We start from the raw sequence: 115,343 nt of genomic DNA on the forward strand, positions 1-115,343 counted from the left end.
CGCATGCTTTTCAATCAGATGAACCGGAAAAGCATCGATCAACTCATTGCTGATAATACACCCTTGCATCCCCTGGAGGTCCTCCAGTTCACACCACGCAACCCGCCCTGCCTGAAAATGTGTCTCCAAAGTCTGTCTTTGTCGTTGACGGTTATCCTGGCTGATTTCGATGATCCGGTATTCAAGCTGAGCATATAATTCTGGGGATTCTTGTGCCAAAGCATCCAAAATATCCAGACACAGATGCCCCTCTCCCGCTCCTGGCTCAGCGATAACAAAAGGTCCCTGCCCCAAAATCTGCCACATCTGCTCCACCTGACGGGCAATCAATCGGCCAAAGCCAGAATGGACACTTGATGAGGTGAAAAAATCACCCCGCTTGCCAATCCGGGTCCGTTCTGCGGTGTAATAACCGTAATCAGGGTGATAGAGAGCTTGCTCCATGAACTCAGCAAAGGGGATTGCAGACGCCGCAGACGCAGCGATCCGCTGTTGCAAGTGCAGCATTAGCTTTGAATTTTGCTCTTCAGTCACAGGAACCCCACGATCGCGCAAATTTAAAAAGCGGGATTATAGCCATCACCTCAGCCAAAGACAAGAGATAAAACCATTACAAATACTTGAACTTGAAGATGATTCATGCCATTATCAGGCGCTGCACAAAGCTGATGATTCGAAGATATTCAACCGACAAATTTCATATTGGAGAAAGTTTTTATGGCAATCATTACTATTTCCCGCGAAATGGGTAGCGGCGGTATACCGATTGTTCACCAAGTTGCAAAAGAGCTTGGCTATACTCTGGTTGACGGCGATGTCATCCGTGATGCTGCTAAGAACTACGATCTTTCTCAAGAAGCCCTACAACAAATTGATGAAAAACCACCAGCATTTGTCGAAAAGCTGGATCGACAGATCGAACTGAACATGAATCGGATCCAGTTGATTGTCCTGGAACAGGCGCTCAAAGGTGATGTCCTTATTTACGGACGTGGCGGGCAAGACCTTCTCCCCGAAATTTCCAGCATCCTTCGTGTGCGGGTCATTGCTCCTTTTGAAGAGAGAGTTGAACGCTGGGCGCAACGCGAATGGATCGACCCCGACCTGGCTCGTTCTTTGGTGCGAAAAAGTGATCAACAACGTGCTGGTTTCATTAAATACTACTTTGATCGTAATTGGGAAAATCCGATTGAATACGACATGGTTATCAATACAATCAGAATCACCAATGAAACTGCCGTAAAATTAATCACCGAAGCGGCATCGGATCCTTCCTTCATTGCGAAGGCCCATCAATGCAAATCAAAAATTCAAGACCTGATAATCCAGAAGAAGATTCAAATTGCCCGTTTGGATGATGATCGGATCAAAGACATCTGGTTTAATATTGATGTCACTGATTGCCATGTCACCTTATCGGGTCATGTATACAGCGAAGCCGAACGACAAGCCGTTATAAGTGACGCAACAAGTGTAACTGGGGTCACGGGAGTGACCGATCAACTAAAAATAGTCAGTTATTAACTTCGTCCAAGGACTGTCAAGTTCTGCTCTCACAACCAAAGAAACGCCGGCATTGCCGGCGTTTTGTTTCACTTAACATATCAAGGAGTATTTCCAATGTCTGGACATAGTAAATGGGCCAACATCAAACACCGCAAAGGCGCTCAGGACGCCAAGCGAGGAAAAATTTTCACAAAACTCATCAAAGAGGTCACTATTGCAGCAAGGATAGGGGGGGCAGACTTAGAGGCTAATGCCCGCCTCAGATTGGCTGTCGACAAAGCAAAACAGGCCAATATGCCGAAAGATAATATCGATCGCGGCATCAAAAAAGGGACCGGAGACCTTGATGGCGTCACCTACGAAGAGGGCGTCTTTGAAGGATACGGCCCCGGTGGTATCGCTGTCATTGTCGAATTCATGACTGACAATCGGACCCGAACGGTCGCTGACGTGCGTCATGCCTTCAATAAATATGGTGGCAGTTTAGGGGTGAGCGGTTCAGTCGCTTTCATGTTTGACCGTAAAGGACAAATCATCTTCTCTGGCGAAAATGATTTTGATAAAATTTTCGAAGTGGCTCTGGAAGCTGGAGCAGAAGACGTTAAAGAAGAAGACGGCATGATTGAAGTCATCACCGATCCCACTGAGTTCGAAGCCGTTCAGAACGACTTGGAAAAACACGACCTCAAGTATGAATCGGCCGAAGTGACAATGATCCCGCAAACATTAACCCCCATTGAAGGTAAACAGGCAGAATCGTTAATGAAAATGATTGACGTATTGGAAGATAATGATGACGTGCAGAATGTCTATACCAACTTCGATATTTCTGATGCAGAGATGGAAAGAATCATGGGGTAAAGTAACAACAATATGCGTATTTTAGGGATTGATCCTGGCAGCAAAGCGACCGGCTACGGTTTCATCGAACAACAAGGAAACCGGCTGATTCATCTGGACAATGGGGCAATCTTCACCCAGAGTCAAGATCCTCTGGCGGTACGCCTGCAACGCATTTACAAAGAACTCTGTATCCTGATTGGGAAATACCAGCCCGAAGCCGTTGCGGTTGAACAGGTGTTCATGGCCCGCAACCCCGCTTCAGCGTTAAAACTTGGCCATGCCCGTGGGATTGCACTCCTTGCTGGAATCAACGCGGACCTGCCGGTTGCTGAGTATTCGGCACTCCAGGTTAAGAGTGCTGTGGTTGGCTATGGCAGAGCAGGAAAAAATCAAGTCCAGCAGATGACCAAGATGTTGCTCAACTTACCTGAAATAGCCCAGGAAGATGCCGCCGATGCACTGGCCGTTGCTATCTGCCATGCCCACAGCCACCACCTCAGTCAACAGGTTACTCAGACCATGAAAAAGAATCGGAAACTATCGACATGATTGCTCTGCTAACTGGTAAACTCGCCTACCGCAGCCCTGAACAGATTATTGTCGACGTCGCAGGAGTTGGCTATCGACTGCAGATCCCTCTTTCAACGTTTTATGCCCTTCCAGAAGAGGGCAACGTGCAACTACAGGTCCACACCCACGTCAAGGAAGACGCCATTTACCTGTTCGGTTTTTCCAGTCGCGTTGAAAAGGATCTTTTTGTCCTGCTGATTTCGGTTTCTGGAGTAGGTCCGAAACTGGCCATTACAACTCTCTCGCATATTGCCCCAGAAGAGTTGGCCCTAGCGCTTAGTGAAGGTGATATTCCCCGCTTAACGGCCATCCCCGGAATCGGAAAAAAGAGTGCAGAACGGTTAATCCTTGAACTTCAGGACAAAGCGACAGCCTATGCTCTCAACGCAACCATTCCTCCACGCGACAACAACAAAGCAAAACCAGAAGATGACCAACAAGATGCCTTATCAGCTCTGGTCAATCTGGGCTATAAAGAAACATTAGCAAAACGTGCGCTAAATACTCTACGGTTACCGCCGGGATCTCCCCTAGAGGATATTCTGAAAGCGGCACTGCAAAACCTGATGAAGTAGCTGGAGCCAGCAATGAGCGAACGCCTGATTACAGCTGAGGAGCAACCCGACGAAAATAATTATGAGGTCGGGCTGCGGCCAAAATCGCTGCAAGAATATGTGGGGCAAAGCAAAGCGAAACGCAATCTGAAAGTCTTTATTGATGCCGCGCGTAATCGTCATGAAGCCCTTGACCATGTCCTGTTTTTTGGCCCTCCGGGGCTCGGGAAAACCACTCTTGCGAATATTATTGCTCAGGAGATGGGCGTCAACATCAAAAGCACCTCTGGTCCCGTCATCGAAAAAACCGGGGATCTAGCCGCAGTTCTGACCAATCTGGAAGAAGGAGACGTCCTTTTTATTGATGAAATCCACCGCCTCTCTCCAGTTGTCGAAGAGATCCTCTATCCGGCGATGGAAGACTATCAACTTGACATCATGATTGGTCAGGGCCCTTCCGCAAGAACCATCAAACTGGATATCCCCAGGTTCACTCTAGTTGGTGCAACAACCCGTGCCGGACTCCTGTCTTCACCATTACGGGACCGTTTCGGGGTCATCAGTCGGTTGGAATTTTATTCCCGGGAAGAACTCACAACGATCGTTAAACGCAGCGCAAATATTCTCAAAATCCAGATTGACGAAGAGGGCGCTAGTGAAATCGCCCGTCGCAGTCGGGGAACCCCAAGGATCGTTAACCGCCTGTTACGACGCGTTCGTGATTTTGCTGAAATTGAAGGGGATGGAATCATCACCCGTGAATTAGCAGACCACTCCTTAAAACGGCTGGAGGTTGACAATCAAGGCTTTGATTACATGGACTGCCTGTTGTTGCTGACAATTATTGATAAGTTTTCCGGTGGTCCAGTCGGTCTCGACACTCTGGCTGCAGCCATCGGCGAGGAACGGGATACCATCGAAGATGTGATCGAACCTTATCTGATCCAACAAGGTTTTTTAAACCGGACACCGCGGGGGCGCGTTGTGACTGAAAGCTGCTTTCGCCATTTCCAACGCATCCCGACATCAACAGAGGGAACAGGCCCTCTCTTCGGTTCGTAAGATAGATTCTCAATGAATGGACATCTCCAACAATTTGCTCATCAACTTGCCGCCTGGACTGAGACCATTATCGAACATGGCCGAACACCGTTTCGGCGGGTTGATACTTATCCGGAAATTGATACGGCTGAAGGGATAAAATCCCCCCCACTGATCTTCTGGATTAATCGGCAAAGCATGATGGCAGGAGGTGTCTTGTTATTGCCTGACAACAATCTGGACGCTGAGCTCCAAGTTGGCCGTAGTTGTGCGACAGCTCTGGGTTTATGCCACTTCATCACCTGGGAAGCTAAGTGCGTCAGAATTTGGAAGGTTGAAGCAAATGAAACGGTGGAGCAGCAGAATTTCCCTCTGACCAACCCAGATCAACCTGAAACTTTTCGACTTTTACTCGCTGAGGTGCTTGAGACCCTAAAACTTCTTGCCATTCTCGGAGCGATTCCGGCAAAAGACCTTGCCCCCCATTATTTCAATAATTTATTTCTGATCACCTTAGAACAAGCACTCCCTCCTCTCACGGAGGCCCATAGGAGTCAACGCTCTGAAACAGATGAGGTTCCTGCAGAAGATACAGACTTCAGCGCCAATGAAGCCAACAGACTGATATTACTAAAGCTAATTGCCCTCATTTGGTCTAACAAATGCCCAGGGTCAATTCTGCCGGAAAAAATAGAGCAGACCATTGAACTGTCATTGCCTGATCTTCCTGAATCGCTAAGACAGGCTCTCAATCTTAAAGCAACGCCAAATACCCCTCCGCTCCCTCTGGAATCAGCAGTTTTCTTCCACCATTTACTTCTGCGTCTGCGACAACTCGCATGGATTCAAGACCCTGAGAAAGCGAAAGAGAGCATCCGTTGCCTGGCCGCGCACTGGTTTCAAGGGAAAACCAGAGAGGAGGAAACGGCAGCGGTGTATCTTTATCCCGACGTACCGGTTCTGAACTCCACAGCAAATACTTTACTCTCAAGTTCACCGTCTTTGCTGGCGATTTCAGCATTGCTGACTGAAATCAACGACCTGCCTCCAAAGAGAATGATATGCGGAAACCTGTTTGATCTCCATCGCGACAATCTTCCGCAACAACAGGTTTATGCCCGCCTGTTGAATCAACACATAATTACCAACTTCGACCGACGTAAATACACCACCGCTTTACGATCAGCCTGGCCAAACCGCCATTTAAAAATCAAGGCGGGACAACCCTTTTGGCCCTGGGAACTGATTCATCTTTTAGGCGTTTGCCATTCAAGACAACAGCTGGTCTTGGAGGTCCCTGACGCTCTATTAAACAATCCAAGAAACGAACTTGCGTGGATTCTATTATGTGAAAACTACAGTTTTCAGCAAATACAGCTTCTCAACAACAACTGTCTCAAACTCGACATTTATCGAGATAAATCAACTCTTGATGTCGTCTCCCTCAAGATCAACGGCGAAGCCAGAGAGATCCATTTCGTCGAGGATCCCATTCGTTTTAAGAGACAACTGTTGATCGCCCTTAACTTGCCATCAACAGTCTACAATCTTTTGGGGAATGAACTCATCTGGCCCGACAGCGACAAGGTCAGCAACAATCAACAACCGGGCGAAGACCTTTACCGGCAAAGCCGTCTCTACAAATGGATGTACGCCCTGCTCTCAGGAACCTCTATAGAGGATAAAAACGGTTCCCAGACGCTAGATTCATCGCTTCCGTACCCAGAGCCCTTGCTGTTAAAAGAACTCGCACGCTTTGACAAGAGGAACCCGGCAGCAGAAAAGCCCGCCTCTCTAGACTCTTTTCTTGCCAATATACTCGCCTGCCCAACCATAGAAACAATCGACCGCCCTAAAGTCAGCAAGGCTCCCAGAACATTTATTCCTGAGGATCATTCAAAGAATAATATCCAAGAGACGATCGCTCAACAGCTGTCGGTCCATGGGATTCCCAATTTCCCGGCACAATACCTCTACTTCCTTGATCAGCCTGTCATTTGCCACTATACAATCCATCCTCCGTTGGTGGTCAAAAGCAGCTTACTTGGGGGATTTGAGTTGCAAGATGCTGACGGTCAGATCATTTCAGGATACGGAGATGAACTGAAACAGATACTCCTCCTCTGTGCCGAGGCAGGCAAAACAGAGATCGACCTCCCTGATGGTCGGCAGCAGCTGGAACAACTACTCCAACACTACCTTAAAGATTTGGAAACGCTGTACGTCTACCTCAATAACCTTTGCTACAGTCAAATCAAAGATTTTAAATCAGCTCGCAAATGTATTAAAAGTGTCTGGGGACAACTCAACCTTCCTGACCCTTCATGGTTTCGCAACCCATAAACACCCCGATAAAAATACAAGCCAAGCAACAAACAACACTGTTCCTGGATAAATAGCCTCCACCTGTGCGGCATTATACTTAAATAGTTTTCTTTGTCCGTTTGAACTGCCTCAAGAAGCTGTTATAATCCCACTAAATTTATTGATTTCCATCCCTTTGCAACAGGAGGCCGCAATGCTTGAGATTGTTGAAAAAACTCTATTAACCGGAATCGGTGCTGTAGCGCTTACCCAGAAAAAAGCTGAAGAGCTGATCGAAGACCTCAAAAAAAGGATGAACCTCTCTGAAGAGGAAGGAAAAACCCTCCTTGAAAAACTGCGGGGAGCAGCCAAGGACAATCAACAAAAGCTCGAAGAGATGGCCCAAGTCGAAGTCAAAAAAGCGTGCGAACATATGGGGGTCGTGACGACAGCAGAATTTACCAAGCTACAGCATAAAGTGGAGCAGTTGGAGAAACAACTTAAGGCCCAGACCAAGTAACCCACAGGATTGCACCTTGCCATTTAATCGGATCAACCGGAATCTACGTTCACTCAAACGATATCGACAAGTGCTTGGGATTCTCATCAAGTATGGATTTGGACATATCGTTGAGCAGCTCAATATTGATTATTACCTGCAACTGGGTAAACGGATTGTTTCTCTCGGGACGGCATCTCGCGAATTAGAGCGTCTCACCCAAGCAGCCCGTTTCAGATTAGCATTGGAAGAACTGGGTCCGACCTTTATCAAGCTAGGGCAACTCCTCTCAAGTCGCTCCGACATTGTTCAACTTGATGTCCTTGAAGAGCTGCAAAAGCTGCAGGATCATCTCCCTGCGGTACCGGCAGACCAGATCATGGCGCAAATTCATCGTGAACTGGGTTATCCTGTCGAAGAGTTATTTCAGTTTTTTGATGATAAGCCGCTGGCGACAGCAAGTATCGCCCAGGTGCACCGGGGCACCTTGAAAACAGGAGAACAGATCGTCTGTAAAATCCGCAGACCCGGGATTGAACCGGTCATCGAGACAGATATAGATATCATGATGGGGTTAGCTTACCTGATTGAAAAACACCTGCCTGGCGGTGATTTATACGATCCCATTGGTCTGGTCAAGGAGTTCCGTCGCACCATTCACCGAGAGCTTGATTTTTCCCGTGAAGGGCGGACGACGGATCGATTTTCGGCAAATTTTCAAGAAGATGAGACCATCCATATTCCTAAAGTGTTCTGGGATTACACTGGGCAAACAGTCCTCACTCTGGAATATATCTCCGGAATAAAAATTTCCGAACAAGAGAAACTAAAAGCCGCTGGGCTCGACCCCAAAGTCATTGCCAAGAACGGTGCAGACAATTTCTTGAAGCAGGTCTTTATCCATGGACTGTTTCACGCCGACCCCCATCCAGGAAACCTCCATGTCTTACCAGGAAATGTTATCTGCATTTTTGATTTCGGCATGGTGGGACGGCTTGATGATGATTTAAAGCTCCACCTGACTGAATTACTCTTATGTGTTTTACGTCGTGACGTTGACCGGCTGATTCGTCAACTCATCTACTCGGGAGAGGTTCACGATGAGAGCAACCTGAAGAATTTGAAAAGGGATCTGAATGAGTTTATTGATGACTATTACGACATCCTTCTGCAGGACCTGAAGATTGGTAAACTTCTTATCCACTTTGTCGATATCCTGACTGAATATCACATTAAGTTTCCGTCAAATTTGATGCTATTATCCCGTGCTTTGTTTGTAATGGAAGGGATAGGAAAACAACTGGATCCAGATTTCAATATGGTTGAACAGCTCAAACCATTCGCCGAACAAATCATCAAAGAGCGTTATTCTCCTCACAACATCACCAAAGAGACAACACAGATCCTCCAATCGTACCAAGCCCTAGGCAAGAGCCTGCCCAAAGATATCAAAGAGTTTATTAATCGGGTCAACCATAACAAGTTCAAGATTGATCTGGAGCACCGTGGCATTGAAAGGCTCGCCAACGACCTGGATAAATCCACCAACCGCATCTCATTCAGCATGGTTATCGCTGCCCTCATCATTGGTTCCTCCCTGATCATGCAGATTGACAAAGGCCCTATGTTATTTGGCTTCCCGATCTTAGGGTTGTTGGGATACTCTGTCGCAGGATTCCTTGGCTTTGGACTTGCAATCGCCATTTTGCGATCAGGACGCATGTAGATTAACTGTGTCTACTCCGACACAGGAACAGATACAAAGTTTAAAAAAGCCTCAGATTTAAGACTCTCATTTCCCCGCACTGAAAACCATCCGCAGTAAATACAGCAACTTACAAGGGCCAAAAAACATGGCAAGAGTTTTGCATATGCTCATAGACAACTTTGCTCAATGTCGAGAATGGATAGAGAAATGATTTTACAACGTACCATCAAAAAACCAACCACAATTTCTGGTATCGGACTCCATAGTGGCGCACGAATCAACCTGAGAATGCGTCCAGCAGCTGCGAATACTGGGATTATTTTTCATCGCACTGATGGTGAACAGACGGTCGATATCAAAGCCTGCTCTGAAAACGTTGTCGATACCCGCATGGCAACAGTTATAGGTCGTCAAGGGATGACGATCTCAACCATCGAACATTTCATGGCCGCTTTAGCTGCCTTTGGGATTGACAACCTTCACATCGATATTGATGGGCCGGAAGTTCCAGTATTGGATGGCAGTGCAGCACCTTTTGTCCGGGAAATTCAACAGGCAGAGATCAAATCACTCAATCGTAGCCGTAAATTTGTCGCTATCCGCAAGCCTCTTGAAATCATTGAGGGTGAAAAACGGATCTCCATAATCCCTTCCCGTTTTTTCAGGATCTCATTTGATATCGCTTTTGACCATCCAGCGATTTCAGTCCAACACCACAGCATGAAATTTACAACTGAAACTTTTTGTAAAGACATTGCTTCAGCAAGAACTTTTGGATTTCTTCACGAAGTCGAGTACCTCAAGGCGAATGGTTTGGCACGTGGGGGCTCACTAGAGAATGCTGTTGTTATTGACAACAATGGCGTCATGAACCCCGAAGGACTACGCTTCCCAAATGAATTTGTCCGCCATAAAATCCTTGATTCTTTTGGTGACTTCAGCCTCCTTGGGGCGCCCCTTTTAGGCCATATCAAAGCATTTAAAGCCGGCCACGACCTGAATGCAAAGATGGTCAAAACCATTGAAGAAAATCCGAGTCACTGGGCTTATGTAGAATTTAGTGAACAGGCGATCAGGGAAGCACAGCGCTCAAAAGAGAGTTCTTTTGCTATCGACTTAGCCTGGAACAAAGCCTAAAAACTCCCCAATATCGGTACCAGGAACAGGGCCAAGAGCCTTCTGCTAAGTTTCTTTTTTGCCAACATCACCTTGAGAACAGCTGTTCGATGAGGGTGATGTTGGCAATCCATTTCTACTCCCATTTACACATCCACATCCTAAAAGATCCTTTACGAAACAAACCCTGATACGCTATTCTGCCCAAAATAAACTTTACGGTTCTAAGACCCATAGGGGAATTTCAGGGGAGATTTAACTTTGAAGATCCAGGTCGTCTATAAAAACGGTAGGGAAGATACAGTCGAACAAAAATTTCTGGATATCCTGCTTCACTTTGGGGAAGTTCAAGAGTTCAGGCGGAGTGATCACTGGGTCAATGTCATAGAGGATCCAATCCGATCGAATCGAACCCACGAATATTGCGGGAAAGACAGACGCACGGACAACCATGCTGAATTCCCCACGGCTATGGGGATTTGATCGGCATACTTAAAGACCAGAACAAATGATCCTGATCCCATCCTCCACACTTAGCGCAATCTGAACAACCAAAGAGAATCAGGGTTCAGAATTCTCTTCTGGTAACGGTTGAAAAGTGTCAGCGATATCCAATTCGGCAGATAAGGGTTGTTGCTGTGGTTTTCCAGTCAGCAAATTCTTGATCGCAACAAATACCCACTTCACACCACGCACAATTTTAGGCAACAACCAGATCATCAGAAGAACAAAACCAATCAACAGCAACAGAAACAACCAAGGATAGTTGAACGCTGTCCAGAGCCCGGCAACGACGATTACGTCCTCGGAAACAGAGGCAATCCAGTTGGTCACAGGTTCTGGCGAAGTATTGATTAACACCCTCGAACCGGTCTTGGTGGCGTGAGTGCTTGCGGCCAGACCGCCACCAACAATGGCGACAGCTAAAGAGATAACCGGATCAACATCACCAACCGCAGCAGCAGCCATAACCGCACCGGCGGGGATACGAATAAAGGTATGTAAGGTATCCCATGAAGTATCGATTCCCGGCACCTTATCGGCGAAAAATTCAAGCAAATACATGAACCCTGCAGCCAACAAAACTAGCGGGTTTGCAAGAATCTCCAGGTCGGGAGGGAGAACCATATGACCATTACTTCCGAGCAGGCCCAGCACCAGAATCGCAGCATAGAGATTGATACCACTGGCCCATGCCACCCCCATACTCAAAGCAATAATCGAGACGATTGGATCTAATTGTTCCATATTTTTCCTTCTACAACCCCTAGCAGCAGATTATCGCCCTCGGAACTAGCAAACCGGATGTGCAGGAACCTGTGGTAACTTCCAGATTTGCTCATTATATTCCCGCATCGTGCGATCTGTAGAAAATTTCCCTGCAGCAGCCGTATTAAGAATGCTCATACGCACCCACCGTGACTGATCCTGATAAGCCAGTGCAGCCTGCTGTTGTGCAACGACGTATTCAGAAAAATCTGCAGCAACCAGCCATGGGTCGTTCGGGCTTCGAATCGCTTCGATAATAGGATCAAATATACCACTTTCAAACTGGTTAAAGTGGCCACTTTGTAACAACTGCATCACTCGCGTCAAATCATTATTGGCAGCAATAACCGCATCAGGGTTATAATTTTTTCGCGCCTCCTCTGCTTCTTGTGCGGTCAAACCGAACAAAAAGAAATTATCGGCACCCGTCTCTTCCCGAATCTCAATATTGGCCCCATCGAAGGTGCCGATAGTGATCGCACCATTGAGCATAAACTTCATATTGCCAGTCCCGGACGCCTCTTTCCCTGCGGTGGAAATCTGTTCTGACAAATCCGTCCCCGAACAGATCACCTCCATTGCGGAAACGCGGTAATTGGGGAGGAAAGCAACTTTGAGACGCTGGCCAACAGAGGCATCATTATTCACTAGCGTCGCGACGTTATTGATCAACTTAATGATTAACTTGGCCATCACATAGCCCGGCGCAGCCTTGCCGCCAAACAAAACACAGCGGGGAGTCCAATTTTCGATATCACCACGCTTAATCCGGTCATACAGATGGATAACATGGAGGATATTAAGCAACTGGCGTTTATACTCGTGGATCCGCTTCACATGGACATCAAACAGAGATTGAGGATGAAAATCAACCCCACAATCTTCTCTGACCAAATCAGCCAAACGCTGCTTGTTGTGATGTCTGACCTGCTGCCACTGCTGCTGGAAGGCAAGATCTTCAGCCAATGGCTTTAAACGATGGAGCTGGTCGAGATCGGTCGTCCAACCAGAACCGATATGATCGCTGATCAAACGACTCAACTTCGGATTGGCATATGCCAGCCACCGTCTCTGGGTGACTCCGTTGGTTTTATTATTAAATTTTTCCGGCCACATGTCGTAAAAATCACGGAACAACCCTTCGCGCAATAGCTGGGAGTGTAATTCAGCAACACCATTGACCGAAAAGCTGCCGACAATGGCTAAATAAGCCATGCGCACCTGGGGCTCTGGGCCCTCCTCAATCAAAGACATGCGCCGTTGTCTTTCGATATCTCCTGGCCAGCGTTCAGCAACCTGCATCAAAAAACGGGCATTAATTTCATAGATAATTTCCAGCAACCGTGGCAACAGTTGCTGGAAAAGAGCTACTGGCCATTTTTCCAAGGCTTCTGGCAGTAAGGTGTGATTGGTATAAGCCATCGTCGCGTGGGTTATCTCCCAAGCGGCAGTCCAGTCCAAACCTTGATCATCCATGAGCAGACGCATCAGTTCAGCAACAGCGCAACTAGGGTGAGTGTCATTCAGCTGAAAGCAGTTTTTTTCAGCAAATTGCTCCAGATTCGTCCCTTTCGTCACAATCCATTTATCGAGCACATCTTGCAAGCTCGCTGAAGCAAGAAAGTACTGTTGCCGCAAACGCAATTCCTTGCCATTCTCACTGGAATCGTTGGGATACAGAACCATGGTGATCTTCTCTGCTTCATTCTTTGCCGCCACCGAACCGGTATAATCACCGGAATTAAATTCTTCCAGGTCAAATTCATCCGTTGCCGCTGCTTTCCATAAGCGCAGCGGATTCACGGTACCATTATGATAACCCGGAACAGGAACATCGTAAGGGATAGCGAAAACATCCCGCGTATTCACCCAACGCACCCGCTTCTTCCCTGTCGCATCGATATAGGTCTCACTGTTGCCGTTAAATTTAATCCGCTGTCGATACTCAGGACGTTTGATCTCCCAGCAATTATCTGTTGCCAGCCAATGATCAGGCTCCTCCACCTGGTAACCATCAACGATATGTTGCCGAAACATGCCATACTCATAACGGATGCCATAACCCAGAACCGGCAACTGCAAGGTGGCGCAACTGTCCAGAAAACAGGCCGCTAGACGACCTAAACCACCATTGCCCAGCCCGGCATCGGGTTCTATCTCAACCAGTTCTTCCATTTCCAGACAAACGTCGGATAAGGTTTTGGTCAACTCTTCTCCAAGACCGAGGTTCAGCACCGCATTGCCCAAGGTCCTCCCCATCAAAAATTCTAACGAGAGGTAGTGGGTACGCTTACAGTCGCTGTCTTCATAGGCGTAACGGGTGTGCGTCCAGCGCTCCATCAAACGATCACGGATCACCAGCGCTAACGCTTCATAAGCATAGTGGGTTAAGCGGCAATTGCGATCACGGCCAAGGGTATTAGTATAGTAATGACGAAAGTCAGCTTCCAACGACCGGGAATCTAATCCCAAAGGGGGAACTTCGGTTAGATCGGGGCATGAAGAAGATTTCCTGAAACGTGTATCATTCATGAGAAGTACCTTTTATGGAAATATTTTAGTGGGCTTCGGCCCAATTTGTTCCAATTCCGATATCGACTTTTAACGGCACATCCATGGGGACAGCCGTTTCCATCTCTATTCTAATCAATTCTCTGACTTTCTCAAGCTCAGCCTGTGGAACTTCAAACACCAGTTCATCATGAACCTGCAGTAACATTCGCGCTTGCAACTGCTCGGCACAAAGACGCCGGTCAATATTCACCATCGCCACCTTAATGATATCGGCGGCACTCCCCTGGATCGGATAATTAATCGCATTGCGCTCAGCATAACTTCTCACAGCACCATTCTTACTGGCGATTTCAGGGATAGCACATCGTCGTCCCAGGAGCGTGGTGACATATTGATGCTCACGCGCCTCGGCTTTCTTCTCCTCCAAAAACTGTAAAATTGCAGGGTAACGCTCAAAATAATGGTCGATAAACTGTTGCGCTTCCGCACGACCGATCCCCAAGTCTTTCGCCAGGCTGAACGCCCCCATACCGTAAAGCACACCAAAATTTATCGTTTTTGCCTGTCGCCGCATTTCCGCTGTGACCATTTCCGGGAAGACATTGAAGATCTCGCTTGCGGTTCTTTTATGGATATCTTCCCCGGCGAGAAAACTCTCTTTTAAGGCGGGGACATCCGCCATTTGTGCCAACACCCGCAATTCTACCTGAGAATAATCGGCAGCCAACAGGACCCAACCCTCTGCAGGAATAAACGCTTCACGGATGCGCCGCCCTTCAGCCGTGCGGATAGGAATATTCTGCAGATTCGGATCGCTGGATGAGAGCCGGCCTGTTGCGGTCACCGCTTGATTAAAAGAGGTATGCAGTCGCCCTGTCGCCGGATTAATCAACTTTGGCAGCGCATCCGTATAGGTACTCTTCAACTTACTGACAGAGCGATAATCAAGGATTTTTGCAGCGATGTCATGTTCCGCAGCCAGACTCGTCAGGACATCAACATTGGTTGACCAGCCCGTCTTCGTCTTCTTCCCTTTTGGCAGACCAAGTTTTTCAAACAGGACCTCGCCGAGTTGCTTGGGAGAATTAATATTAAACGGTCCACCGGCCAAAGCATGGATCTCCCCTTCAAGAATCTCCAACTTTTTACGCATCTGCTCTGAGAGGGTGCCAAGAAAATCGGCATCAATCCGGATACCGCACCACTCGATCCGCGTTAACACATCGACCAACGGCATTTCGACGTCATAAAAAAGTTTTTGCGCCATCCCGGACGACAGTTGAGGCAACAGCTTTTCAGCTAATTGCCATGTGATGTCAGCATCTTCAGTGGCATAGCGGACAGCCTTTTCGACTTCGACTTCACTAAAACAGATCTGTTTTTTCCCGCTGCCGGTCATTTCCGTATAGGGGATCATACGATGATTCAATTGCTCAGCGGCTAAAGCATCAAGGCCGTGAGATTTGGATTCGGGATGGGTGATATAAGAAAGCACCATCGTATCAATCTCGACACCTTGCAACGCAATTCCCGCATTGCGAAGCACCAGAGCATCATATTTAATGTTCTGACCGATTTTTTTGTAAGTTGGATTTTCCAGCAATGGCCGCAATGCCTCCAGTACAACCTCTTGTGCAAGCTGCTGTGGAGCTCCGAGATAACGGTGGCCAACCGGGACGTACCAGCCATGATTCGCTTGATATGAGAATGACAGACCAACCAGATCTGCCTGAACCGCGACCAAACTTGTCGTTTCGGTATCAATGGCAAAACGTCCCGCTTTTTTTAGCTGTGCAACCATATCGGACAACTCTGCTGACGTCAGCACAACCTGATAATCCCCAGCGGCTGAGTCTTGCAGCGGCTGGCAGGAGAATTGTTGCAACAACTTGGGAAACTCAAGCTGCTTGAATAAGGTCGTCAAGGCATCAAGGTCAGGTTCGACCAACTTCAAATCATCGATACTGATGGCAATCTCCAGATCATAAATCAGGTCAGCCAAGGTCCTGGAGAGTCTCGCCTGATCAGCAAACTCACGTAAGTTCTCCTGCCGTTTTTTGCCTTTGACCTGATCAATATTAGCGAGCAGGTTCTCAATCGACCCAAACTCCTGAATCAAGCTACAGGCCGTCTTCTCACCGATCCCCGGAACGCCCGGGATGTTATCCGAACTATCTCCCGCCAAGCCAAGAATTTCCAGCACCTGCTCAGGCGGGACACCGAAACGGTCGATCACTTCAGCCCGGCCGGAAACCTTCCCTTTCATCGTGTCCAGCAAGCGCACCCGCTCACCAACAATCTGCATCAGATCTTTATCGCCGGTCACCACGGTAATATCAAATCCTTGATCAGCATAGCGTTTCGCCAAAGTGGCAATAATATCATCAGCCTCGTAGCCAGAAAGTTCCAGCCCGGGGAGATTAAACGCCCGCACGACGTCCTTGATCAGCGACACTTGCGGTACCAGATCCTCTGGCATTGCAGAACGATTCGCCTTATAAGCGGGATAAAGCTCTTTACGAAACGTCGGCCCCTTGGCATCAAAGATGACTGCCACCCGATCCGGCTTTTCCTCACGCAGCAAAGTGAGAAGCATATTGGTAAAACCATAAACAGCATTAGTTGCCTCCCCCTTGGAATTTGACAGGTGGCGGATAGCGTAATAAGCTCGATAAATATAGGAAGAGCCGTCAATTAAGTAGACCCGTTCATTTTTTGCCGACATGTTTAACCTTTCTCTTTTCTGGATTGATTGGATTATTTCATACCCACAGGCAAAGGGGAAGATTGGAAGAGGAAACAATCAGCAAAAAGATGTCCCGAACCAGAACAGGCATATTGACATTCCCAGTCTGATGTTATTATCTATTCCTCTGAATTCGTAATACACTAAAGATAAAATTCATCATATACAACAGTGGAGAGATTTCAATGCACGATAATTTTGAAGATCACGACGAATCGATTGAGTACGAAATTGAGGTCGAGACCGACACCGATGTCCAGGCGATCCCCGATGATGGCCTCGTGCTGGCACGCGACACCTTGCCAGCGCGGCTACCAATTATTCCACTACGGCCACGGCCAGCGTTCCCGGGGGTGATCATCCCGCTGACAGTTAATGGTAAAGCCCGGGTCAACACCATCAAAAAAGCCATGGAGACCGACTCTCAAGCCATTGGGTTGGTCATGGTTCAGGAGCTTGACGAAGAGGATTCGACCAGCAACCTGCAACGCGTCGGAGTCGCAGCCAAAATTCTCAAACTAATCCATACGGAAGAAGACAGCGCCCACGTTCTGGTTAACAGTCTGGAGCGCTTCAGCATCGATGAGGTTCTGGAAGTCAATAATATTATCTATGCAGATGTGACCTATTTTCTCAGTACCGCCTACGCGGAAAATCCAGAGCTGAGAGCCTACTCGATGGCGATCATCTCCACCCTCAAAGAGTTGGTTCAGATCAATCCTCTTTACTCTGAAGAAATTAAACTCTTTCTCGGTCGCACAAGTATGGATGATCCGGCGCGGTTAACCGATTTTGCCGCCAACTTGACCAATGCCGATGGCTTTGAGCTACAGGAAGTGCTGGAGACTTTTGATATCCATCGGCGCATCGACAAAGTTCTGGTATTGCTGAAGAAAGAGCTCGAAGTCTCACGCCTGCAAAACAAAATATCGCAGCAAATTGAAGAAAAAGTTTCCGCACAGCAGCGTGATTTTTTCTTACGGGAGCAATTCAAGGCGATCAAGAAAGAGCTCGGCCTGGAAAAAGAAGGGAAAGTCTCTGAGATTGAAAAATATCAGAAACGGTTAAAAAAACTGACGTTGAATGAAGAGGCACAGAAAGCCGTTGATGAAGAGATTGAAAAGCTCCAGATGATTGAACCCTCCTCGCCGGAGTACAATGTTAGCCGTAACTATCTTGATTGGCTGACAATCCTCCCTTGGGGGAAATTCAGTAAAGACGCCTATGATTTGCCCCGGGCTCGCAAGGTGCTTGATCGTGACCACTACGGCCTGGATGATGTCAAAGAGCGCATTCTGGAGTTTATCGCCGTCGGCAAAATGAAGGGGGATATCTCTGGTTCTATCCTCTGTCTGGTCGGCCCCCCGGGCGTTGGTAAAACCTCTGTGGGTAAAAGTATTGCGGACGCCTTAAAGCGCAAATTCTACCGCTTCTCTGTTGGAGGTATGCGTGACGAAGCCGAGATCAAAGGGCATAGACGTACCTATATTGGCGCTATGCCGGGCAAAGCGATCCAGGCTATGAAGAGCGCTGGCACTGCGAACCCGGTGCTGATGCTGGACGAAATTGACAAGATCGGAGCCTCATTCCAAGGCGATCCAGCTTCAGCATTACTGGAAGTCCTTGATCCAGAGCAGAATGACAGCTTTCGTGACCATTATCTTGATGTCCCTTTTGATCTGTCCAATGTCATGTTTATTACCACCGCCAATCAGCTTGATACCATACCTGCACCACTGCTTGACCGGATGGAAGTGATCCGCCTGTCGGGCTATATTCTTGAAGAAAAACTGGAGATTGCCCGTCGCTACCTCATCCCTAAGGCGCTCAAAAGTCATGGGATGACCAAAACTCAGGTGAGTATCAACAAGGCGGCCATTGCGGATATTGTTACCCGCTACGCTCGCGAAGCCGGCGTGCGTGGACTGGATAACAAAATCAAAAAAATCATGCGGAAAGCGGCAATGGAATTTGCTGAAGGCCGCGAAGAGAAGGTGCGTGTCACCAAACATGACATCGAAAATTATCTTGGCAAGCCCGTCTTTGCGGAAGAAGAACTCATCAAGAGCGTTCCAGGAGTCGTCACAGGTCTTGCTTGGACCAGCATGGGTGGTGCGACCCTGCAGATTGAAGCCACGGCAATGAAGAGTAAAAACAAAGGGTTCAAACAGACGGGGCAACTTGGAAAAGTGATGGTTGAGAGTTCAGAGATTGCCTATTCTTACGTCATGGGGCACCTTGAAGAACATAAAATTCCTGAAGATTATTTTGACAACCACTTTATTCACCTCCATGTCCCCGCCGGAGCGACTCCCAAAGATGGCCCATCAGCAGGGGTAACCATGACCACCGCCCTGTTATCCATGATTTTGGAAAAACCAGTACGAGAAAAACTGGGAATGACCGGGGAGCTCTCCCTGACCGGAAGTGTCCTGCCGATTGGTGGAGTCAAAGAAAAAACTATTGCCGCGCGCCGTGCTGGACTGCAAGCCCTGATCTTCCCCTTCGAAAACAAAAAAGACTACGACGACTTGCCTGAATACCTCCGCGAGGGGATAGAGGTTCATTTCGTCAAAGAGTATCCAGAGGTTTTCAAGATTGCCCTTGGGGCTAAATGATTTTCAAACAGGAGTAATGAAATGACCGTTACAGAAATTAAAACCAGCCTTATGGAGCTTTCTATCGAAGACAAAAAAGCATTCATCATTGAGACGCTACCAGAATTGGCTAAAGACGTCATCAAAGAGCCGGGATTCATGATGCAACTGTTCCCGGTATTGCTTGATATTCTCAAAGAGAGCGGCATGGATATGCAACAACTGTTGCAACTGGCGACAATGATGAGTGCACAACAGAACCAGCAATAAGCAAACTACTTTTCTCAACCATATTTTTTTGGAGTCAATTTACCATGCGCGTCTTATCCGGCATCCAGCCTTCTGGTTCCCTTCACTTTGGGAACTTCTTTGGCATGATGCAAAAAATGATCGACTATCAGGAACAGGAAGACCTGTTCTGTTTTATTGCCAATTACCACGCCATGACCAGCGTTTCAGATGGCAAAGCTCTGGCCAAGGGGACCATGGAGGCAGCCGCGAACTTTCTAGCATTGGGGCTCAATCCGGAAAAAAGTACCTTCTGGGTGCAGTCAGATGTTCCAGAAGTACAGGAACTCACCTGGATTCTCTCTAACTTCACCCCCATGGGGTTATTGGAGCGCTGTCACAGCTACAAGGATAAGGTGGCACAGGGGATCAAACCAAACCATGGCCTGTTTGCCTATCCGGTGCTGATGGCAGCAGATATTCTATTGTTCCAGAGCGATAGCGTCCCGGTTGGCAAAGACCAGAAACAACATCTGGAAGTTGCCCGCGATATCGCTATCAAATACAACAATGAGCATGGTGATGTTTTTACCCTCCCCGAGCCCGATATCGATGATGATGTCGCCACCGTTCCCGGTCTCGATGGTCGCAAGATGAGTAAAAGCTACGGCAACACAATTGATCTGTTTCTGGAAGAAAAGGCGCTCCGCAAACAAATTATGCGTATCGTCACCGATCCGACTCCGATCGAAGAAGCCAAGAACCCAGACAGCTGTAATATCTTTCAAATTTATCGTTTATTCTTAAATAAACAAGAGGTTGAAGAACTGCGACAACGCTACCTCACCCCCGGACTCCGTTACGGTGATGTCAAGCAGGAATTGTTTGAGACGGCTCGTGATTTCTTTGCCCCTTATACAGAGAAAAGAAAAGAGATCTTAGCCGACCCAGAAAGACTCAGAAAAATACTTGCATCTGGGGCAGATAAAGCCCGTTACGTTGCCAATAAAACCCTGCGCAAGGTGCGAAAAAAAGGGGGATTAGTCTACTGAGGACAGTCTGAGATTGTGCCGTGAATCTAACTTGAGAGTCGGGACCAACAGATCGGTTCGTCCCGACTATTCTTCTTTTTCACGGGTGAAAGTGATGAATGCCATCCCCGGACGTCGACTAGCTTCACGCATTGCAAAATGGATCCCCTCAAGGTGCCAGCCCAACGCGGTCCAGGTATTTAAAATTTTTTCCAGACTCAGGTCATCAACCTGGCTGGTTTCTACAACTTTATAGATCAGCATAATTCGACCTTCCTGACTCTGCAAACGGAAAAATCGGAAATGATGGCGACAACATCCAAACGACAGTACTACTTTCGATTACAGATCAGCCAGCAACAGTTTCTCCGCTACTATCAGGGCAGCGCTAACGCGATTGAGGTGATGTCAGAGTGTGGAAAGCGACTTCACTTCCCCGCCATCCGCTTGCGCCCGTTGTTGACCCACACGGGAATCAACGGCCGCTTTCTCCTGACGATTGATAGCAACAACCGCTTCATTGATCTGCGGAAAATTTCTTAAGAGAGACCGCATCAACCTTTCCCTTTTGTAGCCACAACACCCTCTCCACTAATGGCGGATGCGAGTAATAGACTGCAGCATACAGTGGATGGGGAAATAGATTGCTTAAATTTTCCCGCGCCAGCTTCACTAATCCTGAAGCTAATTCCTGACCACTGCCAACCATATTGATGGCAAACTGGTCTGCTTGACGCTCATGGCGGCGTGACCACCAGCTACTAACGGGTATCCAGAAAAATCCAATGAGCGACCCGATCCAGCCAAGGATAAAAACCTGTCCTGCAAAAGAGAGTTGCTCCAGCCCCAACCATCCAGGGAGAAGCTGACTGCTTAACAGAGTAAAAGCCAGCCAGCAAACCAGCAAGGCCATAATCTGACTCTTGATTAACTGTTGCCGCAAGTGACCACAACGCCAATGTCCGAGTTCATGGGCCAGCACTGCCAGCAGCTCCTTATTATCCAACTGCTCCATCAAGGTATCAAACAGTACCACCCGCTTCACCTTACCGATGCCGGTAAAATAAGCATTGCTGTGCCCACTACGACGGGAAGCATCGACCTGCAACACTTTCCCCGCATGCGCTCCAGCTTTTTCGAGCAGATCGCGAACCTCGATTTCCAAATCAGCTTTTGCCAATGGTGTGAATTTAAAGAACAGTGGCTCAATTAGGTAAGGTGACAGGTATAAAAGAAACAAGGTGACAACAACCCAGAAGCCCCAGACCCAAAGCCACCAGCTCTGTGGTGCGATTTGCACCAAGGCCAAGGCTCCACCACCCAGCAGCGTGAACAGCACCGAGCCGATCAGAAGAGATTTCAGCAAATCGGCGCACCAGAGCTTGAAACTCATCCGATTAAATCCAAAACGTTCTTCAAGAACAAAATTCTTGTAGAGAGAAAAAGGGAGGCCGATGAGTAACTGGATCAAAGCCAAAAGACCAAAAAACAATAATCCACTGACAATGAAATTATCGGTATATCCAGCTATCCATTGATCATACCAGGGGAGAATCCCGCCAAACAAAAAGGCGATGGTCAGAGCAACCGCCAGAATATCTTCAACAAGACCGACACGATCTCCTGCTAAAGCATAAGCGTCACTGCGGTCAAGACGCTGTTCGTCAATTTGTCCGGCAAAAGCAGCTGGCAACGGTTGTCGCCCTTGTTGCCGATGGCGGATATTGATCCAGTCAAGAGCAAAGCGGATTACGGTGATCAACAAATAGACAGATAAAAACAACAATGGCATTTATTAATTCTCCACTCTTTGCAAGCGTAGCAGATCGCCCTCGTCGGCCCAATCAGGAAGGCGCAGACGCAGCTGAGAATTCGGTTGACCGGCGACAAGAGGTTCTCCGGTTAAGGACTGAATCTCATCCACCCGGAATGTCTCTTGCTTCATTGCAGGGCCGATCAGTTCAATCTCATCTCCCAGGACAAACTTATTGCGCCCTTCAACCCAAAGCCCGTTCTGATCTCTGCGGACAAAACCGACAAAATCATGGGTACGGATATAGTGGGTGTCGGCAGCATGAATCTTGGCATCGTCATGACCGAACAAAAAACCGGTATCATAGGGGCGATGACTGACTTTCTCCAGTTCTTCCTGCCAGAGGGGATCGATATCCGCTGGATCAACACTGAGACGGTCAATCGCGTCACGGTAAACCCGCGCTGTGGTTGCCACATAATAGAGGCTCTTCATCCGCCCCTCAACTTTAAAACTGTCAATTCCCGCCGCCAGTAATTGCGGTAACTGTTCCACCAGACAAAGGTCGCGACTGTTCATGAGATAGGTCCCTCGATAATCCTCTTCGATCGCAAAGCTCTCCCCGGGACGAGTTTCTTCCACCAGCGCATAATTCCAGCGGCAAGGTTGCGCGCAATCCCCCTGATTGGCACCACGTCCAAGCAACGCAGTAGAGAGGAGGCACCGTCCGGAATGGGCAACACACATGGCACCATGAACAAAACATTCCAGTTCAACCTCGGTCTGTCCGCTAAAAGCGTTGATATCTTCCAAAGTCAACTCTCTCGCCAGATTAATGCGACTGACACCGCAACTGCCCCAAAATTCAGCTGTTTGTGGATTACAACTGTTGCTCTGGGTTGAAAGGTGGATCGATCGTTGCGGATCGATCCGACGAATCGTTGTTAGCACTCCAGGGTCGGCAATGATATAGGCATCCAAATCAACAGGTTTTAACTCCTCCAGCAGATGCTCTAAAGCGGTGAATTCCTCCGGCCGCAACGAAGCATTAAGGGTTAGATAGAGGGCGACATCGGCCTCACGTGTTAACTCTCGGGCAATCCGCAACTGTTCAAGGTCAAAATTACCGGCATGTGCCCGCAGTCCGAAATCTGCAGTACCAAGATAGACCGCATCAGCACCAAAACGGATTGCGGTCTTCAGTTTCTGCATATCTCCAGCAGGCATCAGGAGTTCGGGATGTTTTCTGTTTATTTTTTGTTGCATCATAGTGTCCAAGCGATTCAGGTTATCGTTTTGTCGCCGAAGTGCATTGAGCGGTAAAGATTTTTCATGTCAATGACAGCGGCGATGCTCGCCTACTTTTAGAACAAAAGTCAACATCCCCGCGGAGAAAAGTCATCACCATGGCAATTTCTTACCAGCATGCGGAGAGAAGTTGAGGAGCAACTCCGTTTATGATAACGGTGAAAAGCAAATGCGACCAAAAGTGATTTTTTGATTTATTGAGACGTGTTGTGGGGATGCACTGTTCGATTTATGGTCAAAGCCGGTCACTGGAATCTGGACATCAACGATAACGTCACAAAGATGTTAAGACAGGAAAAGCGGTTTGGTTGATGGCTTACGTTAGGGATGGGGTGCAGAACACTGGGTAAGCCATTCCTCACTATTCGGCCCGACCACGCATTGATTATTGACTCGCAATGCCAAACGTTTCTTGCACCGTGAGGTTAACCGTGTGAAACCACTATCAGGAAGAGCTCGCACAGATTCAACGATAAACTGCCAATGCGGTCGTTGTTGCTGTGCGAGCGTGTAGTAAACCCACTTACCACTTTTCTCTTGGGTGAGAAGACCCGCTTTATAGAGCATCTTCAAATTACGCGATACGTTGTATTGCGTATCTTCTGTGACATCCATCGCCTCAGCAACAGTAATACGCTGGTCAACATGGATGAGCAACCAAAACAGACGTAACCTATGCGGTTCGGCCAGTGCTTTTAGCGCATCGATGTATTTTTCGTGATCCATAAAGTTTTACTTTTTCTTGAAGCTGGTGATTATGATCGCGACTCCAATTAAGAAAACAATTCCCGAATGTGTGGCATGAAAAGCCAGCGTTGAACCATCCGCTCCTGACAACAAAGCGATCCAGAAAAAAGGGCAAAAAAAGCCGAGCAACGCAATGTTACGTCCTGCTTTGGTTTGCTCCGACAAGTCGCCACCTTTAATCAGTGCTGTAAAAACTTTAAACATATGGGTGTAGGCGCACCACTTGCTTAAGTTTTTTGCTATTTTAGCTGTAAATTCAACGTATTGGCTTTGTAGCATTGGTCATTAACTCCTGTCAATCGCTGTTAGATGAACTTCAATCCATTACAAGACATATTGAAATAACAGGCCACCTATAATGGCTGCTGTTAATATAATCGCAACAAAGGCAACCACGGCTTTGGGCTTAAGCACTGCTGAAACCAGGGCTATTTCCGGCAGACTTGCACCAGTGCCGCCAATGATTAAGGCCATTGCCGGGCCAAGCCCCATCCCTTTTACAATCAGTACCTTAAGCAAGGGGATGGCCATTTCGATACGCAAATAGAGGGGGACACCAATAACCGCAGCAATAATGACGGAAAGAATATTGTCACCGCCGACATATTTTTCCACAATATCGGCAGATAAATAGGCTGCGGACAGGCCACTAATTAACGCCCCAAGTAACACATAAGGCATAATCTTCTTGAACAGCACCCACGCAAAACGCAACGCATTGTTCATTCTACTAGGGTCAACACTTTCCAGCGCGATCGTAGCGGTCGACCCGCTGCAAGCACTAACGGTACTGCAGTCTTGCACTGTCGGTTCAGATCGCACACGACATTGCATTGAGGCCGTCGCCGAACAACTTGACTGCGGTTTATTCGACTCCAGTTCTTCACCACGTTTGATTTCATTACGCCATGGCGTCTTAGTTATCAACCAGCCTCCAGCAATTGCTGCAATAAAAGTAATCATTAAATAGCTAACAGTGACTCTCAATCCGAAGGTCGCGTACACCATAGCGAGGACAATGAAATTACATAGCGGGGCTGAGATCAAAAAGCTCATAACCGTGCCAAGTGAAACGCCCATGGTTGCCATCCCCATAGTCACAGGCACCACAGAAGCGCTGCAAAAGGGGGTCAACATGCCAAAAAAAGCGCCCATCAGCGGTCCCCACTTGCCATGTTTAGTGAGTTTTTTCTGTAGCTTCTCTTGAGGAATATACTCACGCATAAATCCTGTTAAAACTGACACCACACCAATTACAATCGCAAGCGCTCCGCCGACATGAATGAATTCATGCAGCGCAATTGTAAGTTTATCCATGTTGCTGTTCTCCTTCGATCTAAAAATTGTTGAAAAAATGGGTGAAACTACGGGCAAGATATACTCACTTGCATGATTGCGCAAGTATGATTTTATCTTTTTTTTTCATTGCTGTACGAAAGAATATTTACACTTAAACAGGGGGTTTTTCAGCACAGAAACCTCGGTGAAAGGTGCTCCAATAGGAAGATAAGGGATGACTGGCAAAAAAAAACACCGCTCAGTAAAGCGGTGCTTTTTTTCATGATATGCGCATCGAGACAGCAGAACTATTGAATCCAGACTGTCTGGATATTGACGAATTCCTTGATTCCGTAATGGGACAACTCACGGCCGAAACCGGAAATACCAACACCGCCAAATGGCAGTCGCGGATCACTTTTGGTCATACTATTGACAAATACCGCACCGGAACGTATCTCTCCGGCAATTTTTTCACCTTTGATAATATCCCTTGTCCACACCGATCCGCCAAGGCCAAACTCGGTATCGTTAGCCACAAACAGTGCCTCTTCGGCATCCTTGACGCGGATAACAATCGCCACCGGACCAAAAAATTCCTCATTATAGGCGGGCATCCCTTTGCTGACCTGCGTCAAAATTGTGGGTGGATAAAAAGCAGCTTCACCGGGCATACCACCAAGGATCACTTTTGCACCTTTGGCCACGGAACCCTCCACCTGACGATGCAATTCACGCATCAGATCTTCGCGGGCTTGAGGGCCAACTTGGGTGGTTTCATCACACGGATCCCCCATCTTCAATGCCGCCATATTGGCTTTGAATTTTTCGAGAAATGTCTCATAGATACCATCTTCAACAATAAAGCGCTTAGCGGCGATACAGCTTTGTCCCGAATTAATGCAGCGGGCCGTGACCGCGACAGATGCAGCCAGATCGAGGTCAGCGTCATTCAGGACAATAAACGGATCACTACCGCCAAGTTCCATGACCGATTTCTTCAACATGGCACCCGACTTTTCAGCCACTTTGCGTCCGGCGATATCGCTTCCGGTCAACGTCGTCGCAACCACATAAGGATGCTCAATCACCTGAGCAACTTTGCCTGAGCCAATCATCAGGGTCCGAAATACATCTGCAGGGTATCCAGCTTCGACAAACACTTGCTCAATGGCCAAAGCACAGCGCGGGACGTTAGATGCGTGTTTGAGCACACCGACGTTTCCAGCCATCAGTGCCGGTGCTGCAAATCGAAACACCTGCCAAAAAGGGAAATTCCACGGCATGACAGCCAGAACAATCCCCTGAGGGCGAAACGCGACATAAGAGCGACTGGCATCACTTGCGATGGGTTCCGGCGCCAGCATTTGCTCAGCATTTTCGGCGTAATAGTTACAAACCAGCGCACACTTCTCAATCTCTGCACGCCCTTCCACCACCGGCTTACCCATCTCAAGAGCCATCATCGTAGCAAATTCATCCTTGCGCTGACGCAGGATGACAGCCGCCTTGAGCAGCAAAGACTTGCGCTCGGCAAACGAGGTGGTCCGCCAATTCTGGTATGCGCCATGAACCGCTTCGATCGTTGTCGCAACCTGCTCGTCCGACCATTCGTCAAAGGTCTCTAACACTTCACCTGTTGCGGGGTTTAATGATTCCAATGCCATGTATTGCCCTCCCTTTTTATTGATATCCACGACCGATATAGGTCGTGCTTGTTCTGCCAAGGAACCGTTGCATTTCGCTCCCTCGCCAAAAACAACGTCGTATAACGTGCTCAGATCCTGAGCAGCGAATTATCATAACCTCACCCCTCGCTCAGAGCAATAAAATAACATCCTTAACTTATTGGTTTTAAAGGAATCTGGTGGAATTCTAAGCCAGATTGACTTGCGCAACATTCACTTTTCTGCAATAGTCACAGATATTTGTCGGATTCAACGTTTACGGTCACCGCAAATCTCGTCACCGCTTTCTTGGACGAAGATGCTTGAATTTGTTGTGGTGAAAAACACTGCATCGGCCCCCTATGATTCTCGACCCTGACAACAAATATATCCAAAAAATTCATTCTCATGCCCCTTTAACTGGAGCGACGGTTCTCGATGTCGGCTGCGGCGACGGCAAGATCAGCCGCAATATCGCTGAGTACGCTTCCAGAGTTGTCGCAACAGACTCAAACGCCACCGTTTTGGAGCAGGCGAAACAAAAGAATCACGCAAGAAACATTGAATTTTTATACACGCCCGATGGCATCCCAGATCTGGCGGCCCATTCCTTTGATCTAGTCCTTTACACCTTATCGCTGCATCACATCCCAAAAGACAAAATGGTCGCAAACCTTTCCCATTCAGGACACCTACTCAAGGATAACGGCAAGATTATCATTATTGAACCCAGTGATACAGGTTCATTCATGGCAATAAAAAAACGCTTTGGTGCCGGCAGCGGCGATGAGAGTCAGGAACGACTGCAAGCGGTTGACGCAATGAAAAATCTTGCGGGTTGGACCCTAAGCCTGGACTATCACTTTGATGTCGTCTTTCAGTTTACCGATGAAAACGATTTTTTCGCCCATAAACTACCAAACTATCAAACTCTACCGACAGCAGAACTTGCTGAACTGAAACAATTCCTCAAAAGGAGCTCCACAGATCAGGGAATTATTTTAACGACGGGACGACGCCTGAATATACTCACACGGTCAGAACCCTTAAAAAAGGGTAAATAAGGTGCTTTTTTGGAGCATTCTCATTCTTCCAGCTTGACAACCAGTTAAGAAAACTATAATTTTTACAGATTAGTTTTTATTGTTTTATTGTAAATTTCGGGTGTGGAGTTCTGCGAAAATGAAACGCTTATTATCGTCTCTCACAATTAAAATTCTGCTTTCTTCAGGACTGCTCCTGTTGCTAAGTTCCTGCGCTCCAGCACCGGGCCTTGCACCGTCTGGGGCACTAAAATCACAGTTAAATGAAATCAAACAGCAACAACAAACACAGGCAGATCAACTGCAACAGTTACAAAAAGAGCTCACCCAATTACAAGAACAACTGCTGACTCAAAATATTCTTACTGCAACCAAGCAACCCGGTCTATACATACCAGATCAACTTAAACAGCCAACCGTTTCCAACATGCCCCCGGCAGAGACACCCCTTTCTCCGGCCGAAAATCAAGAAATCGTAGCCGTTGCTGCGTCAGCATCATCCTATCTTGCCGCTTTTTCAAATTTGGCTGCCGGTCATTGGTCCGCAGCTGAAGCAGGTTTTCAAGATTTTCTACGCAACTTTCCAAACCACCAGTATTCACCGAATGCTCGTTATTGGCTGGCAAATGCCCAATTTTCTCAAGGAAAAATGAATCGGGCCATCACGAACCTTCAGTTGATTATTGCAGATCCAACCGCACAAGCTAAAACCCCTGCGGCACTCGTGCAACTAGCACAGATCTACCGCCAGGAGGGACAACCGATACAGGCTGACAATATCCTTGAACAGTTGCGCAACCGCTACCCAGAAAGCCCGGAAGCACAACAACTTTACCGGAGTAACGAGCCGCTTAATTAACGGTTCACACTCTGTCTGAGAGGGAACAGATGACACGAACACTCTTTCGCTGGTTATCGCTGCTGATTTTATTGCTCATCGTATCAGGAGCAAGTCTGGCTATTGCTGCTGAAAATCAAATTTATACCATTAAAAAGGGGGACACTCTCTGGGATCTGTCCAAGAAATTTATTGATGATCCCTACTATTGGCCAAACATCTGGGCAAAAAATCCTGAGATTACAAATCCACATTTGATTTTCCCCGGACAGAAAGTACAAATTCTCGATGGCCGGCTTAAAATCATCCCCGCATACCCTGAGGCAGGTGAACCAGCAGCCACGGCGACTGAAATGCAACCAATGGCTCAACCAACACCAATGCCACAGAGGGAGACCGAAGAGCTCGTCAAAATCAAAGCGACCGGAAGTGGTGACGGCTTCATCCTCACTAACGAAACTCCGCTTGGTGTCTTGGTTGACTCTGTCGACAATCGGATTCTCCTAACCAAAAATGACACCGTTTTTCTGAAAATGAAAAATCCAGCAGATGTCACTGTCGGCGACACTTATGGGTTGTTTGAGCGCGGTAATAGCATTAAGAATCCACACACCAATCAATTCATCGGCACCATGATGAGTAACCTTGGGTTTCTGCAAGTGACTGAAATCAATGGTGACACGGTCATTGCTAAAATTGCCACAGTATTCCGCGAGATTCAACGCGGGGCCGAACTTTTTGAGTATATTCCACTAAGCAAAGAGATCACCCTGCAACGCGGGACGACCGATAAGGAAGGTTATGTCGTTGCTGCGCGTGATGAAAAAGGGACCTTTTCAACCAATGACATTATCTTCGTTAATCTTGGCAGTGACGATGGTCTTGTCAATGGCAATCTTTTTTATATTTCCCGTCCGCGTAAAGCTTCCGATGAGATGATTAAACACGCGGGTAGAATGCAACTTCCTGATGCGGTTCTGGGTGCCGCCATTACCATTGAAACCAAGGCCAAAACCGCATCCGCAATCATTATCAAAAGCGTCGATGCTGCCTTTATTGGAGATAAGGTTTCAGTTGTAACCGACTAATTTTCCACACAGGACACGGGTTAGTTTATAAAAAGGGATTGGACTTGTCTTCAATCCTTTTTTATTTGTACTATTAAAAAAAAGGGGGGGGATAAAATGAACGATGAGCAAGTTGCTCTGTTAAGGTTACACCTGACACCCGGGATTGGGCGGAGCGCCCTGTTTAAACTGCATCAATACTTCGGTGATTTTCTCACCCCGCTGCAAGCACCACCGCAATATTGGCAGGAAGCTGGGCTGAGTGCCAAGTTTTGCAATAAAATTCCTACAGTTACCGATCCGAAATTTGCAACCATCCGTCATAAACTGGAGTCACTAAAGGTTCGTCTGCTTAGTTTTTGGGATTCTGATTATCCGCCTCTCCTCCGTGAAATTCACGATCCACCGGCCCTTCTTTATCTTCGGGGAACATTACCTGACAATGAATGCTTCGCAATCGTAGGCTCAAGACGGGCGACACCTGGCGGCTTGACCTTGAGCAGAGAACTGGCGACAGCCTTGGCTCATCACAATATCTGCATTGTCAGTGGCCTAGCCCGTGGTGTTGATAGTGCCGCACACAAAGGGGCTCTCGATGCAAATGGTTCCACGATAGCAGTCCTGGGATGCGGTATTGACCGGGTCTATCCCCCGGAAAACAGTCATCTATTTCACCGGATTGAACAAGCGAATGCCATCATTACGGAATACCCCCCCGAAACCCCTCCACTGCCGGGTCATTTTCCTGGTCGCAATCGCATCATCAGCGGTCTGAGTCGAGGGGTTTTGATAATTGAAGCGGCGGCTAAAAGTGGGTCGTTGATTACCGGTGATTTTGCCTTGGAACAAGGGCGAGAGCTCTTTGCCGTGCCAGGATCATTGCAACATCGCAACAGCAAAGGGACCAATCAACTCTTGAAAGAGGGAGCTCAACTTGTTACTGAAGCGGCGGACATCCTTCAGGCACTGTGGCCTGACTTGCCGTCACAAAAACAACAAAGGGTCTATGAAGATTTTTCCCTGCAACTTGAAGAAGTGGCACGTAACGTTTATCAAAAATTGGGCCATGAACCCAAACACAGCGACGAGATAGCACGTGAATGCGGCTTGACTCCCATGGAGCTTTCCGCTATTTTACTCGACCTAGAGCTGCGGGGCGGGATCAAAACACTTCCGGGAAATAACTATATCCGTGAGCAAATATAAACCTAAACCACCGTGGGAGAGGTTCCTTGCGTGAGCGAGTTTTGGCGATTGTCAATCTGATCGCCCAATATGTTCTGGGAGCGGAAGATAGCCCGATAAGTGAGCAGGAATTGATGGCAGATCTGATCGCTGTCGGCTTTGAAGCTGATGAGATTAATGATGCTTTCTCCTGGATGGAAACAATTGCACTGCAACCTCAAACAGATTCAACCGCAAACACTCCATTGATGAATCAACCCACCTATCGGGTTTTTGACAGCCACGAACAACAGAAACTCACGACTGAAGCCAGGGGGTTCTTAATCAAAGTACGCACCATGGGACTCCTCACCGATGAAGCTCAGGAAGAGATCATTGATCGGGCGTTACGTTCAGGAGACGATCCTGTCAGCGAGCAGGAGATCAAGCTGATTACGATCCTCAACCTCCTCTCAGCTTCAAGCAGTCTCTGGTTACGAGAAATCGATTGCCTCCTTGAAAATGACTGGGGTCGCATCTATCAATAAGACATACGGGTTGCGCTGTTTGTATGCACAGCCTTTTTACAGAGACCCGTCCTGGACTAATGGGACAGAGGCTCATAGAGGTAACAGATGGCACAATCACTGGTTATTGTCGAGTCACCGGCAAAAGCAAAAACCATCGAAAAGTTTCTTGGCAAAGGCTATAAAGTTCTAGCATCTTATGGGCACGTTCGTGCACTCCCCAGCAAGCAGGGTTCAGTTGATACGGCCAACAATTTTAAACCGAATTACCAAATCCTTGCTGACAGTGAAAAACATATCAGCCTGTTAAAAAAAGAGGTTGCCAAAAGTGACGCATTAATCCTCGCAACTGACCTTGACCGCGAAGGAGAAGCCATTGCCTGGCATTTGCTGGAAGCACTGGGTATTGATGAACAAGCAAAAAAACCAGCAGTAAAACGGGTAACTTTCAACGAAATTACTCAAACCGCTATTGATGAGGCCATGGCTCATCCGCGATCAATTGCTCGGGACATGGTCGATGCCCAACAAGCACGTTCAGTGCTTGATTATTTGGTCGGCTTCAACCTGTCACCATTTCTCTGGAAAAAAATTCGTTATGGCCTATCGGCAGGACGGGTACAATCGGTTGCATTACGCCTGGTGTGTGAACGTGAAGATGAGATTGACGCCTTTAAACCGCGTGAGTACTGGAGCATTGAAGCACTCTTAGCGACTCTCAACAAAAACCAGTTCACCGCTAAACTGAACACTTGTGATGGTAAGAATTTAACTAAATTTGCCATTAGCAATCAGCAACAGGCAGATGATATTCTCGCTGAGCTGGAAAATGTCCAATATCAAGTCACCTCACTCGAAAAGAAAGCCCGCAAACGTAATCCAGCTCCCCCCTTTACGACCAGTACTCTGCAGCAGGAAGCCAGCCGTAAACTTGGCTTCTCAGCACGTAAAACCATGAGTGTCGCGCAGAAATTGTATGAAGGTATTCAGGTCGAAGACGGAACCCATGGCTTGATCACCTACATGCGTACCGATTCTGTCGCCCTATCGACCATGGCTACAAGTGAGGCAAGAGAAGTGATTTGTCAGCTCTACGATGAAAGCTATGCGCTCGATAAACCACGGATATTCAAAAATAAAAGCAAGAATGCTCAGGAGGCTCATGAGGCCGTACGCCCAACTTCAGTTGCCAGAACCCCGGCTCAGCTTAAAAACTACTTAAGTTCGGACCAACAACGTCTTTATGAATTAATCTGGAAACGGACTGTAGCATCACAAATGGCCCAGGCTATTTTTGATGCCACCCGAGTTGACATCTCCGCAGGTGAAAGGTACACGTTTAGAGCCACCGGACAAACCATCCGCTTCCCTGGTTTTATGGCCCTCTATATCGAGGGGACAGATAACGGTGATGATGAAAACCAAGAGGGTTTGTTACCACCACTCGACAAGGGTGATAAACTCAACAATGAACAAGTGATCCCGGAACAACATTTCACTCAGCCTCCACCCCGCTTTACCGAAGCCAGCCTAGTTAAGACTCTGGAAGAGTACGGCATTGGCCGGCCATCCACCTACGCCAGCATTATGAATACTCTGGTCACCCGAAAATATGTACGCCTGGAAAAACGGACATTTTTCCCGGAAGACACAGGGAGAGTCGTCACAAAACTTTTGACCGAGCATTTCAGTCAATATGTAGATTATGATTTTACCGCCGGGTTGGAAGAGGAGTTGGATGCTATTTCACGTGGTGAACTCGCCTGGATTCCACTGATTAAAAAGTTCTGGGACCCCTTTATCGCGCTGCTCCACCGTAAAGATCAGGAAGTCAGCAAAGAAGATGTTACAACCGAAAAGACCGATAAGATCTGCCCTGAATGTGGCAAAGAGTTAGTGATCAAACTTGGCCGTGCAGGACGATTTCTTGCCTGTTCAGGGTTTCCCGACTGTCGGCATACAGAACCGCTGAACAGTGATGGAAAGGAAGTTGAGGAGCCGGTCGTATCGGACGAGAAGTGCGACAAATGTGGCTCACCGATGCTCATCAAGACGGGACGTTACGGAAAATTTCTCGCTTGCAGCGGCTACCCGAAGTGCAAAAACATCCAACCTCTGGAAAAGCCCAAATCCCTTGGCATCACCTGTCCGGAATGTGGTGAAGGGGAGATGATGGAGAAAAAAAGTCGTTATGGCAAGATATTCTATTCCTGTAACCGTTATCCAAAATGTAAATATGCCCTTTGGAATCCACCCAAAGAGGAGCCTTGTCCTAAATGTAACTGGCCGTTAACAGAGATTAAAACCACCAAACGCTGGGGGACAGTTCAACGTTGTCCACAAGAAAATTGCGACTGGGAAAAGGTTCTGATTCCCCCCGTAAAGAAAGCACCGGCTCCCAAAAAGCCAGCAGCAAAGAAAAAGGCCGCGGTTAAAAAAACCGCTAAAAAAACAACATAAACGGTTAAGAACAGCGTATAATCATTACCGGTCGAGCCATAGAAGGTTCGGCCGGTTTGCGTTTAAGAGGAATAACGATGGATATTACTATTATCGGAGCAGGGCTGGCAGGATGTGAAGCTGCTTGGCAGGCGACCCAAGAAGGCTTCCAGGTCAAACTCTACGAGATGAAACCTTTACAGTATTCTCCCGCCCACAAAAGTGAAGACCTCGCAGAACTGGTCTGTTCGAACAGTCTCCGGGGCGCTGGGATGAATAACGCTGTCGGCTGCCTCAAAGAAGAGCTTCGCCGCAGCGGTTCTCTGTTCATTGAAGCAGCAGATGCCACGGCAGTTCCTGCTGGGGGAGCGCTCGCGGTCGATCGCGCTGAATTCTCCGCCTATATCAGCGCCAAAATTGCTGCCAACCCGAATATTCAACTTATCCGCGAAGAGGTGACATCTCTTCCTGAGACCGGGGTCACGATCCTCGCCAGCGGGCCGCTGACCTCACCAACACTCTCTTCAGAGCTGGAAAAGTTAACCGGCAGTGAGCATCTCTATTTTTATGACGCTATTGCCCCGGTGGTCGAAGCTGATTCCATCGACTTCAATATTGCTTGGCGGGCTTCCCGCTACGACAAAGGTGGAGACGATTATATCAACTGCCCGTTAAATGAAGAGCAGTATTTCAACTTTGTCCAGGAACTTGTAGATGCGGACAAGGTCGCCGGACGCGAGTTTGAAAAGCTGATCCACTTTGAAGGTTGCATGCCGATCGAAGAGATGGCGAGTCGCGGAGCACAAACGCTCTCATTCGGCCCCATGAAACCTGTCGGTTTGCCCGACCCTAAAAGCGGAAAGATTCCCTATGCCGTCCTGCAATTACGACAGGACAATCGCCATGCGACACTGTTTAATCTGGTTGGATTTCAAACCCGTTTGACCTATCCTGAGCAAAAAAGGATATTCCGCTCCATTCCTGGCCTGGAGCAGGTACGCTTTGCTCGACTTGGAAGTATGCACCGGAATACCTTCATCAATGCTCCAGCCTGTCTGACAGATTCCCTGCAATTTCGCGCAGCACCACATATCTATGCAGCAGGTCAATTAAGCGGCGTTGAAGGCTATGTTGAATCTGCCGCTTGTGGATTTTTAGCGGGACTTTTTGCCGCATATCATCTGCGTGGAGAGAGATTACCTTCACCCCCTGCAGAAACAGCCTTTGGCGCGCTTTTAGGCCATCTTTCTGCCGCCGACTCAAGCGAATTCCAGCCGATGAATATTAATTACGGCCTCTTCCCTCCCCTGGAAGGTCGCAAGATGAAACGCGCTGACCGCCGCTTGGCTATGGCTGAACGAGCTCTTGCTGCATTGCCACAGTGGTGGGAAAATGTCGCTTCCAGACGGGAGGAGCGCTGATGGAAGAACAGCTGGTTCTGGCATCGGCCTCACCACGTAGACGGGAATTACTGCAACAGATCGGCCTCAAGTTTCAGGTGATTCCGAGTCGGGCTGAGGAGCATATCCTCCCAGGAGAAACGCCCGAAGAGCATGTTGTCCGTCTAAGTCTCGATAAGGCAAATGAGGTGGCTAATCGTAAGAACATATCGGGCCGCTGGTTTATCGGCAGTGACACGATTGTCCTTTGTGATACCCAGATTCTTGGTAAACCTGAGGATGAAACCCAGGCGGCTACAATATTAAAACAGCTCTCAGGACGGGAACATCAAGTGCTCTCCGGCTACGCAGTCATCGACCGCCAAACAGGCAAACAACGTAGCGAAGCGGTCAGTACCAGAGTCTGGTTCCGCCATTTGACAGACCAGGAAATCAACGCTTACATTGCCACAGGTGAACCGGCCGACAAAGCGGGAGCTTACGCCATCCAAGGATTGGGAATCTGCTTTGTTTCCAAGATTGAAGGGAGCTATACTAATGTCGTTGGGCTGCCTCTCTGCAGGCTGACTTTGGCGATGAAAGAGCTGGGAATATCGCTATTGATATAACACTTTTGGAGTCATACTGATGAATAATATTGCCAATAATATTCAAAAAATTCACACCCGCATTAATAATGCCTGTCTAAATTCTGGCCGTAACCCCGATGACGTTAAGCTGGTTGCTGTTTCCAAGATAAAACCGGCAGAAATGGTCACTGACGCATTCGAGTCTGGACAAAAAATATTTGGTGAGAGCTACGTTCAAGAGTTTCGTGACAAGCAGCCTCTGGTCACCGCTCCAGTTGAATGGCATTTTATTGGCAGCTTACAAAGTAACAAAGTTAAGTATTTGCGGGGCAAAGTCACCACCATCCACTCCGTTGATCGCCTCTCTCTGGCCGAGGAGATTGACCGTCAATGGGGGAAAACAGAGACAACTGTGGATGTTTTTTTACAGGTTAATATCGGTGATGAGTCAAGCAAAGCTGGATGTTCTCCAGAAGCACTGGAGAATCTGGTGCGCTCAGTAGCCCCCCTTCAAAATCTTAGAATCAAAGGGCTGATGTGTCTCCCACCCCACTGTGATAACCCGGAGCAAGTGCGCCCATTTTTCAAACAGCTGAAACAACTCGCTGAACAGATTAATCGCCTGCAGATACCTGATGTCAATATGGATGAACTTTCCATGGGGATGAGTGGCGATTTTGAAGTCGCCGTGGAAGAAGGGGCAACATTCGTCAGGGTGGGCACAGCAATCTTTGGTGCTCGGGAAAAAAAGGCTTAAAATGAAGACAATCAACTACCTTCTCTTTGACCTCGATGGTACCCTGGTCGATTCAGTTCCCGATCTCGCCCTTTCCCTCAATCTCCTTCGTGGAGAATTGGACCGCCCCCCATTAACTGAAAATCAGGTTGCCCAGATGGTCGGCGATGGTGCCAGTGTCTTGGTCAAACGAGCGATTGGAGAAGAGTTCTACCAACCAGCCCACCTTGACAGGTTTATGCAACTCTACGACCAGCACCTCCTTGATAACACCATCTGTTACCCAGGAATTCAGGATCTGTTAAATCATCATCCCGCAAATAAAATGGGGATCGTCACGAACAAGCCTTATCAATTATCGATGAAATTGTTAGAGGGATTGAAGTTGACCCGCCATTTCAAAGTCATTATCGGCGGCGACAGTTTTGCGCACAAGAAGCCACATTCGTTGCCAGTGCTCAAAGCTCTGGAGGCACTGTCAGCAGACCCGCAACAAACGGTTATGATCGGCGATCATCATACCGACATTCGTGCCGGCCGGGATGCCGGAACGGCCACGTGCTTTTGTGCCTACGGCATGGGAAATACCGATGGTTTGACGACTGATTTTTATGCGGCACAAGCCACCGACCTGTTGCCACTTTTTCCTGGATCTCATCTTGACTGAAAAGGGTTTGACAACCAGAGAGATCGCTTTTTTCTTTTTCCCACTGGTCCTTAATGTCCAGCTTATGAGCGTCTCCCATACCATTATCAACGGTGCTCTTGCCCGCCTCGATGATTACGTAACCGCTTTAGCAGGCATGTCGGTTGCGCTGGTGGTCCACCTGTTTGTGGGTTCCCCCTCGTACCAGAACCACACCATCACCATGACCATGGTTCGGGGACGAAAATCAATGATCAGCGTGTTGATTTTTATCGGTCTGATTGCGACCTATGTCGCGGTCTTCCTTTCATTGATTGCCTTTACTCCTTTGGGCGATCTGGTCTTGATTCAGCTTCTTGGCACCCCTCCACTGATTGCCGCAGAAGCAAAAAAAGCCCTTTATATTTTGGCCTTTCTCCCTTATTTCACAGGTATCCGTGGCTTTTGCCAGGGGTTAATTATCCGAGCACGGAAGACCACTCTGATCTCTTTCGCCACCGGTGTCAGGGTCGCAGGCCTATTCGCTTTTCTTTCCATTGGAGGCAGATTTTTTTCTGGTGCACAACTGGGGGCCGTTGCTCTTGTGAGTTGCGTTGTGACAGAAACGTTGGTTATCTCATGGCTTGCATGGAAAACTCATCTTCCATTTCAGCAGGGACAGACAGAAAAAACCACCGCTGAAGTGTTACGTTACTCATTCCCCCTGGCTTACTCTTCGTGTCTGCAACAAACCATTCCATTGATTATCAGTGCAATTATTGGACGCCTTCAGGATGGTGCCCTGGCCCTTGCTGCTTTCGGGGTGATCCGAGGCTTCCTGTTCCTTCTGGCGGGGCCAATGCGCAACCTGCAACAGGCATATTTAACCTTGGTAAAGACGATGGATGACAACCGCGCCTTGATCTGGTTCAGTCTCACTTTTGCTGCCGTTTTGGGGCTTTTGGTCCTATTAACTGCCGGCCCCTTGAATCAAGTTATCTTAGGACGACTCCTTGGCGTTGAGACTGACTTGCGGAATTACTTGCGGTGGTCTCTCGCGGCCTGTGCTATTTTCCCACTGTTTTACGGTTTAACCAACCTTCTGCGAGGTTGGTTCGCAGGAGCAGACCAAACCAAACAACTGGGTAATTCAACGCTATTGAAAAGTTCCCTATTGCTCCTCCTCTGGTGGCCGCTTGTCACCTGGAAACCGCCGATCTCCGGCATCGCCATAGGGATTGCCTTACTGTTACTATCAGAGTTGGTGGAATCAGGTTATCTCTACTTCCAACGCCGACACCAACCCGCAAGCATCCGTCATGCGGCTCCACTTTAAGCATAAGGGTGCTTTTCAGCATCCTTTGACTCTAGAATAAAACCATCCAGTGGTGCCCCTATCATTGAAGGCTAAAATAGCGCTTTTCTTTGGCTGAAAAATCGGGACGGGGCGCCAAAATTGGCTTTTACGATGACAAACGTTGTCGAATTATGGTTAAATGCCGCCTTTAAAATTTAAAAACAGGTGCCACGATAAGGAGTTCAATATGTACAGCTGTTCTGATCTAAAAAAAGGGCTTAAACTGCTGATTGATGGAGAACCACATGTCATCGTCCAGTATGACTTCACTAAGCCGGGAAAAGGTCAATCCCTATATAAATGCAAACTCCGCAACATGATCACGGGGGCATTATTCGATCGAACCTACCGTAGCGGAGAAACCTTTGAGCCTGCCAGCCTGGAAGAGCGCGACATGCAATATCTCTATCAGGATGACAGCGGGCATGTTTTTATGGATAAAAAAAACTACGAACAAGTGTTTCTTACAGAAGACACTCTCGGCGATGATAAATATTTCCTGATTGACAATATGGATGTAGAAATCCTGATGTATGGTGAACGGGCAATCGGCATCAGCCTACCAAACTTTGTCAACCTGCGGGTCACCCAATCCGATCCTTGGGTTAAGGGGGACACTGCAGCCGGCAATAACAAGCCAGCAACAGTTGAAACAGGTTACACCTTACAAGTCCCCTCTTTTGTCGAAGAAGGCACTCTGATTCAAATCGATACCCGCACAGGGAACTACGTCACTCGCGTCAAAGAATGATGATAGAGCCTAACTGGCAAATTGCTCGCAAACGACACACCCTGGAAAATCGGGCCCGGATCATTCAACAGATTCGGGCCTTCTTTATTCGCCATGATTTTCTCGAGGTTGAGACCCCGCACCGTATCCCTGCGAACGCTCCAGAGTTGAATATTGACGCAGTCCCTGCCGCCGACTGGTTTCTACAAACGTCTCCTGAACTCTGCATGAAACGTCTTTTAGCTGCCGGATTTGAGCGGCTCTTTCAGATCTGTCATTGTTGGCGTGCTGGGGAAAGGAGCAACACCCATTTACCCGAATACAGCATGCTGGAGTGGTACCGGAGCCACTGCGACTATCGACAATTGATGGCTGACTGTGAAGCGCTGCTAACCGAACTGAAACCAGATCACAGAATTTTTCGCCAGGGGCAAACGATTGATCTGACTCCCCCCTGGCCACGTCTGACCGTGGCTGATGCTTTTTTACAATTCAGCTCCATGCCATTGGCAACAGCTCTGGCAACAGATGAATTCGATTCGGTCATGGCCTTTGAAATAGAGCCAAATCTCCCCAAAGACCGCCCTCTCTTTCTCTTTGAATATCCCGTCGAACACGCGTCGTTAGCAAGAAAAAAAATATCGTCACCGGCCGTTGCCGAGCGGTTTGAATTGTACATTGGGGGATTAGAACTTGCCAACGCCTTTTCTGAGCTCACTGACCCTGTAGAACAGCAGCAACGCTTCACCATGGAAGAGATGCAACGCCGCAAACTCGGAAAAACCCCCTACCCAACCCCAGAACCTTTCATCAAGGAACTAGCGACCCTGCCACCTTCAGCAGGGATTGCGCTTGGTATTGACCGTTTGATAATGCTCCTCTGTGATAAAAACAATATTGACGACGTCGTCAGTTTCTCCCCTGAACAACTCTAAAGTCACTCCGCAAGCTCGCCACATCGACTGATAATGATTCATAGAAATGATATTTTTTGATTATTTTTTTTGTAAACCTTCCAACATAAAAATTATTACAGCCTTTCGTAAATACTTGTTCTCTCAACTCTCTTCAGTGAATTTTAAAGATAACGATAATCAATAGAACCGATTATCAGCCAAAAAACTCCTATTGACTTCATTTTAAAACAACGTATTATAACCATGCCGTTGGCAACCAAGATAGCTCATTTATTATCAGTTAAACATAAATTATATCGTGTAATTTCAATCATATAATGGGTAATTATAAAATATTTTATAGCAAAACCTATTTCTATTTTAAATTTGTGAGGCCGATTTGCCTTGCGCTATCAAAAGGAGGTTACCTATGGGACATGGTCCTGCCGTCAAGCTCGGCAAAGATGAAGCTTCAGGCTACAAGACCAAACTCGGAGTTAAAATGTTTGTTGTCTATACTCTGGTTTACGGCGCTTTTGTGTTATTGAACGCAATGAATCCCAAAGTGATGGAAGCAAGCATTTTTGGGCAGACCGCAGCCGTAATATGGGGCTTTGGATTAATTATCCTCGCCCTGATAATGGCGCTCGTCTACAACCGTCTCTGCACCAAAGCAGAACAACAATTAAACAGCTAGGAGGCTGCTGATATGATTTATACACAATCCCCCCTGGCTATCGGCCTATTCATCTTTTTCGTCCTTTTTGTTTTAGGGTTATCCTTCTACCTCTCTCGGCGCGCCAGCTCTGCAGAAGGATATTATGCCGCTGGTGGCAACATCCATTGGGCAACCAACGGTATTGCTTTTGCTGGAGACTACCTCTCAGCAGCTTCATTTTTAGGGATCTGCGGCATGATCGCGACGGCAGGTTATGATGGTTGGATGTATTCCATCGGCTACCTTGCTGGCTGGATTGTCGCCCTATTCCTGGTTGCTGAACCGATGAAACGACTCGGAAAATACACCTTCACCGATGCCCTCGATTCAAAGTTCAATTCAAAGTCAATCCAGCTCATGGCAGCGATCTCAACGTTGCTGGTTTCGGTCTTCTATCTCATCCCGCAAATGGTTGGGGCAGGCGTTTTGGTTCAACCACTCCTCGGTTTACCACACTGGGTCGGCGTATGTATCGTCGGCGTTGTTGTAACTCTGATTGTCGCAACAGCCGGGATGGCATCTACGACCTATGTCCAATTTTTTAAAGGCGGCATGTTGTTAATTATGTCAACGGTGCTTGTCGGTTTAGTCCTGTTCCGTGGCCTTTCAACAACCCCAGCGGACAATAATGGAACCTCTTACCACGACTTTAAAATTCTGCACGCAGATAGTTCCATGGTGATTAAAGAAGCTGGTTATAGTGTCATTGCGGGGACAAATTCTGAATTTGGCAAACAGGGATTTGTCAAACTCACCAAAGATGGTCTCGAATCAATATGGAAAATAGCTGAATCCGGCACCGGTTACACGTTGGAAGAAACGCTTTTCGTGACAAAAATGGCTGACGGAACGAAACTTTTTAATGGCGCCACGGCTGAAGAGGGTAAATTTTTTCCTATCGGACACATTAAAGAGCTGCAGATAAATGGGGAAGAAGTCGCAGCAACAGGAGCGGTTGGCCCATTGGCCTTCCTGTCTGCAATTAAAGATTCAACCATCGTCCTCTGGGGGAAAAAATATATCAAAGTTGGCGATGAGACCACAACAGTCTACTACCAGAAACCAACACCCGGAGCGCGAATTCTGCGTCCTGGGCTTAAGTTTAAGGTCGACAACGCTACCGGAGTACAAAGGTTCAACTTTATCTCCCTGATGCTGGCATTATTTTGTGGCACAGCAGCACTCCCTCACATCCTGATTCGCTACTATACCGTTCCAAGTCAGGCGGCCGCCCGTAAGTCAACAATTGTCGCTATCGCTGCCATTGGTTTCTTTTATGTCTTAACCCTTTTCATGGGAATGGGGGCCATGACAAGTGGCGTTATCAATATCACCGATAACAACATGTCGGCTCCGTTGCTTGCTCTCTCTTTCGGATTTGTCATGTTCTCGGTCATCTCTTCACTCGCCTTTGCAACAGTCCTTGGTACGGTTTCTGGGCTGATTGTCGCCGCCTCAGGTGCTATTGCACATGACCTGATGGACAACTTTCTTGGCATGAAAATGTCTGATCATGGTAAGGTCCGCGCGGGTAAGATTTCCGCTGTCATCATTGGCTGTATCGCAATCTACTTAGGGATTGTTTTCGAAGGGATGAACGTTTCATTTTTAGTTGGTTGGGCTTTCGCTGTCGCTGCTTCAGCAAACTTGCCGGCAATCTTAATGCTCCTCTTCTGGAAGAGAACCACAGCCAAAGGCATAGCCGCTTCAATCTTTATTGGCCTCACCAGTTCCCTTGGCCTTATTTTGGTCTCTCCAGACATGTGGGTTCGCTATGGCAACCTCCCTTCTGAAGCGCCTGTACAGTTCAACAGTCCGGCTCTGATATCCATTCCTCTCTCATTTTTAGCTCTGGTCATTGTCTCGATGATGACTCAAAAAGATGTGATTATCGGCCACGGGACTGAGGTAGCCTAAAGGCTAGTTAGATTATATTTAAATGGCTTTCACAACTGAGCCGCTTCCGAGCGGCTCAGTTCGATAAAAGATCAAAAAGCACAGGATAAATCCATGAAACGATTTCGCGCCACCATCATTGCAATCTGCCTGATCCTCGCTTGGCTTGGCTTTGCCGACCTCAACTTGTTATTACGGAACCCCAACCCGACGGATATATCCATTACAGATCTGGAGTCGACTGGTGCTCCCCGTGAATGGCTCACAGTCCATGACGGTTATCAGGATCTCACCCAGGCGATCAACATGTCGGGAACAATGGAGGTTGGCTCCTATCTGGTGCCATTAAAACAGTCACAGGATGACCAACACATCAATATCTGGTTTGAAACCCGGGATCCGCAAATCGTCGATATCCTGAATACATATTATTTTTTACTGGAGACCAAAGCACAACAACAGCATTTTTTCCAGGAGAACCAGCAATTTTTTTCCGCCCAAAGGGAGATCACCGGAATGACTGTCGCGAATTTGGTGGCCGATTCGAACCGGAAAAAGCTAAGTCAACTGCTTCAACACATGGACATTCCGCAGTCTGAAAACACCATTTTTATCAGTGAAGGGAAAAAACCTGCTATCTGGCGGGGAATATTCTTCATGACAATAGCCATTATTGGATTAATAAAAGTCTATTTGAGTAGCAAAACCACGTCTTGATATTTTGCTAATAAAAAGGCCGAAGAGTAATCTCCGGCCTAGAATGTTGTATTTTAAATTGTTGACGATGAAGTCAATATGCTATCCGACCCTTGTATGTTTATGACGAGCCCGATTGGCTAAAATGACTGCATCAATGACCTCACCACAGGTGCTACACTTCCAAGCATCGAACTCCCGGACAAAATCATAATACTTTTCCGTATACATTCTTCCCTTACACTTTGGACATTTCATCTGATACCCCCAGAGCAAAGAATTTGAAGAAAACTACCTTAATTTATCGTCTCGATTAAAATGAGATACATAAGTTATGCCAGATGTTAAAAAAACAACTGCCATCCCGAATTAATCGACTATTTTATATTAATTTTCAGGAGGTTACAGACGTTAATACACTACAGAAAAAAGAGAGTTCGTACCGGCAGGAAAAATTGAGAAGTCATGGTCGCCACTATATTGACGATAAGATTCATTAAGATGAAATAAATACTCTTCCTGTAGAGGGAAGAACATCATTAAGGCCCAGATAATGGGATTGTTCTTGGATTGTCAATAAGGTGGCGGGTATCTGCATATCGTCATATATATGACGATATGCAGATTAAATCTCAATATCTACGTTTTCAATGATTATCTTTATAAAGCTTATAGATCAAAGCATCGGCAAGGGCTTGATAAGAGGCGTCTATAACATTTGTGCTCACCCCCACTGTTCCCCAACGCTGGTCATGATCTCCAGATTCAACCAGCACCCTGATAACAGAATCGGTCCCTTGATTTGCGGGGAGGACCCGTACTTTATAATCAAGCAATTTCACATCTGCGATCTGCGGATAGAAATTAACTAAGGCTTTACGCATAGCAAAATCAAGAGCATTAACCGGACCATTACCATCGGCAGCAGTATGTTCAACTTTACCACCAACCTTCACCCGGATGGTTGCCTCCGAAACCGGAGCCTTATCGCTCTCACGCAGAGTATCTATGACCCGAAAAGCGGTCACGGAAAAATATTGTTTGAGTTTCCCCATCGATTTAAGCATCAACAATTCAAAGGATGCTTCTGCGCCCTCAAACTGGAACCCTTGATTCTCCATATCTTTAATATCTTCAAGAATTTCCAAGGTGACGGGGTCCTTACTGTCGAGTTCGATGCCACACTCTTCCGCCTTAGCAAGAATATTTGCTCGTCCAGACAGATCAGAAATCAAAATCCGGGTCCGATTACCGACAGCCTCTGGACGAATATGCTCATAGGTTTCAGGGTGGCGTTCAATTGCCGAGACATGAACCCCACCTTTATGTGCAAAAGCAGAGTTGCCGACATAGGGCTGATGTTTATTCGGGGTGAGGTTGGCCAATTCGTAAATATAGCGTGAAGCGCTGCGCAAGGTTGCGAGTCTCCCCGCTCCCAGACACTCTTTCCCCATTTTCAAGTTTAATGCTGGAATGATTGAACAAAGGTCGGCATTGCCACATCGTTCCCCAAAACCATTCAGAGTTCCCTGGACATGCGTCGCCCCAAGATGAACCGCCATAAGTGAATTTGCAATCGCACAACCATTGTCATTGTGGGCATGAATCCCGAGGGGAGTTGAAATGGCTTTTTGGACCGCGGCCATAATAACCGGAAATTCATGCGGTAAGGTGCCACCATTTGTGTCACAAAGGACAATACAGTCAACATCAGCGGCAGCTGCAGCTTGTAAACTCTGCAAAGCATATTCTGGATTAGATTTATAACCATCGAAGAAATGCTCTGCGTCATAGATAACCTCACCCACCCGCTCCTTCAGATAAACGAGAGAATCATTTATCAACTCCAGATTTTCCTCTAAGGAGATCCGCAAGGCCTCACGCACATGAAAGTCCCATGTTTTCCCAAAAATGGTGACAGTATCCGGCGCGGCCTCAATCAACATCTGAATATTGTTGTCTTCCGCAGGGGTTATTCGGGCGCGTCTCGTAGAGCCAAAAGCGGCAATCTTACTCGTGGTCAGGGTTTCTTTCTTGATAGCCTGAAAAAAAGTAATGTCTTTAGGATTAGATCCTGGCCATCCCCCTTCAATATAGTCAATCCCCAACTCATCAAGCCGCTTGGCAATCCGTACCTTATCTTCAACCTGAAAGGAAATATCTTCAGCCTGAGTCCCATCCCTTAATGTGGTGTCGTACAATAAAATATTACCCATTATTCTATACCTTCTTCTCCATATATTTCAGTGGTCACCTAATCACATTAGCGCCGAGATCCTGCAAAGCACTTTTCAACTCAGAGTTGTTGTCACCTCGCAGGAGAAAGGATATCTCCCGTTGAGTTGCCGATAGCCGTGTCAACTGCACCCACAATCCAGGAATTTCGGCATCATTGAGCTTTTCAGGCCACTCGACAAGAGCAACGCCGGTCCCGTAAGCATATTCATCAAAACCAAGCTCGATTAATTCATCAGGGTCAGATAAACGATACAGGTCAAAGTGATACAGATCGAGTCGCGCCTGATAGTGATTCATTAAAGTGAAGGTCGGGCTGGTGATGGGGATTTCTGGATCAACCCCCAAGCCGCGGGCGACACCACGGGCAAAGACCGATTTCCCTGTCCCCAAATCCCCTTGCAACAAGATGAGAGTTGGTTTTTGAAGGCGTCGGCCTAGAGTTTCCCCTAGCTTCAGTGTCTGTGATTCCCCATCACTAACAACTGACAACGAGCGCAAATCAGTCCTCCATCGCCCGGATCAGATCAAGGCGAGCGACCAAGCCAATCATTTTACCATTCTCAACAACGGGCAATAAGTGCACCTTGTGTTCACTCATCAAAGTCGCCAACTCACGAACAGTCGCATCAGGAGAACAGATTATCGGTTCTTTACTATATAATTCACCAACCGTGGTCGCAGTCACGCGATCCACTTCTTCTTGAAAACTTTTTTCACTGCTAAATGAAAAGACCCAGTCAAACAAAGTCATGACGGTCGGAATATGGAGAGGTTTATGCTGCTCTATCAAGTCCGTCTCGCTGATGACACCGACAAGATTTCCATCGTTATCAAGAACCGGAAGATTGCTAAAACGCGTTTCGAAAAATTTTGTCGCCAACTCTTTCAAGCTAGTATCTAAACGAACTGAGACGATTTCAGTTGTCATTATATCCCGTGCTGTTAACATGATCAGACTCCTTTCACCAGTTCTTGCCGAGCAACCGGTAGTTGACAAAGCAAATCAGAAGCTATCATCCCCGCGGTCCCCTGAGATGCAGCAACCAACTCTGCGGCACGGCCATGGAGCCAAGCCCCTAGACTGGCCGCCGAAAAACCATCCAGCCCCTGGGCTAACAAGCCACCAATCAACCCCGTCAGGACATCACCGTTGCCACCACTGCTAAGACCATCATTGCCTGTGGAATTAATGTTGACGCGACCGTCCGGGGCGGCAATAACTGTACGCGCCCCTTTGAGCAATAAAACAATCCCATGCTTGACAGCAAATTCCTGGGCGACCACTAATCGATTTGCTTCAATTTCAGAGACTGACAAACCGGTTAATCGGGACATCTCTCCCGGATGCGGAGTCAGAATCAGGGTCTGCTCACGGTGTTCTCCCAGCGGTTCCAGTTGCCCCGCCAACAAATTAATTCCATCAGCATCGATAATCATAGGGACCGGCGCCGACTTCACCAACGACTTGATGAGATCCGACAGCCCAGAACTCTGTCCCAATCCCGGACCAATAGCCAAACTCTGACGCTGCGTCAAAAGCTGTTCAATTTGCACCTCTGCCTGCAAAGAGATCAAACCGTCGACCGACGGCAGAGGACAGCTCATAGCTTCGGTCAGCTTGACTTCAATAATATCATGAATTGCATCCGGCACAGCAACAGTGACCAATCCACAACCACTACGTTCAGCCGCACTTCCAGCGAGAACCGCTGCACCGGTTTTCCCCGGAGAACCAGCCACGATCAACAGGTGCCCAAAAGTCCCTTTATGACCAGAGGAGGAACGATCGGGGAGGAGCGCCTGAGCTTCTACTTTCTCAAGCAGATGGACGTTGGTCGAGAAATCTTCCCGACCCGCTTGCGGGATGCCAATATCGACAACCTGCAGTTCTCCGACCTGGCCGGCACCAGGATAACTGGCAAGACCAATCTTGGCATGATCGAAAGTGACCGTCAGGGCTGCCTGCACCGCTAAACCACAGATTTTCCCCGTTGAACTGTCGACTCCGGAGGGAATGTCAACAGCAAAAACCACTGCTGCAGACTCATTGATGTGGGTTATAGCTGCGGCCTGGATGCCAACGACATCAGAATTCAAACCGGTCCCAAAGATTGCGTCGATAATAAGAGCCGGTTCTGAAGTAAAAGAGTTCTGCAATCCGGGAATAGTTTCGACAAAGTCCACCGGGAGCCCAAGCCTGCGGATGATGTTCAACATCACCTTGGCATCACCGGAGATCGACGCTTCCTGTCCCAGAACCAGAGTCCTGACCTGCCAACCACGCTCGGCAAGAATCCGGGCCATGACATAGCCATCGCCACCATTATTACCTTTACCAGCAACGACCATCACAGGACCGGGAAAATAGCGGCTGAAGGCCTGTTCAAACTGATCGCAACAGGAACGTCCGGCATTCTCCATCAAAACCACCCCGGGAACCCCTAATCCCCTGATTGCCTGTCGGTCCAGAGCCATTATTTCTTGAGCATTACAAAGTCGCATCATCCCTCCAAAATCACTGTGGCAACAGCATAGTCACCATCATGAGAGTAACTCAAATGAACCTTACTGGCTCCTCGCTGTGCCATTAATTCCGCGGCCCGATCAAAGAGTTCTAGTGAGGGACATCCCAGAGGATCAAGGACAACACAAATCTGTCGCCAAGCGAGTCCATCCCGCAAGCCGGTCCCCAACGCTTTTAAAAAAGCCTCCTTGGCTGCAAACCGGGCCGCCAAGTGGGGAACAGGATCACGTTTTTGTAACGCATAGCGACGCTCTTCATCACTGAAGATCCGCTCAAGAACTTTATTGCCTGGATCGAGAAACTTTCGGAATCTCTCGCTGCGGGCCAGATCTGTTCCGATTCCAACAATCGCCAAGGCTACCCCTTCACTAATGCCAGCATTTCACGTACCGCCCTATCCATCCCCACAAGAGAAGCCCGAGAAACGATACTGTGGCCGATATTGAACTCCTCAATCCCATTCAGAGCGAGGACCGGAATAATATTCCGATAATCAAGCCCATGCCCGGCATTGATCCCGAGACCGAGTTTGCGGGCGGCACTGATCGCCAGTTCAATACGCGCTAATTGTTCTCGCCGCTCAACCTCTGTTTGCACCTCACAGTACATGCCGGTATGGATCTCCATATAGTCGGCTCCCACCTTATGGCTGGCCTTAATCTGCTCAACATTCGGCTCAATAAACAGGCTGACAATGATCCCCGCCTGTTTCATCAAAGCGATTTTCTGCTTTAGGCTGCTTTGCATGGAAATGACATCCAGCCCCCCCTCAGTGGTCAGTTCATGGCGTCCTTCAGGAACGAGAGTGACTGAGTCCGGAAGTGTCTTTAATGCAATAGCCACCATCTCATCAGTGAGTGCCATTTCCAGATTCATCCGTGTTTTAATGGTCTGTCGTAGCACCTCAACATCGCGGTCCTGGATATGACGACGATCTTCGCGAAGATGGATGGTAATGCCATCGGCCCCGGCTAATTCGGCCAAGACAGCTGCCGCTACAGGATCGGGTTCAGAAACGCCGCGGGCTTGACGAATTGTCGCTATATGATCAACATTAATACTTAACTTAGTCACTCTCTCTACTCCTGTGTCTCTGTTTTATGCTCCCAGATGCTCCTGCACCACTGCAGCGAGCTTGTGTGCCAAGGATTCAATCTGGCTCTGATTTTCACCTTCAATCATCACCCTGAGCAAGGCTTCAGTCCCAGAATAGCGAACCAGTAGCCGCCCACTTTCTCCAAGCTCAGCTTCAATGGTATCGATAACCTCTTTAATCGGTTTAATTTTACGCAATTCAGCTTTCTTGCGCACCTTCACATTGACCAAGACTTGCGGCAACGAAGTCATCACCTTCGCTAATTCGGAGAGTTTTTCCCCACTCCGTTTGATGATTGCAAGAACCTGCAAAGCCGAAAGAATGCCGTCTCCCGTAGTATTATGATCAAGGAAAATCATGTGCCCTGACTGCTCACCACCAAGATTGTAACCTTCCTTAAGCATTTCCTCGACAACATAGCGATCGCCGACGGCGGTCCTGACAAGTTGACCTCCGGCCTTTTTAATCGCGATTTCAAGACCCATATTACTCATAACCGTCGCCACGACCGTTTTATTTTTTAATTTCCCCGCTTTGATCATCTCGGTTCCACAAAGTGCCATAATGTGATCGCCGTCTACCGTACGCCCCTTTTCATCGACAAAAATAACCCGATCGGCGTCACCATCCAGAGCAATCCCCAGATCTGCCCGATATTCGCAAACCTTCTCAGCCATAACCTCCGGGTGCATTGATCCACAGCCATCATTGATGTTCATACCGTTAGGGTTCACCCCAAGAGGAATCACTTCAGCACCAAGCTCTGTCAAAACCGCCGGAGCAACCTTATATCCTGCGCCATGAGCACAATCGAGAACAATCCTGACGCCCTCTAGATCAAGATCTTTTGGAAAAGTGTTTTTTAGAAAGACAATATAACGTCCGATAGCATCAGATATCCGGTACGCCTTTCCCACTTCGTCAGCGATAGGTCGCAACTCATCAAGACGATGATTAATAATGAGATCCTCGATTTTTAATTCAAGCTCATCCTGAAGTTTATATCCAGTGCTTGAAAAGAACTTAATCCCGTTATCCTGATAGGGATTATGAGAGGCACTGATCACAACCCCGGCATCAGCTCGCATTGAAGAGGTTAAAAATGCAATCCCAGGGGTTGGTAACGGCCCCACGATCAACACATCAACCCCCATGGAGCAAATCCCGGCAACCAGTGCATTTTCAATCATGTAACCGGATAAGCGGGTATCCTTACCGATAACGACACGATGACGGCGCTTCCCACCGTTTTTAAAAACAAAAGCTGCTGCGCGGCCCAGTTGCATCGCCATCTCAGTGGTCATCGGGTCAATATTTGCAACCCCTCTCACACCGTCGGTACCAAATAGTTTTTTATCCATGTTCAATGTCCCCCCTTCGGGTCTTTTGGTATAATTTCTGGCTCCGCAGTCTCTAGCTCATCTGCCGGGACGGTGACAGGCCGGATATCCACTTGAACCTCGGTGGTTTTTTCATCTTTAAAATGGGTATAGGTGCCACGATGAACCAGAGGAACAATCAGAGAAAACCCTTCATTCACCCCAGTCAGATCAACGTCCTCAGTTTTCACCTCATTGACATTTTTAAGTTCGGTTTCGGCCCCTTCGATAGCCACCGCATCAGGAACCGAATTGATACTTGCAACCTCAAATCCAGGCAGTGGCTCCCCCTTAATGACAACACGGACGGGAACTCGCTTCTGTTTGATCCTTTCCAACTTCAGATCAATAAATGAGGGTGACAACCGGGTCACACGTAAGCCACTCGGCAGATTCAACCTCTCTTCCAAACGTTTAAATGTGGTCAATCCTGGTTGTAAATCAGCAAGGTCAACAATAATACTAATATCGTTCGAACTTGCCTTCATTTGCAACGTTCGCGGACCGCTAACCCGCACATCGACCATGCTCGGAATTTCATTGGCAACCATCAGCGATTTAGGAATGTTCTGTAACTCCAGGGGCACCCGATAACCAACTTCAAGCTGCCGCTCGCCCATAATAAACACCCACAACAACACCGCAAAAACCAGCGAAATTATTTTTAATGTCCAATTTTCAGTCAACAATTTGAACATCAAACTACCCTTTCTTCTTCGCTTGTTTTCTTTTCTTCAATTTTGCTTTACGTGGCTCAAGCAAACGGCCAAGGACTTTTTTCAAACTGACAGCATCGAGATTGCGGGTCATACCACCATTAACAGCAACCGAGATATTTCCGGTCTCTTCTGAAACAACTATCGCCACTGCGTCTGATAATTCAGTCAAACCAAGCGCGGCACGGTGTCGGGTACCAAGATCCTTAGTCAAATCAAGTCCCCGACTTAAGGGCAAGAAACAGCCGGCCATTTCCAACCGTCCCTGTTGCACGACCAAGGCACCATCATGGATAGGAGAAGAAGGCATAAAGATTGCGCGAATCAGTTCACATGTGACCCGTGCATCAATTGTGGTCCCAGACTCTAGAATATCTTTTATCCCGTTCTCCCGCTCAATCGCAATGAGAGCACCAATCTTTCGACTGCCGAGAGCACCACAGGCCTTCACCAGTTCATCGATGACAACTAATTCTTCATCGGCATTCATCCCCCCCAAAAAGGGGTTACTACCAACATGCATCAGCGCTCTACGGATATCATTCTGAAAAATAACCACTATGACAAGGATGATTGATGAGAGAAAATTATTCAGAAACCAATTGAGGGTGTGCAGATCACCGATGCGAGAAGCCATATAAACGGCGAGCACAACAGCTAGGCCAAGCAGCATTTGAACTGCACGGGTTCCCTTGATAAGAAGAATGGTTCGGTAGATGATAAAAGCAACAATGCTGATGTCGAGAATATCGAGTAAGCGAATATTTACAAAAACATCTAACATTGCAGCCACCGCAAGAAGTCTATCGGGATAGGGTCAAACAACGAATAAATAGAAGTATACTGAACAATTGATTAAAACCAACTCCAAGAGTGTCAAAACCTTATGGGAGCCTCTGTTCCCGAATGGCCCAGGCAACGAGAGCTGCTTCCTGCGCAGGCCGGACGTCATGAACGCGAAAGATTTGAACTCCGGCAGCTACAGCCGAAACAATCGTGGCCAAAGTCCCAAAAAGCCTTTCCTGAGGATTGTCCTGATTTAGAATCCGGCCGATGAAACTCTTTCTTGAGGTCCCCAATAATACGGGATAACCCAAGCTGTTAAACTTATCGACATGGTGAAGCAGTTCAACATTTCCAACCGCCGTCTTACCAAAACCGATGCCGGGATCAATGGCAATTCGATCAGCGGCAATACCCGCTTGCAAAGCAAGATCAACACTCTTGCTTAGACCTTCAATCACCTCTGCCAGCAGATCAGAGTAAGCGGTTAACTGCTGCATTAATTCCGGTCGACCACTTGTATGCATCAGAAACAAGCCGGCCCCGGTTTCAGCCGCGACCGTGGCCATCTCTGGGTCAAAAGTCAGCCCACTGATATCATTAATAAAATCAACCCCGCAAGACACCGCTTCACGTGCGACCAGAGCCTTGTTGGTATCAATGGAGAGGGGCAAGTCTGTCCTGTTGCGGAGTGCTTTTATGACCGGTAGAACTCTTGCCAATTCCTCATCAGCTGAAACAGGGAGAGACCCTGGCTTGGTGCTCTCTCCACCAATGTCCAGGATTGCAGCTCCCTCCTGCTGCATCATCAATCCCTGTTGGACGGCCACATCCGTGTTCAAAAACTGACCACCGTCAGAAAAAGAGTCAGGGGTCACGTTCAAGATCCCCATAATACAGGGGCGACTCAAGTCAAGGTGACAGTTTCGACCAAACATTTTTTCTCTGTTAGCGGCCGTCAAGATTCCGGATTTTCTCCCTCTTTGGGTTCTACAACGGGTGCAACCTCATCATTCACCTTGGTCGCTTCTCCATTGACGCTATTGCTATCAGCCGCAGAGTGTGCAGAACTAGAATCATTCTCTTTTGGGGGCTCTTCAGGTGCAGATTCAGCAACTTTAGGTGCTAAATAGTCAGGCCATCCATCAGGAAAAACAACATCGAGAATTTCAGCACTGTCCAACGTTTCTTTTTCTAACAAGAGCTCTGATAAAGCGATCAGCTGTTTTTGGTTCTCTTTGAGTAGCTTCCGTGTTGCTTGATAGTTGTCGTTGACAATGCGGCGAATTTCATTATCGATGTCGACTGCAGTTGCTTCACTATAATTTTTAACATGTCCCATATCGCGCCCAAGGAAGACTTCTCCGCCCTCTTTTTCACCAAATGCCATCGGGCCGATCTTCTCGCTCATGCCCCATTCGCAAACCATCTTCCGGGCAATAGTCGTCACCCGTTCAAGATCGTTACTGGCGCCACTGGTCACCGACTCAAAAGTTATCTCTTCAGCAATACGACCACCTAACAATGAGCGGATCCGGATATTCAACCCTTTAGCTGTCTCACTGTATTTTTCTTCTGTAGGAAGATACATTGTAACCCCCATGGCACGACCACGTGGGATAATTGACACTTTGTGAACAGGATCTGATCCTGGGGTCAACAAAGAGACCAAAGCATGACCAGCTTCATGGTAGGCTGTCACCTTTTTCTCTTCTTCAGTTATCACCATTGAGCGCCGTTCGGCTCCCATGAGAACTTTATCCTTGGCCGCCTCAAAATCGTCCTTCTCGACAGTGGCCTTATTGGATCGAGCCGCCAAAAGTGCCGCTTCATTAATCAGGTTCGCCAGATCAGCACCAGAGAAACCCGGTGTCGCCTTAGCAATCACCTCAAGATTCACATCCTCCGACATGGGAACCTTACGGGAATGAACCATCAAAATTTTATGCCGACCTTTAATATCTGGTCGAGGCACCATCACTTGTCGGTCGAAACGACCTGGACGCAACAACGCCGGGTCCAAGACATCTGGACGGTTTGTTGCCGCCACCAAAATGACACCCTCGTTTGATTCAAAACCGTCCATTTCCACCAGTAATTGGTTCAATGTTTGCTCGCGCTCGTCATGTCCACCGCCAAGACCCGCGCCACGATGACGACCAACGGCATCAATCTCATCTATAAAAATGATACAGGGAGCGTTTTTCTTCCCTTGAAGAAACAGGTCACGAACACGACTAGCACCAACGCCGACAAACATTTCGACGAAATCCGAGCCGGAAATAGTAAAAAATGGAACCCCAGCTTCGCCGGCAACAGAACGTGCCAAAAGGGTTTTACCCGTCCCTGGTGAACCAACCAGAAGAACACCTTTAGGTATTTTCCCACCCAGTTTGGTGAATTTTTTGGGGTCTTTCAAGAATTCGACAACTTCTTCCAGTTCCTGCTTGGCTTCGTCGACGCCAGCAACGTCTTTGAACGTCACCAGCCCCTGAGTATCGGTCAGCAGTTTTGCTTTGCTTTTACCGAAACTCATCGCCTTACCACCGCCTCCCTGCATCTGGCGCATGAAGAAGATCCAAACTGCAATCAGCAATAATATTGGTCCCCAGGAGATCAACAAGGTAAACCAAAAACCTTGATCATCGACTGGTTTGGCTTCAAGAACGACCCCCTTAGCTTTCAACTCAGGAATCAGCTGATCATCCATAGGTGCATATGTCTGGAACTTGCCGCCATCAGCGAGGACCCCAGAGACTTGATTCCCCTGAAAGGTAATACTGGCGACCTGCCCCGAATCAACGGCACTGAGAAACTCGGTATAATTGAGTTTCTTTTGCTCAGTATCTTTCTGAGTCATCATATTGAAAAGCATGATCATCAACAGTGAAATGACCAGCCATAACGCTAAATTTTTTTGAAATTGGCTCACAAGACCCCCTATGGAGTTATTTGATTAATTATTACGCTGCATTCGAGCACCAAAAATTATCTAAAACTAGCTGAAAAAATTACCATAAAAGAACATCAGCCTACAACCCTTTTGTCCCTTTTTCACCCGTCAAATCAGTTCAACACGCAGAACTTTCCCCTGACCCTGCCCTGCAACCGCACAACCGGAGCGGCGCGCTCCAACTACCCACAGAATTGTATCCCCACAAACCAGAAGTGGCATCGTTAATCGCGCTTCGATTTCAATTTGATTATCCGAAAAAAAACTTTTCAGTTTCTTATGGCCAAACATTCCAGATGGCACAAACCGGTCCCCAGGGAGCCAACTACGAACCCGCAGCGGTTGCGACAATGCAGCTAAAGAATATTCCGTCACCCACGCTGATTCCCCCTCCAACTCATCCTGCGTTGAGGTTCGCAACACCCGCCCATCTGGAAGTTCAAGCTCACCAGAAAGGGGGAGAGGCAGATTGAAAGGGGACGGCAACTCAGGCGCCGTGGCCCGAAACCAGAGAGCATCATAACGTCGCGCTACCCAACAACCGGGGAGATTGAGTTGCGCTTGACTCTTGATTCCCGACAGGAGGGCTTCAATCGCCTGCAAATGGATCGCCTCAATTCGTTGCAGATCACCGCGAACCTGCTGGAGCGCTTCGCGCAAGGTTCGGACACGGAGAGCGGGATGCAATGCCAACAAAGCATCCCGACCCAAGCGCAGACCATCAGCGCAAGGCAGTGCAAGTTCATTCACCTGCCGCACAACCTGCTCTTGCCAATAATCTTCTTCAACTTGAATCCTCTGCGTCAACCCAGCGATCTGTGTCTTGAAGCTGGGATTAATCTTCAGCATTTGCGGAATCAACTCATGCCGCAACTGGTTGCGTAAATACTTGGGATTCTTATTACTCTGATCTTCAACCCAGGGGAGACCATGTTGCTGAGCATAAGCAAGGATTTGCTCACGAGAACATCCCAATAAAGGTCGCCACCAAATTGCCTGACAAACACGCATAGAAGCTAGACCACTCTGGCCACTACCGCGCAGGAGCCGTAGCATAAAGGTTTCCACCTGGTCGTCCTGATGATGGGCAAGGCTAATGGCATCCGCATCAACCTCAACGGCAAGCCGCTGCAAAAACTCCCGACGAGCTTGTCGTCCCGCCATCTCAACACTCAATTTGCGTTGCTGAGCCAGATCCGCAACCGCACAGGACTCAACATCACAAGGGACATTCCACTGTGCACAAAGGTCGCGCACAAAAACCGCATCCGCAGCACTTTCTTGACGGATTTGATGGTCAAGATGGGCAGCATGCAAAGAGACGTTAAGGGTTGCAGATAGTCGGGTTAAGGCATACAGCAGCGTCACAGAATCAACACCGCCCGAGACCGCAACCAAAAGCTGCTTGGCCCCCACGGGAAAAGAATCAAGAATAGACTGCTCTAAAGGGGAAAGTTTCATATAAAAACAACCATGGGTCATCTATCTTCGCACCAAAGCCAAAACCGGACTCGCTGACTATAAACAAAAAAAGCCTTCCCCGATAGTGGGAAAGGCTTGCAAATGGTGGCGGTGCAGAGATTCGAACTCCGGACACTGCGGATATGAGCCGCATGCTCTAACCAACTGAGCTACACCGCCTGATCTATCTAAACCTCCGAGGAGGGAATTAACTTTGGTTGCGGGAGAGGGATTTGAACCCCCGACCTTCGGGTTATGAGCCCGACGAGCTACCAGACTGCTCCATCCCGCGACACGAGCACTGGAAAATAGTCTTCCAGACTGAAAAAGTCAAGTGAAAAATCCACCACTTTTTCCCTTTTTTTTCTTTTACTGGCGGGTGATAAAACCTTTGATTTTATCTTTTTCTTGCAGATATTCTTGCGCCTTTACAGCTGTTTCAGCATCCGCATACGGACCAATTCGCACCCGATACCATAACCCTTTCGTGCCGAGATCCGCCTCTACCACAAATGCGGGATATCCTTTGTCCACCATTTTTTGCTTTAAGGCGATAGCATCTCCGGGAGCCCCAAAAGACCCCATCTGCACGGCATGGCTGCCACCGACGGTGGCCTTTGGCAACCTATCAGCAACCACCGCAGCTGGTTTATTTTGCTTCTTGACAGTTGTAGATACTGCAACTTTCGGCGATGATTTTGTAACAATAGGCTGATCCGGAAGATCAATAGGCGGCTGAGTCGTTTCCGCTGCTTGAATCTTTTCAATCGGCTCCAGGTTAATCCCGCTCCCTAGAGGTACGGTCTCTTTTTCAAGATCATCGTAGAAGCTCAGTTTGGGTTCATCTGCGACAACTTCAGTTTCGGGGACATCGACGGCTTTGGCCCTATCTGGCTCTGCCGCTGGTTCCACAATGGGGACAGGTGCATGTGCGACCAGAACTCTTTCCGCTTGTTGATACTTCTGCGTCAGATCCCGCTCCGCACCTCGTCGCCCGACGATCACCCCGAGAGTAAAACTGGCCAGTGAAACGGCAAGCACTAACACTAACAGAATAACGGCCTGACGTTTCTCCATCCGTCGTTGCGTCCTTGTTTTCGACGTCCCTTTCATTTTTTCCCCTTTTTTATCTACATGCGTTCTGGCGCTGAGAGGCCAAGTAACCGCAATGCGTTGGCTAAAACAATCCGCACCGCATTCGCCAGACAGAGTCTGGCTTGGGTCGTAGCCGGGTCATCAACCAGCACCCGATGACGATTATAGTAACTGTGGAACTGCGCAGCAAGATCTTGAAGGTAAAAAACGATCCGATGTGGTTCATACCCCAAAGCGGCTCCCACAATAGTCTCGGGATAACGGGCCAATTGCTTCACCAGAGCCAACTCATCAGCCAACTTTAAACAGCTGTAATCAACATCTTTGGGTTGCAGTTGTTTTGTCCCCGCCTCTTCTGCGTTGCGGTTAATACTACAAACGCGAGCGTGGGCATATTGGACATAGTATACCGGATTGTCGCTGCTTTGTTGTTTGGCCAGCTCCAAATCAAAGTCCAGTTGGCTATCACAGCGACGCATCAAGAAAAAGAAGCGACAAGCGTCACGACCGACCTCATCGATAACATCTCTTAGGGTGATAAAATTCCCAGATCTTTTCCCCATGATATACGGTTTACCATCACGCAGCAGATTGACCATCTGGATCAACAACACCTCAAGGTCTTCAGGAGGGTGTCCCAGACCTGTGAGCATCGCTTTCATGCGAGGAATATAACCGTGGTGATCTGCCCCCCAAACATCGATAACGCGATTAAAGCCACGGTCAAACTTCTCCATATGATATGCAACATCGGAGGCAAAATAGGTGTAACTGCCATCGGATTTAATCAACACCCGATCTTTGTCATCGCCAAAAGCTGTGGTACGTAACCAAAGAGCATTATCCTGTTCAAAAGAGAGCCCTTTTTGTTTCAATTCATCAAGTTGCCGGTCAACCATCCCTTGATCATAAAGATTTTTTTCACTGTACCAATGATCAAATTTGATGCCGAATTTTTGTAGATCGGCTTCAATCCATTTAAGAATTTCTGTCACTCCAAAACGGGCACAGGATTGGATTGCCTCATCCTCGGAGAGATTGTTCAGTTCGCCAACCTCGGAGCGAAACTTAGAGGCCAGATCGACGATATACTCGGCCTGATAACCGTCTTCAGGGAAATCTATTTTTTCACCCTGTAACTCTCTTAAGCGTAATAAGATTGAGCGACCAAGAGTCACAACCTGATTCCCTGCGTCGTTGACATAATATTCACGTTGAACTTCGAAGCCTGCAGCCTGCAACACCGCAGCGACAGCGTCACCGACAACCGCCCCACGTCCATGACCGATATGCAAAGGGCCAGTGGGGTTAGCACTGACGAACTCAACCTGGATCTTGGTCCCATGACCAATCGTGCTATGACCGTAATCACAACCTTGAGCAAAAATCTGATCCAGGACATCATACCAACAGGTGGCAGTCAGACGAAAATTTATAAAACCAGGACCAGCGATCTCAATCTTATCGCACAAAGGATTCCCCTGTAGCACCGCAACCAGAGCCTCTGCAATCTTGCGGGGAGCCATCTTCTCCGGCTTAGCCAAGGTCATGGCAAGGTTAGTAGAAAAATCTCCATGATCTGAATTTTTGGGGATTTCCAATTGCACTTCTTCTGGCAATTCACCCGAGGTTAGAGAACCGTCCACATAGCATTGTTTCAAAGCTGACAACAGTGCCAGCCGTAATTGTTCTTTCATCTTTTTTACTGCCTCTTTTCTTCTGCATCGTCGTCTGGAAGATGGTAAATAAGCTCACCCTCACGGACCATTCCAAGTTTTGTTCGGGCCAATTGCTCCCAATAGGTTTTATCTTTTTGTAAGCGTTCAATTTTATTACGGAGCTGTTGTTGTTGCTGTTGTAATTCGACCAGTTGCTGCTGCAAATCCTGTTTCTGCTGCTCCGCCTGAAAAATTCTCAGTACGCCACGGCTACCAAATACAGCATAAGCGAACATCAGCACAATAACCACAAGCAAACAGAGTGTGAATAGATTTTTTCGACCGGGAGTTATCGATTTGCGTGGAGAAGTCAAACAGTACCTCGCAGAAGGAAAGAACCAGCGGCCACATCAACCCTAAGGGACATATCAGCTGCCACCCAGACTACCACTGATATTGCCGACGGAACCGATGCCGTTCATGGTAAACACTAACATGACTGAACGGTCGCCCTCATTGTCCCGATAAGAGAGTTGGGCACTCCAGCACTGCTGCCGATATTCGATCCCGACAACCTGCTCCAGCTGTTCGTCAGTGGCATAATCATAACGTTGCTGATAAATCAGGTAAACAGGCTTCAAAAAGGCGACACTCAGGTCAATTAAACCGTAATCGATCTCATCTTCAGAATCGTAACTGTATTCAATTCGCAATGAGTTCTCTTCCTTGTCCTGAACCTTCGCCGTGACCGCGATATCAGTCCAATCACCACTATCGACGTCGAGGGTTGTATCGGTAGACAAAGAGAACCAATCCGATGGCAACAGCGTCATTTGCAGGCGCAAATCTTGAAATCTCTGCCCGCTGGCCTCACTGGTCAAATCGTAGGTCTGCGATAAGCGTAAATAGAGAAATTGACGGTACGCTGTCTTCCCATTGGCCCCTTCGGTACGCGTGGTGAAACGCTGCACAAGGGCAAGCTCCACCTGATTCTCTTCATCGATATCATCGTATTGATCAAAATAAGGCAGGTCATCCTGATCAACCTCAGGGATATAGCTATAGACCACCTCTGGCTCGAGCGAGTGCTTGAGCTTTCCAGAGAAACCAAAGGGTTGATCATAAATTCTCTGCATCCGGGTACTGAAACGGGTACTGAACTCGACGATCCCTTCATTGTCAGAATCGGAATCATCACTGATATTCCAATAGAGGCGTTCACGGTAGGAGAGTTCCGGAGTCACGCCGATGACATCCCAGGGTTGGAAACTTGCGGCCAGAAGAGGTTTAACCATCAAGCGCTCCCCGGTTACCCCCTCCTGTCGCCAAAAGTTACTATATTCCGTATCCAGAGCATAATAAAAGGCAGAGTTGGCTATCCGTTGCCGGGTGACATCAAAAGAGATCCTTGGCAACAGTTGCAACGTGGTGTCATCATCATCCTCAAGGTCTTTCGTGTATTTCAATTGTCCCAGAAGACTATACTTTCCCCAACTCTTGCTGAGATAGAAAAGAGACTCGACGCTCTCTTTATTATACTCTTCTGCCACCGTACCGAAATCTTCAAAGTATTCATCATCATTGACATACTCAACATCCGCGACCATGCGGACGCCACCAGGCAACGTGCCATCATGCTGCCACTCAACAGCGTAGCGCTCTTCGTCAACCTCTTCGCCGTCGACCTTATCGACATTCATATGATATACACGCGCTTCGCCAGCATTATTATTGCCAAAGATATAACGATATTCCAGACCCTTACCAATCCCCATCTCCGAGAGATAATCAAGGTAGAGGGTCGCGTCCTGATTAATCCCTAAAACCTGATAGTAGGCGCTGCTATATTGAAACCCACGCTTATCAGAATAACCAATCCCCGGAATCAACAGCCCCGATTCCCGATCGGTTTTTGCTGGATAGATCATGTAGGGGAAGTAAAGGGTCGGAACATTTTTGAGGTAGAAAATCGTATTGCGGGCCCGGGCGTATCCACCTAGAGTCACATCGAGGTGGCTGGCTCCAAACTTCCACGCAGGAACGTCGCCATCACAGGTTGTGAAAGTCCCCTTCTTAACCAGATAATCAAGTTCACCGCGACGTTCGATGGTCTGCCCATATACGTGCAGGTTTTGATCTCGCAGAAAGAAGTGTCCATTCTCAATCGTTCCAGTTTCTTGCTGCAAGTTATAGCGAACTTTACTCCCGGAGAGCTCTTCATCCGGCGAAATGAGTCGGACATCTCCTTCAGCCATAAGGTCCCCGTTGATTTGGTTCCATTCCAGGACCTGGCTACGAACATCAAGCTCCCCCTGAATCAACTTAACATCGCCGCTAGCATGATAGAGCCCGGTGTCTTTGTTGTAACTCAACTGATCTGCCTCCAGCTGAACAGGCAAATCGGACTCACCAACCTGCTTCCAATCGGCAGCCAGAACCAAGGAAGCATGACTGATAAGAATAATAAGGAGAAGAGACCGTAACCACATAATTTTATAAAGACCTTTTTCAGCCATTTCACACGAACCAGAAGCAACAGAATTTAGAAGATGATTGATTATCGGGTAATAACAAGGGAATCGACCTCCGACAATAAAAAGGCGCGAATTTCCGCGACCAAAAACAGTGAGCCCGCCACAAGAATGATATCATCAGATGACCGGCCTTCCAGTGCCGCCTGAAGGGCTGCGATCGGATCTACAAATCCTCTCGCCCACGTACCCGTAGCTTGCACCCGTTGAACAATATCAGCTATTGGCACGACAGCATCGACAGGGGGCTGGGTTGCATAGACACAACGGACAAACGGCAACAGCGCTGAAACGAGCTCATTGGCCTGCTTGCCTGCTTTGCAACCGACGATCAGATGGAGGTTCCCGAGACCCTGCTGTTGTAAGTATGTAGCCAGCTTTCTAGCTCCGGCGGGGTTATGAGCGCCGTCCAGAAGAATCCGATCAGCCAGCCATTCGAGTCGTCCCGGCCAACAGGCTGTGTCTAGGCCGGCCTGAATCTCAGCCGCGCTGATCTCTAAACCTGCTTGCGCAAGATAATCTATCGCGGCGGCGGCCAGAGCAAAGTTTTGTTGCTGATGCTCACCTGCTTGAGTCACCTTCACCGCATCAGCTGGAAGCTGCCCGCCAGTCACCCGAAAAGCATCTCCCTTGCCGTGCCAATGATAATCTACCCCGAACTCCAATAGGGGGATATCCAGCTCTGCAGCACGTTGTCGCAAAACAGACTGAACCTCCACCTCCTGATAACCGCTGATCACCGCAACACCAGATTTGCAGATACCAGCCTTCTCAGCTGCAACCTGAACTAATTCTGTTCCCAGATAGGCGCTATGATCGAGGGCGATCGGCGTAATCAGACAGAGCTCGGGATGAACCACATTGGTCGCATCAAGCCTGCCTCCCATCCCCGTTTCCAGAATAGCCCATTCAACCCCACGACGCTGAAAGTACAGAAAGGCCATCGCGGTAGTGAACTCAAAGAAAGTGACCTTTAAAGCTTCAGCATGCGGTCGGAGTTCTTCGATCAAAGCAACCGCGTCAGACTCTGAAATTTGTCGGGTATCAATCCTGATCCGCTCAGTAAAGCTGTGCAAGTGGGGGGAAGTATATAATCCAGCTGAAATCCCAGCCGCATTAAAAATACTGGCGAGGGCTGCAGCGGTTGAGCCTTTGCCGTTGGTGCCTGCAATATGGATAATCCGTAAACTTTGTTGCGGATTGCCGACGCAGGATAAGAGCTTGTGGATATTTTCCAAGCCCAGTTTAATCCCAAAAAACTGCAGGGAATAGAGGTAAGCAAGGCTTTCCTGATAGTTAGCCATCGGATCTTATTTTTTAGTGAAAATTCGCAGTAGCTGAGATAGTTTCTGCTTCATCTCCTTACGCGGGATAATCATATCGATCATTCCATGTTCCAGCAGATACTCTGAACGTTGAAAGCCTTCAGGTAATGTCTGCCGAATGGTCTGCTCAATAACTCGTGGTCCAGCGAAGCCAATAAGAGCACGAGGCTCAGCAATATTCAGGTCACCGAGCATAGCAAAACTGGCAGTAACACCACCAGTTGTCGGATCCGTCAGCACCGAGAGGAAAGGGACTCCAGCGGCCTTGAGTTTCGCTAAAGCGGCACTGGTTTTAGCCATTTGCATCAGAGACATGATGCTTTCCTGCATTCGCGCACCACCCGATGAGGAGAAAATCAACACCGGAGCATTGGTGTCCAACCCTTTCTCAATCGCTCGCGTGATCTTTTCACCGACCACTGATCCCATACTGCCACCCATAAACGCGAAATCAAACACCGCGACGACAACTGGCAGCCCGTCTAGATTTCCCTCACCACAAATCACCGCATCGCCATCTCCGACCTTTTTAACAGCGGCTTTGATTCGATCTTTATATTTTTTTGTATCCTTAAAATCGAGAAAATCAACCGAACGCATTTTTGCATCCATCTCGACAAAGGTCCCCTCATCAATCACCAGAGCTATTCTCTCGCGAGCGCCGATGCGGAAGTGGTAGTCGCACTTAGGACAGACGTTCAAATTACGTTGAACTTCCTTGGCGTAGATAATTTCCTGACAGTTTTTACATTTGGTCCAGACCCCTTCAGGAACCTGGACGTACTTTTTCACAGTAGAAGCTGTCAACGCTGTTTTTTTACGAAACCAAGCCATGAAACATCCTTTTTGTTTGCGCTCAAAGATAAATGCTCAAAATAATCTCGCGCTTAACTGGTGAGGGCGGTCAGACCACCTTTGAGTTCAGCAACAAACTTTGCAACCTCGGGCAGCAACTCTTCACTTTTTCCATATTTTTCAATAATCTTAACCAACGCACTGCCGACAACAACCCCATCAGCAAAAGTTCCAACCGCACACGCATCCGCCACGGTTGTAATGCCAAAACCAACCCCCACGGGGACATTCGTCATCCCCTTCAGATCGTCTACGGCGAGCCGGATATCCTCTGGAGAAATTTTTTGTCCCCCGGTCACTCCAGTCATCGACACGTAATAGAGATACCCCTCGGCAACTGCCGCCAAGCGCTGCATTCTTTCCCGTGGTGTGGTCGGTGCCAAGAGGGTAATCAGGGCAACCCCTGATTCATGCAACAGAGGACTTATTTCTGCGGCCTCCTCTGGGGGCAAATCAACCAGAAGCAGCCCATCAACACCGGCAGCCACGGCATCCCGAACAAAGCGCTCAACGCCATAGCAAAAAACCGGATTATAATACCCCATCAAAATCAATGGAACTGCGGTCTTTTTGCGCACTTCCGCGACTAGCTGGAGCACCCCGGAAAGGGTCGTCCCTGCAGCAAGAGCTCGCTCTGAAGACGCCTGAATCGTCGGGCCATCAGCCATTGGATCAGAAAAAGGGACTCCCAGTTCAATTAAATCAGCTCCAGCGTCAACTAAAGTTAAAATAATTTCTGCCGCCACTTTTAAATCGGGATCACCCGCAGTTATAAACGGGATCAACGCCGTTTCCTGACGTTGCCTTAATGCTGCAAAAGTTGCTTCAATTCGTGACATCGTTGCCATTTCTTTACGTCTATTAAAAAAATATACTTAATCGCATTGACCCGAAATTATGAGTCTAATTGATTACCGTCTCTGTTTTCAATGCTTTTCTTGTATCACCAACAAACTTCAATCTTTTGGAGCCGCTGCTCTTGATTTCCCGGCCGGACGACGCCGTGGCCGCTTACGCTTTCTTTTCCCGGCAGCAGGCTTCTCCACAGGAGGACGTTTCCGCTTTGGCTGGGCGCGCTTGTAAGTAAAGCAGAAATCTTCATCCTGGGGCATTTCACTGGGAATTTTAAAACCAAGATAAGCCTCGATCTCGTCTAGGACATAGACCATCTCTTCATCAGCAAAGCTGATCGCCCGACCAATCGCTCCCGCCCTTGCGGTCCGGCCGATGCGATGGACATAATCTTCCCGATCCTGAGGAAGGTCATAATTGATCACGTGGGTCACGTTATCAATATGAATCCCCCTGGATGCCACATCGGTAGCAACCAGATGAGTCAGGCTGCCAAGCTTGAATTGATCCAGAATCCGCATCCGTTTTTTTTGTGGGATATCGCCAGACAACACCGCACTGGCGATATCATTCGCCAACAACAGGCCACACAGACGCTCAGCTTCGACCTTGGTATTGACAAACAACATAACCCGGCCTGGCTCAGCTTCTCGTTTCAGCAAACCAAGGAGCAAGGCAAACTTCTCACTCCGTGATACATGGTAGAGAATGTGCTCAATCCCTTCGGCCGAGACCTGATCCGGAGCGATCTCAACCCGCTCGGCGAGGTCCATAAACTCATAAGCAAGCTCCATCACCTGCCCCGATAAGGTTGCAGAAAAAAGCATTGTTTGCCGTTTTTCAAACGGGGGTAGCTTCCGCAAAATATAGCGCAAGTCCTTAATGAAGCCCATATCAAACATGCGATCAGCCTCGTCGATCACCAAAGCCTCAACGCGGTGCATGGAAAACACCTTCTGCTTGGCATAATCGATCAGGCGGCCCGGGGTCGCGACAATAATATCGACGCCGTCTTTGAGGGCCTGACGTTGCTTTTCGTAATCAACTCCCCCAAAGATAGGTTGGACTTTGAGGCCTGTATGCCGGCCAAGCAGCTCAGCGTCCTTGCAGATCTGGACGACAAGTTCACGCGTCGGAGCCATCACCAAAGCACGGGGATTATGACTGGTACTGTTCTGGTTCTCAAGCAAACGGCAAAAAAGGGAGACCAGAAAGGCCGCGGTTTTCCCCGTACCTGTCTGCGCCTGAGCTGCGACATCTTTGCCCGCCAAGGCCAGCGGGATTGACTCTTCCTGGACGGGAGTCAGAGATTCGAACCCCGTATCGTTGATCCCTTGTTGGACCACATCCGGAAGATTTAACTCGGTAAATTTCATAACAACTCAACTCCTGAAGATTCTGCAACTGTATGAATATCTTTATCCCCACGTCCCGACAAGTTAACTAAGATAATCTTATCGGCTCCTAGAGTTGGTGCAAGTTTTATCACCTGGGCTATGGCATGAGCACTTTCAAGTGCCGGGATGATCCCTTCCAGACGAGTCAATTGATGAAAAGCATGTAACGCTTCATCGTCAGTAACTGATACGTATTGTGCCCTTTCAATGTCGTTCAAATGAGCATGCTCTGGACCGACCCCTGGGTAATCAAGGCCAGCAGAAATGGAATGGGCATGTTGGATCTGGCCGTCATCGTCCTGCAATAGATAAGTTTTATTCCCATGCAGAACCCCCGGAGACCCCGCTGAGATTGAAGCAGCATGCTTACCTGTTGCCACACCAAACCCGGCCGCTTCCACCCCGAGAAGTTGGACGGAAAGATCGTCAATAAAGGGATAGAACAATCCCATGGCATTAGACCCTCCACCAATACAAGCTACCGCCACATCAGGCAAGCAACCTTCAGCTTCCTGCAACTGCTGTTTGGCTTCGATACCGATAACCGATTGAAAATCACGCACCAGCAAAGGATAAGGATGGGGGCCGGCAACCGTCCCAATCACATAAAAAGTGTCTCGGACATGGGTCACCCAATGGCGCAAGGCATCGTTCATAGCGTCTTTTAGGGTCGCTGTTCCACTGGTGACTTCGATGACTTTTGCCCCAAGAAGTTTCATCCGGTAGACATTCAATGACTGCCGGCGGATATCTTCCTTGCCCATGAAGACTTCGCACTCCATCCCAAACAGCGCAGCAACAGTCGCTGTCGCGACACCGTGTTGACCGGCACCGGTTTCAGCAATAACCTTCTTCTTCCCCATCCGCCGCGCCAGCAGAATCTGCCCCACAGTGTTATTAACCTTGTGGGCCCCAGTATGATTCAAATCTTCCCGCTTGAGATAAATTTTCGCTCCGCCTAATTCGTTGGTAAGCCGTTCGGCAAAATAGAGTGGACTTGGGCGACCGACATAATGCTTTAAATAGTAATCAATCTCCCGCTGAAACTCAGGATCTTGTCTCGCTTCAGCGTAAGCCTGCTCCAACTCCAGCAATGCCGGCATCAGGGTTTCTGCAACATAACGCCCACCGTACTGACCAAAATGACCACGCTCATCGGGATATTGATAATTCATACTTCTCTCACTTGTTGAATAAATTTATGAACCTTATCGGGATCTTTGTAGCCGGGGCGCTTTTCCACGCCACTCGAGACATCGACAGCGTAAGGGTGGACCACCCTGATAGCCTCTGCGACATTTGCGGGAGTTAACCCGCCAGCTAAAATCAGCGGGCTCCCTCCGGTCAGCTGTTTTGCTAGTTGCCAGTCGAAGCTCTCGCCGCTACCACCATAATGCTTTTCGCTCCAAGCATCCAGAAGCAATGCTGAGACCTTAAATTTTTCTACCCCCGCGAGAGAATCGGCACCCCGAACACGGACAGCCTTAATAACAGGATATGGGGCCAAGACACAGGCTTCAGCGGTTTCATCACCATGCAGTTGGACAACACCCAACCCTGCAGTTTGCATAACCTGCAGGATTGTTGCGGAGCTGGCATTGACAAACAGACCAACAGTGGTCACAAAGGGGGGCAAAGCGGAGGTAATATCTTTCGCCTTCTCAGGACTGATATAACGTGGACTGTTTGGATAAAAAACAAATCCGAGAGCATCCGCACCAGCGGCAACAGCGGAAAGAGCATCTTCAAGGTTGGTAATTCCGCAAATCTTAACTCGGGTGATCGCCATAGACCCTATGCTTTTCCTAACAATGAACGTAATTTTGCTTCGATATCTTTTTCCCGCATGAGACTTTCACCGATTAAAAAAGCTCCGGCTCCAGACCGCTGCAGACGTTCGATATCCGCCCGGTTATGAATGCCACTTTCAGCCACCGCTACCTGTTGGCGCGGAATTTTCCCGGCGAGGCTTTCGGTCACCCCCAAATCCGTTACAAAGTTTTTCAGGTTGCGATTATTAATGCCGATCAAATCAACAGGCAACTGCAGTGCCCGCTCCAGCTCAGCGCCATTATGCACCTCTAGCAGAGTATCGAGTTCCAGCTCAGTCGCCAGTTCTGCCAACTCCAACAGCCGTCCATCATCCAGAGCTGCGGCGATCAGAAGGATCGCATCGGCACCAGCGACTCGGGCCTGATAAATTTGATAGGGATCGACAATGAAGTCTTTACGCAACAGAGGGAGATCAACCTGTCTCCGGATCATACCTAGATAATCCAGCGAACCGTAGAAATATTCGAAATCAGTTAAAACGGAGAGGCAGCTGGCTCCAGAGCGTTCATAACTTCGAGCGATGTCAACGGGATCAAAATCTTCACGGATAATCCCTTTTGACGGAGAACCCTTTTTTACCTCAGCGATAACCGCCGTCCCCGACAATGACGATTGTCGCAAATGCCTGGCGAAGCCGCGCACTGGATCGACGGTGGCTAACTTTTTTTTCAATTCTCGCAGTGGTTGACGGAGCCGATCAGCAGCGATTTCGACACGCTTAGTCTGGAGGATTTGGTCAAGAATCATTGGTTGGTTATCCGTATCAAAGCGTCAAGAGTTGCCTTGGCACGACCCGTCTCAATCGCCTGTCGAGCTTTTTCGATTCCGGCATCAATATCCGTCGACAAACCAGAGGCAACCAAGGCATAAGCACTATTGAGCAGAACGATATCGAGTGTTGGCCCCGGTTTGCCCGAGAGGACGGCGTTAACAATTTCTGCATTCTGATCGGCGTCTCCTCCCTGAAGATCTTCCAGACGGCATCGTTTAAAACCAAATTGCTCAGGCTCAACGGTTTGCACTTCAATGCTATGACCACTAATTGCGGCCACCAAAGTGGCACCGGTCAGAGTGATCTCATCCATCCCATCGACACCATGAACAACAAAACCACGCCGACAGCCTAGATTTAACAGCACCTGTGCCAGAGGCTCAACCAGATCTCGACTGAACACCCCTAAAACCTGACGATCAGCGCCAGCAGGATTGGTCAGTGGACCAAGGATATTGAAGATTGTGCGAATGCCGATTTCCCGCCGTGGTCCGATCGCATACTTCATCGCGCCATGAAGAGCAGGAGCAAACAAGAAACCGACTCCCGTCTTTTCAATGGATTCGGTCACCTGTTCCGGTGAGATATCGAGCTTCACACCAAGCTTCTCTAAGACATCTGCGCTACCGCAGGAAGAAGAGACACTGCGATTACCGTGCTTGGCAACCTTCGCGCCGCACGCAGCAACGACAATAGCAACCGTTGTGGAGATGTTGAAGCTTTTGGTGCCGCTGCCTCCGGTGCCACAAGTATCGAGGATCGTCTCCCGATCAACATTAATATCATCGCGATCAATATCAAGCACATCACCAACCTGGATGGGTGTCGCGCGTGCCCGCATAACCTTTGCCGCACCAACAATTTCGGGGATCGTCTCCCCCTTCATCCGCAGCGCAGTAACAAATGCGCCAATTTGTGCTGCAGTCGCCTCACCACCCATGATCTGATTCATGGCATCGATCATTTCCGGTTCGCTCAAATTTTGCCGTTCAACTAATTTTGCTATCGCCTCTTTAATCATCGCCTCAAACTCCTGATCGGGTCATCGTGAGAAAATTATTCAACAGATCCATCCCCACCGTGGTCAAAATTGATTCAGGATGAAATTGTACCCCCCAAACCGGCAAATTTTGATGTTGCAGGCCCATAATTTCTCCCTCCGCAGTCCACGCGGTCACCTGTAAAACAGCAGGGAAGCTCTCCCGTTCCGCAATTAAAGAGTGGTAACGGGTCGCAGTAAAGGGGTTCGGAAGCCCCTGATAAAGACCACGACCATCATGTTCAATAGGGCTGGTCTTCCCATGCATTAACCGATCTGCTCGCACCACTTTGCCGCCAAAAGCTTCAGTGATCGCCTGATGTCCCAGACAGATACCCAGAAGCGGGATTTTGCCAGCAAACCGCTGGATCGCTGCAACTGAAATCCCCGCCTCGTTTGGCGTACATGGTCCAGGAGAGATGACCAATCGCTCTGGAGCCAGAGTTTCAATGTCATCCACAGTCAACTTATCGTTTCTGATCACTTCAACCTCTTCACCAAGCTCAAGAAAGTATTGAACTAAATTATAGGTAAAAGAATCATAGTTATCGATCATTAACAACATGGTCCGAGTGTCCTATATGAGGCCGCGGTTTGCCATCTCAATGGCACGTCTGGCACCACGGGCTTTATTTAAGGTTTCCTGGTACTCCATCTCCGGGTCACTATCAGCGACAATCCCGGCACCAGCTTGCAGATAAAGCATATCCTTCTCAATCTGTAGCGTTCGAATCGCAATAGCCAGATCCATATTACCACTAAAGGAAAAGTAACCGACAGCCCCGCCATAAACTTCACGCCGGGCAGGTTCCAGCTCATCGATGATTTCCATCGCTCTGATTTTAGGTGACCCTGAGAGGGTTCCAGCAGGAAATGCCGCCCTAAAAACATCGAAGCAATCAAGATCGGGGCGTAATTGCCCACGCACGTTAGAGACAATATGCATGACGTGAGAATAGCGCTCAACCACCATCAACTCACTCACCTCAACCGTTCCGCCAACAGCAACCCGACCAACATCGTTGCGCCCCAAGTCAACCAGCATAATATGTTCAGCACGCTCCTTGGGATCACCAAGCAATTGTTGCTCCAGAGCCAGGTCCTCTGCCGCCGTCTCCCCGCGAGGTAGAGTTCCGGCGATAGGCCGAACATCGACTTGACGTCCCTCTTTACGCACCAGGACTTCAGGTGATGCGCCGACAACAATCGATTCTCCAAAGCGAAGAAAGAACATATAAGGGGAAGGATTGATGGTCCGCAGTGCACGATAGATATCAAAGGGATCACTCTGTAGCTTTCCGGAAAACCGTTGTGAAATGACAACCTGAAAAATATCTCCGGCGCGGATATAATCTTTACATCGCTCAACGGCCCGCTTGAAGTTTTCTTTGCTGAAATTGGTCTCAAGCTCCTGACACCCATCGCCATTATGGTTTTCGTCTGCGGGCTGCAACGGGCGTCGCAACAGGGTTAACATGTGCTCAATCTGCTGCTGCGCACGCTGGTATGCTGTAGTAGCATCCTCATGTTCCGGCAGGTGAACATTGTAGACCAACTTCATTTTCTGACGCATATTGTCAAAAATCAACAGTCGCTCAGTGAACATAAAACAAGCGTCCCAGCCATCTATCTGACGTGGGTTGTTATCGGGAAGATCTTCAACAAAACGGACCATATCATAACCAAGATAACCAACCGCACCGCCGAAGAAACGCGGCAACCCATCCAACTCAACAGGTTGATAAACAGCCATCAGGTCTCGGAGCTTATTCAGCGGATCATCGACTTGGCCTGATTCCTCAAGCCGTCCTTCATAGCGAACCTCATAGTACTGATCCCGGCAACGAAACACCCGCGCCGGTCCAGTCCCGAGAAAAGAGTAGCGAGCCCACTTTTCGCCCCCTTCAATGGATTCGAGTAAAAATGCGGTCTGTCCGTCATCTATCTTACGAAATGCAGAAACAGGGGTCTCCATATCCGCTAAAATTTCACGGTATACAGGGATAAGATTGCCTTGCTTTGCTAACTGACAAAAGTCCGCTTGAGATGGGAAACACATAGGAATTATAAACCTTTGTAAAAGTGAATTCTCTTAACACTATCGCACAAGTCAAGTCAAGTTCAGCTGCAGCCTCAAACGGCATCGAACAACAGAATTGCCCCCCCCCCACAGCACCGCTTCCTGAAAAATGATTGTGGCCTAAATCAGCACAAAACCGCCTTAACAAAGAAATAGAACGATATTTGATAAAAATGTACAGTCAGTATTTCTGACAATCTTTTTACCAGCGCATAAAAGTTGAATAACCCTAGATAAAACCTTATTTTTTTTCATAGCAACAAGACAAATCCAAAAAAAAACGTCCTTGCCTAACAAAACATGGCATCTAAACTTTTTTTTAAACACTGTTATACTAATTTAAAGCAAACATGCTCTCAGGGTTTTATTATTTATTTTTAGTATGTTAGACGATTAACTAGCAAGGATCACCCCTGCTACAGAGCCACTGAATCCTCCAGTGGTAGCCCAATAACAAAAAAGCGTATTGACATGTTTATAACAGCGTATTATTGTTTCAACATCCTAAATTAATTAAAGGTTAAAAGTTGCTAAAATGAATCTCCTGTTTACAATTGACTAAAAGGTGCCGGACTAGATGCCAGGTCGAGCAAAAGACTCCTATAACATCAGATCCGTAGAAAATGCCCTGCATCTTCTCGAAGCTCTGGCAGACGAGGAGAGCGGTTGCAGTCTGGCACAACTGAGTCAGCGTCTGGACATGACTAAGGCCAGCCTGTTCAGAATGATGGCAACATTCGAAAATCACGGGTATGTCCAGCGCGGTAGCTCTACAGGAGAATACGAGCTTGGGCTGTCAGCATTTGAAGTCAGCCAGAAGCTGCTCTCCAAAATGTCCCTGCTGCGCAAAGCGAAACCCGCAATGGCACAACTGGTACGACGGTGTAATGAAACAGCGTACCTTGTCATCCAGAGAGATAACGAAGCGCTGTTCTTAGAGATGCTGGACAGTGCTCAGAAAGTTAAAGTAATACCGCTGACCAACCAGCGCTTCCCCTTACAACAATGTGCCGCCGGGAAAATTATCCTGGCGTTTAATGAAGCATACGCCCCACGAACAACAGACCATCCTGAACTACTAGCTGAGATTAGCCGCTGCCGCAAGCAGGGCTACTGCATCGATAACAACGGTGTTGGTGAAGGGAGTACATGCATGGCTGTTCCGTTATTTAAGTCAGACAAAATCCTTGCTGGCTGTCTCACGCTGATCGCACCAAGCTTCCGCACCGATGAAAGTCGAATTAACAGAGAGTTGTTGCCAGCCCTAAAGGCAACAGGGGAAATGATTTCAGCACAACTGGGCTACAACGTTTACGCCCCCAGAAGCATCCCATGAATATGCATTAAATAGCGAAAGTCAAAAGGTCGGGTGGCCATCTAACACCACTCTTTTATGTATAGAAAAATAAACAGATAGGTTTCTTTTGAAAGGAGGAAAACGAAGAAGACAGCAAGATTCTGAACAGAAAGCGAAGCATAAAGCTCATCATTTCAATCTTAACTTCAGGGAGTAACATTCATCTTTTTGTGAGGAGGATTTTTTATGACGGACAACAGTAGTATCGCGTATTGGAAAGAAACATTGGCTCTGGTCAGAAACATTCTGATTGTCTGGTTTCTAGTTTCTTATGGCTGTGGAATTCTATTTGCTCCAGCACTCAACAATATTTCACTCGGCGGCTACCCACTCGGGTTCTGGTTCGCCCATCAAGGGGCTATGTATTGTTTTATCGCGATGATTTTCATCTACGCAAAAATGATGGGAAAACTCGACGAAAAATACGACGTTCACGAAGACTAGGGAGGAATTAGAATATGGGATTACAAGCTATGACATATCTCGTTGTCGGGATCACCTTTGCCATCTACATCGGCATTGCAGTGTGGGCTCGCGCGGGAAGCACAAGTGAATTTTATTCTGCTGGTGGCAATGTTGGTCCAGTCGTTAACGGTATGGCAATCGGTGCTGACTGGATGTCAGCAGCGTCCTTTATCTCCATGGCCGGCCTCATCGCCAATATGGGTTTTGGTGGTGCATTATTCCTGATGGGTTGGACTGGTGGATACGTGCTGTTGGCGATGCTGCTGGCTCCGTACTTGCGCAAGTTCGGTAAGTTTACTGTACCGGCGTTCGTCTCAACCCGCTACTATTCCAAAGGTGCCAGCGTAGTCGCCGTCCTCTGTCTGCTGGCCGCATCCGGCACCTATATCATTGGCCAGATGACCGGCGTTGGGGTTGCATTTTCCCGTTTCCTGGGCGTTTCCAACTCAACAGGTATCTACATTGGTATGGGTATTGTTTTCCTGTATGCTGTTTTTGGTGGCATGAAAGGAATTACCTACACTCAGGTTGCTCAATATTGTGTTCTCATCCTTGCCTACACTGTACCTGCGATCTTTATCTCCATGCACTTGACCGGCAACCCCATCCCACAACTGGGGCTGGGTTCCGAATTTGGTCACACCGGAGTAAGCTTGTTAAGCAAACTGGATGAAGTCGTGACCGGGCTAGGTTTCGGCAAATACACAACTCAACTTCCAGGCAGCATGCTCAATATGTTTGTCTACACGGTATCACTGATGATCGGTACTGCCGGACTCCCTCACGTTATTATGCGCTTCTTTACAGTTGCTACAGTTAAAGACGCACGTTACTCGGCAGGTTGGGCTCTGATTTTCATCGCTCTTCTTTACACCACCGCTCCGGCTGTCGCTGCTATGGCACGTTTGAACCTGCATGCAACTGTTAATACCGCAGTTCTTGAGGACAACGGGGATCTATTTGCACCGGAAAGCAGTATTGTTTACGAGACTCGCCCCGCTTGGATGAATCGTTGGGAAGTCACCGGCCTGCTGAAGTTTGAAGATAAAAATGGTGACGGCCGGGTTCAGTATTACAATGAAAATTCCAAGGATGCTGCCTTTCAAGCCAAAGTTGCAGCTGCGGGATGGAAAGGTAGCGAGCTTAAAGTCAACCAGGATATCATGGTTCTTGCAAACCCTGAAATTGCACTGCTGCCCAACTGGGTTATCGCTCTGGTTGCTGCCGGTGGTCTTGCTGCTGCCCTGTCTACTGCTGCGGGACTGCTGCTGGCAATCTCCTCGGCAATCTCTCATGACCTCTTCAAGAACATCTGGTTCAAAGATATGACTGAAAGTCAGGAACTTATGGCCGGTAAAATCGCCATGGCCTGCTCCATCGTGGTCGCTGGTTATCTGGGGCTCAACCCTCCAGGTTTTGCTGCCGGAACCGTTGCTATTGCCTTTGGCCTAGCAGCCAGCTCAATTTTCCCTTGTTTGATGATGGGTATCTTCAGCAAAACTATGAACAAAGAAGGCGCCATCGCCGGTATGTTATCAGGTCTCGGCATTACCATGCTGTATGTTTTTGCTCACAAGGGGCTCTTCTTCATCAAGGGGACAGAATTCCTTGGTCTATTTGGTGGTAAAGCGAATTTCTTCTTTGGCATTTCTCCAAATGCCTTCGGTGCCATCGGCGCGATTGTTAACTTCGCTGTTGCCTTTGCGGTCAAGAATATGACTCCACCAGTCCCAGAGCACATCGCTCAAATGGTTGAAGATGTTCGCATTCCACGTGGCTCAAAAGCGGTTGATGGAGCCCACTGAAAAACTTAGTTTAATGCGATCAGCAAACGCTTGACGACTTGGTCCCGCCAGTCCAGCTGGCGGGACTTTTTTAGATACGCAAACAACAGGCAGATACTGAATCATCTTGATCGCCACACCAAGCACGGATAAAAAATTTAAAAACTACTGACTCAGGAGTTAAAAATGGTTTTGGATATTGGCGTTATACTGACCTGGTTACTTTTTCTCGCTCTGTTCCCCATGTCTTTTTTCTGGTTACGACGAGTATGGCGCATCTTCATCAAAAAAAATTACGCTGAAGTCGCCTTGAAGAACGGGCTACCACCGGCAAACCCAAAGAGATGGGCGGTGGTTGTCGGCCTGCTCAATCTTGTTTGTGGTGGGATAGTCACTTGGATTATTATTGGCGTTCCGTTCTGGATCTCCACAGGGATTCCCATCGGCCCCTTTCAAAGTTACGAAACCTGGAGCGCGATCGCCGGGATGACCATTTGGGGAAAAATTATCGCCGATTTGATCATCCGCTTTCAAGCGCACCCCATCAAACTGGGCAGAAAAAAAGATCCCGTCAGCAGTTGAACGAAATGATGAAAGACAAACCTTCCTAACAGCACCATGATTATGATATTGTCCTCTAGCTCACGAAAGGCTTTCTCATGGAAGCCTTTTCCGTTGGGAGAAATCTCATTAATCTAACAAGCGAGATAGGAATATCCATGGGACTCATCAATACTCTACGGGAAACCGAACCATTCAATGAACTACCTGAAGAAATCTTCACAGAGCTTAATCAGGTTGCAGAGACCAAAACATTTCCAGCTCAGACGCATATTTTTCACCAACACAGCGATCCCACCGGATTCCTCTATGTGATTAAATCGGGGTTAGTCGAAATTGTCGCCCAGACCCCTGGCGGGGTCGAAATGATTGTCGATTACCGTAAAGCCGGCGCCTTTTTTGGTGGCACCCCCATCTTTACCGATGAAGGCTACTCCGCTGGAGCGCGAGCAGCAAAAGAGAGTGTCTGCTACCTGATTCCAGGGAAGCTTCTCACAAAAATTTCAGAAAATTACCCTCACATTACCGAGTTTTTTAATAAAGCGATTTACTCCCGCGTGCGCAATCTTTACTCAGACATGGTCAATCATCACGCTGAAAATACTCTTACACAAATGGAAGCCTACCCTTTTAAAAAGAGGCTTTCTGAGATCATGTCAACAAAAACAGTGACCTGTACTGCGGAAACATCAATCCGGGAGATTGCCAGGAAGATGATTGAACGGGGGATCAGTTCCGCATTGGTGTGCGACAAAAAGAATAAATTAACCGGCATCATCACCGAGCATGATCTGGTGGCGAAAGTTCTCGCCCGAGAATCTTCAGATTGCGAAACATCCAGTGCGGCAACGGTCATGACTCCGAAACCCCATACAATGGCTCCTGAAACGTTCATGTATGAAGCAGCAACATTCATGATCGGGCACAAAATCAAGCATATGCCGATTCTGGATCAGGATGAAATTGTCGGTATTGTCACCCTCCAAGACCTGATGAAGTTCCGCAGCCAGAAATCCATGCTACTGATTGGCAATATCAGCAAGGCACGAACGGTTGAAGATTTGATCTCTGCACGGGTTGAACTTGTCAAAGTCGCTCGAGCATTGTTGAGTGAAAACCGCTCACACATTGAAACGATGGAGATCATCTCCTATATTCATCACCGCATCATCCAACGCTGTCACGACATTGTCCTTGCTGAAATGAAACGACAAGGGCACGAACAACCTGAGATCAAATTTTGTTTTATCATCATGGGCAGCGGTGGTCGCAAAGAGATGCTTTTGGGACCAGATCAAGATAATGGTTTTATCTATGAAGATTTCCCTGATGAAAAAAAGGAAGAAGTTGATGCCTTCTTTGTCCCTTTCGCCGACAAACTTGTCGCTGCCCTCGCCCGTATTGGTTACCCGCGCTGCGATGGTGACGTCATGGTTAACAACCCCTTGTGGCGCGGTCGCTTAAAAGACTGGCAAGAACGTATATCCGACTGGATCCGTGTTCCTGAGGCGCAAAAAGTTCGCTATTCTTCAATCTTTCTGGATTTTATGCCTATCGTCGGTGAAGCATCTCTGTGCCATGACCTGCGTGAAATTGTTTTCGCTGAGATAAAAAAACATCCGATTTTCCTTTATCACATGATGGAACTTGACTTTAAACACAAGGTGCCATTGAGTTTGATCGGCAGATTCTCTCTGGAAAAGGAACCAAAGCACAAAGGGAAACTTTCCATCAAACAAGCAGGCAGTATCTTTATTGTTGACTGTGTGCGCATGTTCCTTCTGGAAAAACAGGTTGAAGCAACCACGACCACAGAGAGAATTGATCAGTTGGTTAAACTCAAGGTCTTCAACCTTGAAACAGCAGACCATATCAAGGCTGCCTTTGAAGCATTCACCTTCTTGCGCCTGCGCAATGAGATCGAGTTGACGGATCAAGGGAAATTCCCGACCCACTACCTCGATCCGTACGCATTGACGAAAAATGAACAAGACTTATTAAAAGAAGCGTTCAGGGTTGCCAGTAAATTACAGGATTCAACCAAAAGGCATTTCTCCAAAATAGTCAGCTAACCAAAGGGATAGAATTCAAACTGAGTCACCAGTGACACTCTGACCCAATTATTTGGCGGCAGCGATATGACCAGAGAGCATGAACTACAAGATTACTGGAAGAAGAACCTGAAATATATTGGCATCCTTTTGTCAATCTGGTTCTGCGTCTCATATCTGTTTGGTATCGTCTTGGTTGATCAATTAGATACACTCAAGATTTTTGGTTTCCCTTTGGGATTTTGGTTTGCCAATCAAGGCGCCGAAGTAATTTTCTGCATGCTGATTGTTGCCTATGTCCTATTAATGAACAGATTGGATCGTCAATATAACGTCTTTGAAGATTAATCATGTCAGGAGCACTGGCAAAATGACTGGTAAGGATATGATTCTAAAGACCAGAGACGCAAACACATCGAACCACCACCAAAGGGAAAACCGGCCATGAGTATTACAACCTGGACGTGGATTCTTGTTGGTGTCACCTTCTTTATCTACATTCTCGTTGCCATTCGCGCCCGAGCAGTATCCACGGGCGCTTTTTACACTGCAGAACGGACAATTCATCCCGTCCTCAATGGCATGGCGACAGGAGCCGACTGGATGTCTGCCGCCTCATTTCTCTCCATGGCAGGGCTGATCTCTTTCATGGGCCGTGATGGTTCCATGTACCTTATGGGCTGGACCGGCGGCTACGTCTTACTTGCCATGCTTATTGCCCCCTATCTGAGAAAATACGGGAAGTTCACTGTCCCTGAGTTTATCGGCGATCGTTACGACTCGCAGAGTGCCCGGATCATTTCCCTTCTCTGCGCTATGTTTATCTCCTTTACCTATGTCGCCGGGCAAATGCGTGGAGTCGGCGTCGTCTTCTCCCGATTTCTCAATGTTCCAATCAATACCGGTGTCGTTATCGGCATGTGTATCGTCTTTTTTTATGCAGTGCTCGGTGGGATGAAAGGGGTCACCTACACTCAGGTCGCACAGTATTGCGTCTTGATGGTTGCGTACATGATTCCCGCCATTTATATCTCTATCATGTTGACCAACAACCCCTTCCCGGCTCTTGGCTTTGGCAGCACCATTAGTGCCGGTGGAGCAGAAATTCTCCATGACGCCTCGACTCAAGGGAAATATCTGTTAGATGTCCTTGACGGCCTTCATCAAGACTTGGGCCTCACCCAATACACGTCGGGAAACCGGCCAAAGATCGATCTCTTCTTTATCGTTATCGCTCTTATGTTTGGAACCGCCGGACTTCCTCATGTCATCATTCGTTTCTTTACCGTCCCCAAAATAAGAGATGCCCGAGCCTCTGCAGGGTGGGCGTTGTTTTTTATTGTTTTACTCTATACTGCAGCTCCGGCAGTGGCCGCCTTCGCCCGAACCAACTTTATTAAAACAGTCCACAATGTCAGGTATGATCACGCACCTCAGTGGTTTAAAAACTGGGAAGAGACAGGATTGATTGCCTGGGTCGACAAAAATAGCGACGGAATCATGCAGTATGGCTCAGGACATTCTTTCACCGGAAAACCCAAATATACAGGTTACAAAGGTTCATTCGGACAAGCGATGGTTTCCAATCTTGTTACAGCTGATCCCAATGAGATCTATATTGATCGTGACATCATGGTTCTGGCTAATCCTGAAATTGCTCGCCTTCCTAACTGGGTTATTGCTCTGGTTGCTGCTGGTGGACTCGCGGCAGCCCTATCAACCGCAGCCGGACTGCTGTTGGTTATTTCTGCTTCGATCTCACACGACCTGATGAAAGGGGTGCTGATGCCAAGCATGTCTGAAAAGGGGGAACTCCTGTGGGCTCGTTGTGGGGCAGCTGGGGCTGTCGTCGTGGCGGGACTGTTCGGAATATTTCCTCCCGGCTTTGTCGCTCAAGTTGTCGCCTTTGCTTTCGGTCTGGCTGCAGCCTCTTTTTTCCCTGTCATCATCATGGGCATTTTTTCGAAAAAGACAAACGTCTATGGTGCCATGACTGGGATGATCGCTGGAATCAGCATTACGACCGTTTATATTGTTTATTTCAAATTTCTCAACCCGGGAGCCAACAAACCTGAACACTGGTGGTTTGGAATTTCACCAGAAGGGATTGGCACTGTCGGCATGATGATCAATTTCATATTGATGTACTTCGTTTCCAGAATCACCCCGGAACCGCCGCAAGAGATCCAAAATCTGGTCGCCAAGTTACGTTATCCGGTAGAAAGAAGTCTTGGCGAAACCAAAATATCCACTGACGCTCGCCGCCCCTATTAAAAAAACGCCCTTGAAAGCATATCTTTCAAGGGCGTTTTTTAACCTGAATTGTCTTTTGGTCTAATTAAAGAAGTTTTTTTACCGCTTCCAAGGCAGCAACATAGTTTGGCTCTGAAGTCACTTCTGGCACCAGTTCTACATAAGCGACCTTATCATTCTTATCGATGACATAAACAGCTCTTGCCAGCAGCTTCAATCCTTCCAGCAACAGTCCGTAGTTCAGCCCAAACGAACGGTCTTGATAATCGGAGAGGGTCTGTACCTTGTCTATTCCCGCATTACCACACCAGCGTTTTTGTGCAAAGGGAAGATCGACACTAATCGTATAAACAACGACACTATCCGGCAGTGAAGAGACATCCTGATTGAAGTGCCGGGTCATGGCATCACAAACCGGCGTATCCAAGGAAGGAACAACGGTAATTAAGCGAACCTTTCCAGCATCAGTCGCCAAAGTAACTGGCTGTAAGCCATTATCGACAACCCGGAAATCGGGAGCAGAATCCCCCACTTTTATTTCTGGCCCCAGTAAAGTCGACGGATTCCCTTTAAATAAGACAGCAGCTTCACGTTTTTGATAATCACTCATGATATTTCTCCCTGATTGGTTGGATAATCTATATATGACTGAATTTGTAAAAATATTTACATTCCAAAACAGAACTGTCAATCAAATAATTAGTTTAAAGAAAAACCCCGCTGAAAGATTCCAGCGGGGCAAAACATTAGTGAATACCGGTTTAGATCGACCGTTCTACCTCGGTGGAACAATTGTAACGGTCCGGTTCGTTTTTCTGAGGACCTTCTCCGCGACACTTCCCAGAAAAGCGTAATGCAGCTTCCCTTTGCTATGACTTCCCAAGATAATCATATCAACATCCAGACGATCTGCGACCGCCAGAATCATGGAGGTTGGATCGCCGTGATGAACCTCAATTTGGGGAGGATTAACATGATCTTCCGCCATCAGTTCCGTCTCAGTCTTGATAATCTCATCTAACTGCACACGCGTCTTCTCAGCAAGATCGGCTTCATTCAAGGCATTAAACTTTGCCAGTGTATCTGCCCCCATAGTCAGAGCCACTCGGTTGAGAACCGATGAATCGACGGTTGGCATGACGTGCAGAACGTGCACCTGCGCATGAAATTTACAACCTAACTCCAACGCATACCGAATAACTCTTGAGGAACCTTTACTCAAATCCTTGGCAACAAGAATTTTATTCATTTGAAAATTCATAGTGGCCTCCTTTCATCAAATTATCGTTGCCTACAACCCTCTCCTCTAAGCATAGCATAATCAGCAGAGAGAGCACTTATACTGCATTCATCAAGCGGAGATTGCCGGGGACTCTAGCTTTTTCTTTCGCCGCAGTTGAATCATGAAAAGGAAACCATATAGACTCAGGATCGGGATATAAACCAACTCTTTGGGCAATCTATGGGTTGGCACCTGAAGGTTCAGAATTTCCTGATCAAAGTCAATACCCGCTTTCTCAGCGGCACTTGAAAACACCACGTTATCAATAAAGATGCGTCCTTCTTCGTCTCGGGTTTCAAAGCCAACCTCAGCCATACGTTCGGCACCAGTCGTTTCATCACCGATCTTCAGCATAATAACTTTAGTAAATTCCTTACCATTCATTTTTTCGCCTTTAAGGACAAGGCGTAAAGATGAGCCGGGATCCATATCAGCAACGTACTCTTCAAGTTGTGCGGCCGGTTCTTCAATCAACGGCGGGAAAATCCTGTCCCAGACGATACCGGGTCGAAACAACAGCAATGCAATCACGAGCAATGCAGCCGTTTCCCAAATGCGGTTTTTAACCAGCCAAAAGCCCTGTGTCGCCGCCGCAAAAGCCAGCATCGCCAACACCGCACCAACGATAGTGACAAGCAGATGATACCAGTGATCAATGCCAATCAACAGCAACTGCGTGTTGAAGATAAACATGAAGGGTAAAATGGCGGTACGGATATCGTAGGTAAAGCCTTGAATACCGGTTTTAATCGGATCCCCACCCGATATCCCGGCGGCAGCAAAAGCTGCAAGCCCTACCGGCGGAGTATCATCCGCAAGAATGCCAAAGTAAAAGACAAACAGATGGACGGCAATCAACGGAACAATCAGGCCGTTCTGTGCACCAAGATCAACAATAACCGGTGCCATCAAGGTCGAGACGACAATGTAGTTCGCCGTCGTCGGCAACCCCATCCCCAGGATCAAGCTGATAATCGCAGTAAACAGCAAGATCATCATCAGGTTACCGCCAGAGATAAATTCAACAAATTCGGTCATCACCAGGCCAATCCCCGTCAAGGTCACGGTCCCGACAACAATCCCCGCTGCCGAAGTTGCCACACCGATACCAATCATGTTCCGCGCACCAGAGACCATCCCGTTGATCAGATCGGCCAAACCTGAACGGATAGAGAAGTAGTCCCCTTGGGTCTTACGGAAAAAACCTTTGATAGGACGTTGCGTGACAACAATAAAGATCATCAAGACGGTTGCCCAATAGGCAGATAGAGCTGGCGAAAGACGCTCAACAGTCAAACACCACATCAGCACAACAACCGGAAGCAAAAAATAGTAACCAGCCTGAGCTGTCGCCCCCAACGGCGGCAACTCATTAATCTCTGTCGTATGCTCCAGTTCCGGGACCCGACAGGCCAACCAGAGCAGGAACAGATAGGAGACTAGGAGTAGAGCAGAAACAATATAAATCGTAGCTGCACCGCCAACATGCTTGATCCAACCCAACCCGTAGTAAGTCACTCCACCAATAATGATCAAGGTTAAGATGGTAAAAGTAAATGAAAGTATCCGCTGAGAAGCGGTTTTCACGATAGGTCTTTTCATCCCCTCAAGGCCCATCTTACAAGCCTCAAGGTGGACAATGTAGACTAAGGCAATATAGGAGATAATCGCAGGTAAAAACGCATGTTTAATAACGTCAATGTAGTTAATGCCGACATACTCAACCATCAGGAAGGCTGCAGCACCCATGACTGGTGGCATCAGCTGACCGTTGGTTGAACAGGCGACCTCGATTGCGCCAGCTTTTTCAGGTTTAAAACCAACTTTTTTCATCAACGGGATAGTAAACGTTCCTGTCGTAACAACATTGGCGATAGATGATCCGGAAACCAATCCCGTCAAACCAGAAGAAACGACAGCAGCTTTAGCCGGCCCCCCTTTCAGGTGACCTAACGCAGCGAAAGCGGTGCGGATAAAATAGTTACCGGCACCAGCCGATTCAAGCAGCGCTCCAAAAAGGACAAACATAAACACCATCCCGGTGGAGACACCCAAGGCTACCCCGAAAACACCTTCAGTTCCCAACCAGTAGTGCGACATCCCTTTTGCCAGACTGGCCCCTTTATGGGCAATAACGTCCGGCATATATTGACCACCAAAGGTATAAGAGATAAAGACGGTTGCAACAACCATCAATGGTGGACCGAGCGCACGACGGGTGGCTTCGAGTAATAGAATCAGACCAATAACAGAGACCACTAGATCAATCTGCGATGGATTGCCGGGGCGATCGGCAAGGGAATTATAGAAGATATAGAGGTACGCCGAACAAAAAGCGCCTATCAAGCCGACGATCCAGTCCTGGATAGGAATATAAGTCTTAGGGGACTTCTTCAGAGTTGGAAATGCGGTAAAGGATAAAAAGATGGCAAAAGCCAAGTGAATAGCCCGAGCTTCAGTGTCATTGATAACAAAAAAGTTAAAAATAAACGGTAACGGGGAAGCATACCAGAGCTGAAAAAGCGTCCAGATCAAGGGAACGAAATAAAGAACTTTTTTTGAGAAAGAACCAGTCGGATTACGGGCACCAGCCTCTGAATTGGCAAGCTCCTCGGCGAGCTTAAGATCGGCGGCCAATTCTTCTTCTGTGGTCGTACTATCGTTCGTCTTGGTCATGGCATTCTGTCCTTCGGCATGAAAAATATATTCTTATTTTATTGCAATTGTTTTTATTTCAGACGTTCAAAACTCTCAATTCTTCAACATTGATGGCGGCAAAAAAAGTGCACCGCATTATTGCGGTGCACTTTTAATTGTGCGCTAAACAGCCACTTACATCAAACCAGCTTCCTTGTAATACTTGATGGCGCCATCATGCAAAGGAGCGGAAAGACCATCTTTGATCATTTCTTCTTTTTTCAGATGAGCAAAAGCAGGATGAAGCTTTTGAAAATCTTCGAAGTTTTCAAAAACAGCCTTGACAACATTGTAGATAACATCTTCAGGAACCTTGGCTGAAGAAACGAAAGTTGCACCTACACCGAAAGTTTTGGTGTCTTCATCAGTACCACGATACATTCCACCAGGGATGGTGGCGGTACGGTAGTAGGAATTATCTGCAATGATTTTATCAATTTTAGGACCACTGACATTAACCAGAACAGAATCACAAGAAGTTGTTGCTTCTTTGATAGAACCACTTGGATGACCAACAACGAAGACCATAGCGTCAACTTTGTTGTCACACAATGCAGCAGCTTGTTCTGAAGATTTCAGCTCAGAAGCAAGTTTGAAGTCGTCCATGGTCCAGCCATAAGCGTCCATGACCACTTCGATGGTTCCACGTTGACCTGAACCGGGGTTACCGATATTGACACGTTTGTCCTTGAGATCAACAAAGTTTTTGATCCCAGAATCTTTGCGGGCAACAACAGTGAATGGCTCAGGGTGAATAGCAAAAACAGCACGCAGATCAGTGTTTGCACCTTGATCGGCAAACTTGCTGGTACCATGATATGCATGATACTGCCAGTCAGACTGGGCAACACCCATGTCTAACTCGCCGGCGGCAATGGTATTCAAGTTATAAACTGAGCCACCGGTACTTTCGACAGAACAACGAATCCCATGCTCTTTTCTGGTTTTGTTCACCAAACGACAGATTGCGCCACCAGTTGGATAGTAAACACCTGTGACACCACCGGTGCCAATAGTCACAAATTGATTCTCAACGGCCTCAGCCTGACTGACAGGGACAAAACTGGCAGCAACTGCAAAAGCCAGCAAGTACATAAACATTTTTTTCATTGGGACTCCTCCTCAAAAAAGAATGGTTTCTATCCACCCAGTGTGGACAGCAGGTTAAACATCAATAGGATACAACGGTATCTCATTAGCAAAGAAGATACCACTTCTTCAAAAATATCGGCCGGTCAATACAAACTATTGATTTATAATATTGTTTTATACTTGGAAAAGCAGATCAGGCAGAAGAAACCCTCATAACCAAATTAACAGAATTTTTTTCAACAATAGGAATAAGTTTGCAATTTAAGCAGGTTACGCAGAATAACCTAATGAATAGACATAACAAAAGTTATAGGCTTTAGAGATTACAGATTTATTTTAATCGTTTACTCAGTGCTGGTTGGGATATCCCCAATAACCGCGCAGCGATACTTTGATTTCCAGTAGAACGGTTCATCGCCTCTTCAACCAGCAATTTTCCCGCCTGTTGTAGGGTTGGTAAATTTTCCACGCTGGAAAATGGATTGCTGAAAGAATGAGTTTGATCTAACGGCAAAGGCTCAACCTGTGTATCAATCCGTGCCAGAAAGCTCTTCATCGACAAGATTTTTTGATTGTGCTGACTAACAGCATCATACACCATCGCCTCTAACTCTCGAATATTCCCAGGAAAACTGTATGTTGACAACAAAACAACTAATTCTTTAGGTGGTGTTGGCTTCTTTTTTCCTAATTTAACCGCTGCTTCGGTCAGGAAATGATCCAGCAACAAAGCGAGATCATCTTTTCTCTCCCGCAGTGGGGGTAAATGCACATGGTGTGAGTAGAGGCGGTAATAGAGATCACGACGAAACGTCCCCGCCGCCATCTTTGCGTCCAGATCAGCATGGGTCGCAACGACGACTCGGGCAGTCATCTGCTTCGGTTGATCGCTTCCCAACGGATAATATTCCCCATTCTGGAGCAAGCGCAATAACTTAACCTGCGATGCCGAGCTAAGATCGCCAATCTCATCAAGGAACAGAGTCCCTCCTGCTGCCGCCTCAATCATCCCTTTGCGGATATTTTCTGCGCCGGTGAAAGCCCCACGCACATGGCCAAAGAGAGTATCGGCAAATACATTATCATCCAGACCAGCCACATTGATCGAAACCAGTGATCCCTCCTTGGCACTGAGAGTGTGGATTGCCTGAGCGACCAGTTCTTTACCAACACCACTCTCACCGGTGATTAAAATCGGCTGGGTACTTGGTGCCACAGCTTCAATATATTGAAATCTCGCTCGCATGGCGGCACTATTGGTAACAATAGGAGCAAACACCTCAGGATTATCAAGCTGATCGTAGAAAAAGCGACGGCGGATTGCGTGGTTCTCTGACTCCAATTCAATCATTTTTATCGCTCGACGAACACCATCGACCAGACGATCTTCGTCGACCGTCTTGACAAAATAATCGAAGGCGCCAGCACGCATGCAACTTACAGCGGTTTCCAACTGGTTCATACCGCTGAGAATAATGACTCGAATATGCGGATATTCAGCAACAATCTGCCCCAATAATTCTTCCCCGGAGCGGTGCGGCATGGTCAGATCAAGGAGGATCAGACCGATCTCCTGTTGCTCGAGGATGGTCATCACTTCCCGACTGTCGGCACATTGCAACAGGTTGGTAATGCCACCAGGTCCCTCCAGAGTCAAGCTCAGACTCCGCAACCACGGCTGTTCGTCATCGACCAGCAACACTCCAAACGCTGGATATCGATTATCTCCCATCATTGCCTCTCCTCATAAATCGGCAGAAACAGCCTCACCACCATTCCTTGTTGAGGCTGAGATGAAAATTCCAAGCGGCCATGATGGTCCTTCACTATCCCTTCGGAGACCGAAAGACCAAGACCGGTTCCGCCAGTCTTCCGTTTCGTCGTAAAAAACGGGTCTGTTATCCGCCGTAAGTTATCTTCATCCAAACCACAACCCTGGTCACGGACTTCGAGAACAACCATATTGTCCTCTTGATGTTCATAAGTCCGCAACCTGATAGCTTGATCAACAGAGGTTAACGCCTGACAGGCATTCAAAACCAGATTAACCACAACCTGTTCGATACGATGGCCGTTACCACGAAAACATGGTAGAGCAGCACAGTAATCAACCTGAAAGTGCCGCGTTGCTTTACGGATTGCGTTATCGACCAGTCGTAACGCTGAACGGACAACCTTGTTCAAATCGGCCATATCGTCAAGCCCGGAATCGTTGCGACGAGCAAAATCCTTCAAGTCTTCAACAATCCGCTTGATCCGGTTGGAGCTTTCAAGCATCTCCTCCAACATTTTCGGAATCTCCTGACGCATGCGCGAATAATCAAACCACCCGAGCTTGAAGTCACCATGTTGCTGATAATAATCATCCAATATCGGTTCGATACTTTTGTGCGCCTTGGTCAGTTGCGGCAGGCTCAATTGAATCAATCCGTTCGGATTATTGATCTCATGAGCAACCCCGGCCACCAAAATCCCCAGCGAGGTCATCTTGTCAGCATGCAGCAGTTGTTTTTGGCGAATCTGCAACTCTTCGGCCGAGCGCATTCGCTCAGCAATCTCTCGCTCCAACTCCTCCGTCCTTAAAAAAACCTGACGACGTAAAGTCCAGGACCAGAGAGCAAAAGCGACCAAAACCAAGACTAACGGTCCAATGATGAGGGTGCCATAGCGAATAACATTTTTCCACGAAATCGGTTCCGGCTGTAAAACTCCAAGCCACCGTTCTCTGATCTGACGGTACTCGCCGGACTTTTTCAACAGCGAGAGTCCCTCATTAAATCGACCCAGGAGCTCCAGATTGCCCCTCTTCACCGCAAACCCATAGTCCTGAGCAACCAATGGGCGGGCAATGGGATGGATATTATTCAAAGCCGGATCACTGAGAAGATACTCACCGGGCAACTTGGCAACCAAAGCACAGTCATGATGCCCCGAAGCCAGCAACCTGAGGGCATCGGCAAGAGTCTGCACCATATAGAGGTCGGAGGTGATTTCATGCTCAAGCATGTAATCGTGCATCACACTTCCCTTCATCACGATAACTTCCTTGCCGACCATGTCCTTTACTGAGCGAATGGTGGTGTTATCATCGCGAATCCAGATTGATTGATGAACTTTTGCATGGGGGATAGAAAATTCAACCTCCCCGAGACGATCTTCGGTGTGGGCCATCCCCATAAGCAGATCGACATCCCCCTTTTCCAGAGCTTGGCGCATTTCACTCCAGGACGCCAACTGGATATTGATCTCCATCCCCATCACCCGGGCAACAGCTTGAGTCAGCTCAACGTTATACCCGGTAGGCAAACCATCCTGATCCAGATATTCATAGGGGGGATAATTATAATCACCACCGATACGCACCGGCAGATAGAGCTGGGCCGGATCTTCTGCACGGACTTCTCCACCATTGAAGCCGATCAACAGCAAAAGGATCAGGGCAAATAGAAGAATCTTCTGCAAACTAGAACTGTGCATGCCCAGGTGTCCGTGGGAAAGGGATGACGTCGCGGATATTTTCCATCCCGGTCAGGTACATCAACAAACGCTCAAAGCCAAGACCGAATCCGGCGTGTGGACAGGTTCCCCAACGACGGATATCCAGATACCAATCCATATCACCCTGAGCAATTCCCTGTGCCTCCATGCGAGCTTGCAACACGTCAAAACGTTCTTCACGTTGACTGCCACCGATGATTTCGCCGACTCGTGGTACCAGTAGATCCATGGCAGCAACAGTCTTTTGATCATCATTCATCCGCATATAAAATGCCTTGATCTGTTTTGGATAGTTGGTCACAAAGACCGGGCCGTTGAAGACTTTTTCGGTCAAATAACGCTCATGTTCCGATTGCAGATCATGCCCCCATGCTACCGGGAATTCAAAAGATTGTCCCTTCTTTTGCAATTGCTCAACAGCCTCGGTATAGCTGATCGTACGGAATTCTGCCTTGGCCAGTGACTCGAGTTTTTCGATCAACCCTTTTTCGACTCGTTGATTAAAAAAGTGAAGATCCTCTTGGCAGTTTTCCAAGGCATAGGTGACCAGATAACGGAGAAAGTCCTCGCCCAGCTGACAATTATCATCCAGATCGGCAAAGGCAATCTCTGGCTCAATCATCCAAAATTCCGCGGCATGACGGCTGGTGTTAGAATTTTCGGCCCGAAATGTTGGCCCAAAGGTATAAATGTCGGAAAATGCTGTCGCAAATAATTCCCCCTGCAACTGCCCACTAACAGTCAATCCGGTGCGCTCACCAAAGAAGTCCTGCTTCCAATCCACCTGACCGTCGTCCAGCGGCGGATGAATCGGATCCAGCGTACTCACCCGAAACATTTCTCCGGCCCCTTCACAATCATTAGCGGTAATAATCGGGGTCTGCACATAGACAAAGTCCCGTTGTTGAAAAAACTGATGCACCGCAAAGGCAAGCTTGCTACGCATCCGAAATACCGCACCAAAGGTGTTGGAGCGCGGCCGCAGATGGGCGATTGAGCGCAGGTATTCGAGGCTGTGACGTTTTTTCTGCAATGGATAGTTTTCATCGGCGGCACCCACAATCTCAATGGTCCGGGCCTGAACCTCCCACGCCTGTCCTGCCGCTGGTGATGCCACAAGTTCTCCGACCACAACCAGACAAGCCCCGGTCCCAACCTTAGAGGCCACTTCATAGTTCTCAAGTTCAGGAACAAGGACAATCTGTAGCGAAGCGAAGCAACTACCATCATTTAAGGTCACAAATGCAACCCCCTTGCCCCGTCGGATTGAACGAACCCATCCCCTCACACAAACGGACGCTTCGGGCTGCTGTGATTGCAACAACTCCTTGACTGATATCTTTGATAATCCATTCATTGCACTTTTTCCTTTCAGAGCCATGGGAGATCACGAACCTCTGATTATCACCAAATTAAGAGCTGATCTGCAAGTGATATAAAATAAAAAGGCTGCCCTGTTACGGACAGCCTTAATTATCTAGGGGCAGAGATAGAATTCCCCCGCGAAATAAATTTCAAAAAATAATGATGGGCCCCATCCGTTCCACAGAACTCGCAGTCAGTAAATCGGTTTAGACGACCAGGGGTCCGGTGGCATTTTTGATTGGCAGGATCATCTCAAAACAACTCCCTTGCCCAGCCTCTGAACTTACTGCTAAGCGACCATTATGGTTATGGGTAACAATAAAGTAGGCAATTGACAATCCAAGCCCGGTCCCTTGGCCAACCTTCCGAGTGGTATAAAACGGATCAAAGATACGGGTCATAACATCGTCCGTCATCCCCGGGCCATTATCTGTAACTTGTATCGAAACCTGATCATCTCCATAGGGAGATATTCTCAACGTGATTCGGGGATCTTTGATATCGGAGGTCAACACCTGTGCGGCATTCTTGAGCAAACTGAGAAAGACCTGTTGAATCTGTCCGGCCTCACAACAAACATCCGGCACCGGCTGGTATTCACGAACAATGTTGATCTTCTTGAAATCAAACTGGTGGCGCATCTCATAATCACTGGCCGCCAACTCAATCATCCGATCGAGAAGATCGGCAAGAGAACAGGGGATAAAGTTAGAAACTCCACTACGGCTAAAACTCTGCATATTTTCGATAATCTTTGCGGCACGTTGACCAGCATCTGAGATCGAGTGAAGCATTTTTTTACACCCGCGAAGTTGCAAATATTCACTGATTATCTCGATGGTCGTCCCCAAATCTTCCGCTATCTGTCGATTTTTATCTAATTCCGGAGACAAGCGGCGCGACACAACCTGAGCATTTTGCAAGATGACCGCCAGCGGATTGTTAATTTCATGCGCGAGACCAGCAGCCAATCCGCCGATAGATTGCATTTTTTCAGAGCGAACCATCATCTCTTCCAGATGTAATAGTTCGGTGACATCATCCATATAGACCACTGCTCCACCGCCGCCGATTAAGGACAATGGGTAGATCAGAATGTCAAAGAAGCGACTTCTCCCATCCTCCAATTTTTTAAGGCTTTCGACCTTGCGTAAGCGGGTCGGCTTTCGCGTCTGTAATGTCTCCGCCAACGCCGCAGTATAAACCTTGTTGTCAAACAATCGGCAAACCTTGGAGATAGACAGCCCTGCCGCCTCCTCAGCAGAGAGAATACTTTCCTGTTCCGCGCGCTTATTCCAGAGAGTAACTTCCATGTCAAGGTTAACTCCGATCAACACTGAAGGCATGGAGTCAATGATGTTCTGTAAATAGACATGTAATCGCTGGAGAGCCTCTTGAGCTTTTTTCTGCGCCGAAACGTCCCTCACGGTTCCTTCAATATAAGAGATATGACCGGAAGTGCTACGCACAAAATGACCATTCATTGACGCCCAGAAAGAGCCACCATCTCTGCGCAATAGCTGCACCTCAAAATCTCGAACACCATCCTGTTGATGTAGCAACTGCAACCAGCGACGGCTATCAATCGGTTGTTTATAGACGTCATTATGGAAATTGAGGGTTGTCTGCACCGATGTGACTTCCGCTTCACTGACCAGATCGTAACCTAATATTTCCACCAAAGCTGGATTAATCTTTAACAAATCGCCATCAATTGTCGTCTGAAAAATACCGTCACTGGAATTGTTGAAAATATCACGATAGTTCTGCTCAGATTTTTGCAAAGCAGAAACACTTTCTGCCAGATCTGCAAGCATCAGGTTAAAAACAGATTCAATATCCGCCCATTCATCGTGTCGATTTAATTGCATTGGCGAACTGTGGTCCCCCTGCTGGAAAGCCTGCAAACGGGCACTGACCAAAGCCATGGGGTCTTGAATATGTTTTTTAAAAAAAATCTTGATAGAAACCCAGAAGATGATGGCTAACAACAACAACAGCAGTTGTACAATCCCGACCGTATTGATGATAGCCTTATTGATTTGACTCTCGGATTGATGCACAGTTTCAGCAGTGCTCAGATCAAGATTCTCCATAGCGGTTAAAATTTGCTGGGTGAGTTGGCCCAGACCTCTGCTCAACTCACCCAGTCGCACCATTTCATCCTGATATTGTTGCATCTGGAACTGGTAGTATAAAAAGTGATCCACCAGATGCCTGCCCAACCGGTCAACTGGCGCTGCATAATGACTTAAACCTTGCAACTGCAAAATCAGATCGTGGAGTTCTTGTTTCAGCGGGATTGGGGTATCAAACGCGAGATCTAATAAGCGCACAGGATTTTCTTCTGCACTCATCTTGGCAATCATCGCCAACCCGACTTGACATTTAGAAACGAGTAGCACAAGTTGTTCCAAGGAATCCGTATCATCCCCAGCCAATCGAGCCGTCATCAGCTTTTCTGCTGCGATTTCCTGCAACAGCAAAAACAGCTCACCGATATCCTCATCTTCCTCTAAACGCCAGAACAGTAAATAATTGACCCATTCACGACGCTGCAAATAAACCTGAAACTGTGCTTGCAACGTTTCTAGCAAACTTGTCATTTCAGTATCAGAAACAGTTCTCTGCAACTGGGCGATGTCTTTTTCAATCCCTTGGCTTTCGAACTGATACCAAACATCATCAACTTTAAAAGTGCCCTTAAAGACACTGAGACGCGCATTTAACAACCCAAAATCACGACTATTCTGTAAACTTTGAGCGGTATGCTTCAAGGTATTTTCGACGATCTGCCCAACACTTGTCCGCACTCTTTGAGAAGCAATATAGAGGATCAGAGCAATGGCAATAAAGATCAAAATAGCGGCCAAAGAGAATTGCCTTAAACGACCTTTAATGGATAGACGTGATGTATTTTTAAGCATTCAGGGTCCTTAACAAAAAGCAAACCGTCACTATCAGCGAGCGCTGCATTTTATCCAGTCAGCAACTTAGAGCTCTGTTGCGTGCAATATCTGTCATCGTCCAAAGAACGGCTACAAATAATCCACAAATAATGAACTAGAACAAATATAAACAGAACCCAGCAATCCAAACAACAAAAAAAGGGCCACAACGCGGCCCTTTTTAATAACGATTTTCGATTTTTCTCCCTCTCTCAGCTATGTTCACGCGACTTCAAGAACTGCACACCGTCCCATTCTTCCATGGTGTGTCCCAGCCGCCATTCACTTGCGGCCAGATAAGTCAGATGGCCTTCTGCGTCATGTGCCAGCCGTCCCTGTTCCCGTTTTTGGAATTGGTCAAAAAGTTTTCGATCTGCACATTCAACCCAACGTGCAGTGGTATAATCCACCCCTTCATAGACAGCGTTGACATTATACTCAGCCTTGAGCCGCTCCATCGTCACATCAAACTGCAACACACCTACAGCCCCAAGGATAAATTCGGCTCCGGTTACCGGCTTGAAGACCTGCACCGCCCCTTCCTCGGCCAGCTGTGTCAACCCTTTTTGCAACTGCTTCGACTTCAACGGATCTTTCAAGCGGACACGGCGGAAATGCTCTGGAGCAAAGCTTGGAATGCCAGTAAACTTTAGAACTTCACCCGTTGTAAAAGTGTCGCCGATCTTGATCGTGCCATGGTTGTGCAGACCGATAATGTCTCCGGGAAAAGCCTCTTCAACATTAGCGCGATCCTGGGCCATAAAAATTGTAGCATTGGACAATGCGATCTCTTTACCAAGACGGTGATGTTTGACTTTCATCCCACGGGTGAACTTCCCGGAACAGATCCGTAAAAAGGCAATCCGATCACGATGAGCAGGATCCATATTAGCCTGAATTTTAAAGACAAATCCCGAAAACTGCTCTTCGTCTGGCTCAACAATCCGCTCGGCAGTTTCCCGCATTCCTGGGGCTGGAGCCAGCTCAACAAAGGCATCCAACATCTCCTGAACGCCAAAATTATTGATAGCACTGCCAAAAAACACCGGAGTTTGGCTGGCACGTAAATATTCTTTGGCACTAAATGGGTTGGCGGCCCCCTCTAAGAGTTCAATATCATCTCGTAATTCATCCGCCTGACTTCCCAACAGCTGATCCAATTGAGGGTCACTCAGATCTGCAATTTTCACCGTTTTAGTGCTACGGATATCATCCCCTGGCCGGAATAGATTCAACTCTTTACGATACAGGTTGTAGACCCCCCGAAAGCGTTTCCCCATGCCGATAGGCCATGAGAGCGGGGTACATTCAATCTGCAATTTTTCTTCGATGTCGGCAAGGATCTCAAGTGGCTCCAAACCTTCACGATCCAGTTTATTGATGAAGGTGAGCACCGGGGTATTCCGCATACGACAAACTTCCATCAGTTTTTCCGTCTGCGGCTCAACTCCTTTGGCACTGTCTATCACCATCAAGGCACTATCAACGGCAGTCAAAACCCGATAGGTATCCTCAGAAAAGTCCTGGTGACCCGGGGTATCAAGCAAATTAATTTCAAAATCCCGGTAATTAAATTTCATCACTGATGAGGAAACGGAAATCCCCCGTTCTTTCTCGATGCTCATCCAGTCACTGGTCGCATGACGATCGGATTTTCGCGCTTTAACGGTTCCGGCCATCTGAATCGCCCCACCGAATAACAACAACTTTTCGGTCAGGGTCGTTTTACCGGCATCCGGGTGACTGATAATGCCAAAAGTGCGCCGTTTGGCGATTTCTCGTTGCAGTTTTTTACTCACTTGCATTCCCTTTAACTTGTTTGTTTTTAACCCGCCAGCGTTTATGCATCCAAAACCATTGGCTTGGATCACGCCGAATTGCAGCTTCAATGATATCGGTTAAAAGCTGGGTGTTACTTTCAACACTCTGGCCATTATCAGCCGACAACAAGAGCATCGGCTCAATCCAGACATCATAGCGATCATCCGGTTTGCGCAAACAGAATATTGGCACCACAGGAACCTGATATTTCATCGCCAGGTTTGCGATCGCCGTCGTGGTGTAAGCCTTGCGGCCAAAAAAATCCGTCGGCACTGAACCTGGGGGAGAAATATGTTGATCCAGCAAGACCCCGACGCTCCTCTTCGCCCGCAAAGATTTCAATATTCGCTTGGCACCTTTACGGCTGGAGAGAATATTCGCACCAAAACTTTTTCTGATTTTTTCAAAATATGCGTCGGACAATGGATTCTTTAATGGTTTGGCGACAATATCAACGGGGACTCCCAACTCGGTCGGGATAGAGGCCCCTAATTCCCAAAAGCCCAAATGACCTGTCAGGAGAATAGCTCCTCGGTCAAGAGCTAGAGCCTCCTTAAGATGGTTTTCTCCTGAAATATCAATATGATTGCGAACAGCTTTAGGGTCGGACGCTGGCAAATCAAATCGCAACATCTCCATGCTCGACATGCCAAAATGTTCAAAACACCGACGCAGGTTCGTTTCAATCTCAGCAGAACTTAACTCCGGTAACGCCTTACTCATATTTTCTTTCGCCTGCTGGTAGCGACCAGGGAGCAGTTTCATCCCCAAACGTCCGAGGAGACGACCCACTTTCAGCGCCACCTTGCGTGGCAGCGGCCTGATCAGAGCCGCAGCAAGTCGCAGCCCAAGGTACTCAAGACGATGTTTAAAAGAAACAGAAGCCATTAAGTCTATATCCAGAAATGATAAAAAAACGATCTCAGTATCGTGACAAGCCGATGATTATAACGCAACTCCCAGAAAATAAGAAAGTTGTTTTCCCACGGGCAATAAAACATTACCCGATGCTAACACAATATCTTCAGTTTAAGTCATTGTCTTTGTTTAAGTTCTTGACCCACAGAATTGATAATTTTATGCTGCGCTGTTAAAACATCACCTATTCATCCCCCTCAATGTCCTAAGGAGAAAATCATGGCCGTCTTTGAAGTCAATCACCCCCTGGTCAAACATAAACTGGGCCTGATTCGTCAACACGATATCAGCACCAAGGATTTTCGTGAACTCGCCTCTGAAATCGCCCGGCTACTCACTTATGAAGCAACCAAAGACCTCGAAACTGAACCGGAAACGATCACCGGTTGGAATGGCCCCGTCAAGGTTGAAAGAATTAAAGGCAAAAAGATTACCGTGGTGCCAATCCTCCGGGCGGGTCTGGGAATGATGGATGGAGTCCTTGACCTGATTCCCAGTGCACGTGTCAGCGTTGTCGGCTTGTACCGCAATGAAGAGACCTTGGAACCGGTCGCCTACTATGAAAAATTCACCAGCAATATCAACGACCGCACCGCCTTGATTCTCGATCCCATGCTGGCGACTGGAGGCTCGTTGGTGGCATGTATCAATATGTTAAAAAAAGCTGGCTGTACCAGCATCCGTGGACTCTTTCTGGTCGCTGTGCCAGAGGGGATCGAGCGGGTCCAAAAGGAGCATCCTGATGTTGACATCTATGTGGCGTCAATTGATGAGAAATTGAATGAGAACGGCTACATTCTGCCAGGGCTTGGTGACGCCGGAGACAAAATATTTGGAACAAAGTAATCCCCCCAACAACCTTTTGCGGAGAAGGAATTGAAAACATGAAACAGACCCCATCCCCCACAGACTATAACTTTCGGGCGAAGGACTGCCTGCTTGGTGCCCAGATGCTGTTTGTTGCCTTTGGCGCCTTGGTCCTGGTGCCGCTGCTGACCGGGCTTAATGCCAATGTTGCCTTATTTACCGCTGGTGCCGGGACCTTGATTTTTCAAGTGATCACGCGCGGCCGTGTGCCCGTGTTTCTCGCCTCCAGTTTTGCTTTTATCGCGCCCATCATCTACGGGGTTAACCAGTGGGGAATCGCCGGAACCATGTGCGGCCTGGTTGCTGCAGGTCTCCTCTACGCGGTGCTGAGTGTGGTTGTCCGCGTTTTTGGCTCAGGAATTCTGCACAAAATTCTGCCGCCAATTGTTACCGGACCGGTGATCATGGTTATTGGCCTAGTTCTGGCGCCTGTCGCCATCCACATGGCTTCAGGTCGAACCGGAGACGGTTCCGCTTGGTTGGTTCCTGAGACCACCGCGTTGATCATCGCAGGGGTTGCCCTGGCGGTCACCATCTTGGTCTCCCTGCTGGGACGCGGGTTATTCAAACTCATCCCCATCCTTAGTGGCATCACCGCCGGTTATATTACCTCATTAATCCTTGATGGCACCGGTTTCTCGGCCACTGCTCAAGCCGCTTTTGATCCAGGGGCACTACAAAATTGGACAGCTCCTGCCTTGATTTCCATGCAGGCCGTCACAACGGCACCCTGGTTCGCCATGCCCGATTTCACCTTTCCAGTCTGGAACTTGGAAGCGATCCTATTTATTGTCCCGGTCGCTATTGCCCCGGCAATTGAACATTTTGGTGACATTCTGGCAATTGGCGGTATTTCGGGGAGAGACTATGTTGACGATCCAGGGATTGAAAACACCCTCCTGGGTGACGGCGTTGCCACCAGCTTTGCAGCCCTCCTTGGTGGACCTCCGAATACCACTTATTCAGAGGTTTCCGGCGCTGTGGCACTGACAAAATCCTTCAATCCGGCGATCATGACCTGGGCGGCCATCACCGCAATCCTGCTTGCTTTTGTCGGCAAACTTGGCGGTTTCCTGAACACCATCCCGGTTCCAGTCATGGGTGGGATCATGGTGTTGCTGTTTGGCGCCATTGCTGTTATCGGCATCAATACCTTGATTAAAGCGGGAACAGATCTGATGCAACCACGCAATCTGGCGATTGTTGCCATTATTCTGGTCTTCGGTATTGGTGGCATGAGTTTCGATCTTGCGATTGTTAAACTTGGCGGGATTGGGCTTGCTGGTGTTGTTGGGGTTCTCCTGAACCTGATCCTCCCCGCAGGACATGAAGCTTGATATTTACAGAATGAACAGATTTAATCGTAGTTAAAAAAACGGGTTGAACTCTGAAGTTCAACCCGTTTTTTTTATTTACCAAGCCCCCCAAAGATACCCCGGATCGCAGCAGGCAAATCAGCTGGAAGAATAATTGTTTTACTGTTGTTACTCGTCGCCGCTTGTTGGATAGCCTGAACATATTTTTCACCTAACAGGTAATGAACCGACAAATCTCCATGTTGAGCCGCTTTGGCGACCATCTCAATTGATCGCTGAGACGCTTCAGCTTGAACAATTTTCGCCTTGGCATCACGTTCCGCAGCTTCAAGACGACCTTCTGCTTCAAGAATTGCAGCAGACTTCTCTCCCTCAGCAGCGGTGACAGTCGCACGCCTCTCCCGCTCTGCAGCAGCCTGTGCTTCCATCGCCTTAGCCATGGTGGCAGACGGATTGACATCCTGAACTTCAACCGTCTTAAGGGTGATTCCCCAGTCAGCAATATCATCGGATATCGCCTGCTTCAATTTCGCTTTGATATGATCGCGACCGGAAAGGGCGGAATCAAGAGACATCTCACCAATGATGGAACGCAGGCTGGTTTGAATCAGTGCGCCGATTGCCGAATGAAAATTCTCAATCCCGTACACCGATTTTTCTGGGCTGATGATGTTAATAAAACCAATCGCATTGGTGGTAATAACCGCATTATCTTTAGTGATACATTCCTGAGGAGCAACATCAACTTGAATGTCTTTCGTCGTCACCTTGTAAGCCACCGTGTCAACATAGGGGATAATAATATTGAGTCCAGGAGAGAGCGTCTTATGGTATTTCCCCAATCGCTGCACAACATGCTTGGAACCCTGCGGCACAATACGCACCCCCATACCAAGGGTGAAGATAATCAGAACGGCAAAAACGAGGACGATAATCAAACTTTCCATTGAATTCCTCCGATGTTGTTATGATGTTGATGGTGCAAAAAATCACGAGCCAAAGGGCCCTGTTTATTCAATGTCAATAGGTGAAGATGGATCAATTTCCGGAGTACTGACGGGGCAGACAACCAAGCTATTCCCCATGACATCTTTAATCTCAACCGTCTCCCCGGCGTTGATGGCGGTATTGGCAACACAGGGCCAGGTATCACTACCCAGAAGCGGAACCTGAAAACGGACCTCGCCACGTTGTCCCGGCTTACCGGTTGCTTTGATCAGCAGCCCCCGTTCCCCAAGGACCGCTTCACGAGAGAGCCCAGCCATTGTCCGATCGACCGAAAGCGGTTTGATAATTTTAAACCAGCCAAAAGCAAACGCAACCGATGAGATCAACCATAACAATATCTGCCAGTTCAATGATAACGTCAGTCCAGTCCAGAGAATCAAACCAATCAGGCAAGCTCCCAGCCCAAACCAGAAAACCGTAAAAGAAGCCAGAAATATTTCAGCGACGACCAGCAGCATCCCGGCCACAAGCCAATGCCAATAGAGGGGGGTCATACCATCCATTATCATGCTCCTTTTGAAACCATCATCCATGCAGTCATGGTGAGAAAATCAGTGTGCACTTTTTTACTCAAGAAGACAAACCGACCATCAAAGCGAAAGGGCCTGAGCATTCAGAGTTTTCTGTCCCGCTTTGTTGACCAGATTTCAATGTGTCAGCAGGATGGAACTCATCAACAATGGAGAGTCACATCCAAGGCTTGGTCCTTAGGGAAGATCCAAGCTGTCATAAAATCGTTGCAAATTACCTGCGACAACAAAAAACCCAACTCCGGAACTTGTTAGCAAATCTTACGGCACTCCAGATAAAACCGTTTTTCATCCGCTTCGCCCATCGAGAAGGTTTTGCGTGGTAACGCTCCATCCAGCACAATTGTTTTGAACAGGTCGTGCTTGGAGATAGCAGGAAGATAAAAACCCACACAACCGGTCTTACTGCCGAGATCGGTAACCGCTTTTTCACCATGAATATAATCGATACGGGCAGAGGGGTTTTCCTCGAGATAATGGTCAAGAAATGCCTGCAGAGTTGCAACCGTCAACGTATATTCAGGTTTTTCAACTATACACACACCAAATCGGCCGCCAAGAACAATGGGGAAGGCATGAGCGCCTTCGTTTCCTTCAGCAAGGGTCTGTGCCTCCTCAAGATTAGAGCACAATGTAAAATCCAACGGGGTCTTTCGTGCAGCAAAAAAAGCCTTCATCTGTTGTTGCAAATGGACACAATTGACGTTAAACAACACCCGGTGAATCGCCTCAAAGTCGAGCCCAGAATCATGCACATTAACCAGTTCCACCAGCGCAAAACGGGCAGGATGATTCATCACCTGATCAGGGGCGCTAGCCTCTTGCTTCAACTTTTCCCAGATCGCTTTAGCGGTAGCAAACGAATGATTGCCGTCACCCATCGCATAGAGCATTGGGGCACCATCAACATTATATTTTTCATGATAAGCGTCAGGGTCGGCAAGTTTTTCCAGTGCAGTGACGATTTGTTCAATCAGTTGTGGTTGATCAACCCGGTATCCCTTGAGATGACCACCATTCTCCAGCAATTCAAAGTCATAGACGGTTTCGAGTTTTTCAGAGAATAAAGGCTCAATGACCGTTTGCTGCGGGTCATCGATCAAGACCATGATATGAGGCAACTCAATCGCGGCATCCTGACGCACCTTGATTCGTGGAGGCAACCGGTCGAGAATAGTTCCCTCGGTTGCCCGGATCAGACTTTGTGCCCCTGCGGTATAATCATAACGCTCCAGATCAAGAGCGACAATCAGCCCCTTACGTGATGCTGTTGTTGTCGTTTTACGATCAACCAGGATAAAACCGGGTGGTTGTTCTTCCAGACTGCCGTCAGCCAGATATTTTTCCATTGTCTGATTAATTGCACTAATCCGCTCTTCAGTCTCTTCATCGTCTAGATATGCCTCGGGAAAAATCAAATTCAAAGTAGAAATATTCCCAGCCGTCTGCTGTTCCAAGCGCTGCCAATAGGCCTGATCAGAAGTATACTGATCGCAGGCAATCACCGCCCAGCGGTGCATATCTGTCCCCTGTTTCGGCAGCAAAACTTTCGGCAGCTGCATCCCTATTGCTTCAAAAATCGTCTTCACCACAATTATCCCCTTTGGAGTAAGCATTTCTATTTAGGTCTCATAGGTAACATGATTCCAGCAGCTTGAGAAGTATTTGTCAGTGACTATGCTCGCTAAAAATCATATTGAAGCTATTTTCTCAACCTAATTTTTTTTTGCATGTAGAAGATTATTTCCGCAACCTGATTTTTTTTACTTGCAGAAAATCACCTGATGAACTTTAATCGCGGCAGAAAAAAAATGGATAAAGAAAAAGGAATACGGTGAAAATCCGTTGCGGACCCGCCACTGTAACCATGGAAGATATTTCCTTGGAAGCCAGATACTTTTCTTTTCTCATAATTACTGCCTAAGCTTCGTGGATTGAGGAACAGGCAGATCAGTCATGGATAAAAATCGGTATCCCGGACCCTGAATCATCAGGCTCCGGGATTTTTTTTTGGGAAGGAAAAACAATATGAATAAGCTGATATATGTCAGTGGTGGCTGCCGCAGCGGCAAGAGTCATTACGCTCAGCAACGGCTCGAGTCCCTGCCCGGTAAACGCGCTTACCTCGCAACCTGCCCGCAGATCGATGCAGAGATGGAACAACGCATTGTTAAGCATCAACAACAGCGGGCCCATAAAGGGTGGGAAACCATCGAAGCACCACTTGACCTCGCTGGCGCTATTGAACAAGCTCATGGCTTTGACTTTCTGCTCGTCGACTGCCTCACTCTGTGGGTCAATAATCTCCTCTACGAAGCGGAACAACAAGGGATCATCCTCACTGAAGAGGCGATCAGTCATCGCGGAGTTGAACTGGTCAATGCCTGCCGTAAAACCAATCAAACTATCATTTTTGTAAGCAATGAACTGGGGATGGGATTAGTCCCAGCTGACCCCGTCTCCAGACGTTACCGGGATTGTCTCGGACGTTGCAACCAGACTCTGGCAACACGGGCAGATGAAGTTGTATTCATGGTCTCAGGTCTCCCTCTCATTCTAAAAGAAGGTTAAAAATCTCATGCAGTTACTGAATCAAACCATTACTTCTATCGAAGGCCAAAGCGAAACCTCCCGGCAACAGGCGAAGGATCGCCTGGATCAACTCATCATGCCACACTGGGCTTTGGGCCGGTTAATGGACCTAGCAGTCGATATTGCCGGTATTAGCGGCTCTATCCGCCCCAATGTTAAGCGAAAAACCATTGTTGTCATGGCGGGTGATCACGGTATCGTCGATGCCGGAATCAGTTTATACCCACAAGAATTGACAGTGGAAATGGTGCGCGGCTTTGTCAATGGCGTTGCTGGAATCAACGTCCTCGCCAGACAGGCGGGTGCTGACGTCAAGGTGGTTGACATGGGCGTTGCTGGCGACCTTTCCGATCTAGCGATCAATGGTGACATCATTGACCGGAAAATCGCAGCGGGAACCAATAACTTCGCTACAGGGGAGGCGATGAGCCGGGCGCAAGCGATCCGCGCTCTGGAAGCAGGCATCAGCGTCGCTCACGATCTGGCAGGCACCACTGATGTCTTTGGAACGGGTGACATGGGGATCGGTAACACGTCTCCGAGCAGTGCCATTATTGCGACCTTTTGTCAGTTACCGGTCGCAGACACTGTCGGACGAGGAACCGGGCTGGACGACGCACAGCTTGCAAACAAAATCAAAGTTCTGGAGAAAGCGCTGGAACTTAACAACCCTGACCCGACCGACCCGATTGATGTTTTAAGCAAAGTGGGCGGTTACGAAATCGCCGGAATAGCAGGTCTGATTCTCGGAGCTGCAATATTAAAAAAACCGGTTATTGTGGATGGCATTATCTCAACCGCAGGGGCGTTGTTAGCCGCCCGACTGGCTCCTAAATGTACCGAGTACATGATCGCAGCACACCGCAGTGTTGAAAAAGGACAGATCGCAGCATTAGCCGACATGGGGAAAGAGCCACTTCTGGATCTGCAGTTCCGTCTCGGTGAAGGGACAGGGGCAGCGGTCGCCATGAATCTGGTCGAAGGTGCCGTTGCTATTTTAACCGAGATGGCAACATTCAGTGAAGCCACCGTATCGATGGAAAAATAGCCATTCAATCAATCCCAAAAGAGCAGCAGATGCTATTGATCTTCCCAGCAGGTAACGCAATCAGAGGGAAGCGAAACGGTGCGGACTATCAGAGCAAAATGTCTGCGCGACAACCGGGGTCACAACCCCGCAATCTTAGAGGTTATCAACATAACCTCTGAAGAGGCCAAGCAAGCAATGGATATTAAACCTTTTTTTTCAGCTTTGCGCTTTCTCACCATCCTGCCAGTTCCAGAATCATGGTGTGGCGATGCGAACAGCTTTCACAAAAGTCCAAACTGGTACCCGCTGGTGGGACTGATGATCGGTCTGCTATTGGCACTGCTAGACCTGTTCCTTTGTTGGCTCTTACCTGTGTCTGTCGCCAGTGTGTTGCTGCTACTGGCGATGATCGCAATATCCGGAGCACTCCACATGGATGGTCTGGCTGATAGTGCCGACGCCTGGTTCAGCAGTCGCGGACCAGAGCAGATGCTGGAGATCATGAAGGACAGTCGCTCCGGACCGATGGGCGTCGTGGCGATCACCATCGTCCTGTTGCTCAAGCTGATGCTGCTCATCGCTCTGCCTGAAGCCTGGCGCTGGCAAATTATTGTGCTGATGCCTCTGGCCGGACGCTGTGTTCTGCCTGTTCTCAGCAGCCAGCTCCCTTATGCTCGAACCCACGGCACCGCTGCCTTTACTAACGAGGATTTCAACTGTAGTCGTGTCAGCATTGCCTTCGCCACCCTACTGATCCCTGCGTTGGTCTTATCTGGCTGGACCTCTGGCTTAATAATCGTTAGCAGCGTCTGTTTTGGCGGCTGGCTGCTGGGAGCATACAGCCGACGTAAAATCGGCGGGTTCACTGGTGACACCTTGGGAGCAACCTGTGAGTTGGTTGAATTACTCCCAGCTCTGTGCACTGTCATTCTTGCTCATCGAGGAATAATCTAATGGCGTCTCAATTAAAACATGGTGGAAATCTACGTCAAGCTGTTAAAATTAGTGGTTTTCCACAGGAACAACTGCTCGATTTTTCCGCCAGCATCAACCCTCTGGGATTTCCTTCATGGCTACGGCCGTTGATCAGTTCCCAGGTCAGTCAACTGAGTCACTATCCGGACCCTGAAGCAGAAGAACTGGTCTACGCGATTGCCGCACACCATCAGCTTGATCCTTCTCAAGTGATTATCGGTAACGGCGCCAGTGAACTCCTCTATTTGCTGCCTCAGGTGCTGGGACATAAGCGAGCATTGATCACGGTTCCCTGTTATGGAGATTATCTCGCCATCGCCACAGGAGCAAATTTACACATTGATACCTTGGCGCTGGCAGAAAATGATCATTTCCAACTCAATATTGCGCAACTGGAAACGGCCCTGACCGATGACCATCTGGTCATTCTTGGTCATCCCAACAACCCGACAGGAAAACTTTATGATGTTCCTGCATTGCAGCAACTGATCAGGAACCATCCGCAAAATCATTTCATCATTGATGAATCTTTTATCGACTTTGCCGACCCGGCCCATTCTCTGCGCTGGCAGCAGGATGACAATGTGATTATTGTCCAGTCAATGACCAAGTCCTGGGCGATTCCCGGTCTGCGGCTGGGTTACGTTCTGGCGGATGCCAGCATCATCAGCGCGATGCGCCGCTTGCGTCCCGATTGGTCGGTCAACAGCATCGCTCAGGCGGTGGGGATCCGTGCCTTGCAGGATAATGATTTCCTCCAACAGACCCGCAACTATGTTGATCAACAACGGCAGGAACTTTTGACCCAACTACAAGCGATCCGTGGTCTGCATCCGTTTCCCGGTGACGCCAACTTCCTCCTTGTGCGGATTGAACACCCAAGCATTGATGCTTCAGACTTGGCGCAACAACTGTTGCAAAAAGGGATCATCATTCGCAACTGTAACACCTTCCAAGGACTCGACGGCCACTACTTTCGGTTAGCAGTCCGCACCCCTGATGAACAACTAAAACTTTGTACTGAACTACAGCAAATCTTTGCCTCCAACACCGCGAAGAAAATCTCCCCGAAGACCCCGGCGATCATGTTTCAGGGGACCGGTTCCAACGCCGGAAAGAGTATCCTTACCGCAGCGCTGTGCCGCATCCTTTATCAGGATGGCGTCTCGGTCGCTCCGTTCAAAGCACAGAATATGTCTCTCAACTCATGTGTGACATTCCAAGGCGGTGAAATGGGTCGGGCCCAGGTGTTACAGGCACAAGCTTGCCGCCTTGACGCCGACGTGCGGATGAATCCGGTGCTGCTCAAGCCGAGTAGCACCACCGGTTCGCAGGTTATTCTCTGTGGCAAGGTGCTGGAAACCATGCACTTTCAAGACTACGCCCAGCGGCGTAGCAAGATCTTCCCCAAAACCCAACAATGCTACGACGAATTGGCTGCTGAGCATCAGGTCATGGTCCTGGAAGGGGCCGGTAGTCCGGCGGAGATTAACTTTAAATCACGTGATATCGTCAACATGAACATGGCCCGCTACGCGGATGCCAAGGTATTGCTGGTTGGCGATATTGACCGCGGCGGAGTCTTTGCCTCCTTTGTCGGCACCATGGAATTGCTCAATGAGTGGGAACGGAAACTGGTCAGCGGCTTCATCATCAACCGCTTTCGTGGCGATAAAAACCTCCTCGGAGACGCTCTGGATTTGACCAGTCTGCACACGGGGAAACCGTTTTTCGGCACGGTCCCATTCTTGGCTGACCTCGGCCTCCCCGAAGAAGATTCCGTCGACTTTAAAGATGGTCGCTTCGATACAGAAAAAAAAGCGGGTGAAGTTCTCGATATTGCCCTTATTGATCTGCCACACATCTCCAACTTTACCGATGTCGACGCGCTGCGTGCCGAAACCGATGTCCATCTCCGCCGGGTGCGGCACGTTGACGAGCTGGGGCAACCCGACGTCGTTATCTTGCCGGGGACAAAAAATGTCATGTCCGATCTCGACTACCTACTGAAATCGGGACTGAGTCACGCGATCCGTCACCTGGCCGAAACAGAAACGACAGAAATTGTCGGCATCTGCGGTGGCTATCAGTTACTGGGTGGAAAAATTACCGACCCACACGCCATTGAATCTGCTGGTGGTGACGGGCAAGGGTTGGGCTTACTGGCGATGGAGACCACCCTGCAGCCAGACAAGACCACGACTCACTGTCAGGCCATCCACCTGCCGTCTGGAAAGCCTCTCCACGGCTACGAAATTCACCATGGGACCAGCAACGGCAACAATCTCAAACCCATTATTCAGCGTGCAGACGGAATGACCATTGGTGGCTGCATGGACGGGCCAACCCACATCTGGGGAACCTATCTTCACGGTATCTTTGACGCCGACGGTTTTCGTCACTGGTTTCTGGATCGGGTACGCCAACGCAAAGGGTGGCAGGTCATTGGTGCGAGACGCGCGTCTTACGATCTTGAACCCGCACTGGACCGGTTAGCCGATCATGTCCGCGCCTCGGTGGATATGGATAAAATTTATCAGGTGCTGGGCTTATGATACCACTCTACATCCAGATCCTGCTGGCCTTAAGTCTTGATTTCTTCATCGGCGATCCGCGTTGGCTGCCACATCCGGTTAAAGGGATTGGCCGTTTGGCGTTGTTCCTTGAGGGCCCCTTACGCCGGCTCTTACCTCTGCGCATCGCTGGTGTCATCGCGGTGCTGCTGACAACCACCATAAGCGCCGGATCAGTCTGGCTCTGTTGCTGGTTGATGACAGCCGTCCACCCTCTGCTGGGGGATCTGGTCTCGATCCTCTTCCTTACCACCTGTTTTGCCATGCAGGATTTGCGACAACATGCCCTTGCGGTTTACAATGCTCTGTGTGCTGGAGATTTAACTCAGGCCAAAAGCAAGGTCGCCATGTTGGTGGGACGCGACACAAACGACCTTGACGCCGCAGAGATCTCCCGCGCTACGGTGGAGAGTGTCGCCGAGAACACCGTGGATGGGGTCACAGCACCACTGTTGTTTGCATTCATCGGGGGAGCTCCTGGGGCGATTCTCTATAAAGCGATTAACACCCTGGACTCCACTTACGGCTACAAGAATGAACGCTACCTGCACTTTGGCTGGGCCGCTGCCCGCCTTGATGACCTGGCAAACTTTCTCCCGGCGCGCATCAGCGCACTGCTGGTTCCGTTGGCGGCGAAAATAACCTTACAGGGCAACACAAACGCATGGGATATTTTTATTCGTGACCGGAATAACCATCCCAGTCCTAACGGAGGTCAGATTGAAGCAGCCTTTGCCGGAGCACTGGGGGTCCGACTGGGGGGAGAGATCAGCTACGGGGGCAAGAGGTCTTTTCGCCCCTACATGGGAGATCTGCGCAACGAAATGACTCCAGAGAAAATAAAAACCACGCTCCATCTGATGGTCGCAACATCACTGATCCTCCTTGCGGGAGGAATATTGGTGCAACTCATAGCAATGTAAAGGATATCCTTATGGCAAAAAACCTTCTGATTTTTACTGGCAATGGTAAAGGGAAATCGACCGCAGCCTTTGGTATGGCAATCCGCGCGGCTGGTCATGGACAACGCATTCTTATTCTCCAATTTATGAAGGCGGATGACTCGACCGGTGAACTGGTCAGCTTACGGGACAAACTCGGTATCGATATCCGTTTAACTGGCCTTGGTTTCGTCCCCAAGCCTGGACATCCTAAGTACCCGGCCCACAAAGAAGCCGCTCAAAAAGCCTTCGCCATTGCTTGCCAAGCCATGCAAAGTGGTGATTATGACCTGTTGATTCTCGATGAAATCTGCGGTTCTGTAAGCTCTGGACTGGTTGATGAAGCTCAGGTTCTAGAAGCGGTCAAAGGGTCGCGTGACGACCTGAATATTGTCCTAACTGGACGCAATGCCACTCCGGCAATGATCGAAATGGCAGATACGGTGACGGAAATGGTCCCCCACAAACATGCGTTAGAAAATGGCGTCCCGGCACGCATAGGGGTTGAGTTTTAATTGCAGCCCCTTCAATCGTTATTCATGTGAATGGTGAGTTTTTGAGGTCTTGACAGCAGAGACAGAATTCGTTTATAAGCAGGCCACAATTGAATCGTTTTACGGTGCTTAACAAGCATAAATAGGGAAGTGAGGTGCAAATCCTCCATGGACCCGCCGCTGTAATCGAGTCGAAGCAGGCAACATGCCACTGGGAATCCTCTGGGAAGGCTGTCTGTTTCATTGGTGTCACATCACGCCAAAGACTCGTAAGTCAGAAGACCTACCGTAAACCAGCCACTTTTATCTCCCCGGGAACGGGAGCGTGGACGAGCGCGGAAAATACGGAACCCGCACCTGTCATCAGGTGACGGGTTTTTTTATTGTGCGTTCGTCAGCTCTTACGGGAAAACAGGAGGAACACCCATGAAAAGAAGATTCATTGTCTTATGCATCCTGCTATTCACAGCAGCGCCACTCTGGGCAGAGGTTGTCAAAATGGATCCAGTCGTCGTCACGGCAACCCGCACTGGAACCCCATTGAGTCAAATTGCCAGCTCTGTCACCGTCATTACCGCTGCAGAGATCGAGGCAAAACAGCAAACCCAGGTTATTGATGTCCTCAGAAGTGTCCCTGGTGTCAATATCGTCCAAACAGGATCACGGGGAGGGCAAACCTCAGTCTACTTGAGAGGAACAGACTCCAGACATACGCTAATACTGATTGATGGGATTGAGTACAAAGACACCGCCTCAATCGGTGGTATCGCCAACATTGAAAATTTAGGTACGGATAATATTGCCCAGATTGAGATTGTCCGCGGAGCACAAAGTGTCCTTTATGGCTCGGATGCCATTGGTGGTGTCATCAATATCATCACCAAAACAGGGGCACGCGTGCCTGAAGGTTACGTTTCTGTTGAAGGGGGATCGGATAACACCTGGATTAAGAAATCTGGTGTAGCAGCAGGAAGTGAGACCACAACATTTGCGGCGTCTATATCCAGAATTGATACAGATGGCTTCTCTGCTGCCAGTGAGAAAGACGGTAATACCGAGGATGACGGATTTCAACAAACCGCAGCGGCGCTTAACCTTGGAATCAAACCGACGGACAACTTTGACTTCAAACTTGTCGGCCGCGTCGATTCCTCAGAAAAAGATATCGACAGTTTTGCTAGCGGTTCTTTTGCTGACTCCGATGCCATGGTCGAAACAGATGAAAAAATGGGTCGAGCAGAAGGAACCTTTCATCTCCTCGACGACAGCTGGCAGCTAACTCTGGGGACAGCTGTTACCGATACGGAAAGAACGGGAACCGGGACAGGTTGGTACGACAATTATGAATTTGATGGAAAAACCACCAAGTTCGACGTCAAAAATGTCGTGACATTCGGGATCCACACGATTGTCTTCGGGGCGGAAACCGAGAAAGAAGAGTATAAAAGCAGCACCAGTGGTAGCGGTAGTGCGAGAAATGATGCTATTTTCATTCAGGATCAATTGGTTGTCGGCAATCTCTCCACCGCCATCGGGGTCCGCTATGATGACCATGAGTATTTCGGCAGTGAAACCACCTGGAGAATTGCACCGACGTATACGCTGACCGCAACCGGCACCAAAGTCAAAGGATCGATCGGAACCGGCTTTAAAGCCCCCTCACTGTTCCACCTGTTTTACCCTTATGGTGGCAATGAAAACCTCAACCCTGAAAGCAGCATGAGCCTGGATGTCGGTATTGAACAGGCCCTGTTCCATAATGCCTTTCTCGTCGGTGTGACCTGGTTCTATAATGATATTGATGACTACATCGACTGGTACGATGATGGTGATGCAGACTGGTTTGATGGCGATGGTTACCACAACATCACATCATTGAAAACATCAGGAATTGAATCAACAATTGAGTGGTATCCAAATGATATCTTCAGTATTAAGCTCAACTACACTTACACCGATTCAAAAGAAGATAATGATAGCAGAAAAGCGCGAATTCCCCTCCACAAGGGAAGCGTTGACCTCAACCTTTATCCCACTGATAAATTACAGCTTAACCTGAACATCGTTTACTCGGGCAAACGCGACGAGTCGAATGCTACGACATTGGCGGCCTACACAGTGACCAACGTGGCGACATCATATCAGCTGACCGACAACTTCAAAGTCTTCGCACGAGTCGAAAATCTGTTTGACGAAGACTACGAAGAGGCTTCCGGGTACGGAACGGCCGGTTTGTCTGGCTACGCTGGCGCCAAACTTTCTTTCTAATCTCCGTAAACTGTTCTAGACTGGGAGCCAATAGAACCTAGGCTCCCGGTTTAAATTCAGGATTTTTATGCATAAAAGCTTAATTCTTGGCATCATACTGACCCTCTTCTGCTGCGGCAATGCAATAGCGCTGAACGTCACCGACGCTATCAACCGCCAAGTCACCATTCCCAATCCTCCCCAGCGGATCGTCTCTCTGGTCCCCAGCGTTACTGAAACGCTGTTCAAACTCGGGTTGGAACAGCGGATTGCCGCGGTGACTGATTTCTGCACTTTTCCTGAAGCGGCACAGCAATTACCCAAGGTTGGTGGATATGCAGATCCTAGCTTGGAGAGTATCCTGATCCATCAGCCCGACCTGGTCATTGCCGCAGCAGATATGAACCGTCCAGCCCTGGTCCGGCGGTTGGAACTCATGAAGATTCCTGTCTATGTGATTCATTCCCAGACTGTCGCAGAGACACTCACAACCATTCAGAACATCGCATCCATCACCGGGGTAGAAGAACAAGGAAAAAACCTTGTCAACTCTATCAAGGTGAGGATCCAGAAGGTTCAAGAGCAAATTGCCGGACGGACGCCATTGTCAATGATTGAATGTGTCATGTTGCAACCATTGACAGTGGCGGGACCGGATACGTTTATCAACGATGTCATCACCATCGCCGGAGGTCAAAATGCGGTACCTCAAGGGCCATCACGATATCCAACCTGGAACACTGAGGCACTGCTGAGCATCAATCCTGAAGCGATCATTGTCTCAACTTATCCGGGGCAACCGACACCAAAACAATTTTTCGACAACTGGCCACAACTGCATGCGGTCAAAAATAATCGCATTATCGAAGTCGAAGCAGACTGGGTTCACCGCCCGGGCCCAAGGATGATTCTTGGCATTGAAGCATTGGCCAAAGCCCTCCATACAGACATTTCAAATCATGAATAAAGCGCAAAAAACATCAGGCCGCTCACTCTGGCAACGACTCCTGATTTTATCCCCCCTGCTGGCCATATTCATCTCGCTTAGTGCCGGGAACATGGACATCTCCTGGGACAGGTTGTTGACTATTTTCCTTCAGGGACCGGGGAGCAGCATTGAACAAGTCATCATTTGGGAGGTCAGATTACCACGCGCCTTGCTCGCCGGACTTGTTGGTGCCGCGTTAAGTTTATCCGGAGTGACCTTTCAGGCGGTCTTGCGCAATCCCCTCGCCGACCCCTACCTGCTCGGTGTCTCCGGTGGCGCCGCCCTGGGTGCGGTCACGGCGTTGACCTGCGGAGCACAATCCCCGCTCATCATTCCCCTTGCCGCCTTCATTGGCGCGCTCGTTGCGCTACTGTTAGTCTATATGGTTGCGCAAGCGCACACTTGCTCGTCTCACACCTTAATTTTATCCGGGGTGATGGTTGGCAGCCTGGCTGCGGCATTATTGCTGTTCCTGCTCTGGAGAGCTCCAGCAGATGCCACCCGCCAAGCTATTTTCTGGCTCGCTGGCAATCTCTCATTGGCTGACCCGGATTGGCTTTCTTGGGGATGGTTATGGGTTCTCATCGGTTTTTTGCTCCTCTGGTCCCAATCACTGAATCTCGACTTGCTCACTCAGGGAGAAGAGACAGCGGCAGATCTTGGCCTTGATGTTGGCAAAACCCGACTGATTCTGTTTGCCCTGGCTGGTGCTTTGACCGCCTGTGCGGTCTCTCTCGCTGGTTTGGTTGGTTTTGTCGGGCTCGTAATTCCCCATATCTGTCGGTTGCTCTGGGGACCGGGACATCGTCTACTCCTCCCCTTCTCCGCTCTACTCGGCAGCAGCTTTTTGATTATTGCCGACGCCATCGCCCGGAGCCTGTATGCTCCGGCAGAAATCCCGGTCGGTGTCGTTACAGCGCTTCTGGGTGCCCCCTTCTTCCTGTTCTTATTGCGTCGCAAGGGGGATTATCTATGATTCAGGTCAACAATCTCTGCTTTGGGTTTACAACAGCCGAAATCTTTAACAATCTCTCCTTTGATATTCACCAAGGAGAAATCCTTTCGGTTATCGGCCCCAACGGGAGTGGCAAGTCGACGCTGTTACGTTTATTACGAGGCAGCCTTAAGCCTCAGTCAGGAGAGATTCTCTGGGATCATATTCCGCTAGAGAAAATTCCGACGCCCGCGATGGCTCGTCGAGTTGCAGTGGTTCCGCAGTCTTCAGCAACCCCCTTTCCCTATAAAGTCAGGGAACTGGTCGCCATGGGACGTTACCCTTATCGGAAAAACTTCCTCAGCTTTGAGAATAAAAGCGACTTGCAAGCCATAGAACAAGCGTTGGTGATGACCGACATCCTCCCTTTGGCTGAGCGCTCGGTCACCCAATTAAGCGGTGGAGAAATTCAGCGGGTTCTTCTGGCGCGCGCTCTGGCACAAAACAGCTCGGTGCTGTTTCTGGATGAAGCAACGAACCATCTGGATATCGACCATCGCTTTGAACTGACAGAATTGATGTTACGATTGAACCGGGAACAACACACCACGATAGTCCAGATCAGTCATGATCTGGACCTTGCAGCGGCAATCTCCCAGAGAATTCTGCTATTGACCGAACATGGGAACATTGCGGCGATAGGTTCTCCTCAAGAGGTGATGACCGCCGCCAACCTGCAACAGATCTTCCGGGTCGATGTCAAGGTTGACAGCAACCCCTTCACCGGAGCCCCGCAGATTGTGCCGTTGATAAACAATTCAACCCACCAACTTAATGGTCTTAAGGTTCATCTGATCTGTGGTGGCGGCAACGGTAAAACATTGCTGCGTCGACTCCATATGGCCAAAGCCAACCTCACTGCCGGACCACTGAATCAGGGAGATTCCGACGAAACTACCGCGAACGTGCTCAATGTTCCCGTTGTCCAGGAAATCCCGTTCAGTCCGTTTTCAAAAAACACCCTGGCGACCGCAGGTCAATTTATCGCACAAACAGATGTCCTGGTTGTCACCACCCGCTGGTGGGGAGCAGGGAATCTTCCCTGCCTTGATCTGGCAGAAAAAGCCATCCAGCAAGGGACAGCCGTCTTCCTTCTCTCGCAACAACAAGACCAGGACTACACCGGTGGCAAAGCCTGGGACAAAATTCAACAATTGCAGCAACAAGGCGCTCTGCCCGTTCGCAATGAAGAGCATCTCCTCGATGAACTAGAAAAACTGACCGCGGCTTAATTTAGGGCTGTTGCTAGAGCTAAATAAATGTCTGAACGTTGAGATGGCCCCGGTTAAAATCCATAGGACTCCTCTCTTTTTACAGCCAGCAAACAAACAGTGTTTATTTGTGCTAAAATAGTATTTAGCTTTTGAGTTTTTGATCACTCCAACTCTATCAGGAGGAAACAGCATGAAACTCACGAAAATTCTGGTTCTAGTTCTCAGTCTATGCTTAATGTTGGTCACCTTTGCCCATGCGGGTAAAGACCTGGATGCGGTAAGAAATAAGGGCTTTATCCAAACCGGTGTTAACGGTGCGGTCTTTGGCTTCGGCATGCCCGATGCGAAGGGCGTATGGGAAGGTCTGGATGTCGACACCGCTCGCGCTGTCGCAGCTGCTATCTTCGGTGATGCCAGCAAAGTCAAGTTCACCCCCCTTTCTGCTCAGCAACGTTTTACGGCTTTACAATCGGGAGAAATTGACATCCTGACGCGTAATGCCACCCGGACATTAAGTCGTGAAACCCAACTGGGTCTTAACTTCGTCACCGTCAATTATTATGACGGACAAGGTTTTTTAGTCTCTAAAGAGCTCGGCGTTAAGAGTGCTAAAGAGCTTGATGGCGCAACGGTTTGTGTCCTACCAGGAACAACCACCGAGCAAAATGCCGCCGATTTCTTCCGCACCCACAAGATGGCATGGAAACCCGTTGTTATCGAATCTACAGCGGAACTGGCTAAAACTTTCTTCGCCGGTCGTTGTGACGTTTTGACCTCCGATGCTTCTCAGCTTGCAGGTGCCCGCGCCATCTCTGCAGATCCAAAAGGTTACGTTATTCTTCCAGAAATCATCTCTAAAGAGCCATTGGCTCCTGCTGTGCGTCATGGTGATGATCAGTTCAGAGATATCGTTGA

The 115,343-nt window shown here is 48.3% G+C and carries 100 protein-coding genes, 2 tRNA genes and 2 riboswitches (2 of these 104 cut by a window edge); of the genes, 50 read left to right on the forward strand and 52 right to left on the reverse strand.

What is annotated here, in order from left to right:
• Positions 1 to 534 carry the start of a class I SAM-dependent methyltransferase gene (locus BLU87_RS03390; RefSeq protein ID WP_245706358.1) on the reverse strand. The gene continues 639 nt to the left of window position 1, outside the view, so only the first 534 of its 1,173 coding nucleotides appear in the window; its start codon is at positions 532 to 534; its stop codon lies beyond the left edge, outside the window.
• Positions 535 to 717: 183 nt separating this feature from the next.
• Between BLU87_RS03390 and BLU87_RS03395 the strand changes: the two genes are divergently transcribed.
• The 10 genes from BLU87_RS03395 (at position 718) to BLU87_RS03440 (ending at position 10,624) form a co-directional block, all read left to right on the forward strand.
• Complete coding sequence (locus BLU87_RS03395; protein WP_092344746.1) at positions 718 to 1,524, forward strand: cytidylate kinase family protein; 807 nt, start codon at positions 718 to 720, stop codon at positions 1,522 to 1,524.
• Positions 1,525 to 1,620: 96 nt separating this feature from the next.
• Complete coding sequence (locus tag BLU87_RS03400) at positions 1,621 to 2,367, forward strand: YebC/PmpR family DNA-binding transcriptional regulator (protein WP_092344748.1); 747 nt, start codon at positions 1,621 to 1,623, stop codon at positions 2,365 to 2,367.
• A gap of 12 nt (positions 2,368 to 2,379) precedes the next feature.
• Positions 2,380 to 2,898, forward strand: coding sequence for a crossover junction endodeoxyribonuclease RuvC (gene ruvC / locus BLU87_RS03405; protein ID WP_092344750.1), 519 nt, complete (start codon positions 2,380 to 2,382; stop codon positions 2,896 to 2,898).
• On the forward strand, positions 2,895 to 3,494 hold the full coding sequence (gene ruvA, locus BLU87_RS03410; RefSeq protein WP_092344751.1) for a Holliday junction branch migration protein RuvA: 600 nt from the start codon (positions 2,895 to 2,897) through the stop codon (positions 3,492 to 3,494). The genes ruvC and ruvA overlap by 4 nt, the downstream gene beginning before the upstream one ends.
• Positions 3,495 to 3,506: 12 nt before the next feature.
• Positions 3,507 to 4,535, forward strand: coding sequence for a Holliday junction branch migration DNA helicase RuvB (gene ruvB, locus BLU87_RS03415; protein WP_092344753.1), 1,029 nt, complete (start codon positions 3,507 to 3,509; stop codon positions 4,533 to 4,535).
• A gap of 12 nt (positions 4,536 to 4,547) precedes the next feature.
• Positions 4,548 to 6,857, forward strand: a complete 2,310-nt coding sequence (locus BLU87_RS03420; RefSeq protein WP_092344755.1) for a hypothetical protein — start codon at positions 4,548 to 4,550, stop codon at positions 6,855 to 6,857.
• 175 nt (positions 6,858 to 7,032) lie between these two features.
• Entirely contained in the window at positions 7,033 to 7,338 is a 306-nt protein-coding gene (locus tag BLU87_RS03425; protein ID WP_092344757.1) for a phasin family protein, read from the forward strand.
• A 16-nt stretch (positions 7,339 to 7,354) separates the two neighbouring features.
• Complete coding sequence (locus tag BLU87_RS03430; protein WP_092344759.1) at positions 7,355 to 9,043, forward strand: ABC1 kinase family protein; 1,689 nt, start codon at positions 7,355 to 7,357, stop codon at positions 9,041 to 9,043.
• A gap of 189 nt (positions 9,044 to 9,232) precedes the next feature.
• A complete protein-coding gene (gene lpxC, locus BLU87_RS03435) occupies positions 9,233 to 10,162 on the forward strand; it encodes a UDP-3-O-acyl-N-acetylglucosamine deacetylase (RefSeq protein ID WP_092344761.1) in 930 nt (309 codons plus the stop codon).
• 240 nt (positions 10,163 to 10,402) lie between these two features.
• The gene (locus BLU87_RS03440) at positions 10,403 to 10,624 is read left to right on the forward strand and encodes a GSU3473 family protein (protein ID WP_092344763.1); all 222 of its coding nucleotides are present in this window, start codon (positions 10,403 to 10,405) and stop codon (positions 10,622 to 10,624) included.
• Positions 10,625 to 10,702: 78 nt separating this feature from the next.
• Here BLU87_RS03440 and BLU87_RS03445 read toward each other — a convergent pair whose 3' ends face one another.
• From BLU87_RS03445 to polA, 3 genes are read right to left on the reverse strand one after another with little or no spacing between them, the layout of a single operon-like run.
• A complete protein-coding gene (locus BLU87_RS03445) occupies positions 10,703 to 11,389 on the reverse strand; it encodes a DUF4126 domain-containing protein (protein ID WP_092344765.1) in 687 nt (228 codons plus the stop codon).
• 45 nt (positions 11,390 to 11,434) lie between these two features.
• Positions 11,435 to 13,942, reverse strand: coding sequence for a glycogen/starch/alpha-glucan phosphorylase (locus tag BLU87_RS03450; RefSeq protein WP_092344767.1), 2,508 nt, complete (start codon positions 13,940 to 13,942; stop codon positions 11,435 to 11,437).
• Positions 13,943 to 13,967: 25 nt separating this feature from the next.
• The gene (gene polA / locus BLU87_RS03455; RefSeq protein ID WP_092344769.1) at positions 13,968 to 16,649 is read right to left on the reverse strand and encodes a DNA polymerase I; all 2,682 of its coding nucleotides are present in this window, start codon (positions 16,647 to 16,649) and stop codon (positions 13,968 to 13,970) included.
• Positions 16,650 to 16,855: 206 nt separating this feature from the next.
• On the opposite strand from polA, the gene lon reads away from it, so the two are divergent.
• From lon to trpS, 3 genes are read left to right on the forward strand one after another with little or no spacing between them, the layout of a single operon-like run.
• A complete protein-coding gene (gene lon / locus BLU87_RS03460; protein ID WP_092344771.1) occupies positions 16,856 to 19,288 on the forward strand; it encodes an endopeptidase La in 2,433 nt (810 codons plus the stop codon).
• A gap of 21 nt (positions 19,289 to 19,309) precedes the next feature.
• The gene (locus BLU87_RS03465) at positions 19,310 to 19,537 is read left to right on the forward strand and encodes a hypothetical protein (protein ID WP_092344773.1); all 228 of its coding nucleotides are present in this window, start codon (positions 19,310 to 19,312) and stop codon (positions 19,535 to 19,537) included.
• A gap of 44 nt (positions 19,538 to 19,581) precedes the next feature.
• Positions 19,582 to 20,547, forward strand: coding sequence for a tryptophan--tRNA ligase (trpS, locus tag BLU87_RS03470; RefSeq protein ID WP_092344775.1), 966 nt, complete (start codon positions 19,582 to 19,584; stop codon positions 20,545 to 20,547).
• Between the two features lie 66 nt (positions 20,548 to 20,613).
• On the opposite strand, the gene BLU87_RS03475 is transcribed toward trpS, so the two are convergent.
• Complete coding sequence (locus BLU87_RS03475) at positions 20,614 to 20,790, reverse strand: DUF4177 domain-containing protein (RefSeq protein ID WP_092344777.1); 177 nt, start codon at positions 20,788 to 20,790, stop codon at positions 20,614 to 20,616.
• A 39-nt stretch (positions 20,791 to 20,829) separates the two neighbouring features.
• On the opposite strand from BLU87_RS03475, the gene BLU87_RS03480 reads away from it, so the two are divergent.
• Positions 20,830 to 21,069, forward strand: a complete 240-nt coding sequence (locus BLU87_RS03480) for a DUF2835 domain-containing protein (protein ID WP_245706359.1) — start codon at positions 20,830 to 20,832, stop codon at positions 21,067 to 21,069.
• On the opposite strand, the gene BLU87_RS03485 is transcribed toward BLU87_RS03480, so the two are convergent.
• From BLU87_RS03485 to BLU87_RS03510, 6 genes are all read right to left on the reverse strand, one after another.
• Complete coding sequence (locus tag BLU87_RS03485) at positions 21,044 to 22,318, reverse strand: M48 family metallopeptidase (protein WP_092344779.1); 1,275 nt, start codon at positions 22,316 to 22,318, stop codon at positions 21,044 to 21,046. The two genes, BLU87_RS03480 and BLU87_RS03485, sit on opposite strands and share 26 nt — an antisense overlap.
• 3 nt (positions 22,319 to 22,321) lie before the next feature.
• Positions 22,322 to 23,491, reverse strand: coding sequence for a peptidase U32 family protein (locus BLU87_RS03490; RefSeq protein ID WP_245706360.1), 1,170 nt, complete (start codon positions 23,489 to 23,491; stop codon positions 22,322 to 22,324).
• Positions 23,492 to 23,908: 417 nt separating this feature from the next.
• On the reverse strand, positions 23,909 to 24,313 hold the full coding sequence (locus tag BLU87_RS03495) for an ArsR/SmtB family transcription factor (protein ID WP_092344783.1): 405 nt from the start codon (positions 24,311 to 24,313) through the stop codon (positions 23,909 to 23,911).
• Positions 24,314 to 24,319: 6 nt separating this feature from the next.
• Positions 24,320 to 24,613 carry a hypothetical protein gene (locus tag BLU87_RS03500; RefSeq protein ID WP_092344785.1) on the reverse strand — a complete coding sequence of 98 codons (294 nt, stop codon included), beginning with the start codon at positions 24,611 to 24,613 and terminating at the stop codon, positions 24,320 to 24,322.
• A 45-nt stretch (positions 24,614 to 24,658) separates the two neighbouring features.
• Positions 24,659 to 25,651, reverse strand: a complete 993-nt coding sequence (locus BLU87_RS03505; RefSeq protein ID WP_092344787.1) for a permease — start codon at positions 25,649 to 25,651, stop codon at positions 24,659 to 24,661.
• Between the two features lie 269 nt (positions 25,652 to 25,920).
• The gene (locus tag BLU87_RS03510; RefSeq protein ID WP_092344789.1) at positions 25,921 to 27,279 is read right to left on the reverse strand and encodes an NAD-dependent succinate-semialdehyde dehydrogenase; all 1,359 of its coding nucleotides are present in this window, start codon (positions 27,277 to 27,279) and stop codon (positions 25,921 to 25,923) included.
• A gap of 362 nt (positions 27,280 to 27,641) precedes the next feature.
• Between BLU87_RS03510 and BLU87_RS03515 the strand changes: the two genes are divergently transcribed.
• The 16 genes from BLU87_RS03515 to BLU87_RS03590 all read left to right on the forward strand — a co-directional run bounded on the left by BLU87_RS03515 (position 27,642) and on the right by BLU87_RS03590 (position 44,001).
• The gene (locus BLU87_RS03515; RefSeq protein ID WP_092344791.1) at positions 27,642 to 28,343 is read left to right on the forward strand and encodes a class I SAM-dependent methyltransferase; all 702 of its coding nucleotides are present in this window, start codon (positions 27,642 to 27,644) and stop codon (positions 28,341 to 28,343) included.
• A gap of 118 nt (positions 28,344 to 28,461) precedes the next feature.
• Positions 28,462 to 29,181, forward strand: coding sequence for a tol-pal system protein YbgF (gene ybgF / locus BLU87_RS03520; RefSeq protein WP_092344793.1), 720 nt, complete (start codon positions 28,462 to 28,464; stop codon positions 29,179 to 29,181).
• Positions 29,182 to 29,210: 29 nt separating this feature from the next.
• A complete protein-coding gene (locus tag BLU87_RS03525) occupies positions 29,211 to 30,248 on the forward strand; it encodes a LysM peptidoglycan-binding domain-containing protein (protein WP_092344795.1) in 1,038 nt (345 codons plus the stop codon).
• Between the two features lie 96 nt (positions 30,249 to 30,344).
• Positions 30,345 to 31,433 carry a DNA-processing protein DprA gene (dprA, locus tag BLU87_RS03530; protein WP_092344797.1) on the forward strand — a complete coding sequence of 363 codons (1,089 nt, stop codon included), beginning with the start codon at positions 30,345 to 30,347 and terminating at the stop codon, positions 31,431 to 31,433.
• A 26-nt stretch (positions 31,434 to 31,459) separates the two neighbouring features.
• Positions 31,460 to 31,939 (forward strand): DUF494 family protein, encoded by a 480-nt coding sequence (locus tag BLU87_RS03535; protein WP_175498254.1) that lies wholly within the window; start codon positions 31,460 to 31,462, stop codon positions 31,937 to 31,939.
• An 87-nt stretch (positions 31,940 to 32,026) separates the two neighbouring features.
• Positions 32,027 to 34,378, forward strand: coding sequence for a type I DNA topoisomerase (gene topA / locus BLU87_RS03540; RefSeq protein ID WP_092344801.1), 2,352 nt, complete (start codon positions 32,027 to 32,029; stop codon positions 34,376 to 34,378).
• A gap of 71 nt (positions 34,379 to 34,449) precedes the next feature.
• Positions 34,450 to 35,778 carry a methylenetetrahydrofolate--tRNA-(uracil(54)-C(5))-methyltransferase (FADH(2)-oxidizing) TrmFO gene (gene trmFO / locus BLU87_RS03545; protein ID WP_175498274.1) on the forward strand — a complete coding sequence of 443 codons (1,329 nt, stop codon included), beginning with the start codon at positions 34,450 to 34,452 and terminating at the stop codon, positions 35,776 to 35,778.
• Positions 35,778 to 36,365, forward strand: a complete 588-nt coding sequence (locus BLU87_RS03550; protein WP_092344805.1) for a Maf family protein — start codon at positions 35,778 to 35,780, stop codon at positions 36,363 to 36,365. Before trmFO ends, BLU87_RS03550 begins: the two co-directional genes overlap by 1 nt.
• 19 nt (positions 36,366 to 36,384) lie before the next feature.
• Positions 36,385 to 37,083, forward strand: a complete 699-nt coding sequence (locus BLU87_RS03555) for a YggS family pyridoxal phosphate-dependent enzyme (protein ID WP_092344807.1) — start codon at positions 36,385 to 36,387, stop codon at positions 37,081 to 37,083.
• 1 nt (position 37,084) lies between these two features.
• The gene (locus BLU87_RS03560; protein ID WP_092344809.1) at positions 37,085 to 37,729 is read left to right on the forward strand and encodes an HAD-IA family hydrolase; all 645 of its coding nucleotides are present in this window, start codon (positions 37,085 to 37,087) and stop codon (positions 37,727 to 37,729) included.
• Positions 37,722 to 39,023 carry a hypothetical protein gene (locus BLU87_RS03565; RefSeq protein WP_092344811.1) on the forward strand — a complete coding sequence of 434 codons (1,302 nt, stop codon included), beginning with the start codon at positions 37,722 to 37,724 and terminating at the stop codon, positions 39,021 to 39,023. The genes BLU87_RS03560 and BLU87_RS03565 overlap by 8 nt, the downstream gene beginning before the upstream one ends.
• A 208-nt stretch (positions 39,024 to 39,231) precedes the next feature.
• The gene (gene efp / locus BLU87_RS03570) at positions 39,232 to 39,795 is read left to right on the forward strand and encodes an elongation factor P (protein WP_092344812.1); all 564 of its coding nucleotides are present in this window, start codon (positions 39,232 to 39,234) and stop codon (positions 39,793 to 39,795) included.
• Positions 39,792 to 40,709 (forward strand): EF-P lysine aminoacylase EpmA, encoded by a 918-nt coding sequence (gene epmA, locus BLU87_RS03575; RefSeq protein WP_281242490.1) that lies wholly within the window; start codon positions 39,792 to 39,794, stop codon positions 40,707 to 40,709. The genes efp and epmA overlap by 4 nt, the downstream gene beginning before the upstream one ends.
• Before the next feature lie 391 nt (positions 40,710 to 41,100).
• Positions 41,101 to 41,367, forward strand: a complete 267-nt coding sequence (locus tag BLU87_RS03580; protein WP_092344814.1) for a DUF485 domain-containing protein — start codon at positions 41,101 to 41,103, stop codon at positions 41,365 to 41,367.
• A 12-nt stretch (positions 41,368 to 41,379) separates the two neighbouring features.
• Entirely contained in the window at positions 41,380 to 43,305 is a 1,926-nt protein-coding gene (locus tag BLU87_RS03585; RefSeq protein ID WP_092344816.1) for a sodium/solute symporter, read from the forward strand.
• Positions 43,306 to 43,398: 93 nt separating this feature from the next.
• Entirely contained in the window at positions 43,399 to 44,001 is a 603-nt protein-coding gene (locus BLU87_RS03590) for a hypothetical protein (RefSeq protein WP_092344818.1), read from the forward strand.
• A gap of 626 nt (positions 44,002 to 44,627) precedes the next feature.
• Here the strand turns inward: BLU87_RS03590 and cimA are convergent.
• From cimA to trpE, 28 genes are all read right to left on the reverse strand, one after another.
• Positions 44,628 to 46,196: a citramalate synthase gene (gene cimA, locus BLU87_RS03600; RefSeq protein WP_092344822.1), complete on the reverse strand. Its 1,569-nt coding sequence runs from the start codon at positions 46,194 to 46,196 to the stop codon at positions 44,628 to 44,630.
• A gap of 34 nt (positions 46,197 to 46,230) precedes the next feature.
• Positions 46,231 to 46,716, reverse strand: a complete 486-nt coding sequence (gene tsaE, locus BLU87_RS03605) for a tRNA (adenosine(37)-N6)-threonylcarbamoyltransferase complex ATPase subunit type 1 TsaE (protein ID WP_245706361.1) — start codon at positions 46,714 to 46,716, stop codon at positions 46,231 to 46,233.
• 1 nt (position 46,717) lies between these two features.
• On the reverse strand, positions 46,718 to 47,167 hold the full coding sequence (locus BLU87_RS03610; protein WP_092344824.1) for a CBS domain-containing protein: 450 nt from the start codon (positions 47,165 to 47,167) through the stop codon (positions 46,718 to 46,720).
• Positions 47,168 to 47,169: 2 nt separating this feature from the next.
• On the reverse strand, positions 47,170 to 48,723 hold the full coding sequence (locus BLU87_RS03615; protein WP_092344826.1) for an NAD(P)H-hydrate dehydratase: 1,554 nt from the start codon (positions 48,721 to 48,723) through the stop codon (positions 47,170 to 47,172).
• Complete coding sequence (gene acpS / locus BLU87_RS03620; RefSeq protein ID WP_092344828.1) at positions 48,720 to 49,097, reverse strand: holo-ACP synthase; 378 nt, start codon at positions 49,095 to 49,097, stop codon at positions 48,720 to 48,722. The genes BLU87_RS03615 and acpS overlap by 4 nt, the downstream gene beginning before the upstream one ends.
• Positions 49,098 to 49,099: 2 nt before the next feature.
• Complete coding sequence (locus tag BLU87_RS03625; protein ID WP_092344830.1) at positions 49,100 to 49,816, reverse strand: pyridoxine 5'-phosphate synthase; 717 nt, start codon at positions 49,814 to 49,816, stop codon at positions 49,100 to 49,102.
• A gap of 24 nt (positions 49,817 to 49,840) precedes the next feature.
• Positions 49,841 to 51,199, reverse strand: a complete 1,359-nt coding sequence (glmM, locus tag BLU87_RS03630) for a phosphoglucosamine mutase (RefSeq protein WP_092344832.1) — start codon at positions 51,197 to 51,199, stop codon at positions 49,841 to 49,843.
• Positions 51,200 to 51,201: 2 nt separating this feature from the next.
• A complete protein-coding gene (locus tag BLU87_RS03635) occupies positions 51,202 to 51,915 on the reverse strand; it encodes a CdaR family protein (protein WP_092344834.1) in 714 nt (237 codons plus the stop codon).
• Between the two features lie 4 nt (positions 51,916 to 51,919).
• Positions 51,920 to 52,717: a diadenylate cyclase CdaA gene (gene cdaA / locus BLU87_RS03640; protein WP_092344836.1), complete on the reverse strand. Its 798-nt coding sequence runs from the start codon at positions 52,715 to 52,717 to the stop codon at positions 51,920 to 51,922.
• A gap of 100 nt (positions 52,718 to 52,817) precedes the next feature.
• Positions 52,818 to 53,654 carry a dihydropteroate synthase gene (gene folP, locus BLU87_RS03645; protein ID WP_139167454.1) on the reverse strand — a complete coding sequence of 279 codons (837 nt, stop codon included), beginning with the start codon at positions 53,652 to 53,654 and terminating at the stop codon, positions 52,818 to 52,820.
• Positions 53,655 to 53,674: 20 nt separating this feature from the next.
• Entirely contained in the window at positions 53,675 to 55,648 is a 1,974-nt protein-coding gene (gene ftsH, locus BLU87_RS03650) for an ATP-dependent zinc metalloprotease FtsH (RefSeq protein ID WP_092344838.1), read from the reverse strand.
• 129 nt (positions 55,649 to 55,777) lie between these two features.
• Positions 55,778 to 57,130: a tRNA lysidine(34) synthetase TilS gene (tilS, locus tag BLU87_RS03655; protein ID WP_175498255.1), complete on the reverse strand. Its 1,353-nt coding sequence runs from the start codon at positions 57,128 to 57,130 to the stop codon at positions 55,778 to 55,780.
• A 103-nt stretch (positions 57,131 to 57,233) separates the two neighbouring features.
• Positions 57,234 to 57,310: transfer RNA gene (locus BLU87_RS03660), tRNA-Met, on the reverse strand.
• 35 nt (positions 57,311 to 57,345) lie between these two features.
• Positions 57,346 to 57,422 (reverse strand) — tRNA-Met (locus tag BLU87_RS03665).
• 77 nt (positions 57,423 to 57,499) lie between these two features.
• The gene (locus tag BLU87_RS03670) at positions 57,500 to 58,243 is read right to left on the reverse strand and encodes an SPOR domain-containing protein (RefSeq protein ID WP_092344842.1); all 744 of its coding nucleotides are present in this window, start codon (positions 58,241 to 58,243) and stop codon (positions 57,500 to 57,502) included.
• 17 nt (positions 58,244 to 58,260) lie between these two features.
• Positions 58,261 to 59,922 carry an arginine--tRNA ligase gene (gene argS / locus BLU87_RS03675; protein ID WP_092344844.1) on the reverse strand — a complete coding sequence of 554 codons (1,662 nt, stop codon included), beginning with the start codon at positions 59,920 to 59,922 and terminating at the stop codon, positions 58,261 to 58,263.
• A 5-nt stretch (positions 59,923 to 59,927) separates the two neighbouring features.
• Positions 59,928 to 60,179, reverse strand: coding sequence for an FtsB family cell division protein (locus BLU87_RS03680; RefSeq protein WP_092344846.1), 252 nt, complete (start codon positions 60,177 to 60,179; stop codon positions 59,928 to 59,930).
• 132 nt (positions 60,180 to 60,311) lie between these two features.
• Positions 60,312 to 62,399: an LPS-assembly protein LptD gene (locus BLU87_RS03685; RefSeq protein WP_092344848.1), complete on the reverse strand. Its 2,088-nt coding sequence runs from the start codon at positions 62,397 to 62,399 to the stop codon at positions 60,312 to 60,314.
• Positions 62,400 to 62,440: 41 nt separating this feature from the next.
• Positions 62,441 to 63,718 (reverse strand): bifunctional folylpolyglutamate synthase/dihydrofolate synthase, encoded by a 1,278-nt coding sequence (locus BLU87_RS03690; protein ID WP_092344850.1) that lies wholly within the window; start codon positions 63,716 to 63,718, stop codon positions 62,441 to 62,443.
• A 6-nt stretch (positions 63,719 to 63,724) separates the two neighbouring features.
• Positions 63,725 to 64,573, reverse strand: a complete 849-nt coding sequence (accD, locus tag BLU87_RS03695) for an acetyl-CoA carboxylase, carboxyltransferase subunit beta (protein WP_092344852.1) — start codon at positions 64,571 to 64,573, stop codon at positions 63,725 to 63,727.
• A 53-nt stretch (positions 64,574 to 64,626) separates the two neighbouring features.
• Positions 64,627 to 65,433 carry a tryptophan synthase subunit alpha gene (gene trpA / locus BLU87_RS03700; protein ID WP_092344854.1) on the reverse strand — a complete coding sequence of 269 codons (807 nt, stop codon included), beginning with the start codon at positions 65,431 to 65,433 and terminating at the stop codon, positions 64,627 to 64,629.
• Positions 65,434 to 65,550: 117 nt separating this feature from the next.
• Positions 65,551 to 66,822: a DEAD/DEAH box helicase gene (locus BLU87_RS03705; protein ID WP_092344856.1), complete on the reverse strand. Its 1,272-nt coding sequence runs from the start codon at positions 66,820 to 66,822 to the stop codon at positions 65,551 to 65,553.
• The gene (trpB, locus tag BLU87_RS03710; RefSeq protein WP_092344858.1) at positions 66,819 to 68,018 is read right to left on the reverse strand and encodes a tryptophan synthase subunit beta; all 1,200 of its coding nucleotides are present in this window, start codon (positions 68,016 to 68,018) and stop codon (positions 66,819 to 66,821) included. The genes BLU87_RS03705 and trpB overlap by 4 nt, the downstream gene beginning before the upstream one ends.
• A complete protein-coding gene (locus tag BLU87_RS03715) occupies positions 68,015 to 68,626 on the reverse strand; it encodes a phosphoribosylanthranilate isomerase (protein WP_092345453.1) in 612 nt (203 codons plus the stop codon). The genes trpB and BLU87_RS03715 overlap by 4 nt, the downstream gene beginning before the upstream one ends.
• Before the next feature lie 11 nt (positions 68,627 to 68,637).
• Positions 68,638 to 69,423, reverse strand: a complete 786-nt coding sequence (gene trpC, locus BLU87_RS03720; protein ID WP_092344860.1) for an indole-3-glycerol phosphate synthase TrpC — start codon at positions 69,421 to 69,423, stop codon at positions 68,638 to 68,640.
• Positions 69,420 to 70,469 carry an anthranilate phosphoribosyltransferase gene (trpD, locus tag BLU87_RS03725; protein WP_092344862.1) on the reverse strand — a complete coding sequence of 350 codons (1,050 nt, stop codon included), beginning with the start codon at positions 70,467 to 70,469 and terminating at the stop codon, positions 69,420 to 69,422. Before trpD ends, trpC begins: the two co-directional genes overlap by 4 nt.
• 4 nt (positions 70,470 to 70,473) lie before the next feature.
• The gene (locus BLU87_RS03730) at positions 70,474 to 71,052 is read right to left on the reverse strand and encodes an anthranilate synthase component II (RefSeq protein ID WP_092344864.1); all 579 of its coding nucleotides are present in this window, start codon (positions 71,050 to 71,052) and stop codon (positions 70,474 to 70,476) included.
• A 12-nt stretch (positions 71,053 to 71,064) separates the two neighbouring features.
• A complete protein-coding gene (gene trpE / locus BLU87_RS03735) occupies positions 71,065 to 72,546 on the reverse strand; it encodes an anthranilate synthase component I (RefSeq protein ID WP_092344866.1) in 1,482 nt (493 codons plus the stop codon).
• Positions 72,547 to 73,144: 598 nt separating this feature from the next.
• Between trpE and BLU87_RS03740 the strand changes: the two genes are divergently transcribed.
• The 7 genes from BLU87_RS03740 to BLU87_RS03770 all read left to right on the forward strand — a co-directional run bounded on the left by BLU87_RS03740 (position 73,145) and on the right by BLU87_RS03770 (position 81,059).
• A complete protein-coding gene (locus BLU87_RS03740; RefSeq protein WP_092344868.1) occupies positions 73,145 to 73,903 on the forward strand; it encodes an IclR family transcriptional regulator in 759 nt (252 codons plus the stop codon).
• Positions 73,904 to 74,110: 207 nt separating this feature from the next.
• Positions 74,111 to 74,368 (forward strand): DUF4212 domain-containing protein, encoded by a 258-nt coding sequence (locus BLU87_RS03745; RefSeq protein ID WP_092344870.1) that lies wholly within the window; start codon positions 74,111 to 74,113, stop codon positions 74,366 to 74,368.
• A gap of 14 nt (positions 74,369 to 74,382) precedes the next feature.
• A complete protein-coding gene (locus BLU87_RS03750; protein ID WP_092344872.1) occupies positions 74,383 to 76,194 on the forward strand; it encodes a sodium:solute symporter family protein in 1,812 nt (603 codons plus the stop codon).
• 165 nt (positions 76,195 to 76,359) lie between these two features.
• Positions 76,360 to 76,755, forward strand: a complete 396-nt coding sequence (locus BLU87_RS03755) for a hypothetical protein (RefSeq protein WP_092344874.1) — start codon at positions 76,360 to 76,362, stop codon at positions 76,753 to 76,755.
• A gap of 137 nt (positions 76,756 to 76,892) precedes the next feature.
• Positions 76,893 to 78,806, forward strand: a complete 1,914-nt coding sequence (locus BLU87_RS03760) for a DUF294 nucleotidyltransferase-like domain-containing protein (protein ID WP_092344876.1) — start codon at positions 76,893 to 76,895, stop codon at positions 78,804 to 78,806.
• A gap of 66 nt (positions 78,807 to 78,872) precedes the next feature.
• Positions 78,873 to 79,133 carry a DUF4212 domain-containing protein gene (locus BLU87_RS03765; protein WP_092344878.1) on the forward strand — a complete coding sequence of 87 codons (261 nt, stop codon included), beginning with the start codon at positions 78,873 to 78,875 and terminating at the stop codon, positions 79,131 to 79,133.
• A 96-nt stretch (positions 79,134 to 79,229) separates the two neighbouring features.
• Positions 79,230 to 81,059: a sodium:solute symporter family protein gene (locus BLU87_RS03770; protein WP_092344880.1), complete on the forward strand. Its 1,830-nt coding sequence runs from the start codon at positions 79,230 to 79,232 to the stop codon at positions 81,057 to 81,059.
• Positions 81,060 to 81,123: 64 nt separating this feature from the next.
• Here BLU87_RS03770 and tpx read toward each other — a convergent pair whose 3' ends face one another.
• The 10 genes from tpx to BLU87_RS03820 all read right to left on the reverse strand — a co-directional run bounded on the left by tpx (position 81,124) and on the right by BLU87_RS03820 (position 96,629).
• Positions 81,124 to 81,648 carry a thiol peroxidase gene (tpx, locus tag BLU87_RS03775; protein ID WP_092344882.1) on the reverse strand — a complete coding sequence of 175 codons (525 nt, stop codon included), beginning with the start codon at positions 81,646 to 81,648 and terminating at the stop codon, positions 81,124 to 81,126.
• A 165-nt stretch (positions 81,649 to 81,813) separates the two neighbouring features.
• Entirely contained in the window at positions 81,814 to 82,299 is a 486-nt protein-coding gene (locus tag BLU87_RS03780; RefSeq protein WP_092344884.1) for a universal stress protein, read from the reverse strand.
• Between the two features lie 90 nt (positions 82,300 to 82,389).
• A complete protein-coding gene (locus BLU87_RS03785) occupies positions 82,390 to 84,996 on the reverse strand; it encodes a TRAP transporter permease (protein ID WP_092344886.1) in 2,607 nt (868 codons plus the stop codon).
• Between the two features lie 156 nt (positions 84,997 to 85,152).
• Positions 85,153 to 86,127 carry a TAXI family TRAP transporter solute-binding subunit gene (locus BLU87_RS03790; RefSeq protein ID WP_175498256.1) on the reverse strand — a complete coding sequence of 325 codons (975 nt, stop codon included), beginning with the start codon at positions 86,125 to 86,127 and terminating at the stop codon, positions 85,153 to 85,155.
• Positions 86,128 to 86,440: 313 nt separating this feature from the next.
• Positions 86,441 to 87,841 carry a sigma-54-dependent transcriptional regulator gene (locus tag BLU87_RS03795; RefSeq protein WP_092345457.1) on the reverse strand — a complete coding sequence of 467 codons (1,401 nt, stop codon included), beginning with the start codon at positions 87,839 to 87,841 and terminating at the stop codon, positions 86,441 to 86,443.
• Positions 87,841 to 89,586, reverse strand: a complete 1,746-nt coding sequence (locus BLU87_RS03800; protein WP_092344888.1) for a transporter substrate-binding domain-containing protein — start codon at positions 89,584 to 89,586, stop codon at positions 87,841 to 87,843. Before BLU87_RS03800 ends, BLU87_RS03795 begins: the two co-directional genes overlap by 1 nt.
• Positions 89,573 to 90,964 carry an asparagine--tRNA ligase gene (asnS, locus tag BLU87_RS03805; RefSeq protein WP_092344890.1) on the reverse strand — a complete coding sequence of 464 codons (1,392 nt, stop codon included), beginning with the start codon at positions 90,962 to 90,964 and terminating at the stop codon, positions 89,573 to 89,575. Before asnS ends, BLU87_RS03800 begins: the two co-directional genes overlap by 14 nt.
• Positions 90,965 to 91,178: 214 nt before the next feature.
• Entirely contained in the window at positions 91,179 to 93,899 is a 2,721-nt protein-coding gene (locus tag BLU87_RS03810) for a PAS domain S-box protein (RefSeq protein ID WP_092344892.1), read from the reverse strand.
• A gap of 233 nt (positions 93,900 to 94,132) precedes the next feature.
• Positions 94,133 to 95,719: a peptide chain release factor 3 gene (locus BLU87_RS03815; protein ID WP_175498257.1), complete on the reverse strand. Its 1,587-nt coding sequence runs from the start codon at positions 95,717 to 95,719 to the stop codon at positions 94,133 to 94,135.
• A complete protein-coding gene (locus tag BLU87_RS03820) occupies positions 95,712 to 96,629 on the reverse strand; it encodes a lysophospholipid acyltransferase family protein (RefSeq protein WP_092344896.1) in 918 nt (305 codons plus the stop codon). Before BLU87_RS03820 ends, BLU87_RS03815 begins: the two co-directional genes overlap by 8 nt.
• A gap of 249 nt (positions 96,630 to 96,878) precedes the next feature.
• On the opposite strand from BLU87_RS03820, the gene upp reads away from it, so the two are divergent.
• Entirely contained in the window at positions 96,879 to 97,505 is a 627-nt protein-coding gene (gene upp, locus BLU87_RS03825; protein ID WP_092344898.1) for a uracil phosphoribosyltransferase, read from the forward strand.
• 38 nt (positions 97,506 to 97,543) lie between these two features.
• Positions 97,544 to 98,863, forward strand: a complete 1,320-nt coding sequence (locus BLU87_RS03830; protein ID WP_092344900.1) for a uracil-xanthine permease family protein — start codon at positions 97,544 to 97,546, stop codon at positions 98,861 to 98,863.
• A gap of 71 nt (positions 98,864 to 98,934) precedes the next feature.
• Here BLU87_RS03830 and BLU87_RS03835 read toward each other — a convergent pair whose 3' ends face one another.
• The 3 genes from BLU87_RS03835 to BLU87_RS03845 form a co-directional block, all read right to left on the reverse strand.
• Positions 98,935 to 99,789 (reverse strand): SPFH domain-containing protein, encoded by an 855-nt coding sequence (locus BLU87_RS03835; RefSeq protein WP_092344902.1) that lies wholly within the window; start codon positions 99,787 to 99,789, stop codon positions 98,935 to 98,937.
• 63 nt (positions 99,790 to 99,852) lie between these two features.
• Entirely contained in the window at positions 99,853 to 100,353 is a 501-nt protein-coding gene (locus tag BLU87_RS03840; protein WP_217637428.1) for an NfeD family protein, read from the reverse strand.
• Between the two features lie 278 nt (positions 100,354 to 100,631).
• Positions 100,632 to 101,975 (reverse strand): DUF1015 domain-containing protein, encoded by a 1,344-nt coding sequence (locus tag BLU87_RS03845; protein WP_425429683.1) that lies wholly within the window; start codon positions 101,973 to 101,975, stop codon positions 100,632 to 100,634.
• Positions 101,976 to 102,179: 204 nt separating this feature from the next.
• Positions 102,180 to 102,332: riboswitch (adenosylcobalamin (AdoCbl) riboswitch) on the forward strand.
• A gap of 76 nt (positions 102,333 to 102,408) precedes the next feature.
• On the opposite strand from BLU87_RS03845, the gene cobU reads away from it, so the two are divergent.
• The 11 genes from cobU to BLU87_RS03900 form a co-directional block, all read left to right on the forward strand.
• Positions 102,409 to 102,951 carry a bifunctional adenosylcobinamide kinase/adenosylcobinamide-phosphate guanylyltransferase gene (gene cobU, locus BLU87_RS03850; RefSeq protein WP_092344906.1) on the forward strand — a complete coding sequence of 181 codons (543 nt, stop codon included), beginning with the start codon at positions 102,409 to 102,411 and terminating at the stop codon, positions 102,949 to 102,951.
• Between the two features lie 7 nt (positions 102,952 to 102,958).
• Positions 102,959 to 104,020 carry a nicotinate-nucleotide--dimethylbenzimidazole phosphoribosyltransferase gene (gene cobT, locus BLU87_RS03855; protein ID WP_092344908.1) on the forward strand — a complete coding sequence of 354 codons (1,062 nt, stop codon included), beginning with the start codon at positions 102,959 to 102,961 and terminating at the stop codon, positions 104,018 to 104,020.
• A 78-nt stretch (positions 104,021 to 104,098) separates the two neighbouring features.
• Positions 104,099 to 104,956, forward strand: coding sequence for an adenosylcobinamide-GDP ribazoletransferase (gene cobS / locus BLU87_RS03860; RefSeq protein WP_092344910.1), 858 nt, complete (start codon positions 104,099 to 104,101; stop codon positions 104,954 to 104,956).
• Positions 104,956 to 107,532 carry a cobyric acid synthase gene (locus tag BLU87_RS03865; RefSeq protein WP_092344912.1) on the forward strand — a complete coding sequence of 859 codons (2,577 nt, stop codon included), beginning with the start codon at positions 104,956 to 104,958 and terminating at the stop codon, positions 107,530 to 107,532. Before cobS ends, BLU87_RS03865 begins: the two co-directional genes overlap by 1 nt.
• On the forward strand, positions 107,529 to 108,473 hold the full coding sequence (cbiB, locus tag BLU87_RS03870; RefSeq protein ID WP_092344914.1) for an adenosylcobinamide-phosphate synthase CbiB: 945 nt from the start codon (positions 107,529 to 107,531) through the stop codon (positions 108,471 to 108,473). Before BLU87_RS03865 ends, cbiB begins: the two co-directional genes overlap by 4 nt.
• A gap of 11 nt (positions 108,474 to 108,484) precedes the next feature.
• Complete coding sequence (locus tag BLU87_RS03875; protein WP_092344916.1) at positions 108,485 to 109,006, forward strand: cob(I)yrinic acid a,c-diamide adenosyltransferase; 522 nt, start codon at positions 108,485 to 108,487, stop codon at positions 109,004 to 109,006.
• Positions 109,007 to 109,091: 85 nt separating this feature from the next.
• Positions 109,092 to 109,290, forward strand: a riboswitch (cobalamin riboswitch).
• 121 nt (positions 109,291 to 109,411) lie between these two features.
• On the forward strand, positions 109,412 to 111,253 hold the full coding sequence (locus BLU87_RS03880) for a TonB-dependent receptor plug domain-containing protein (protein WP_092344918.1): 1,842 nt from the start codon (positions 109,412 to 109,414) through the stop codon (positions 111,251 to 111,253).
• 67 nt (positions 111,254 to 111,320) lie between these two features.
• Positions 111,321 to 112,199 (forward strand): ABC transporter substrate-binding protein, encoded by an 879-nt coding sequence (locus BLU87_RS03885; protein ID WP_092344920.1) that lies wholly within the window; start codon positions 111,321 to 111,323, stop codon positions 112,197 to 112,199.
• Positions 112,192 to 113,196, forward strand: coding sequence for a FecCD family ABC transporter permease (locus BLU87_RS03890; RefSeq protein WP_092344922.1), 1,005 nt, complete (start codon positions 112,192 to 112,194; stop codon positions 113,194 to 113,196). Before BLU87_RS03885 ends, BLU87_RS03890 begins: the two co-directional genes overlap by 8 nt.
• Complete coding sequence (locus tag BLU87_RS03895) at positions 113,193 to 114,446, forward strand: ABC transporter ATP-binding protein (protein WP_092344924.1); 1,254 nt, start codon at positions 113,193 to 113,195, stop codon at positions 114,444 to 114,446. The genes BLU87_RS03890 and BLU87_RS03895 overlap by 4 nt, the downstream gene beginning before the upstream one ends.
• A gap of 172 nt (positions 114,447 to 114,618) precedes the next feature.
• Positions 114,619 to 115,343: the 5' portion of an amino acid ABC transporter substrate-binding protein gene (locus tag BLU87_RS03900; RefSeq protein WP_092344926.1), read on the forward strand. Its footprint extends 295 nt past the window's final position; the window shows 725 of its 1,020 coding nt (coding positions 1-725); its start codon is at positions 114,619 to 114,621; its stop codon lies beyond the right edge, outside the window.

Origin of the sequence: Desulfuromusa kysingii (assembly GCF_900107645.1) — a bacterium.
Lineage (GTDB): Bacteria > Desulfobacterota > Desulfuromonadia > Desulfuromonadales > Geopsychrobacteraceae > Desulfuromusa > Desulfuromusa kysingii.

Excerpts from the sequence above, each read along its gene's own strand:
- ruvB (WP_092344753.1), top strand. The coding sequence starts at position 3,507 with ATGAGCGAACGCCTGATTACAGCTGAGGAGCAACCCGACGAAAATAAT.
- BLU87_RS03785 (WP_092344886.1), bottom strand. The coding sequence starts at position 84,996 with ATGACCAAGACGAACGATAGTACGACCACAGAAGAAGAATTGGCCGCC.
- ybgF (WP_092344793.1), top strand. The coding sequence starts at position 28,462 with ATGAAACGCTTATTATCGTCTCTCACAATTAAAATTCTGCTTTCTTCA.
- efp (WP_092344812.1), top strand. The coding sequence starts at position 39,232 with ATGTACAGCTGTTCTGATCTAAAAAAAGGGCTTAAACTGCTGATTGAT.
- BLU87_RS03765 (WP_092344878.1), top strand. The coding sequence starts at position 78,873 with ATGACCAGAGAGCATGAACTACAAGATTACTGGAAGAAGAACCTGAAA.
- BLU87_RS03505 (WP_092344787.1), bottom strand. The coding sequence starts at position 25,651 with ATGGATAAACTTACAATTGCGCTGCATGAATTCATTCATGTCGGCGGA.
- glmM (WP_092344832.1), bottom strand. The coding sequence starts at position 51,199 with ATGGATAAAAAACTATTTGGTACCGACGGTGTGAGAGGGGTTGCAAAT.
- BLU87_RS03515 (WP_092344791.1), top strand. The coding sequence starts at position 27,642 with ATGATTCTCGACCCTGACAACAAATATATCCAAAAAATTCATTCTCAT.
- polA (WP_092344769.1), bottom strand. The coding sequence starts at position 16,649 with ATGTCGGCAAAAAATGAACGGGTCTACTTAATTGACGGCTCTTCCTAT.
- BLU87_RS03770 (WP_092344880.1), top strand. The coding sequence starts at position 79,230 with ATGAGTATTACAACCTGGACGTGGATTCTTGTTGGTGTCACCTTCTTT.
- BLU87_RS03635 (WP_092344834.1), bottom strand. The coding sequence starts at position 51,915 with ATGTTCAAATTGTTGACTGAAAATTGGACATTAAAAATAATTTCGCTG.
- BLU87_RS03835 (WP_092344902.1), bottom strand. The coding sequence starts at position 99,789 with ATGGAAAGTTTGATTATCGTCCTCGTTTTTGCCGTTCTGATTATCTTC.
- BLU87_RS03510 (WP_092344789.1), bottom strand. The coding sequence starts at position 27,279 with ATGGCATTGGAATCATTAAACCCCGCAACAGGTGAAGTGTTAGAGACC.
- BLU87_RS03820 (WP_092344896.1), bottom strand. The coding sequence starts at position 96,629 with ATGGCTTCTGTTTCTTTTAAACATCGTCTTGAGTACCTTGGGCTGCGA.
- BLU87_RS03685 (WP_092344848.1), bottom strand. The coding sequence starts at position 62,399 with ATGGCTGAAAAAGGTCTTTATAAAATTATGTGGTTACGGTCTCTTCTC.
- BLU87_RS03740 (WP_092344868.1), top strand. The coding sequence starts at position 73,145 with ATGCCAGGTCGAGCAAAAGACTCCTATAACATCAGATCCGTAGAAAAT.
- BLU87_RS03465 (WP_092344773.1), top strand. The coding sequence starts at position 19,310 with ATGACCGTTACAGAAATTAAAACCAGCCTTATGGAGCTTTCTATCGAA.
- BLU87_RS03895 (WP_092344924.1), top strand. The coding sequence starts at position 113,193 with ATGATTCAGGTCAACAATCTCTGCTTTGGGTTTACAACAGCCGAAATC.
- trpC (WP_092344860.1), bottom strand. The coding sequence starts at position 69,423 with ATGATTCTTGACCAAATCCTCCAGACTAAGCGTGTCGAAATCGCTGCT.
- epmA (WP_281242490.1), top strand. The coding sequence starts at position 39,792 with ATGATGATAGAGCCTAACTGGCAAATTGCTCGCAAACGACACACCCTG.
- BLU87_RS03585 (WP_092344816.1), top strand. The coding sequence starts at position 41,380 with ATGATTTATACACAATCCCCCCTGGCTATCGGCCTATTCATCTTTTTC.
- BLU87_RS03560 (WP_092344809.1), top strand. The coding sequence starts at position 37,085 with ATGAAGACAATCAACTACCTTCTCTTTGACCTCGATGGTACCCTGGTC.
- BLU87_RS03550 (WP_092344805.1), top strand. The coding sequence starts at position 35,778 with ATGGAAGAACAGCTGGTTCTGGCATCGGCCTCACCACGTAGACGGGAA.
- BLU87_RS03445 (WP_092344765.1), bottom strand. The coding sequence starts at position 11,389 with ATGGAACAATTAGATCCAATCGTCTCGATTATTGCTTTGAGTATGGGG.
- BLU87_RS03475 (WP_092344777.1), bottom strand. The coding sequence starts at position 20,790 with ATGCTGATCTATAAAGTTGTAGAAACCAGCCAGGTTGATGACCTGAGT.
- trpA (WP_092344854.1), bottom strand. The coding sequence starts at position 65,433 with ATGTCACGAATTGAAGCAACTTTTGCAGCATTAAGGCAACGTCAGGAA.
- cbiB (WP_092344914.1), top strand. The coding sequence starts at position 107,529 with ATGATACCACTCTACATCCAGATCCTGCTGGCCTTAAGTCTTGATTTC.
- argS (WP_092344844.1), bottom strand. The coding sequence starts at position 59,922 with ATGAAAGAACAATTACGGCTGGCACTGTTGTCAGCTTTGAAACAATGC.
- ruvC (WP_092344750.1), top strand. The coding sequence starts at position 2,380 with ATGCGTATTTTAGGGATTGATCCTGGCAGCAAAGCGACCGGCTACGGT.
- lon (WP_092344771.1), top strand. The coding sequence starts at position 16,856 with ATGCACGATAATTTTGAAGATCACGACGAATCGATTGAGTACGAAATT.
- cobT (WP_092344908.1), top strand. The coding sequence starts at position 102,959 with ATGCAGTTACTGAATCAAACCATTACTTCTATCGAAGGCCAAAGCGAA.
- cobU (WP_092344906.1), top strand. The coding sequence starts at position 102,409 with ATGAATAAGCTGATATATGTCAGTGGTGGCTGCCGCAGCGGCAAGAGT.
- BLU87_RS03615 (WP_092344826.1), bottom strand. The coding sequence starts at position 48,723 with ATGATGCGACTTTGTAATGCTCAAGAAATAATGGCTCTGGACCGACAG.
- BLU87_RS03810 (WP_092344892.1), bottom strand. The coding sequence starts at position 93,899 with ATGCTTAAAAATACATCACGTCTATCCATTAAAGGTCGTTTAAGGCAA.
- BLU87_RS03450 (WP_092344767.1), bottom strand. The coding sequence starts at position 13,942 with ATGAATGATACACGTTTCAGGAAATCTTCTTCATGCCCCGATCTAACC.
- folP (WP_139167454.1), bottom strand. The coding sequence starts at position 53,654 with ATGTTTGGTCGAAACTGTCACCTTGACTTGAGTCGCCCCTGTATTATG.
- BLU87_RS03480 (WP_245706359.1), top strand. The coding sequence starts at position 20,830 with ATGATGGCGACAACATCCAAACGACAGTACTACTTTCGATTACAGATC.
- BLU87_RS03485 (WP_092344779.1), bottom strand. The coding sequence starts at position 22,318 with ATGCCATTGTTGTTTTTATCTGTCTATTTGTTGATCACCGTAATCCGC.
- BLU87_RS03395 (WP_092344746.1), top strand. The coding sequence starts at position 718 with ATGGCAATCATTACTATTTCCCGCGAAATGGGTAGCGGCGGTATACCG.
- BLU87_RS03490 (WP_245706360.1), bottom strand. The coding sequence starts at position 23,491 with ATGCAGAAACTGAAGACCGCAATCCGTTTTGGTGCTGATGCGGTCTAT.
- trpE (WP_092344866.1), bottom strand. The coding sequence starts at position 72,546 with ATGTGTTTCCCATCTCAAGCGGACTTTTGTCAGTTAGCAAAGCAAGGC.
- dprA (WP_092344797.1), top strand. The coding sequence starts at position 30,345 with ATGAACGATGAGCAAGTTGCTCTGTTAAGGTTACACCTGACACCCGGG.
- BLU87_RS03555 (WP_092344807.1), top strand. The coding sequence starts at position 36,385 with ATGAATAATATTGCCAATAATATTCAAAAAATTCACACCCGCATTAAT.
- BLU87_RS03780 (WP_092344884.1), bottom strand. The coding sequence starts at position 82,299 with ATGAATTTTCAAATGAATAAAATTCTTGTTGCCAAGGATTTGAGTAAA.
- BLU87_RS03795 (WP_092345457.1), bottom strand. The coding sequence starts at position 87,841 with ATGGGAGATAATCGATATCCAGCGTTTGGAGTGTTGCTGGTCGATGAC.
- cdaA (WP_092344836.1), bottom strand. The coding sequence starts at position 52,717 with ATGTTAGATGTTTTTGTAAATATTCGCTTACTCGATATTCTCGACATC.
- upp (WP_092344898.1), top strand. The coding sequence starts at position 96,879 with ATGGCCGTCTTTGAAGTCAATCACCCCCTGGTCAAACATAAACTGGGC.
- BLU87_RS03525 (WP_092344795.1), top strand. The coding sequence starts at position 29,211 with ATGACACGAACACTCTTTCGCTGGTTATCGCTGCTGATTTTATTGCTC.
- trpB (WP_092344858.1), bottom strand. The coding sequence starts at position 68,018 with ATGAATTATCAATATCCCGATGAGCGTGGTCATTTTGGTCAGTACGGT.
- BLU87_RS03790 (WP_175498256.1), bottom strand. The coding sequence starts at position 86,127 with ATGAAAAAAATGTTTATGTACTTGCTGGCTTTTGCAGTTGCTGCCAGT.
- accD (WP_092344852.1), bottom strand. The coding sequence starts at position 64,573 with ATGGCTTGGTTTCGTAAAAAAACAGCGTTGACAGCTTCTACTGTGAAA.
- BLU87_RS03890 (WP_092344922.1), top strand. The coding sequence starts at position 112,192 with ATGAATAAAGCGCAAAAAACATCAGGCCGCTCACTCTGGCAACGACTC.
- BLU87_RS03760 (WP_092344876.1), top strand. The coding sequence starts at position 76,893 with ATGGGACTCATCAATACTCTACGGGAAACCGAACCATTCAATGAACTA.
- tpx (WP_092344882.1), bottom strand. The coding sequence starts at position 81,648 with ATGAGTGATTATCAAAAACGTGAAGCTGCTGTCTTATTTAAAGGGAAT.
- BLU87_RS03840 (WP_217637428.1), bottom strand. The coding sequence starts at position 100,353 with ATGGATGGTATGACCCCCCTCTATTGGCATTGGCTTGTGGCCGGGATG.
- cimA (WP_092344822.1), bottom strand. The coding sequence starts at position 46,196 with ATGGGTAATATTTTATTGTACGACACCACATTAAGGGATGGGACTCAG.
- BLU87_RS03880 (WP_092344918.1), top strand. The coding sequence starts at position 109,412 with ATGAAAAGAAGATTCATTGTCTTATGCATCCTGCTATTCACAGCAGCG.
- BLU87_RS03400 (WP_092344748.1), top strand. The coding sequence starts at position 1,621 with ATGTCTGGACATAGTAAATGGGCCAACATCAAACACCGCAAAGGCGCT.
- BLU87_RS03750 (WP_092344872.1), top strand. The coding sequence starts at position 74,383 with ATGGGATTACAAGCTATGACATATCTCGTTGTCGGGATCACCTTTGCC.
- trpD (WP_092344862.1), bottom strand. The coding sequence starts at position 70,469 with ATGATTAAAGAGGCGATAGCAAAATTAGTTGAACGGCAAAATTTGAGC.
- BLU87_RS03590 (WP_092344818.1), top strand. The coding sequence starts at position 43,399 with ATGAAACGATTTCGCGCCACCATCATTGCAATCTGCCTGATCCTCGCT.
- topA (WP_092344801.1), top strand. The coding sequence starts at position 32,027 with ATGGCACAATCACTGGTTATTGTCGAGTCACCGGCAAAAGCAAAAACC.
- BLU87_RS03705 (WP_092344856.1), bottom strand. The coding sequence starts at position 66,822 with ATGAAATTTACCGAGTTAAATCTTCCGGATGTGGTCCAACAAGGGATC.
- BLU87_RS03745 (WP_092344870.1), top strand. The coding sequence starts at position 74,111 with ATGACGGACAACAGTAGTATCGCGTATTGGAAAGAAACATTGGCTCTG.
- trpS (WP_092344775.1), top strand. The coding sequence starts at position 19,582 with ATGCGCGTCTTATCCGGCATCCAGCCTTCTGGTTCCCTTCACTTTGGG.
- BLU87_RS03420 (WP_092344755.1), top strand. The coding sequence starts at position 4,548 with ATGAATGGACATCTCCAACAATTTGCTCATCAACTTGCCGCCTGGACT.
- BLU87_RS03690 (WP_092344850.1), bottom strand. The coding sequence starts at position 63,718 with ATGGCTAACTATCAGGAAAGCCTTGCTTACCTCTATTCCCTGCAGTTT.
- ruvA (WP_092344751.1), top strand. The coding sequence starts at position 2,895 with ATGATTGCTCTGCTAACTGGTAAACTCGCCTACCGCAGCCCTGAACAG.
- BLU87_RS03830 (WP_092344900.1), top strand. The coding sequence starts at position 97,544 with ATGAAACAGACCCCATCCCCCACAGACTATAACTTTCGGGCGAAGGAC.
- BLU87_RS03865 (WP_092344912.1), top strand. The coding sequence starts at position 104,956 with ATGGCGTCTCAATTAAAACATGGTGGAAATCTACGTCAAGCTGTTAAA.
- BLU87_RS03580 (WP_092344814.1), top strand. The coding sequence starts at position 41,101 with ATGGGACATGGTCCTGCCGTCAAGCTCGGCAAAGATGAAGCTTCAGGC.
- BLU87_RS03425 (WP_092344757.1), top strand. The coding sequence starts at position 7,033 with ATGCTTGAGATTGTTGAAAAAACTCTATTAACCGGAATCGGTGCTGTA.
- BLU87_RS03875 (WP_092344916.1), top strand. The coding sequence starts at position 108,485 with ATGGCAAAAAACCTTCTGATTTTTACTGGCAATGGTAAAGGGAAATCG.
- BLU87_RS03670 (WP_092344842.1), bottom strand. The coding sequence starts at position 58,243 with ATGAAAGGGACGTCGAAAACAAGGACGCAACGACGGATGGAGAAACGT.
- BLU87_RS03755 (WP_092344874.1), top strand. The coding sequence starts at position 76,360 with ATGGTTTTGGATATTGGCGTTATACTGACCTGGTTACTTTTTCTCGCT.
- BLU87_RS03680 (WP_092344846.1), bottom strand. The coding sequence starts at position 60,179 with ATGTTCGCTTATGCTGTATTTGGTAGCCGTGGCGTACTGAGAATTTTT.
- BLU87_RS03730 (WP_092344864.1), bottom strand. The coding sequence starts at position 71,052 with ATGTTGTTAATGATCGATAACTATGATTCTTTTACCTATAATTTAGTT.
- BLU87_RS03495 (WP_092344783.1), bottom strand. The coding sequence starts at position 24,313 with ATGGATCACGAAAAATACATCGATGCGCTAAAAGCACTGGCCGAACCG.
- BLU87_RS03500 (WP_092344785.1), bottom strand. The coding sequence starts at position 24,613 with ATGCTACAAAGCCAATACGTTGAATTTACAGCTAAAATAGCAAAAAAC.
- BLU87_RS03610 (WP_092344824.1), bottom strand. The coding sequence starts at position 47,167 with ATGTTAACAGCACGGGATATAATGACAACTGAAATCGTCTCAGTTCGT.
- BLU87_RS03800 (WP_092344888.1), bottom strand. The coding sequence starts at position 89,586 with ATGCACAGTTCTAGTTTGCAGAAGATTCTTCTATTTGCCCTGATCCTT.
- BLU87_RS03885 (WP_092344920.1), top strand. The coding sequence starts at position 111,321 with ATGCATAAAAGCTTAATTCTTGGCATCATACTGACCCTCTTCTGCTGC.
- asnS (WP_092344890.1), bottom strand. The coding sequence starts at position 90,964 with ATGAATGGATTATCAAAGATATCAGTCAAGGAGTTGTTGCAATCACAG.
- lpxC (WP_092344761.1), top strand. The coding sequence starts at position 9,233 with ATGATTTTACAACGTACCATCAAAAAACCAACCACAATTTCTGGTATC.
- tilS (WP_175498255.1), bottom strand. The coding sequence starts at position 57,130 with ATGAAACTTTCCCCTTTAGAGCAGTCTATTCTTGATTCTTTTCCCGTG.